The organism is Mesorhizobium salmacidum (SeqCode) (assembly GCF_037179605.1).
Lineage (GTDB): Bacteria > Pseudomonadota > Alphaproteobacteria > Rhizobiales > Rhizobiaceae > Mesorhizobium > Mesorhizobium salmacidum.
In genome coordinates this window covers 110,751-225,028 of sequence record NZ_JAPYKS010000002.1, presented here as the reverse complement: position 1 = coordinate 225,028, position 114,278 = coordinate 110,751, and the positions used below count along the sequence as shown (strand labels likewise).

The following is a 114,278-nucleotide window of genomic DNA, read 5'->3' as shown; positions in this document are numbered from 1 at the left end:
TTTCATTGTCGGTGAGATGATCGAGCAGGCTGGCGGCGGCCTGGTGCAGCCACGGCTCGAGCGCGATCGCCGCCTGCGAAAACAGCGGCGCGCTGGACGGGAGGTCGCGGCGCCGGCGCGCCCAGTCCGGGTCGATGTAAAAGGCCAGGAACAGACCCGGCCTGCCATCCTGGGACAGGACGTGGCTATGCGGCTGGAGCGAGTTGATGCCGGCGGCGGTGCCCGGGCCGAGGCGGACCGTCTCGCGGCCGATTCTCATCTCGCCGGCGGTGCCTTCGAGCCAGATGATCAGATGTGCCTCGACATGGGCATGGGTGACGAAGTCGCTCGCGACATTCAGGACAGAAACATGTCCGAACCGGCCCCAGTAGAGCCTGATCGCTTCCGTCATGGGTATATCCTCCCGCAAGCGACTGGCCTCCCTTCGCCTGCAGGGGGATTGTGCGGCTGAGTGCTGGCTCGCGTCAAGCTACGGGGCCGGGACGTGCGCTCGCAAGGGTTCTTGGCGACGGATTTTCAGACTGAGCGATAGGAGGCGAAAGGAATAGCGCTCCAGCGCGGTGTTCCAGCGGAGTGGGCGTTGGTATTCCCTGGAACACCCCTCATCCGACCTCGCTTCGCGAGGCCACCTTCCCCCACAAGGGGGAAGGAGGATGCAGCGCTAGTCGCTGCGCCTGAAGTTGCGGATGCGGTCGAACAAAACCGCCAGCAGGATGGCGCCGCCGATGAAGGTGCCTTGCCAGAAGGCGTTGATGCCAAGCAGGCCAAGGCTGTTGCGGATCACCTCGATGAGGGCAGCACCGACAATGGCGCCAAAGGCGGTGCCGACGCCGCCGGCCAGATTGGCGCCGCCGATGACGGTGGCGGCGATCACTTGCAGTTCCATGCCGTTGCCAAGATTGGTGGTGACGGCGCCGAGCCAGCCGGTCTCGATGATGCCGGCGATACCGGCCGACAGCGCCGAGATCATGTAGACGGCGACCTTGATCTGGCGCACCGGCACGCCGGTCAGCGTCGCGGCGTGCTCGTTGCCGCCAATGGCGAAGATATGGCGGCCGAACTTCGTCCAGCGCAGGATGAAGCCGGTGATCAGCGCCAGCAGGATCATGTAGAGCACCGGATTGGCGATGCCGAACACCCACGCGCCGCCGCCAAGCGCCAGCAGCTTGTCGTGGTCCGGCCCGAACTGGAAGACGACGGTGTTGTTGGAGGCGACCATGGCAAGGCTGCGGGCGATCGACAGCATGCCGAGCGTCACCACGAAGGGCGGAAAGCCCAGGTAGGCGATAAAAATGCCGTTAAAGGCACCGATGACGAGCGCGGTGACGATTGAGGCCAGAATGCCGATCTCGATCGAATAGCCGGCATGCATGGTGACGGCCAGCACCATCGAGCACAGGCACAGCACCGAGCCGACCGACAGGTCGATGCCGCCGGTGATGATGACGAAGGTCATGCCGAGCGCGACGATGGCGACGAAGGTGATGTTGCGGGTGATGTTGTAGAGGTTCTTCGAGGTGGCGAAGGCGTCGGTGGCGAAGGACAGGAAAATACAGGCCAGGATGACGGCGATCACCACCCAGAAAGTCTGGCTGGAGAACAGGCGCGACAGGAAGCTGTGCTGCTTCTGCGCGATCGTCTGGTCAAGGGTGACTGCCATTATAGACCTTTCCTGCGCTGCCGATGCGCGGTGAAATCCGGGTTCGCCATTGTCATGCCACCTGCTCGATGGCGCCGGTGATCAGCCCGGTGACTTCCTCGGGCGAACTCAACGCGATCGCCTTGTCGGCGACCTTCCTGCCGCGCCGCATGACGATGACGCGGTCGGCGACGTCGAAGACGTCGGGCATGCGGTGGCTGATCAGCACCACCGCGATGCCCTGGTCGCGCAGATGACGGATGAGGTTCAAGACTTCGGCGACCTGCCGCACCGAGATTGCCGCCGTCGGCTCGTCCATCAGCACGATCTTGGCCTGCGACAGCATGGTGCGGGCGATCGCCACCGCCTGGCGCTGGCCGCCCGACATCTGCTTGACGAGGTCGCGCGGGCGGGTCTCGGATTTCAACTCGGCGAAGATCTGACCGGCGCGCTTGTACATCGCGGTATAGTCGAGGATGCGGAACGGGCCGACGCCACGGCGCAATTCGCGCCCGAGATAGACGTTGGCCGCCGCCGTCAGATTGTTGCAGAGCGCTAGGTCCTGGTGGACGATCTCGATGCCGTGCTGGCGCGCCTCGACCGGCTTGTGCAGGATCAGTTCCTTGTCATCCATCCGCATCGTGCCGTGGCTCGGCCGGAAGTTGCCGGCTATCATCTTGACCAGCGTCGACTTGCCGGCGCCATTGTCGCCCATCAGGCCGACAACCTGGCCCGGTTCGATCGACAGCGACACGTCGTTGACAGCCTGGATGGCGCCAAAATGCTTCGAGATGTTGGTGAGTTCGAGAACCGCCACCAGTCTTTGCCTCCCATGTCTGGCCCATCCGTCCACGGACAGGCGACAGCTTCCCTTGGCTTTCCCCAGCTCCTCCCGGGGACAGCGATGCGGTCATTTACGCGAATGGCGTCGCGGGCGTCAATTGTCGAACAGGCAATTGTCAGACGAATAGTGCCGTGCGTTTTTGAAAAATCCGTTTTGTAGGACAAATAGCATTGACGTTGGCGGCAAGCCGTTATTAGTTGAGCCTCGGAGGAAGACATGCCGGCTTTGACGACGCCATCGGCGCGCTACCGGCAGAAGGGTTTTGGCGATCTGCCGGCGTCATCGCTGAGCTGGTCGCATCTGAAAATACTTATCGGCTTAGCCGGATTGAATGAGCGCACGCGTCTCAGTCATCTCGCATCTGGGCTGGTTTGTGTGGCGGGCACGCCGTGTCCGTCTGTTTCCAAGGGAGGACTGACATGAGGAAAACAGTATTGCTCGCCGCCGTCGCCGCCATGGCGTTGGGCGCCGGGCCGGCTTTGGCCAAGAAGCAGCTCGTCATCGTGGTAAAAGGCCTCGACAATCCATTCTTCGAAGCCATCCACCAGGGTTGCGAGAAGTGGAACAAGGAAAACGCCAGCTCGGAATATGCATGCTTCTACACCGGCCCGGCATCGACTTCCGACGAGGCCGGCGAGGCGCAGATCGTGCAGGATATGCTGAGCAAGGCCGACACGGTGGCGATGGCGATCTCGCCGTCCAACGCGCCGCTGATCGCGCAAACGATCAAGAGCGCCAATCCGTCGATCCCGATCATGACCGTCGACGCCGACCTCGCCAAGGAGGACGCGGCACTGCGCAAGACCTATCTCGGCACCGACAACTATCTGATGGGCAAGAAGATCGGCGAGTACATCAAGAAGGCCAAGCCGAATGGTGGCACGATCTGCACCATCGAGGGCAATCCCGCGGCGGACAACATCCTGCGCCGCGCGCAAGGCATGCGCGACGCGCTGACAGGCAAGGAAGGCCTCACGGCACTTGCCGGCGAAGGCGGCTGGACGGAAGTCTCCGGCTGCCCGGTGTTCACCAATGACGACGGCGCCAAGGGCGTTCAGGCGATGACCGACATCCTCGCCGCCAACCCCAAGCTCGATGCGTTCGGCATCATGGGCGGCTGGCCGCTGTTCGGCGCGCCGCAGCCCTATCGCGACCTGGTCGGACCGCTGAAGGACCGGCTGGCCAAGAACGACTTCGTCATCGGCGCCGCCGACACGATCGGCGACGAGGTGGCGATCGCCAGGGACGGCCTTGTCACCGCGCTGGTCGGCCAGCGGCCCTTCGAAATGGGCTACAAGGCGCCATCGGTGATGATCGACCTGGTCGAAGGCAAGAAGGTCGCCGATCCGGTGTTCACCGGTCTCGACGAATGCACCAAGGACACGGTCGACACCTGCATCCAGAAATAGGCCGAGATTCGGGGCGCTCGCCAACGAGCGCCCCGTTTCCTCTCCAATTCTTCAACAGGACGCCTTGGTTGGGGCAGCAGGCTCCGGCTTTGACTCGTCCGTGGTTTGGATTTTCGGCAACGGATCGGTGCGCCGCGCGGGTTCAGATCAATCCGGGTGACGGGCGGCCGACCTATTGGAACGTGGATGCCGGACGAGAAGGCAAAGAGAAAAGCCGGCCGGGCCAAGGCGCGAGCCAGTCGCGACCCGGCAGCCTTGCGCAGGGCGGATGCGGCGCACTTTCCCGGGTCCAGCGTCCATGCCTCGCTCGCCAGCGAGATTGGCCTCAGGATCGTGCGCGGCGACTACCCGCCTGGCAGCATTCTGCCCAATGAAGCCAAATGGGCCGAAACCTTCAATGTCAGCCGTTCGGCGGTGCGCGAGGCGATCAAAATGCTGATGGCCAAGAGCCTTTTGGCGTCGCGTCCCAAGATCGGCAGCTGGGTCGAGCCGAAGGAGCGCTGGAACCTGCTCGACCGCGACGTGTTGGCCTGGTATGCGACCGCGCCGGATCGCGAGGCGTTCCTGCGCACCGTTCAGGAGTTCCGCCACATCATCGAACCGGAGGCGTCCGCCTTTGCCGCCATGCGGCGCAGCGACGAGCAGATGGCCGAGATCAGCCTGGCTTGCCGCGAGATGGGCGAGGCGGCCAACCTGCCCGAGCGCATTCGTGCCGACACGCGCTTTCATCTCGCCATCCTGCGGGCCTCGGGCAACGACCTTCTGGTGCCGCTCGGCGTGCTGATCGAATCGGCGCTCGACCATCTCTTCGTCTTCACCACGCGCCAGGTCGGCGATCAGCGGCGGGCGCAGAAACTGCACGAGGCGATCGAGAAGAGCATCCGCCTGCAGCGGCCCGCGGCGGCGCGCAACGCCGTGCACAAGCTGCTTGCCGACACCGATGAGGGGATCGGAAGGGGCCGGCGGTAAGGCCCGCCGGCGGTCCGGGTCTCAGATCGTCTGCTTCTTTCCGTCCTTCATCGGCATCAGGTCGACGCCATTCACTTTGGCGATGTGCGTGGCCAGCATCGGCACGAACTGCTCGGCCGGACCGGTTGCGTGGGCGCCGGCAAAGGAGTTCTTGGTGGCGTTGCCGAGCGGGTTGGCGATGCCGGCCGCACCGGCCATCGATTCCAGATAGGTCAGGTCCTTGAAGGCGTTGGCGATGGTGAATTTGTGGGCGTCGCGGTCGCCTTCCAGCGTCCAGCGCATGAACGTCTGGTAGAAGCCGCAATCCATGCGGCCGTTGCGGATGACGCTGTCGAAACGCGGCGGCGAGATGCCGACCTTCTCCGCCAGGGCCAATGCCTCGGAGTAGATCGCGGCATAACCCAGCGAGATGAAATTGTTGAGCAGCTTCATGCGGTGGCCGTCGCCGGTGTCGCCGATATGGACGATGCGGCCGGCCCAGGTGTCGATCACAGGCTTGACCCTGGCGAAGACGGCGTCGGGCGCGCCGACCATGGCGTCGAGCGTGCCTTCCCAGGCTTCCTTCGGGGTGCGGCTGAGCGGCGCGTCGACATAGTCGACGCCAATCGCGTTGAGTTCCGCGGCAAGTGCAACCGTCGAGACCGGATCGGAGGTGGAGCAGTCGACGACGACCGACCCCTTCTTCAACCCCTCCTTGAGGCCGCCGGGACCGCGAATAATGGCCTCCACCTCGCGCGAGCCGGTGACGCAGATGAAGACGATATCGGATGCCGCCGCCACGTCGCGGGAGGTCGATGCCTCGTGGGCGCCTCGGCCGAGAAGATCCTCCGCCGGTTTGCGGTTCTTGCGGCCGAGGAAGGTCAGGAAATACCCCTTGTCGACGATGTTCTTGGCGATGCCGTGACCCATCAGGCCAAGGCCGACAAAGCCGATCTTCTCGCTGGCGGCGGTGGTGTTCATGCTAGCTGTCCTGTTTGCGATTATCGATAATGTTGCCGCTGTTTTAGCCATAGACGGTTGCGGAAAGCAATATTGTCTGACAATACACGTCAATCCCAGGACTTTCGTGGAGACCAGAAATGACGAAGCGGATCATGTTCACCGGCGGCAGCGGCAAGGCTGGGCGCCATGTCGTGCAATATCTGGTGGAGCAGGGCTGCCAGGTGCTCAACATCGACACCCGGCCGCTCGACAATCCCAAGGTGCGCACGCTGATCACCGACATCACCGACAGCGGCCAGGTGTTCAACGCGCTGTCGAGCTATATGGGGCTGCACGAATTCGATCCGTCGCTGCGGCCGCAGCCGGTCGACGCGGTGGTGCATTTCGCCGCCATCCCACGCATCATGATCACGCCCGACAACGAGGTGTTCCGCATCAATGCGATGGGCACCTACAATGTCATCGAGGCCGCGGTGAAACTCGGCATCCGCAAGGTGATCATCGCTTCCAGCGAGACGACCTACGGCCTGGTGTTCGCCAACGAGCCGCGCGACCCCACGCATTTCCCGCTCGACGAAGATTACGATGTTGATCCGATGGACAGCTATGCGCTCTCCAAGATCGTCAACGAGAAGACGGCGCGCGCCTTCGCGCAGCGCAATGGCACAGACATCTACGCCTTGCGTATCGGTAACGTCATCGAGCCGCATGAGTATTCGCTGTTTCCGAAATGGTTCGCCGATCCGGGCTTTCGCAAACGTATCGCCTGGAGCTACATCGACGCGCGCGACCTTGGTCAGATCACGCTGCGCGCCATCGAGAAGGACGGGCTGGGCTACCAGGTGTTCAACGCCGCCAACGACGACACCTCGTCCGATCTGCCGACCGCCGAACTCCTGAAGCGGTTTTATCCCGGCGTGCCAGTCAAGGGCGAACTCGGCGAATACCAGACGCTGTTGTCGAACCGCAAGGCGCGCGACATGCTCGGCTTCCGGCCCGAGTATAGCTGGCGCAAATACGTCAAGACCGCCTGAGCGAGGTCGAATCGCGGCTGGGTTGTGCATAGAAGCCGGCTTTACCGCCCCACGGCCGCACCGCGCTTGACAGCTTCCCTAAACCGGCCTTTCTGGAACTCATGCGGGACGCGAGGCCGAACAAGGAAAAATCGCCCAAAAAGGCTGTAGCCGCCGAGCGCCCGACCGGCGCTCGCCGGCCCGACGCGGCGCGTATCCCGGGCTCCAGTGTGCATGCGTCGCTGGCGAGCGAGATTGGGCTGCGGATCGTGCGCGGCGACTATCCGCCCGGCACCATCCTGCCCAATGAAGCCAAATGGTCGGAGACCTTCAGCGTCAGCCGGTCGGCGGTGCGCGAGGCGATCAAGATGCTGATGGCCAAGAGCCTGTTGGCATCGCGCCCCAAGATCGGCAGTTGGGTCGAACCGAAGGAACGCTGGAACCTGCTCGACCGCGATGTGCTTGCCTGGTACGCGACGTCGCCGGACCGCGAGGTGTTCTTGAGGACGGTGCAGGAATTCCGCCACATCATCGAGCCGGAAGCGACCGCCTTTGCCGCCATGCGGCGGACCGACGAGCAGATGGCCGAGATCAGCCAGGCCTGCCGGGAGATGGGCGAGGCGAAAAGTTTGCAGGAGCGGACCCGCGCCGACACCCGCTTCCACCTCGCCATCCTGCGTGCCTCGGGCAATGATCTGCTGGTGCCGCTCGGCGTGCTGATCGAATCCGCCTTCGATCACCTGTTTGCCTACACGACCCGGGAACTCGACGACTTGCAGCTCGCCCAGAAGATGCACGAGGCAATCGAAAAGAATATCCGCCTGCAGCGGCCCGATGCGGCGCGCAATGCCGTGCGCAAGCTGCTGGCCAATACCGACAACGTCATCCGTTCGCGGTAGAATTCACCGATACAGGCATTCGGCATTCGGCTGTTTCCGCCTTGGAGGCCGTCGAAGCAATTCGGGCCGGCACCGCCAAAAATTCGAGAGCCTGTGTCGGATGGGCTGTGTGTTACCCGTCCTTGGGGTATCGAACAGGAAACCAGGAAGGAGAATTTGACATGCCCAGCACCGTTCGTCTGCATCGCGTTCTGACCACCAGCCCGGAGAAGGTCTATCGCGCGTTTCTCGAGGCCGATGCGCTTGCCAAATGGCTTCCGCCGAACGGCTTCACCTGCACGGTCCATCAGTTCGAGGGCAAGGTCGGCGGCACGTTCAAAATGTCGTTCCGCAACTTCACCACTGGCGACAGCCACTCGTTTGGCGGTGAGTATGTCGAACTCGTCGCGGGCGAACTCCTGCGCTACACAGACAGGTTCGACGATCCCAACCTGCCCGGCGAAATTGAGGTGACCGTGACGTTGAAGAAAGTGTCCGTGGGCACCGAAGTGAACATCACCCAGGCCGGCATCCCTGATGTCATTCCCGCGGAAGCTTGCTATCTCGGTTGGCAGGAGTCGCTACGGAACCTGGCCAAGCTCGTCGAACCCGAGATCAAACAATAGGGCGCCCCATTCAGTCAGGTGCCATTGGCGGGCGAGGGCGGCTAATCCTCCTTTGGACGCCCGAATGCGGCGCGCAGTTCGTCCTTGGCGTCCTCAAGGATCTTCTTGCGCGCCGCGGGCAGGTTTTTGCCGGCCCTGTTGATGTAGAAATTCAGCATCGACATGGCGGACTGGAAGGGCTCGGCCTTGCGGCGGTGGCTGTGTTCGGCCGACCGCTTGAGCGAGGCGGCGATCTTCTTGGCGTCGTCGGATTCGAAGACATGCTCCTCGAGATCCATCGCATTGCTGTGCTCGGTCACCTCGGCCGACCATTTCTGCTTGGTGGCGGTCATGGCTGGGACTCCTTTGCAGGGTTGCTGATCGGAAACTCCAGATGTTGGCGTCGGTTCCCGCATTCGTATTGGCCTGGAGCCACGGATTTGCCCGCTGTGGCGCTGCTGTGCGCCGAGAATGCGTCGATAGTGGCCAAAACAGCAACGGTTGAGACCGCCGACAGGAAACGCCTTTGACGCGAACCGACGTGAGCCGGCCCAGCCCCGGCATCGATAGTTCCTACGCCTGGATGCGGCTGGCCATCTCGATGCTGCTGGCGACGATCGGTGCGGTCGGCATGTGGGCCGTTGTCGTCGTGCTGCCAGCGGTACAGGCCGAGTTCGGCGTCGACCGCGCCGCGGCATCCATGCCCTACACCGCGACCATGGTGGGCTTCGCCGCCGGCAATGTGCTGGTCGGCCGCGCCATTGACCGCATGGGCTACTGGATCCCGGCGCTGTTTTCCTCGATCGCGCTCTCCGCCGGTCTCCTGCTCGCGGCTCTGTCGACCTCGATCCTACAATTCACCCTTGCCCAGGGGGTGCTGATCGGTGTCGGCACATCGGTGATCTTCGGGCCGCTGATCGCCGATATCTCGCACTGGTTCAACCGCCGGCGCGGCGTGGCTGTCACGGCGGCGGCGGCCGGCAACTACCTCGCCGGAGCGATATGGCCCACCGTCATGCCGACGCTGATCAAGGCGGAAGGCTGGCGCTTCACCTATGCCGCCATCGGCGTCTTCTGCCTGGTCACCATGGTGCCGCTGGTGTTGTTGCTGCGGCGCGGCGCTCCGGAAGCGACGGCCGCCGGCTCGCCCGGAAGCCGGCCGGTGCAGTCGATTTCACTGTCGCCGGCGATGCTGCAAATATTGCTGGTCGTCGCGGGACTGGGCTGCTGCGTGGCGATGTCGATGCCGCAAGTGCATATCGTTGCCTATTGCATGGACCTTGGCTACGGCATGGCGCATGGCGCCGACATGCTGTCGATCATGATGGCCGCGGGCGTCGTCAGCCGGCTTGCCTCGGGCTTTGTCGCCGATCGGATCGGCGGCGTCAAAACGTTGCTTATCGGCTCTGTGCTGCAATGCCTGTCATTGCTGTTCTATATCCCGTTCGACGGGCTCGCCTCGCTCTATGTCGTGTCGCTGGTCTTCGGCCTGTCGCAGGGCGGCATCGTGCCTTGCTATGCGATCATCGTGCGCGAATACCTGCCGGCCAAGGAGGCCGGCCAGCGCATCGGCATCGTCATGATGGCGACGATTTTCGGCATGGCGATCGGCGGCTGGATGTCGGGCTGGATCTACGACATGACGGGCTCCTACGCCGCCGCGTTCCTGAACGGCATTGCCTGGAACCTGCTGAACATACTGGCGGTCGGGCTGTTCATGTGGAAGGCGAGGCACAGGGCGGCCGTAGCCGCCTGAGGAAGGCCAAGCACAGCCACTCAATGGCTCAGCTTGACAACAAGCAGTCACTGCGCGACGCCAGGGCCGACGGGTGCTGAAACAGGCCGGTGAGATGGCGACAGCTGGAAAGATCGCATTGCGGGCGTGCTTGAATGGCCAGGCGCATGGGCCAAGGCCTTGATCAAGCCGCGCTCGCGCCGGGGCGGTGGCCGCCCGACCCTATCTGACGTGGCACGCAAGGCCGGCGTCGGCGCCATCACCGTTTCACGCGCGCTGCGCGAGCCGGAACGCGTTTCCGAGGAACTGCGCCGCCAGATCCTGGCCGCCATCGAAGAGCTCGGCTATGTGCCGGATCCCAACGCGCGGGCATTGGCCTCGGCGCGGGCCGAGGTGTTCGGCGTGCTGGTGCCTTCGCTGACCAACAACGTCTTCGCGGAGGTGGTGCGCGGCATCTATGACAGCCTGTCGGACAGCCCGTTCCGCATCCAGCTCGGCAACACGCACTATTCCGGACTGGAGGAAGAGCGGCTGCTGCAGGTGTTTGGCTCCCAGCGGCCGGCAGCGCTGATCGTTGCCGGCATCGACCAGACACCTACCTCGCGAAAACTCCTGGAGAACGCCGGTTGCCCGGTGGTTCAGGTGATGGAGACCGGACCCGATCCCGTGGACATGATGGTCGGTTTCTCGCATCTCGAAGGCGGCAGGACGGCGACCCAGCACCTGATCGAGGCGGGGTATCGCAGGATCGGCTTCATCGGTGCGCGCATGGACCCGCGCTCGCAGCGGCGCCTGGCTGGTTACCGGCTGGCAATGGAGAAGGCCGGCCTGCTGGACCCGCGCCTGATCACCACCACGCCGGTGCCATCCAGCGTGCCGCTTGGCCGCGAGCTGTTCCGCGATGCGCTTGCCAAAATGCCGACGCTCGACGGCGTGTTTTGCAACAATGACGACATCGCGCTCGGCGTACTGTTCGAATGCCATCGCGCCTCGATCGACGTGCCGAAGACCATCGGCATTGTCGGCTTCAACGATCTCGACATGATGCAGGTGGCCTTTCCCTCGATCACCAGCATCCGCACCCATCGCTACGAAATCGGCAGGCGCGCGGTCGCCATGGCGCTGGCGGCGATATCGGGTGACAGGCCGGAGCAGCGGGTCGTCGACCTTGGTTTCGAGCTCAAGCGCCGCGAGAGCACGGCACGTTGAAGCAGTTGGAACCTGCCGAAATCAGCCTTTACAGGCATTCTTGGTAGCGCTACCATTCGAGCCGGTGTGAAGTTCGACTGCTGTTTATTATACATAAGCGACAGAATGTTTCTTGTTTATTATTGATAATATGATACTTTCGTTGCAGCTTAAAGAAGCAACGAGGAGGAGCAGGTCGGCCCGGGCCACCTGACGTGCGTGGCGGGCCAGGGCGGGAGGTGCTGGGGCGAACACGTCATTGTACTGCAGCTAAACAAACAAGTCAGAACTGCAACTGGGAGGAATATCGATGATCAAGTCACTCGTTGGTGGCATCGTTGCCGCCACTGCATTCGTCATGTTGAGCTCAGCGGCGATGGCCGCAGGCCCAGAAGTCGTCAAGGGACCAGCAGCCGAGCCGGACTGCTTTGCCCCCTGGGCAGCCGATACGCAATTCTTCAAGTTCCCCAAGAAGGCCGGCCCATATCGCATCGCGCTCGCCAACGGCTATATCGCCAACACCTGGCGTATCCAGATGGTGCAGACCGCCAAGGCGTATGCGGCACAGCCGGATGTCGCCAAAAAGCTGAAGGAATTCAAGGTCGTGTCAACCGGCGAGGACGTCCCGGCGCAGATCTCCGCGATCAACAATTTCATCGATTCCGGCTTTGACGCGATCGTTGTCAACGCGCAGAACCCGACCGCCTTCGGGCCAGTCATCAAGCGCGCCAGGGAGGCCGGGGTCGTGCTGGTCGCCTTCGACAACATTCTCGACACCAAGGATGCCATCAACGTCAATGTCGACCAGAAGGGCCTTGGCGCATTGTGGGGCAAGTGGTTGGTCTCACATGTCCCGAACGGCGGAAAGGTGCTCGAAGTGCGCGGCGTCGCCGGCACTTCCGTTGACACGGACCGTCACGCTGGCATCCACGAGGTGCTCGACGGCTCGGGCAAGAAATGGGAAGTCACGGAGGTGGTCGGCAAGTGGGACGACGGCGTTGCCCAGAAAGCTACGGCGGACGCGATTGCCACCAACGGACCCTTCGACGGCATCACCGGGCAAGGCGGCGACACCGGCATCGTCCAGGCGATGATGGATGCCAAGCATCCATTCGTTCCGTTCGGCGGCGAGACGGAGAACGGTTTTCGCAAGTTCTGCGCCGCGCATGCCGCCGACGGCTTGAAGTGCTCGTCCGCCGGCACCGGCCCCGCCCAGGTGGCTGTGGCAATCAAGACGGCAATCGCGGCCCTCGAAGGCAATGTCGTGCCGCAATCGGTGAAGCTGCCGCTGGCCATTGTCGAGGATCCGAACTTCAAGGCAGGCCAGGATTTCTTCCCCGACCAGTCCGACAATTTCTTCGTCGGCAACTCCTTCCCGACCTGCGGCATCAATTTCAGTGCCCAGGAAATCATGGGGCAGAGCAAGGAAAACCAGTAGTCACTGGCTATCATCTGGCGCCGCGGATGACCCCGCGGCGCCAGCCTGCAATCCCACAATCGCCCCGGGGAGGGTTGATGGACGGTGCGGCTCCACTCTTTCGCATGGAAGGCATTTCCAAGCGCTATGGCGGCGTGCGGGCGCTGGAAAAGGCCGAGCTGACGGTTTCCACCGGCAGCATCCACGCCATCCTCGGTGAAAACGGCGCCGGCAAGTCGACATTGATCAAGGTCATGGCCGGTGTCGTGGCGCCCGACGAAGGCCGCATGATGCTGGATGGCCGCGAAGTGACCTTCGCCTCGCCCGGTGCGGCGAATAAGGCCGGCATCGTCTGCATCTTCCAGGAATTGTCGCTGATCCCCGAACTCAGCGTCGCCGACAACATCGTCATTTCGGATCCGCCCAAACGCTTCGGCATGATCGACCGCAAGGCGCAACGCCGCGTCGCCGAGGACGCGCTGGCGCGCGCGGGCGCCGCCGACATCCATCCGCTGGCGTTGGTCAAGGACCTGCCGCTGTCGCGCCGGCAGATGGTGGAGATCGCCAAGGCGCTGGCACGCAAACCACGCATCCTCATCCTCGACGAGGCGACGTCGGCGCTGACGGCAGCGGATGTCGCGAAGATCTTCGGCGTGCTGAAGCGGCTGCGCTCGGAAGGGCTGGCGCTGCTCTACATCTCCCACCGCATGAACGAGATCGCCGAACTGGCCGACCACTGCACGGTGTTCCGCAACGGCCGCAATGTCGCCAGCTACAAGGCCGGCTCGAAAAGCGACAACGAGGTGGTCGAGCTGATGATCGGCCGCGAATACAGCCATATTTTTCCGCCCAAGCCGCCGGCGGCACCGGCCAGCGCCGCCCCCCGGCTCGAGGCGCGCAAATTGTCCTGGGCCGACCGGCTGGATAACATCTCGTTGACGGTCAGGGCAGGCGAGGTGGTCGGCCTCGGCGGGCTCGACGGCCAAGGCCAGCGCGAATTGCTGCTTGCTTTCTTCGGTGTGCTGCGCGGCCTCTCGGGCGAGGTGCTGATCGACGGCAAGCCGGTGACGATCACCAGCCCGGCGGCGGCCCGCGAGGATGGCATCGGCATGGCGCTTATCCCGGAAGACCGCAAGACCGAGGGACTAATGCTGCCGATGACGGTGCGCGAAAACCTGTCCTTCGCAGCGCTCGACCGGCTGTCGAAAGGCGGCATCATCGACCGTGCCGCCGAACAGCGGCTCATCGACGACATGGTCGGCCTTCTGGCGATCAAGACGGCGGGGCTCGATATTCCGGTCGGCGCGCTGTCGGGCGGTAACCAGCAGAAGGTGGTCATCGCCAAATGGCTGATGCGCCAGCCGCGCATCATCCTGCTCAACGATCCGACGCGCGGCATCGATGTCGGCACCAAGCAGGAAATCTATCAACTGATGCGCAAGCTGGCGGACGCGGGCGCGGCGATCCTGTTCTATTCGACCGACTATGACGAGCTGATCGGCTGCTGCGACCGGGTGCTGGTGCTCTATGACGGGGCGGTCAAGCGCGAACTGGTCGGCGCCGAAATCACCGAACGAGCGCTGATATCGAGCGCGCTCAACATCCATGGCGAGGAGAGCCCCGTGGGCCTGGGAGCAAGCGTGTGAAAGATTGGCGCTATTGGCTGGCCGAGCAGCGCGGAACGCTGCTGGCGCTCGGCATCTTCATCGTCATGTTCGTCATCTACACCTCGAATCATCCTGCGGGCTTCACCGCCAATGTCGTGCAGACGGCGGCGAACAAGGGCGTGCTGCTCGCCTTCGTCGCCATGGCGCAGACGCTGGTCGTCATCACCTCCGGCATCGACCTGTCCGTCGGCATGATCTTCCTTCTCACCAACTGCCTGGCCTCCTGGCTGGTGGTCGGCACGCCGATGCAGACCACGCTCGGCGTCATCGCCGTGCTGGTGGCGGGACTTCTGTGCGGCGCCATCAATGGCGCCATCGTGATCTACGGAAGGCTGCAGCCGATCGTCGCGACCATCGCCACCGGGGCGGTCTATTACGGCATCGGCCTTTTGCTGCGGCCCTTCCCGGGCGGCTCCGTCAACGAGAACCTGGCCGATGCTTTGACGGGGCGTTTGTTCGATCTGGTGCCGGCAAGCCTGGTCGTGCTGCTGGCGGTCGTGCTGTTGATCTGGGTGCCGTTCAGCCGCTCGGTGCTCGGCCGTGCCGCCTACGCGGCCGGCTCTTCGGAAACGGCTGCCTATATGTCGGCCGTGCCGATAAGGCGCGGCAAGTTCGCCGCTTACACGCTTGCGGGGCTGCTGGCCGCGATCGGCGGGCTGTTCCTGACCTTTTTCACCTATACGGGCGAGGCGGCCTATGCCAGCGGCAACGCCTATACGCTGTTCTCGATCGCGGCCGTGGTTCTGGGCGGGGTGTCGCTGTTCGGCGGCAAGGGAAGCGCCATCGGCGCCATCTTCGGCGCTCTGGCCTTCCGCACCATCGGCGACTTGTTGTTCGTGTTCGATTTCGATCCGCTCTGGCAGCCGCTGTTCCAGGGCGTTATCCTGCTGGTCGCCGTCAGCCTCGGCGCCTTCGCCCTGTTTCGGGTCCGCAACCGGCTGGAGTGGTTCCTGTGAGCGATACGACCTCGGGCGGCATTGCCGGCCGCATGCCGAAATTCATCCGCCGCGCCGATCCGGCGGTGCTGACCGCCTTTGCCTGTATCGTGGTGCTGCTGTTGGTCGGCAGCCTCTATTCGCGCAGCTTCCTGTCGCCTGAATATCTCTTGCAGCAGCTCAAGGTCGCCTCGTTCCTCGGCGTCATCGCCACCGGCATGATGCTGGTCATCCTGCTCGGCCAGATCGACCTGTCGGTGCCGTGGTCGGTGGCGGCGGGCGCGATGATGGCCTGCGCGGCGGCCGCCTACGGTCCGGCCGGGGTGGCACTGGCGATCCCGTTCGGCATCTTCTGCGGCGTGCTGATCGGCATCGTCAACGGCATCGGCGTTGCCTATCTGCGCATCCCCTCGATGATCATCACGCTCGCCACCAACGCCGTCGCGCAAGGGCTGATGGTGGTCTACACCGGCGGTTTCTCGCCGCAGGATTCGGCCACCGGCGCCATGCGCTACCTGGCCACCGGCTTCACCATTCCGGGCGTCCCCAACGCGGTCATCATCTGGGCGCTGATCGGGGCCGCAATGGTGTTCGTGCTGACCCGTAGCGGCTTTGGCCGCGCGGTCTATGGCATCGGCAACCGCGAGCGCGCCGCCTATCTCTCCGGGATCGACACAAGACGCGTGGTGATGATCGCCTTCGCCGTCTCCGGCGGACTCTCCGCCTTTGGCGGCGTGCTGCTGGCCGGCTACGCCTCCAAGGCGGCGCAATCGATGGGTGACGCCTATCTGCTGCCATCGATCGCGGCCGTGGTGCTCGGCGGCACCTCGATCCTCGGCGGGCGCGGCTCCTATCTCGGCACGGTCGCCGGCGTGATCCTGATCACACTGCTGCAATCTATCCTGTCGGTCATGCAGATGCCGGAAGCGGGACGGCAGATCATCTATGGCGTCGTCATCGTCGCCATGCTCCTGCTCTATGGCCGCGCGCCGGCGAGCCGCTGACGGTGGACGAAAACGCAGCGCAGGCGCCTACGGGCGCTTCCGGTTTGGCGCTTCCGGCCATCGTGATGATGGGCGTCGCCGGCTGCGGCAAGTCAGCCGTCGGTATCGCGCTGGCCGACGCGCTGGGTGCCGTCTTCATCGAGGGCGACAGGCTGCATCCGCCCGAAAACGTTGCCCGCATGGCGCGGGGCGAACCGCTCACCGACCAGCTGCGCGAAGGCTGGCTCGACGCGATCGGCGAGCGCATCGCGGCGTCGATCGCCAAGGGACAGGGCGTGGTTGCAGCCTGCTCGGCGCTGAAGCGCGGCTATCGCGAGCGTCTGCGCGGCTTCTGCCCTGATATCATCTTCCTCTATCTGGAGATCGATCCCGCCACCGCGCGGCAGCGGGTCGCCGGCCGCAAGGGCCATTTCATGCCGGCAAGCCTGGTCGACAGCCAGTTCGCCATCCTCGAGCCGCCAGGTGCCGATGAGCGAGCATTGACGCTCGACGCGACGCGGCCAATCGACGAGCTCGTCGCCCAGGCAATGCGCTCGATGCGCCGGTCATGAGCCTTCTTCTTCGCTGAAGCCGATCCTGTCCTGAGCTTCTGTCAACCGTTCATGGCGCGACCAGGACATCATCTGCTCGGGGCACTGCTTCAGTGCTTGCAGCAGGCAGTCGCGTTTCAGCAGGATATAGTGTGCCTGCAGGGCCATGTTCTTGGCTCCGTCCCTGGTGGTGTCCACTGCCGGGAGCGCCGGTGCCGCTGGCATCAGTTCCGGGCTCAAGACGGCCCGGTATTCCCGGAAGGGCACCACCTCGAAAGTGGACATGGCAAACAGGGCCGTCTTGCCTCGTGCGGCGAAATTCGCCGGTGCCGAGGCAAGGTGTGTCCAGCCGCTTTCGCCCAGGGCGGTTTCGGTGAAGGTCGAGCCGGCGTGGATGGTGTTGGTCATCAGCACGACGCCGTTCTGCTTCAACGTCTTTTGAATGCGGATGGTGACCTGATAGGCGTCGTCGCGGTCGAAGACGATCCGGCTTTTCAGGAACCGGTTCTCGACATGAACCATTGGCGGGTTGAGGAAGCGCTGGCCGAATGCCGTCTCGGACACGCCATGCGTGTTGACGCTGACCTGATGCGCTTCGATGCCGGCCTCATATATGGCGCGCTTGCCGATTATCGTTTGGGCGGTGAATTGATCGCACCAGAGGATCGCGCCGTGGCCGCGTTGCATGGCTGCCTGCAAGCCCTCGAGCCCTTCCAGCCGGATCGTCGGCGTCCAGCGACCGGCGACCAGATGCGCGGCGAGTTGCATGCGGCGGCGATGGCGCGCCGCGAGCAATGCCTCGAACAGCTTGCGTGCATCGATGCCGTCGCCGAGCACCGCGCGCGTTGCGGCGGCATAGAAGCGGAAATCCTTGCGCATATGGCGCTTCAGCCGAAATCTCGACGCCCAATCGCAGATCGGCGACCACCAGCGAACCGGCAGTGCTGCCGCGACCGCGAGATAGAAGAGAGCAATCAGGCTCTCGCGAAGATCCTTGGTGGAGAAGCGGCGGAGCCTGCCGGGACTAACCACCTTGCGGCTGAAAAAGCGCACGTCCTCGGCATATTCGGGGACAAAGACGTCGGCGATGATCTCGGTGCGAAAGCTGGTTGCCGATGACTGCTTGCGTGCGGCCTTTCGGGATTTCGTAAACCTCGACAGCCTCATCCACCGGCTCTAAATCTGCGATGTCAACTCGACTGGGAAATCGTCATTGTCGGCATCGCGCATGGCGGCGAGGCTACGGTTGTCCAGCACCTCGGCAATCGCCTGGCGCACTTCCAGCATCATGTGCCGGACCTGGCAAGTCGCTTCATCACAATCCTCGCAGCGCTGGTACTGCGTGCGGCTGGCGCAAGGTATCGGCGCCAGCGGCCCGTCGAGCACGCGCACGACGTGGCCGATCTTGATCTCGGAAGCGGGGCGGGCGAGACGGTAACCGCCTTCCTTGCCCTTGCGGCTCTGGACGAAGCCGGCGTTGCGCAATTCGCCCAGGATGGCATCGAGGAATTTCTTCGGGATGTTGTTGGCGACGGCGATGTCGTTGACGAAGGCCAGTTGGCCAACCGGAAGATTGGAAAGATGCACGAGGGCCTTGAGGCCGTATTTGCCTTTTTTCGTCAGCATGCCCGAGTCAACCCGTTGAAGCCCCAACCAACCCGCATCTGGCGGCTGTTTGTGTGCAAATGATGACGGCGTTGCTTCCGCACGCCGCCGTTTCGCGGAACAATGCCATTGGAAGGCATGTTAGGCACAAACGCGTTGATTCTTTGTAACGTTTTGCACGAAGGGCGCCGGCTTTACCCTATCGGCTGAATAACGAGGAAAGCCGGCTCGGGGCCGGCTTTCCTCGATCTTTCCATCGGGCAGCGGAGACTTTACCGGCTGCCATAAGCCTGATCGAGCAGACCGCCGGCGGCGAAATGCGCTTTTTGGACCTTGTCCCAGCCGCCGAAGACGTCTTCCACCGTCAGCAGGCGCACATCTGGAAAATCGGCCTTGTATTTGGCAGCGACAGCCGCGTCGCGTGCGCGCAGGCCATTGTCGGCGGCGATGCCCTGGCCCTCGGGTGTATAGAGGAAGTCGAGATAGCTCTTGGCCAGATCACGCGTGCCGTGCTCGTCGGCGACCTTGTCGACGATCGCCACCGGGAATTCCGCCAGAAGGCTGACCGAAGGCGTGACCTGCTCGAATTTGTCGTCGCCGTATTCCTTGCGGATGCCGCGTGTCTCGGATTCGAAGGTGATCAGCACGTCGCCGATCTCGCGCTGCACGAAGGTGGTGGTCGCTGCGCGCCCGCCAGTGTCGAAGATCGGCACGTTGTTGAACAGCTTGGTGATGAATTCCTTCACCTTCGCGTCGTCGCCCTTGAAGGCTTCCTTGGCGTAGGCGGTGGCCGCCAGATAGGTGTAGCGGGCATTGCCAGACGTTTTCGGGTTGGGGAAGATCACCTGCACGTCGTCGCGCACGAGATCGTTCCAGTCCTTGATGTGCTTGGGGTTGCCCGCGCGGACGAGAAACGAAGGCAGTGAATAGAAGGGCGAAGCGTTGTCGGGAAAATCCTTCTGCCAGTCGGCCGAGACGAGGCCCTTCTTGACCAGGAAGTCGACGTCGGTGACCTGGTTGAAGGTGACGACATCGGCACCGAGGCCTTCGGCGATGGCGCGCGCCTGCGCGGAAGTGCCGGCATGCGACTGGTCGATGCTCACACCCGGGTGCTTGGCGATAAAGGCCTTGTTGACCTGCACGAAAAGTTCGCGGCCGACGTCATAGGAGGCGTTCAGCAGCTTGTCGGCCGGCCAGGCTTGGGAGGATGCGAGGAGGAGGCCGGCGGCGGCGGCAACGCCGATGAAAAATCGCTTCATGAAAAGGCTCCGGATGTCATGCTCTATCACCAGACCATAGCCGGGGCGCAGAGGAGCGGCGAGGCATAGATTCAGGGCTTGGCGGCTGTTGCTAGAAAACCGTTTCCCACACACGCACATCGTAGTTTTTTCTTTCACGTGGAGTCATCTTTTTGAGGCCGGTCCCAGTCTCTTCCGAGAGAGGCGACAAATGGATACACATTGTGTATGCCCCATGTTATGATGTTCGAAAGGAGTCTTCCATGGCGAAAGCCGCACCCGAAACCCACGCCAAGCCCGTCAATCTGCGCATCCGAGAGGACATACGTATACTGATTGACCGTGCCGCCAAGATACGCGGGAAGACCCGTTCCGACTTCATGATCGATGCCGCTTATCGTGCGGCCGAGGATACGCTGCTCGACCAAACATTGATCAAGGTGGATCCGGAGAGTTACCGACATTATCTCGACATCCTCGATGAACCGCCAAGCGGGGAAGGTTTTGCACGCCTTATGGATGTGCCCAGGCCTTGGCGGGACTGATGCCATCGGCGCCCACGCCGCTGGCGGAACACCACGATCTCGAATTTTTCCAAAGCGGAACAGAAAGCCTCGATCAATGGCTTCGCCGTCGGGCACGGGCCAACCAGGTCAGTGGCGCATCGCGGACCTATGTGGTGGCGGAAGGCACACGCGTTGTCGGCTACTATTGCTTGTCTTCGGGCGGGCTTGATCTGGCGGAAGCGCCTGGCATCATTCGCCGCAACATGCCAGATCCCATTCCAATGGTCGTGCTCGGACGTCTCGCGGTGGATGCAAGCTGGCAAGGGAAGGGGCTGGGTGCTGCGCTTCTGCAAGACGCCGTCCTGCGCGCCGGTCGCGCCGCGACGATCCTGGGGATTCGCGGAGTTTTTGTTCATGCCATATCGGATGAAGCGAAAGCCTTTTACGAGCACTACGGCTTTGCGGCTTCCCCGAAAAATCCCATGACCTTGGCGTTGTCGTTGAAAGGCCAGATGGAAGGGTAAGCGACCGCCACCAGACCAGGATATTCGCTGGTGACGAGATTCACAGTGGTCCGATCGCTAAGCAGCCGGAAACAGCTTCCAGCGCCCCGGCCGGAATGCCACCCGGCTCTTTTGTGCCGCCGGATGATCGACCGGCAGTTCGATCTCGACCCGCTGGCGTTCGCCACCGATTTCGAGCTCCACGCGCCGTGTGCCGGCAACGCGGCGGCTGGCGGCCACGGTGCCGGCGATGCAGCCGCTGCAGCCGTCCAGCAGTTCGACATCATGCGGGCGAAAATACAGCATCGCATCGCCCTGGGGCGCGTGCGGCGCCGACAATCCGATCGGACGGTCGGCGAGCCAGATCTCGCCATTCTCGATCTTGACCGGAAGCGAGCTCGATTCACCAATGAAGCCGTAGACGAAGGGCGAGTTCGGCGTGTCGTAGATGTCGTCGGCGGTGCCGACCTGCTCGACGCGGCCCTGGCTCATCACCACGACGCGGTCGGCAAGCTCCAGCGCCTCTTCCTGATCGTGGGTGACGAAGACGGTGGTGTGGCCAGTAGCGTCATGGATTTCGCGCAGCCAGCGGCGCAGTTCCCGGCGCACCTGCGCATCGAGCGCGCCGAACGGCTCGTCGAGCAGCAGCACCTTGGGTTCGATGGCCATGGCACGCGCGAGCGCCACGCGCTGGCGCTGGCCGCCCGAAAGTTGCGCCGGATAGCGTTTTTCCAGACCCGACAGCTGGACGAGATCGAGAAGCTCGGAGGCGCGGCGGCGGATTTCGGCCGCGGGCGGCCGCGTCGGCCCGTGCCGCACCTTGAGACCGAAGCCGATATTGTCGGCCACCGTCATGTGCCGGAACAGCGCGTAGTGCTGGAAGACGAAGCCGACATTGCGTTCCTGGATCGACTTTTGCGAAGCGTCCTCGTCGCCAAAGAAAATTTTTCCACGCGTCGGGCGCTCCAGCCCGGCGATCAGCCTGAGCAAGGTCGTCTTGCCGGAGCCGGACGGTCCGAGCAACGCAATCAGTTCGCCCGACTTGATGTCGAGCGACACGTCGTGGAGCGCCGGAAACCGCTCGAATTCCTTGCGCACATTGGCAACGCGAACTTCCATGCAATGAACCTTCTAATGTCCGCGCGTCGCGGCGAGTTCGGCGCCGTAGCGCATCTCGAGCAGAGTTTTCAAGACCAGCGTGACGAGCGCCAGCCCGGCAAGCAACGAGGCGACGGCGAAGGCGCCGACGGCATTGTATTCGTTGTAGAGGATTTCGACATGCAGCGGCATGGTGTTGGTCAGGCCGCGTATGTGGCCCGACACCACCGAAACCGCGCCGAACTCGCCCATGGCGCGCGCATTGCACAGAAGCACGCCGTAGAGCAGGCCCCATTTGACATTGGGCAAGGTCACATACCAGAACGTCTGCCAGCCATTGGCCCCGAGCGAAAGAGCCGCTTCCTCGTCGCCATTGCCCTGTTCCTGCATCAGCGGGATCAGTTCGCGGGCGACGAAGGGGAAGGTGACGAAGACGGTGGCCAGCACAATGCCTGGCACGGCGAACAAGATCTGGATGCCATGTGCCTTCAACCACTCGCCGAGCAGCCCCTGGGCGCCAAACAGAAGCACGTAGACCAGGCCCGAAATGACGGGGGAGACCGAGAAGGGCAGATCGATCAACGTGGTCAGGAAGGCCTTGCCCTTGAACTCGAACTTGGCGATCGCCCAGGCGGCCGAGATACCGAAGACGATGTTGAGCGGTACCGAGATCGCCGCGACCAGCAAGGTCAAGCGGATTGCCGAACGGGTGTCCGCATCGCTCAGCGATTCCAGGTAGGTGCCAACGCCCTTGGCGAAGGCTTCCTTGAAAACGATGATCAGCGGCAGCAACAGGAAGACGGCGAGAAAGACGAAGACGACGGTCATCAGCACGGCCCGTGCCGGCCGGCTTTCGGTCACTGCCGCCGAGCGGCTTTCATGGAACGGTTCGTAGGATTTGATCTCGGGCTCAGCCATAGCGCTTGCGGCTCCATGTCTGCACCAGATTGACGATCAACAGCATGATGAACGACAACGCCAGCATGATTGCCGCGATCGCGGTCGCCGCCGGGTAATTGTATTCCTCGAGCCGGATGACGATCAAAAGCGGCGCGATCTCGGATTTGTAGGGCAAATTGCCGGCGATGAAGATGACCGAGCCGTATTCGCCGACGCCGCGCGCGAAGGCCAGCGAGAATCCGGTGATGATGGCCGGCGCCAAGCCTGGAAAGAGCACGCGGGTGATGATCTGAAAGCGGCTGGCGCCAAGCGTGGCGGCGGCTTCCTCCACTTCCTTGTCGATCTCTTCCATGATCGGCTGCACGGTGCGCACGACGAAGGGCAGGCCGATGAAGATCAACGCGATGACGATGCCGAGCGGCGTGTAGGCGACCTTGATGCCGAGCGGCATCAGCAGCTTGCCGATCCAGCCATTCGGCGCGTAGAGCGTGGTCAGCGCGATGCCAGCCACCGCCGTCGGCAGCGCGAATGGCAGGTCGACCATGGCATCGACGATGCGGCGGCCGGGAAAACGGTAGCGCACCAGCACCCAGGCGACGAGCGTGCCGAAAACGACATTGACGACAGCCGCGATGAAGGCGGTGCCGAAGCTGATTTCAAGTGCGTTGAGCGTGCGGCGATCGGTGGCGATGGCCCAGAAATCGGCCCAGCCGAGAGCGGCCGAACGCCAGATCAGCCCGGATAGCGGGATGAGGATGATGAGGGTGAGGTAGGCAAGCGAGAAGCCGAGCGTCAATCCGAAACCCGGAATGACGCTCGGCTGTCTGAACCGCCACCCCGCCTGCGCGGGTGCTGTGGTCATGTCGTCCCGATCTAGGTTTTAGCTCACTGGGCCGGTTTGTAGATCTGGTCGAATATACCACCGTCGCCGAAATGATAAGGCTGTGCCTTCTTCCAGCCACCGAAAAGCGGGTCATCGATGGTGATCAGCTTGATAGGCGGCAGCTTGGCGAGATCCTCAGGCGGAACCAGTTCGGGCTTGGACGGCCGGTAGTGGTTCCTGGCGATGATGGTCTGGCCTTCCTTGGAGTAGAGGTAGCTCAGATAGGCCTCGGCCACCTTGCGCGTGCCCTTGGCGTCGACATTGGCATCGACCACCGCCACCGGCGGCTCGGCCAGGATCGAGGTCGGCGGATAGACGACGTCGAAATTGTCGGCGCCAAACTCGTCGAGCGCCAGATAGGCATCGTTTTCCCAGGCGATCAGCACGTCGCCCAGGCCTTTTTGCGCGAAGGTCACGGTCGAGCCGCGCGCGCCGGTGTCGAGCACGGGAGCATTGGCGTAGAGCTTGCCGACGAATTCCTTGGTCTTGGCTTCGTCGCCGCCATCGTTGGCGTTGGCATAGGCCCAGGCCGCGAGATAGTTCCAGCGCGCGCCGCCCGAGGTCTTGGGGTTAGGCGTGATCACCTGCGTGCCGTCCTTGATCAGATCGTTCCAGTCGTGGATGCCCTTGGGATTGCCCTTGCGGACAAGGAAGATGATCGTCGAGGTGTAAGGCGCTGAATTGTTCTCGAATTTGGTGCGCCAGTCGGGATTGATCTTCTTTGACTTGGAGACGATGGCGTTGATGTCGCCTTCGAGCGCCAGCGTCACCACATCGGCGTCCAGGCCGTCGATCACGGCGCGGGCCTGGGCGCCCGATCCGCCATGTGACTGCTGGATGGTCACCGTCTCGCCGGTCTGTGCCTTCCAATGGGCGGCGAAGGCCTCGTCATAGGCCTTGTAGAGCTCGCGCGTCGGATCGTAGGACACGTTGAGAATGGTGGTGTCGGCAAACGCGAAACCGAGCGTGCCGAACTGGACAGATGTGGCGACCAGTGCGCCGAGCAGTTTTCGGAAATGAGGTTTGGTCATTTCTGCCTCCGTTGAACCCGCGCCAAATCTACCGAATTGATAGAAATAAGATGCATTGAATGTTTGCCTTTTTTGCCTTCCTGAAGAAAATCTTCGGCGATCTGTCGCGGCAATGGGAAAATATTTTCCTTGCAGCTGCGCCGCACCGGAGCCGGTCCGCCATCCGGCCTATCTAGGGATGCACGGCTGCCGGGCAAGTCTGCGTTGGGCAGCTTACTCGGCGGTCACGGAGAAATCGAAGCGCTGCTTGGGAAATGGCTCGTGGGCGAGCGCAAAATGCCACCATTCGCGGGCATAGTTCTTGAACCCGCCAGCACGCATGGCATCGACGAGCAGCTTGCGGTTTGCCGCAGCTTCGGTGCCGAGCGGGCGATGCGCGGTCTCGCTCATCGTGTCGAAACAATCGAAGCCGGTGCCGAAATCGAGGGTGTTGGCATCGACAGCGCCGCAGGCCGGTTTCGGCACAGACGGACTGTCGGCAGGCGCGATAGCAACATCGACGGTTGAGCCGCGAGAATGTGCCGACTGCCGGGCGACGTAGCCCTCGGTGATGAGGTCGCTGCGCTTGATCTTCGGATACCACTGCGGATCCGGCGGTCCACCCGCTGTCGTCCAATCGCCCATGTCGGCCACCGCGCGGGCAGGGCGGTAGCAGTCGAACACGACCAGCGTCATGCCCCTGGCGATCATCGCCTTCTGAACGCTGGAGAGTGCCTTCGCCGCCTCCTCGGTGAGAATGCAGACAGGTGCGTTGTAGCCGTTCACCTTGCGGTGCAGGAAATTGTTGGAGCTGGCGTAGCGAACGTCCTGGCGGATGGATGGGGCGATATCGGAGAGGCGGACGAAGCCGGCAGGGAGGGGATCGGCGAAGGCAGAGTGGGTGACCATCAGCAATGTGACGAGAATGGCTGCGACCTGGCGCAGGACATAGCCAAGCAGGCCCCCCTCTGCCCTGCCGGGCATCTCCCCCTCAAGGGGGGAGATCGGCAACTTTGACGCCGAGCTCAGTCGTCGAACGTTGGCGAAATCAACGAGGAAGTCCGATCTCCCCACTCGAGGGGGAGATGGCCGGCAGGCCAGAGGGGGGCGCCTCGCACCAGGCATCAGGCGAGCTATCCTTCTATCCCGGCCTCAAAAAGCCAATGCGCTGAATCCCTTGACGCACCCTACTCAACGAACACTTTCACACTCGCCGCTCGTCCAGCCGCATCGATGACGGTCAGCGTCGAGTAACCCGCGCCGTCGGGCTGCCATGTCGCGGTGCGGCGGCGGTCGAGGCCGATGAGCGGCTTGCCGTTGGCCAGCCAGCGGAACGGCGCACGGCCACCTTGCAATTTCAGCACCAGCGGCGAGGCGTCGGCCGAATTGGTGGCGAGATCGACGCGGGCGCCGTCCGGCGGGAAAATGATGGTCGGCGCGGGTTCGGTCGGCATCGCCTGCACCAGGCCATCCGCGCCGGCGCCGAAGCGGGCAAGCGTCACCGGAAGGTCCTCGCGCTTGGGGGTAAAGACGCCAGGCGGTTTGCCCGGCAGCGGCACGGTCGCCAGCCCCGAGCGGACAAAGCCTTCGAACAGAATCGGAGCGGCCGAGACATAGCCGGAAAGACCCGGCACCGCGCCGGCATCGGGCCGGCCGACCCAGACACCCAGCACATAGCGGCCGTCGAAGCCCACCGACCAGGCGTCACGGTAGCCGTAAGAAGTGCCGGTCTTGTAGGCGATGCCACGCTGCAAAGCGCCTTCGGGTGGCTTCACACCCGAGAGGATGTCGATGATCTGCCAGTTGGCCTGGTCGTTGAGGATGGTGGTGGTCGAACTCACGGCGTTGGCCGGTTCGGTGCCGTCGCGCAGCGAGTGCGTCTTGCCGCCATTGGCGAGCCCTGTGTAGAGCTGGACCAGGTCGCGCAGCGTGACGCCGACGCCGCCGAGGCCGATGGCCAGGCCCGGCGCTTCGTTGACCGGCAAGATCGGGTTGACGCCCGCCTGGCGGAAGCGCGCTGTCAGCCGCGCCGGGCCGACCGCGTCGAGCACGCGGATCGCCGGCACGTTGAGCGACAGTTGCAAAGCCTGGCGGATGCTGACATCGCCCTGGTAGCCCATGTCGAAATTCTTCGGCCTGTAGCCGCTGAAATCAACTGGGCTATCCTCTATCAGCGTTTCCTGCGCCACCAGTCCCTGCTCGAAGGCGAGGCCATAGATGAACGGCTTCAGCGTCGAGCCGGGCGAACGCACGACCTTGGTCATGTCGATCCAGCCGGAACGGCTGGCATCGAAGAAATTGGCCGAGCCGACCTCGCCCAAAATCTCGCCGGTGCGGGCGTCGGCCAGCACCATGGCGACGGAGAGACGCGGCCCGAGCTTGGTGGCGGCGTCGCGCGCCACCTGTTCCAGTCCTTGCTGGACGCTTTTGCGGATCGTCAGCTTGAGCGGCTGACCGGGGAGGGCCTTGGGAAGCATCGCATAGGAGGCATGCGCGGCAAGCGCCGGCAAGGTGCGCCGCAACCCTGACACATCGTCGAGTGCCGCGCGTGCCGCCTCGCGTTCGCCGGTCAGGCCTGATGAGACCATGCGGGCGAGCACACGATCGCGCGCTGCATGGGCGATCTGGAGATTGCGGTCGGGCCGGCGCTTTTCCGGCAGTTGGGGGAGGGCGACGAGAAGGGCGGCCTCGGAAACGGTCAGCCGCTTCGGTTCTTTGCCGAAATAGGCGAGCGAAGCGGCGCGCACGCCCTCCAGATTGCCGCCATAGGGCGCCAGTGTCAGGTAACGCTCGAGGATCTCGCGCTTCGACAGCCGCCATTCGATCTGGATGGCGCGCAACATCTGCTTGATCTTGGAGCCGAGGCTGCGGCTCTCGCGCGGCTCGATCAGGCGGGCGAGCTGCATAGACAGGGTCGAGCCGCCGGAGACGATGTGGCCGCTGGTGGCGAACTGGCCGGCGGCGCGGGCCAGCGCCAGCACATCGACGCCCTCATGGTCCCAGAAGCGCTTGTCCTCATAGGTGACCAGCATGTCGACGAACTGCTTGTCGACCTGGTCGAGCCGGGTTTCGAGCCGCCAGTAGCCGTCCGGGGTGGCGAAGGCGCGCAACAGCTGGCCGTCGCGGTCCTGGACTTCGGTGGAGACGGTGAGCTTTTCAGGAAGCGGAGGCGGGAAGGCGCGGTCGAGCTCCCAAAGCGCGGCGACGGCGATTGCCGCTAGTCCGGCTAGGGACGCTCCAGCAATAACCGCCCGGCAAAGGATTCTCTTGGAGAGCATGGCGCTGGCCTCATCCGCCTGCCGGCACCTTCTCCCCGCATAGGGGCGGGGAGAAGGTAGCTGTGATGAACGCAACCGCCATGTGCATGATCGTTACCATCAGCACCTTACGGTGCCTTGATCTCCATCATACCGGTGGCGGTGCGGGCCGAATATTGCGGCCGGTACATGTCCTCCACCGTTGCCGCCGGATGGGCGTAGGTGCCCGGCGTCACGGCGCGCACGACATAGGCAAGCGTCAGATTGTGGTCGTGGTCGCCGTCGGCCGGGTTGAATGCCGCGACGAAGCGGTCGTCGCGGAATTCCAGATGCGCGGCGTCGGTCTGTGCCAGCCAGGAGAAGTTCGACAGCTGGGCGCTGGAAACCAGGCCTGGATTGTCGATCTCGAAGCCGGCCGGCAACAGGTCGGTGACCAGCAGGCGCGACGGCCAGCTGTTCTGCTCGGTGACCTTGAGCACGACGACATAGCGTTCGTTCTGGGTCGCCTCGGTCACATTGGCTTCGGTGCCGTCGAGCTTGTAGTAGGTGCGGTTGATGGTGAAGCCGTCGCCGCCGGCCGGCAAGGGCTGGATCGGCGACGCCAGGGTAGTGACGACGGCCTGCAGCGGGGGCTTGCCGGTGTTGGCGATTTCGAGCGGGCTGTCGACCAGTTCCGAGCCGTTCACCTGGTTGGAATAGCCGCCGGAATGCGGCGCGCCATTGACGGTCAGCGTGATCGAATCATTGCCCTCCTTCAGCGCGCGGGCCGCCAGCAGCATCCAGGAATCGTCCTGGGTGCTGGTCCAGCGGGCTTCGGCGCGTTTCCTGGTCACCAGCTTGATAAGCTCGGGCACGATGGTCGATACCGGCTTCGATTCCGCCGCCAGCGACAGCATCGCCGCGCCGTCACGCAACGCCGAGCCGTAGTCGGAGCGGTACCAGTCGTAGTCGGTGCTCGACTTGGCGAGCTGCAGCGCGGTCTTGAACGTCGCCTCCGAACGCTGCGTGTCGCCATAGAGCGCCAGGCTCGCCGCCAGCTGGGCAACGGCCATCGGGCTCGAAAACGCTTCGAGCTGGGTGTCGGCGTAGTAGCGCAGGTCGCCGATCGAGGCCTTCTTGTTGCGGGCCAGCACATAGAGGGCGTAGGCGATCTCGCTGCCACGGTCCTGTACGCTCTGGTCGTAGCCGAGCGAGTTCTGCAGGTTGTTCAGGGCCTGGTTCATCGCAAGAGCCGGCACGTCGTATTTCTGCTCCCGTGCCCTGGTCAGGAACTCGCTGACATAGGCGTCGAGCCACAAATCGCCGGAGCCCGGACCCCACAGGCCGAAGCTGCCGCTCGAGGACTGGTAGCTCAGGACCTTGTAGATCGCATCCTGGATGCGGCCGTGCAGGTCAGGGTCGCTTTCCATGCCGATGCCCGATGCCATCTCGTTGACGTAGAGAAGCGGCATGGCGCGGCTGGTGGTCTGCTCGGCGCAACCATAGGGGTAGCGATCGAGCGTCATCAGCAGCGACGGCACGTCGAAGGCCGCCGCCTGCGAAACGCCGACGCTGACCGAAGCGCCCTCAAGCAGGCTTGCGGCCAGCAGTTCCTTGTCGACGCGCAACGCGCCGCCATTGCCCTTGAGATCGACGACAAGGCGCGTGGTGACCGGCAATTGGGCCGGGCGCACCGGCACATAGAGCGTCTGCTCGACCTTGGTGCCGTCGGCGTGTGCCAGCTTGATGGTGAGCGACGCATTGCCCGCCGTCTTTGCGATCAGCGGTACCGTCAGGGTCTGGCGCTTGCCCTGGGCGAGCGTCAGCTTCTGGGGCAGGGGTTTGTCGCCTGTCGACAGGTCGCCCGTCGTGTCGATCGACAGCGCATAGTCGCCGGCGGGGCCGTCCGTGTCCGCTACGTCGAGCCGCATGACGGCATTGTCGCCAGGCGCCAGGAAGCGCGGCAGGCCGGCGGTGATCACTACGGGATCACGTACGATCACGTCCGACTGGGCATGACCGACCGCCTCCTTGGTCCAGGCGACGGCCATGACGCGCACGGTGCCGTTGAACTGCGGAATGTCGAAGTCGATCCGCGCCTTGCCATTGGCATCGAGCTGGACCGGGCCGGAGAAGAAGGCGACCAGCTTTTCGGTGGGCGGGCTGCCTTGCGCCTGCATGTTGGCGCCGTCGCCACCAGTCCTGAGCTTGCCGGCGGTGCCCAGCGAGCCATCGATCAGGCGGCCGTAGATGTCGCGGATCTCCATACCCAGCATGCGCTGGCCGAAGAACCAGGTCTCCGGATCCGGCGCCTTGTAGTTGGTCAAATTGAGGATGCCTACATCGACGGCGGCAACCATGACATAGGCGTTTGTGCCCGGCTGCACGCCGGCCACGGAAACCGGGATCGACAGCTGCCGGCGCGGCATGGTCTTGTCCGGCGGCGTGAGCGTGATGGCGAGCTTCTTGGCGCCCGGATCGACGGTCAGCCATTTCACGCCGATGGCGCGGGCGGGCATGCGCGTTTCCTGCGCATCGCCCGGCCGGAACAGGGTTGCGGTGACATAGGCGCCGGCGCCCCAGTCGTCACCGACCGGGATGTCGACGGTGCTGCCGCCAGCCGGCACGGTCGCCGTGATGGTCTTCAGCAGCTTGTCGGAGCCGATGTTGATCAGAAGTTCGCCAGCAAAATGCGGCGAGATTTTCAGCTTGGCCACTTCGCCGGCGGCATAATTATCCTTGTCCAGGGCAATCTCCAGGCCGTCGGGCGTTTCTGTGGTGGTCGAGGCGACATACCAGCCGGCGTCGAACTCATAGCTGGTGGCGGGCCCCTCCGGGTCCGATGTCTCGACCTCGAGCCTGTACTGGCCCCAATCGACCGGTACGGAGACGGTTGCGTCGCGATCGGCGGCGAGGTCGACCTGGCCGTTGGCGATCGACTTGGTCAAGCTCACCGGCTCGTAGTTCCAGGAATTGTTGGAGCGGTACCACTGATAATTGCGTTCGACCTTGACCAGCGTCCACTGCGCGCCTTTCAGCGCCTCGCGCTTGCCGTCGGGATCGACGGCGATCAGGCTGAACTTGGCCGTGCCGCCTTGCGGCACTTCACCGTCGGCGAAGTCCGGACGGATGCCGATCATATGGCCTTGCGGGCGGATGCCGATGTTGAGCGAGCGCTCGATGGCGCGGCCGCCGGTTTCGCGCATGCGCACCGTCACCTTGCCGTCGACCAGCTTGGTGGTCGAGGGCAACTGGTCGACGGTAACAGGGAAGGTCGCCTTGCCGTCATCGCCAACCACCGGCAGATCGGTGAGCGGCGTGACCGTGGGCTCCGCCGACTGCTCGTCGGCGAGGCCGAAGGAAAAGTTGGGGAAGCGGTCCCAGTCGCGCGACGTCGACAGCGTGAGTTCGCCTTCCAGCGCCAGCCCCGCCGCCGGCGCGCCGTAGAGGAAGCGGCCGTCAATGTCGATGTTGGCGGTTTCGCCCCGCGCAATCTCCTGCTTGTCGGCCTTCATGTCGAATTCGATGCGATCCGGCACGAAGTCCTCGACCAGGAACATCTGGCTGGCAACCGCCGGCTGCTTTGGATCGGTATGGATCGACACCGACCATGTGCCGCGCATGGCGTTGGGTTCGAGCGGCAGGTCGACGGCGTGGCCGCCGGCCGAGGCGCCGTCGCTGACGATGCGGCGGTCCTCGACGCCATCGGGACGCGAGAAGATGAAGGTCAGCGGCAGGTTCTCGACCGCCTTGGCCGCACCGTCGCGGGCAAGGGCGGCGACGTGGACGTCCTCGCCGGCGCGGTAGATGCCGCGTTCGGTCCAGGCAAAGACGTCGAGCGCGCCCGGTGCGGCGCGTCCGGTGACGCCACGGTCGGACAGGTCGAAGCCGGCCTTGGCCATGTCGAGGAAGACGAAATCATTGTCGCCCTGCTTGGCCATCAGCACGGCCGGCACCATGCCGCCGTCACCGCGCGTCAGGCCGGGGTTGAAGACGGCGTGGCCGTTCGCATCGGACGTCGCGGTGCCCAGAACCTCGTTGTTTCGGGCAACCAGCGTCAGTTCGGCACCCGCTATCGGCTTGGCGCTGCCCAGCGAACGGGCAAAGACATTGAGCCCGTCCTGGCCGGTATAGGTCGACAGGCCAATGTCGGAGACGACGAACCACTGCGTGGCCAGCGAACCGTAGTCGTCGCTCTTGTCGTTGACGGGCTGTGCTGTCAGCACGTAGACGCCGGGCTTGCGCTGCGGCAGCGCTTCGTCGACCGGGAACGAGGTGGTGACCTCCTTGTTGAGGTCATTGACGATGTCGAGCTGGCCCTGCCAGACCGGCGCGCCCATCTGCTCGGAAATGTTGGAGATGTCATAGCCGTCGAGCTGGTGCAGGAACTGATAGCCCGACAGAAGCTGCGCCAGCGAACGATCGCCGATGCGGTAGAGCTTCATTTCGGCGGCGTTCATGTTGACGGTGACGACCGGGATGCCGCGGCGCGCGCCGGCCGGCAGCACGAAGCTGTCGCCGGTGAAACGGGCGGACGGCGCGCGGTCCTGCACGTAGATCGACAGCACCACGGGGGCGGCGCTCACTTCGCCGATCGCCGCCGGCAGGCCGGCGCGGAAGGTGACGTCATAGTGCTGGCCGTGTTCGAGCCCTTCGACGCAGATCTGCTTGTCCTTGGCCTCGACGCCCTTGGGCGGCGCGTTGTCGACGGTGACGAACTGCGTGTAGTCGACGCCGGTCTTGACCAGATCCTCGGAGAATTGCGCGCAGATGCGCGGCGCGCTGGTGTCGGCATCGACAGAGTGATCGATGACACGGAACCCCTTGCGGGCCTTCAGATCGGCATAGTCGGCCTGCACCGCGGGTGCGCTTTCCAACGCAAGGCTGGCCTCATAGGCCTGGAGCGCCGGCCGGTAGAGATCGCGCTTGTCGAGACCATTGCCGAGCAGCGCCAGCACTTCGGCGCGCGTCTTGGTGGTGCGCAGCAGCTTGTAGGCGTTGAAGGCGGCCGATGTGCCGTTTGCCGGCAAAGTCGAGGCTTCGGAGGTGTTCGCGGCAGGCTGCACGGCCAGCGTTTCGCGCGCCAGCCTGAGCCAGAGCTGGCCATCGTCAGGCATGACCGAGACAGCGGCCTCGTATCTCTGCATGGCGGCGCGATGATCGCTGGCCAATACGGCCTGTTCGGCGGCATTGGTCAGCGCCGCCATGCCCTCAGTCGGCTTGTCGAAGGCCGGGCCAAGCAGCTTGTTGCGGTATTGCTGGGCCTGGTCGGCCATCCAGTTGGGGAAGAAGGCGAGTTCCGGCGGCGCGCCGATATCGGGATCGCCGTCGATGTTGACGACCTTGCCGGCGATCGCGCCGGTGAAGGATTTCAACTGGTTATAGTCGGATTTGAGAAAGCACCATTTGGCCTTGGTGTTGTAGGTGAAGGCGCGGCAGGCCGGATCGCCCAGACATGTCGTCTTGCACTGGTCGAGCGTGACGTTCTGGTCCGACCTGAGGTCGAAACCGAAATAGTCGGAATTGTCGGTCGTTGCGATTCGCCGGGCCTCGGCCGCTTGCGCGACGCTGCCCCAGGCAAAGAAGAGAAGGACGAGAATCGACAGACCACGAGCCGCGCGCATTGCCATTACACCCTCCAGACAATTGCAGACGTCCGGGCATGATCAAGCTTCAGTCAGGCTTGTCAACGCGCGAACGCGGCAGGTGCCGCCTGCCAACGGTTTATTTTCCGGCCAAGGACCGGTATGCGGACAGTAACCTCCATAGGACAGGGGATCACGCATTCTTGCGGAAACGCAGAAGGTGTGAATTCCAAGCCCGTCCTATTTCAGACAATTGGATTGTGGCCCCTTTACGAGCGCTTCAGAACTTCATTCCAATTTTAGGTTTACGAACTAGGTTATCTTAATGCCGGCGCATGAAGAGCAGATGTCAGGAGGGACCGCGCCAGGGCGCGTGCTTCCGCGCGCCCTGCTTTTGGCCATGCTGTGTTCGTCGGCGCTGCTTTGCGAAGCGAGGCACGCGGCCGCGTTCGAGCTTTTCGGCATCAAGCTGTGGGGATCCTCCAGCGACGAGGACGCCGATATTGCCGATCCCCTGCGTTACGCGGTGACCATCTCCGCACCCGATGCCGACAAGGACCTCGTCAAGAAGCTCGAAAACGCCTCGGCTCTGAAAGGCGATGAGGACCGGCCGGTTTCGGGCTCGCTCGGGCTGATGGCCAAGGCGCGCAGCGACCGTGAACAGCTGGTCGCCGCACTTTATGCCGATGCCCGTTATGAAGGCGTCGTCACCATCACCATCGACGGCAAGCCGCTCGACGAACTGCCGCCGGACGCCGAATTCAAGGGTCCGCAGCCCATTCCGGTGGCGATCACTGTCGCCGCCGGCCCCAAATTCACTCTTGGCAATATCAGGCTGGAGGGCGATGCTGCGGGCCTGATGAGCGCCGACTATGGGCTGATAGCTGGTGGCGACGCCGGATCGGGCGCGGTGCTGAAGGCCGAGGCGCTGATCGTGCGGACGCTGAAGGAGCAGGGCAGGCCGCTGGCCAAGGTGACCGACCGGCAGATCGTCGCCGACCATGCCACCTCGACACTCGACGTGACGCTGACGGTCGCAGCCGGGCCGGTCGCCGGCTATGGCGCGACCACCGTGGAAGGCACCGAGAAGGTCGACCGCGACTTCACCGAATACATGACCGGGCTGAAGCGCGGCAAGCAGTACTCGCCGCAGGAGATCAGCGACGCGCGCGACAGGCTGCTGGCGCTCGAGGTCTTCAACAGCGTGACGTTCAAGGAAGCCGACAAGCTCGACGCCGAAGGCAACATCCCGATCGACGTCCAGGTCAGCGAGCGCAAACCGCGCTTCTTCGGGCTCGGCGGCACCTTCTCGAACACCGAGGGGCTTGGCCTGGAGGGGTACTGGGGCCATCGCAACCTGTTTGGCCGTGCCGAAAAGCTGCGCATCGACGGCGCCATCAGCGGCATCGGCAGCAACAATCTGTCCGAACTGAACTACAATGCCGGCATCATGTTCGAGAAACCCGGCGTCATCGGGCCGGCGTCGAAATTCTTCGCCAGCGTGAAGACCGTGCTCGAGCATCCGGACGCATACGACCATTTCTCGGTCAAGGGCAGCACCGGCCTGTCCTACGAACTCGACAAGAGGCAGACCGTATCGGCCGAGGTCGCGCTCGATTATTCGCGCATCCACGACGCTTTCGGCAAGCACACCTACCTGATCGCCAGCATTCCGCTGCAATATGTCTATGACAACAGGGACAGCAGGCTGAATCCGACCAGGGGCTTCAGGGTGCTCGCCTATGCCGAGCCGAGCTACGACATATTGAGTGGTGCCGCCTTCCTCAAGCTGAAGGGCGAGGGATCGGCCTATCAGTCGCTGGACACGGCCTCGAAATTCGTGCTTGCCGAGCGTGTCGCCATCGGCTCGATCGTCGGTACCGGGCTGCAGAGCGTCCCGGCCGACCGGCGCTTTTATTCCGGCGGTGGCGGCTCGGTGCGCGGCTATGCCTATCAGGGCATCGGTCCCAAGGATTTCACCGGCCAGCCGATCGGCGGCCTGTCGTTCTTCGAGACCTCGGTGGAGATGCGCATCGCCGTCACCGACACGATCGGCATCGTGCCCTTCGTCGATGCCGGTACGGTGTCGACCAAGTCGGTTCCCAATTTCTCCGACGTCAAAGTCGGTGCCGGCGTCGGTCTTCGCTACGTCACGCCGTTCGGACCGTTGCGCATTGACGCGGCCGTGCCGCTCAACCGTGATCCCGGCGACCCGCATTTCGGCATCTATGCCGGCATTGGCCAGGCGTTCTGACGATGAAAACGGTCTGGCGCATCCTTCGCATTGTCCTCTACACGCTGCTGATCGTGCTCGCGGGTGCGATCGGCGCGCTCGTCGTGCTGACCAAGACCGAGCGCGGGCGCGACAACCTCGCCGGCATCATTTCGCGGCTGGCCTCAAGCGATGATCGCAAGGTTACCGTCAGCGGTATCGACGGCATCTGGTCGGGTAATCTCAGCGTCGACCATGTCGTGCTGGAGGACCGCGAGGGCGCCTGGCTGGTGGCGCGCAAGGTAGCCGTCGACTGGTCGCCGACGGCGCTGCTGTCGAAAAGCTTCAGCGCCGATCGCATCGCGGCCGAGCGCATCGAACTGGCACGCCTGCCGGTGGCCGGTACGCGGCCGCCGGCGCAAAGCGGCACGACGACGCTGCCGGTCTCCATCGACATCAAGCAGATCGACCTGCCGGAAATCGCGCTTGGCGAGCAGCTGGCCGGCAGCGGCATCGCCGAGCTCGCAGCCAAGGGAATGCTCAAGGCCGATGCCGCGCCACTGGCGGTCCAGACGGTGCTCAACGTCACCCGCCACGACGGTAAACAGGGCAATGTCGATGCCAAGATCCATTTCGCACCCGCCGACAACAAGCTGGACCTCGACCTCAAGGCGTCGGAGCCGGCCGGCGGCATCATTGCCAATCTGCTCAAGCTACCGGATGCGCCACCGGTCGATATCGCGGTTTTGGGCAGCGGGCCGCTTGCCAACTGGAGTGGTGTCGGTACCTTCCTCGTCGACCATCGGATCGTCACCCAGCTCACCGGCCGCCATCAGCTCACCGACAAGGGCAATCATGTCGAGGCAAAGGGCGACGGCGATTTTGCGCGCTTCCTGCCGGAAAACCTGAAGTCGCTGTTTGCCGGCAAGACCAGCTTCGATATCGCGGGTACCGCCACATCGGCTGGCGGCATCAGCATCGACCGGGCCAGCATCGAGAGCGATGCGGTGCACGGCACCGCCTCCGGCATAGCCGATCCCGCCGGCGCCAGCGACCTGTCGGTCGAACTCGCCGCCAAGGGCCCGCCCGTGGTGATCAGCGTCGGCAGCAAGGCGCAGCCGATCACGCTCGCGATCAAGAACGCCACCGCGCGGGCCTTCGGCGACGGCAAGGCGCCGATCGTCGACATTGGCGCCTCCTTCGTTTCGATCGTCGTCGGCGGCACGCGGCTGGACGATCTGGCGGCGCAAATCCATTCCGATGGTTTCGATATCCAGAACCGCGCCGGCCCGGTTGCCGTCAAGCTGGAGGCTGGCGGCCTGAAAACCGACGTCGCGACGTTGGCGCCGCTGGTCACCGGCAAGGTCAATGTCGATCTGGCCGGTTCAATCAGCAAGGACGCCATTGTTGCCATCGACCAGGGTACGCTGCGCTCCGATGCGCTCAATGCGTCGCTGACGGCGACGGTAGCGCTCGCCGACATGTCGATGCAGCTCAAAATGAACGCCGATGCCGTGGCGACCGCGTTCCCGCAGCAGATCGCCTCGGTGCTCGGCGGGCGGGTGAAATTCTCGGCCACGGCATCGCGCGATCCGCAGGGCTCTTTCGCCGCGAACTCGATCGAACTCACTTCGGGATCGCTCAGCGCCAGCGGTACGGCCAGCATGCAAGGCACGGATATCCAGGCCGACATCAAGGGCAAATTGGGTGACGTTTCAGTGTTGTCGCCGACGGTCGGCGTACCGGTTACCGGCGGGGTCGATTTCGCACTGTCGGCATCCGGCGCGATCACCGCGCCGGATTTCACTGTTAGCGCCGACAGCGACAGCCTGACCGCTTCGGGCCGCACGGTGAAGGCCATCAAGCTGACTGCCAGCGGCAAGGCCGACATAACGAACCCTTCCGCCAATGTCTCGCTGACCGGTGCCGTCAACGACCAGCCGCTCGACATCAAGGCGGCCCTGGTGACCAGCGAGGGCAAGCGTTCGATCAACGGCTTCCTGGTCTCGCTGGGCGACAACAAGGTCTCGGGCGACCTGGCGCTCGACGACAAGTTCATGCCCTTGGGAACGCTGACGCTCGCCGCGCCGGCAATCGACCAATTGGCCGCGCTGGCCGGCCAGGCGGTGACCGGCGACATCAACGGCACCATCCTCTTCGCCAAGGACGGCGACGCACCCTCCATTGCCATCGATGCCAAGAGCACGTCGGTCGCGCGTGGCGAGGTGACGGCCAAAGCGATCGCCATCAATGCGCTGATCGCCAATTATCTCAAGGCGCCGGCGATCTCGGGCACCATCAAGGCCGATGCGGTCACTTCGGGAAGCACAGAAATCAGCGGCATCGGCGTCGATCTCAAGCGCGACGGCGACTGGACCGATTTCACCGGCGGCGCCACGATCGCGGGCATTCCGGCGACCGCTGCCGGCCGGGTGAAGATCGCCGGGGGCACCACCAGCGTCGAGATTGCCTCGGGCGACGCCACTATTCGCGGGATCAAGGCGGCGATTGCCGAACCGTCGGCTCTGACCATCGCGGACGGCACGGCCAACATCGACAAGCTGGCGCTCGATATTGACGGCGGCAAAGTGGCGCTTTCGGGCAGCGCCGGCGAGACGCTCGATCTGGCGGCACAGGTCTCCGCTTTGCCTGCCACGCTTGCCAATGCGTTTTTGCCAGGCCTGGATGCTACGGGAACGCTTGATGGTATCGCTGAAGTGAGCGGCGCCCCGGCAGCTCCCGACATCCGGTTCAACGCGAAACTGGCCGGCGCCGAGACCAGCCAGACCCGGCAGGCAGGGCTCGGACCACTCGCCGTCGATGCGGTCGGCAGCTACACCATTGCCGGCGGCGTCGCCCTCGACCGTGCCACCCTCTCCGGCGAGAAGGTCTCCGGCCAGGCCGCCGGCACCATCAACCCGAACGGGGCCAGCGATTTCGCGATCGATCTGACCTCGTCCGGCCCCAGCCTGCCGCTGACGGTCGGAAGTATCGAGAGCCCAGTCAAGCTCGAGGTCCGATCAGTGTCGGCCAAAATTGCGGGCGAAAGCACGCATGCCCGGCTGGACTTTTCCGCGATCGTGCCTTCGGTCGTCACCAGCCCGGCGAAGGTGGACGGACTTACCCTGACGCTGCACTCGGACGCATTCGATCTCAGGAACCGCGCCGGGCCGGTTTCCGGAACGGTGTCGGTGGACAAGGTTGGGCTCGACAATGCAACGATCGCGCCGCTCATCGCAGGCAAGGTCACGGCGGCGCTCAGCGCCCGGCTGAGCGCCGACGCCGTCGCCATCGACAGCGGCACGCTGAAAAGCGATGCGCTCAGCAGCCAGGTCGCCGGCCAGGTATCGCTGCGTGACGGTGCCATCGATCTCAACCTGAAGGCGGATGCGCCATCGTCGGCCCTGCCGGCGGCGGCACGCGGCATGCTTGGCGACCGCGCCCAGATGAGCGCCACGCTGAAGCGCGAGCCCAACGGCAATCTCAACATAGGCGGATTGAAGCTCACTTCGGGCGCGCTGAGTGCCGACGGCCAGGCAAACCTTGCCGACAACAAGGTGACCGCCGACATCAGGGGAACGCTGAGCGACATCTCGCCATTGTCGAAGGATGCCAAGGGCGCCATCGCTTTTGCGCTGAGTGCGCAAGGGCCGGCCATGGCGCCGGACCTGTCGCTTACCGTCAACAGCGACAAGCTCTCGGTGGCATCGCGCGAGATCATCGGATTGAAGCTCACGGCGACCGGCAAGGCCGATGCCGCCAACCCTGCAGCCAATGTGCAGCTCACCGGCATTGTCGCCGGCCAGGCGCTGCAGGGGAGTGCCGTGCTGGCGACGGCGGACGGCAAGAGCGCCATCAACGGCCTGCTCCTCTCGCTTGGCAAGAACAGGATTTCAGGCGATCTGGCGCTGGACGACAAGTTCGTACCTGAAGGCACCATCTCACTCGACCTGCCCGATATCGGCCCGCTCGCCGCGCTGGCCCTTGAAAAGGCAGAGGGCGATGTGCGCGGCACGATCGCCTTCTCCAGGAATGGCGCGGCGCCCCAGGTCGCCATCAAGGCGGCTTCCGCCTCCATCACGCGTGGCGACCTCCAGGCAAAGACCGTTTCCATCGATGCGCTGATCGCCAACTATCTCGCCGCGCCAGTCATCTCCGGCAAGATCCACGCCGACACCGTCACATCGGGCGGCACCGTGATCAGCGGCATCGATGTCGATTTGAAGCGCGACGGCGACTGGACCGGCTTCTCCGGTGGCGCCACGGTCAAGGGCATTCCGGCGAGGGCCGCCGGCCGCGTGAAGGTGGCCGGCGGCACCACTACGATCGAGCTCGCTTCGGGGCAGGCGACGGTCCAGGGCATCAAGGCGGCCATCGCCCAGGCCTCGACCGTCAGCATCGCCAATGGCACGACGACGCTTGACAGGCTGGTGCTCAACCTTGGCGGCGGCACCGCGACGGTGACCGGCAAGGTCGGACAGGCGCTCGACATCAATGCGGTCCTGGCGCGCGTGCCGATGTCGCTCGCCAACAGTTTTTCGCCCGGTCTCGATGCCGCGGGTTCCATCTCCGGCACGGTGAAGGTGACGGGCGCACCGGCGAGCCCCGCCGTTGCCTTCAACATCGACGCGGCCGGCGTGCAGACATCGCAGACCCGCGGCGCGGGCGTCGGCGCGGTGAGTGTTTCCTCGTCGGGTACCTTTGCTGGCAACAAGCTGACCTTCGACGCCAATATCAGCGACGGAGCCGGGCTTGGCCTCAAGGGCGGCGGCACGGTGACGACGGCGGGCACGCCCGCGCTGGCGCTCGATTTCAACGGTGCCGTGCCATTCGGCCTCCTCGGCGAGAAGCTTGCCGCGCAGGGCCTGGCGCTGACCGGCAACGCCAACGTCAATATTCAGGTGCGCGGTCCGGCGACATCGCCCGTGATCGGCGGCAGCGTCAAAACCTCGGGCGCGCGGCTGGTCGACGCACGCTCGGGCCTTGCGGTCAACGATATCGCGGCGGACGTCTCGATAGGCAACGGCGTTGCCAGGATCAACCGGTTGACCGGAACGCTGTCGACGCGCGGCAGCCTTTCGGCCAGCGGTACGGTTGGCATCAATCCGGCGCAAGGGTTCCCGGCCGACCTGTCGATCAAGCTCACCGATGGCCGCTACACGGATGGACGCGTGGTGACCGCAAACCTGGGCGGCGACCTGACGATCAAGGGGCCGCTGACTTCGGCACCGGCCATCGCCGGCACCGTCAACCTGGCCAAGACCGTCATCACGGTTCCGGACAAATTGCCGGGCTCGCTCTCGGCACTCGACGTCAAGCACAAGAACGCGCCGGGTGCGGTCAGGGCACAGGACAAGGCGCTGCGCCCGGCGACGACCAGCGGCAAGAGCAGTGGCAGCGGCCTTGCGCTCGACGTCACTGTCAATGCGCCGAACCAGATTTTCATCCAGGGCAGGGGTGTCGACGCCGAACTCGGCGGCTCGCTCAAACTGACCGGCCCGGCCTCGTCGCCGCAAGCCGTCGGCACCTTCACCTTGCTGCGTGGCCGGCTGTCGATCCTTGGCAAGCGGCTGACCTTCACCGAAGGCACGGTCGGATTCTCCGGCTCACTGGTGCCTTACCTCAACCTGACGGCGACGACGACCACGACCGGCGCAACCGTCACCATCGTGGTGTCGGGCGAGGCGACCAATCCAAAATTCACCTTCAGTTCAGTGCCGGCGCTGCCGGAGGATGAAGTGCTGGCGCAACTGATCTTCGGGCGGTCGATGTCGAACCTGTCGCCGCTGCAGATCGCGCAACTGGCAGAAGCGGCCGGGCAACTGGCCGGTGTCGGCGGCTCGACGTCGCTGCTGGAGAATCTGCGCGGCGCCATCGGTGTCGACGATCTCGACGTCATCACCGACGATAAGGGGGGCACGGCGGTCTCGGCCGGCAAATATCTCAACGACCGCACCTATGTAACCATCCAGAAGGGCGACAAGCCGGGTTCCGGCAAGGCGACCATCGACCTCAATGTCGGGCGTGGCGTCAAATTGCGCGGCGAGGCGACGGACGCCGGCGAAGCCAAGGGCGGAATATTCTACGAGAAGGAATATTGACGATCTGGCCCTCGTTCTGGCCGCAACTGGCGCTGTCGTAACCGGTGCGAATGTCTCAGTTTAATCGCCCGAAGAGATTTTGGCGAAATCTGGGCGCACTAGCAATTTTGCGCCAAGACTGTCGCTATCACGCGAACTGCCCCCCTTTCAAAGTTGCACATTCGCTAACATGTTCCCAATCCATGTCGTCTTTGACATCATGGCCTGGATGCGGAATGTTAATCGGCGGAAAGCCAACAATGGGAGTTAGTCATGACAATCTATAAGAGCAATGGCGACAGCGTTCCGGATCACATCCTGGCGATGGCCGAAGAAGCCAAGTCGGGCAAGGTCGACCGCCGCGAATTCCTCGCGCTCGCCAGCGTCTTCGGCGCCTCGACGGCCATGGCCTACGGGCTGCTCGGCCTTGCCGCTCCGACCCCGGCCAAGGCCGAGGACGTCCAGGGCAAGAAGGGCGGCGTGCTGAAGGTCGCCATGTCCGTCAAGGATCCCAAGGATCCGCGTACAGCAGACTGGTCCGAGATTTCCAACGCCGAGCGCCAGGCGCTCGAGCCGCTGGTGAAATACACCAAAGAATACACCTTCGCGCCATATCTGCTGGCAAGCTGGGACATCAACGACGACGCCACCGAATACACGCTGCATGTGCGGCCTGGCGTTGAATGGAACAATGGCGACAAGTTCACCGCCGATGACGTGATCTACAATTTCACCCGCTGGGCCGACAAATCAGCGGAAGGCAACTCGATGCCGGGACGCCTTGGCAGTCTCGTCGATGAGACAACCAAGAAGTTGCGCGAAGGGGCGATCGTCAAGGTCGACGACATGACCGTCAAGTTGAAGCTCTCGAAGCCCGACATCGCCATCATCCCGAACCTGTGCGACTATCCCGGCCTCGTCGTCCACAAGACCTTCGACGAGAAGGGCGCCAACTTCAAGAACTGCCCGATCGGCACCGGTCCGTTCGAGCTCGTCTCCTATGATGTCGGCCAGAAGGTGGTCTACAAGCGCCGCACGACCGGCAAGTGGTGGCAGGGCGAAGCCTTCCTCGATGGCGTCGAGTTCATCGACTACGGCACCGATCCGGCCGCGACGGTCTCGGCCTTCGAATCGGGCGAAGTGCAGACCAACCACGAAACCACGGCCGATTACGTCAAGATCATCGAAGGTGTCGGTGCGCCGGCTTCGGAAGTCGTGACCGCGGCCACCGTGGTCTCTCGCTTCAACATCAATGCCAAGCCCTATGGCGACCAGAAGGTGCGCCAGGCGATGTGCCTCGCCGTCGATAATTCGGTCGTGCTGCAGCTCGGCTATGGCAATGCCGGCACGCCGGCCGAAAACCACCATGTCGCGCCGATCCATCCGGAATATGTCGAACTGCCGAAGATCAAGCGCGACATGGCCAAGGCCAAGCAGATGCTGACGGAAGCCGGCGTGATCGATTTCGAGCACGAGCTGATCAGCAATGACGAGGACTACCACAAGAACACCACCGACGCGATCGCGGCCCAGCTGCGCGAGGCCGGCATCAAGGTGAAGCGCACCGTGCTGCCGAGCTCGACCTTCTGGAACGACTGGACGAAATACCCGTTCTCGGAAACCAACTGGAACATGCGTCCGCTTGGCATCCAGGTCATCGCCATCGCCTACCGCTCCGGCGAAGCCTGGAACGAGACGGCCTATGCCAATCCGGACTTCGACAAGAAGGTCAACGAGGCCCTCGGCATCGCCGATGCGGAGAAGCGCAAAGTCGTGATGAAGGACATCGAGACGATGCTGCAGGAGTCCGGCATCATCATCCAGCCTTACTGGCGCAAGCTCTACATCAACATCAAGCCCGAGGTGAAGAACCACTCGATGCACCCCACCTACGAGCACGACTTCGGCAAGGTTTGGCTCGATCAGGCGTGACCCACAGCTTGACGAATACGAGGGGCGACTGGCCCCTCGAATTCGCGGGATCGTCGCCGTTGCACTGGATGCAGCGGCGGCGTGACGTCGCAAGGTTTTCGAAACAGGGTTGACCATATCTGACCCCAACCCGGCCGGCAGGGGGTACAATGTTCTCATTCATCATCAGACGCATCGGCACTATACTGCTCACGATGCTGTGCCTGACGCTGGTCGTTTTCTTCCTCGTCAATCTCGAACCCAATCTGAAGAAGCTGGCGATCAGCCAGACCGAAATGCACACATCGGCCGAGCAGCTCGAAAGCTGGCTGGTCAATCACGGCTACCGCCAGAACTTCTTCGCTCGCTATGGCCAGTGGCTCGGCGTCGTGCCCAAGCAACCGATCACGGATCCGGCGACGGGGAAGACGACACAGCGCTTCTCTTTCTGCAACGACCCGACGGTGCCGACATTCTCCGGTGTCATCGAGGGCGATTTCGGCTGCTCGACCAAATTCAAGACCACGGTTGGGGCCAAGCTGTTCCCTGCGCTCGGCGCCACCGGCATCCTGATGTTCTGGGTGCTGGCGGTGATGGTGCCGGTCTCGCTGCTGATCGGCATCCTTGCCGGCATGCGCGAGGGCTCGCGCACCGACCGCGTGCTGTCGGTCGCGTCGATCGCCTCGACGGCGACACCTGAATATGTGTCGGGCGTCATCTTCACCGTCGTCTTCGCCTCATGGCTCGGCTGGCTGAACGGTTCTGCCGCCTCGGCAAGCCAGGGTATCACCTTCTACAACTTCACGCTGCCGGTCATCACGCTGGCGATCTACGGCATCGGTTACATCGCGCGCATGACGCGCGCCTCGATGGTCGAGGTGATGACGCAGCAATATATCCGCACGGCACGCCTGAAGGGGCTTTCCTTCAAGAGCGTCGTGGTCAAGCACGCGCTGCGCAACGCGTTGATCGCGCCGTTCACCGTCATCATGCTGCAGTTTCCATGGCTGCTCACCGGCGTCGTCATCGTCGAGGTGATGTTCCGCTACCAGGGCTTCGGCTACACGCTGGTCGAGGCCGCGGGCAACAACGACATCGATCTTCTGCTCGGCTGTTCGCTGGTCTCGGTGTTCATCGTCTTGATCACGCAGCTCATTTCCGACGTCGGCTACGCGTTCCTCAATCCGCGCATCCGCGTTCAGTAGGGAGAAGGCGCATGCAAGCTCAATATATCGGCGCCTCCACCATCATCCTCGAAGTGTTCTGGCGCTTCTGGCCGGTCTGGGTCGCGCTTTTCATCGTCATGGGCGCGAGCTTTCTCTACAAGAAGAAGCTGGCGCTCTATGGCCAGCTGTTCGACAGCGGCGTCGGCATAGCGGGCGTCTTCATCTGCCTGTTCTGGCTGTTCACGGCGATCTTCGCCTCGACCATCTCGCCTTTCGATCCGCTCGGCCAGGTCCCGATCATGAAGGACACGCTGCCCGGCGCCATCGAACCGCAATCGGGGCTCGTCTACCTGTTCGGCGGCGACAAGCTGGCGCGCGATGTGTTCTCGCGCATGGTCTATGGCAGCCAGATCGTGCTGATCATCGCACCCGCAGCGACCGGTTTCGCGCTCATGGTCGGCATCACGCTCGGCCTGCCGGCCGGTTACTACGGCGGCAAGATCGATTCCATCCTGTCGTTCCTGGCCAACCTCGTGCTGGCTTTCCCGGTGATCCTGCTGTTCTACCTGCTGGTGACGCCGGGCATCATGGACACGCCGATCCCCTATGCGCTGGCCGGTGTCTTCTTCCTGTTCCCGATCATCTTCTTCAGCGTGCTGTTCTGGACCCGCTACAAGAACCGGCCCGACCGGATCTATATCCTGCTTGGCCTGACGCTGATCATAGGCGGCTGGGTCTACCTCGGCCTTGTCTTCGACAGGGATCCGCTGCACATCGTCCACATCGATCCCAACCAGCTCAACATTTTCGTGGCTGTGGTGTTCGCCTCCAGCCCCGGCGTGTTCCGCATCGTGCGCGGCCTTGTGATGGACATCAAGACGCGCGACTATGTGGCGGCGGCGCAGACGCGCGGTGAATCGCCGTGGTATATCATGCTGTGGGAAATCCTGCCCAATGCGCGCGGACCGCTGATCGTCGATGCCTGCCTGCGCATCGGCTACACCACGATCCTGCTCGGCACGCTGGGCTATTTCGGCCTGGGGCTTGCGCCCGAGAGCCCGGACTGGGGCACCGCGATCAAGGACGCCAGCCGATTGCTGCGCTCCTTCATCCATCCGGCGCTGCCGCCGACGATCGCGCTGATGTCGTTCGTGCTGGGGCTCAACCTGTTGGCCGATTCGCTGCGCGAGCAATCGATGAAAGACTGATTGACGGGCCTTGACCCGCGTCTGGTAAAATTTGGATTGGAGCGACCCATGAACGAGGCAGTTCGAAATCCCGCCAAGCCGACCAATGGGCCGACCAATGGGCCGATCATCGAGATCGAGAACCTGTCGATCTCCTTCTTCACCCGCAAGGGCGAGATACCGGCGGTGATGGATTTTTCCTGCACGGTCATGCCGGGCGAGGCGATGGGTATCGTCGGTGAATCCGGCTGCGGCAAGTCGACCGTATCGCTCGGCATCATGCGCGACCTGTCCAACATCGGAAAGATCGTCGGCGGCAAGATCAAGTTCCAGGGCAAGGACATGGGCGAGCTCTCCGACGAGGAACTGCGCGCCATCCGCGGCAACAAGATCGCCATGATCTACCAGGAGCCGATGGCCAGCCTCAATCCGGCGATGAAGATCGGCCAGCAACTGATGGAAGTGCCGTTGATCCACGACAAGGTGTCGAAGGAAGAGGCCTACTCCAGGGCGCTCGAAATGGTGCGCTCGGTCAAGCTTCCCGATCCCGAGCGCATGATGCGCTCCTATCCGCACCAGCTTTCCGGCGGCCAGCAGCAGCGCATCGTCATTGCCATGGCGCTGCTGTCGAAGCCGGCGCTGCTTCTGCTCGACGAGCCGACCACCGCGCTCGACGTGACCGTGGAAGCGGGCATCGTCGACCTGGTGAAGGGGTTGGGCGAGAAGTTCGGCACCTCGATGATCTTCGTCTCGCACAATCTCGGCCTGATCCTTGAAACCTGCGACCGCATCACGGTGATGTATTCGGGCGAGGCGGTGGAGACGGGCAAGATCAAGGACGTCTTCGACCGGATGCGCCACCCCTATACGCAAGGGCTGTTCCGTTCGATCCCGCTGCCGGGCGCCGACAAGAACTCCCGGCCGCTGATTGCGATTCCCGGCCAATTGCCGCTGCCGCACGAGCGGCCGAAAGGCTGCAATTTCGGCCCGCGCTGCCATCATTTCGTCGAGGGCGTCTGCAACGCCGCCGAGATCCCGATGATCGAGGTCGCGGGTCACGAAGGCCATTTCTCGCGTTGCGTACGCTTCAACGAGATCGACTGGGACGCGCTGCCGCCCGGCGCCAAGAAGATCAATGAACGTGTCGTGCCCGGCGCGCCGGTGCTCAAGATCGAGGACCTCCGGAAATATTACAAGGTCGGCGGCAGCGAGGTGTTCGGCTCGAGCGAAGGCCGCGTCGTCAAGGCCAACGAGACGATCTCGTTCATGGCGCGCGAATCCGAGACGGTCGCCATCGTCGGCGAATCCGGCTGCGGGAAGTCGACGCTGGCCAAGGTGCTGCTCGGACTTGAGACGGCCAGTTCCGGCAGCGTGACGCTGGGCAACAAGGAAATCCAGTCGACCGGCATCGAGAAGCGCAGCGTCGATACTGTGTCGTCGATCCAGATGGTGTTCCAGAATCCGTTCGACACGCTCAACCCCAGCCATTCGGTCGGATCGCAGATCATCCGCACGCTGGAAAAATTCAATGTCGGCAAGACCGTCGCCGACCGGCGCAAACGGATGCTGGAACTGCTCGACCTGGTGAAGCTGCCGCGCGCCTTCGAGACGCGCAAGCCGCGCCAGCTTTCCGGCGGCCAGAAGCAGCGTATCGGCGTGGCACGCGCCTTTGCCGGCGACGCCAAGGTGGTTGTGGCCGACGAGCCGGTTTCGGCGCTCGACGTTTCGGTGCAGGCGGCGGTGACCGAACTGCTGATGGACATCCAGCGCAAGAACAAGACGACAATGCTGTTCATCAGCCACGATCTGTCCGTCGTGCGCTACATCGCCGACCGCGTCGTCGTCATGTATCTCGGCTATATCGTCGAGCAGGGCACGACCGACCAGATCTTCGCACCGCCCTATCATCCCTATACCGAGGCGCTGCTGTCGGCGATCCCGATCGCCGATACCAGCGTGGTCAAGAAGCACATCGTGCTGGAGGGCGACATACCCTCGGCGATGAACCCGCCGTCCGGCTGTCCGTTCCAGACACGCTGCGGCTACAAGAAGTTGGTCCCCGATAATTTGTGCGAGACCAAGGTGCCGCCGGTCAAGAATCTCGGCGAAGGCCATATGAGCCTATGCTGGCTCTCCGACGACGTGCTCAAGACCATGGAGCCGGTGATCAAGTTCGACAAGGAACACGCCGCCCATGAGGGCGTGCCGGACGATGCGCCGCATGGCGACGGTCCGGGCTTTGCCGGTACGCCGCCCAACCGACCACATGGCAAGACGGCCAGTGCCGAAGCCGACGCCGTGGGGGAGGCCGCCGAGGAGGCCGAAGCCGTTTCGCGGGCTCGCCGCCACGAAGTTCGGGACGAGGTCTCCGAGACCGGCGATGCCTCTCCGAAGCCCGCCAACGCCACCTCCGCGCCGTTCACGCCAAGGACGCTTGGAGACGGCCGCCAGGCGGAGAACGCACGCGTGGCACCAATTGGTAAGCCTGCGGTGAGGCAGACCAAATCAAGCCAAAGTGCGACAAAGGCGAGCGCGACTGCGGAGCCAGCCCGTCTGGCCGGCGCAAATGTCGACAAGAACCGCCCGTCGGGCATCGCCAGGCCTGCCAAACCCGATGACCTCAAGCTGATCTCCGGCGTCGGCTCGAAGACGGAAGGCATCCTCAATGGCCTCGGCATCTTCACCTACGCTCAGGTCGCCGCATGGAAGAAGGCAGAGCGCGAGTGGGTTGACGATCATCTGAGATTCCACGGCCGTATCGAGCGCGAGGACTGGGTCAGGCAGGCAAAGGCGCTAGCCAAGGGCGGCGAGGCTGAATACATCAAGGTGTTCGGCAAGAAGCCGCGCTGAAAGCCACGACCGTTGCGGCAACCCTTTAGTTGCCGCACTGGCTCAGTTGCTGTGCATAGTCGCGGGCCATCTTGTCGGTGGCCCTTGCATAGCCCTGGACGCCGGCATCGCCACGATTGCCTCGGCCATAGGCGGTCCAGCCGAGATAGTAGGCGAGATAGAGGTTGTAGGTGTCGTTGCGCGCGACGCCGTATGCGTCTGATGTCTTGGAATGATACCAGCCGACGAAGTCGACGGCGTCGGCGAATTTCGTCCGCCGCGCCGCCCAGTTGCCGGTCTCGCTCTGATATTGCGACCAGGTTCCGTCCAGCGCCTGCGAGAACCCGGTGGCCGACGAGACGTGCTTCCACGGAATGAAACCGAGCAGCTTGGTGCGCGGCGGCCGGGCGTTGCTCTTGAAACCGGATTCCTTGCGCACGGTGGCCATCAGCACCGGCACCGGCACGCCGTATTTCTGGGACGCGCGCTCGGCGGCCGACTGCCAATTGTCGAACCAGCCGTCATTCTGGTCGAAGACGGCACAGACATTGTTGATGTGGCTGGGCGCGGTGGCGCAAGCCGAAAGTGCCAGCAGCGCACACACCGCTACAATTTTACTAAAACTCGACCTACGCATTGGATGAGCAATAAGCCGAAATCATAAAGGGAATCTTGCTGCCGCCGTTAACGCCTGGTCGGCACGAGCAGGTGAGAAAATGCCATATCGGTATTCCGACGCCAATTGTCGTCATTTCCAAACAGGCATTGCAGATATGCCGCCTTGGCTAAAATCACGCCGGCAAACGGCGTATTTCTGACAGACCGGCCGCGCTGCCGAAGCTTTGATGCCGGCATGACCGAACCAAGACGCAAGCGCGGCGCCGAGCGCACCAGCAACAGGGGGCCAGCGCCCATCGCGCAGCTGCCGCCCAGACGGGTGACGAACCCGTATCCGCCGATGGCGTTGCTGTCACCAGACCAGATCGAGGCGATCCATCAGGCGTCGATGCATATGTTGGAGAATTTCGGCATCGAGGTGATGAGCCCGCGTGCGCTGTCGCTGTTCGAGAAAGCCGGCGCCAAGGTCGATCACGCCTCGGCCAATGTGCGCGTCGATCGCGGCATGGTCGACGAGGCGCTGAAGACGACGCGATCTACCTATACGCTGACCCCACGCAACCCGGCCAAGTCAATCCATCTCGGTGGCAGCACCATCAATTTCACGCTTGTGGCCGGTCCTCCCAATGTGCACGACATGGAGCGCGGCCGCCGTGCCGGCAATCTGCGCGACTATGCCGATCTCACCCGGCTGGCGCAGCATTTCAACTGTATCCACATGCTCGGCAATCAGGTCTGCGCGCCGGTCGAGCTGCCGGCCAACTCACGCCATCTCGACACCTACTTCACCAATCTGACGCTGACCGACAAGAGCTTCCATGTCTCGGCGATCGGCCGGGGCAGGGCTCTGGACGGCATCGAGATGATGGCGATTTCGCGCGGGCTGACGCTGGATCAGATGCGCGATGATCCCGGCATCGCCACCATCATCTCGGTCAACTCGCCGCGCCGCTTCGACGAGATGATGGCCGAGGGGCTGATGACCATGGCCGAGTACGGCCAGTCGGTGGCGGTGACACCGTTCACGCTGATGGGGGCGATGAGCCCGGTGACGCTGGCCGGCGCCTTGGCGCAGCAGAATGCGGAGGCGCTGTTCGGTGTTGTGCTGACGCAACTCGTGCGTCCCGGCGCGCCTGTGATGTATGGCGCCTTCACGTCCAATGTCGATATGAAGTCCGGCGCGCCGGCTTTCGGCACGCCTGAAAACACCAAGGCCAACATCGCCTCGGGTCAATTGGCGCGGCGCTACGGCCTGCCATACCGGACGACGCCCGGCTCGGCTTCCAACGCCGCCGATGCGCAAGGCGCCTATGAGACGCTGATGGCGCTGTGGGGCGCGGTGCTTGGCCATGGCAATCTCGTCTACCACGCCGCCGGTTGGCAGGAAGGCGGGCTGACGGCGTCGTTCGAGAAATTCGTCATCGATGTCGAGATGATCCAGCACATGATGGAGTTTTTGCGCCCGATCGTGGTCGACGAGGCCGAGCTTGCCGTCGAGGCGCTGGGCGCGGTGCCGACCGGCGGCCATTTCTTCGGCGAGCCTCACACACTGGAGCGCTATGCGACCGCCTTCTACCAGCCGATGCTCTCCAACTGGCAGAATTTCGAAGCCTGGCAGGAAGCCGGCGGCCTCGACGCGACCGCGCGCGCGACGCGGCTGTGGAAGAAGGCGCTGGCGGATTATGTCGAGCCGACAATGGACATTGCCGTACGTGAAGAGCTCGAGGCCTATGTGGCCAAGCGCAAGGAAGCGATCGGGCAGGGCGAGCCGTGATTTCCGTGGCGCCGGCGCGCGGCACCTGCTGTCCCGATTCACATCTCCCATCCAACTCACTGATATCAGAGAAAAACCCATGAAATCGCATGCAAAAGTCGTGGTCATTGGCGGTGGCGTCGTTGGGTGCTCGGTGCTGTTCCACCTCGCCCGCCATGGCTGGACCGACATCGTGCTCCTGGAGCGCGACGAATTGACATCCGGCTCGACCTGGCACGCGGCCGGCGGCATGCACACGATCAATGGCGACCCCAACGTCGCCAAGCTGCAGAAATACACAATCAACCTCTACAAGGAGATCGAGGAGCTGTCGGGGCAGGCGACCGGCGTCCACCTGACCGGCGGCGTGCTTCTGGCTGCCACCGACGCGCGCCTTGACTGGCTGCGAGGGGTTGTCGCCAAGGGCCGTTATCTCGGCATCGAGCTGGAGGAAATCTCGCCGAAAGAGGCGGCCGAGCTGATGCCGCTGCTCGACCCCAGCCAGTTCGTTGGCGCCGTCCGCAACAAGGAGGACGGCCACCTCGATCCCTCGGGCGTCACGCACGCCTATGCCAAGGCGGCGCGAAAGCTGGGCGCCGAGATCGAACGTTTCACCAAGGTGGAGGACATCGTGCGGCGCCCGGACGGGATGTGGCGCGTCATCACCAACAAGGGCGAGGTGGTGGCCGAACATGTCGTCAATGCCGGCGGCCTGTGGGCGCGCGAGGTCGGCCGCATGGTCGGGCTCGAACTGCCGGTGCTCGCCATGGAGCACATGTACCTGATCACCGAGGATATGCCGGAGGTCGCGGCCTGGAATGCCAAAACCGGCACCGAGGTCATCCATGCGGTCGATTTCGACGGCGAGCTCTATCTGCGCCAGGAGCGCGGCGGCATGCTGATGGGAACCTATGAGAAGGCCAACAAGCCGTGGTCCGAGTATCAGACGCCGTGGAATTTCGGCCATGAGTTGCTGGCGCCGGACATCGACCGCATCGCGCCGTCGCTCGAGGTCGGGTTCCGACATTTCCCGGCTTTCCAGAACACCGGCATCAAGCAGATCATCAACGGGCCTTTCACCTTCGCGCCCGACGGCAACCCGCTGGTCGGGCCGGTGCGCGGCCTGCCGGGCTTCTGGGTCGCCTGCGGCGTGATGGCGGGCTTCAGCCAGGGCGGCGGCGTCGGGCTCGCGCTGTCCAACTGGATGATCGAGGGCGACCCCGGCGCCGATATCTGGGCGATGGACGTGGCGCGCTACGGCGACTGGGCGACGATGGCCTATACCAACGCCAAGGTCCGCGAGAATTACTCCAGGCGTTTTTCGATCCGCTTCCCCAACGAGGAATTGCCGGCCGGCCGGCCGCTCAAGACGACCCCTGTTTACGACCTGCTGTCGGCCAAGGGCGCGCAATGGGGTGTCGCCTATGGGCTGGAGGTGCCGCTCTGGTACGCACCGGAAGGCATCAAGGACGAGTTCTCATGGCGGCGCTCGAGCGACTTCACCCATGTCGCCGCCGAAGTCGCGGCGGTGCGCTCAGGCGTCGGCCTGTCGGAGATATCGAGCTTTGCCAAATACAAGGTGACGGGCGAGGGGGCCGCGGCCTGGCTCGACCGGATGCTCGCCTGCAAGCTGCCGAAGCCCGGTCGCATGACCCTGGCGCCGATGCTGAAGGAAGACGGCAGGCTGATCGGCGATTTCACGCTGGCCAATCTGGGCCCCGATGGCTGGTTCCTGGCCGGCTCCGGCATTGCCGAGCAATATCACATGCGCTGGTTCGAGCAGCATCTGCCTGACGATGGCTCGGTCCATATCGAAGCGCTGGGGCAAAAGCTCACCGGCCTGTCGATCGCCGGTCCCAAGGCGAGGGACGTGCTGGCGAAAGCCACACGCTCCGACATATCGAACGCGGCGTTTCCCTTCATGGCCATTGGCAACATGGATATCGGCATGGCGCCGTGCCTGGTCGGCCGCGTCAGCTACACCGGGGATCTCGGCTACGAGATCTGGGTGGCGCCGGAATATCAGCGCGCCGCCTACCAGGCGCTGATGGCGGCGGGAGCGGAATTTGGCATCGGCCTGTTCGGTTCGCGCGCGCTCAACGCGCTGCGGCTGGAGAAGAACTATGGTTCATGGGGGCGCGAATACCGGCCCATCTACGGGCCGCTGGAAGCCGGACTCGATCGTTTCGTCGCCTACGGCAAGGACGCCGATTTCATCGGCAAGGCGGCGGCGCTGGCCGAGCGCAAACAGGGCGGCAAGTTGCGGCTACGCGCCTTCATCGTCGATGCCAAGGATGCCGACGTCATCGGCGACGAGCCGATCTGGTTCGGCGGCGTGGTGCGCGGCTGGGTGACGTCGGGCGGCTACGCCCATCATTCGAAGAAGTCGGTCGCCGTCGGCTACGTGCCGAAGGAGATCGCCGACGAGAGCGACGGCTTCGAGATCGAGTTGCTGGGCAAGCGGCATGCGGCGCGCATGCAGGCGGCGCCGCTGTTCGATGCTGATTTCGAACGGATGCGGGGGTGAGAGCGCACCCCCGCATGGGATCATGCGTTGCGGCGGTTGTCGAGCGCAAAGGCGCCAGCGCCGGCGAAGACCAGATAGAGAAAGATAAAGCAGAACGAGATCGCCGAATCGCCGCCGTTGTTGACCGGGAAAAAGTCGCGCGGCATATGCGCCACGAAATAGGCGATCGCCATTTCGCCGGCCAGAAGGAACGCGACCGGGCGGGTGAAAAGGCCCAGTGCCAGCAGAATGCCGCCGACGAATTCGAGGATGCCGGCTGCTAGCGGCAGTCCGCTCAACGCGGCGGCGGCGTGCTCGCCTGCGGGGAAATTGAACAGTTTCTGCGTGCCGTGCTCGACGAACTGCAGCGCGGTCACGATGCGCAGCACGCCAAGCGCCTGCGGCTGGTATCTGGCAAGGCCATCGAAAAGCTTCATCCAAAACTCCATTTGGCTTCTCGGCTCGGCCATAGGTTATCGCCCGGCTATGGACCATTCACATCCCCTGGCCTGCCGTCAACAATTGGTGATTGGAAATGTTCCCCAGCCTGACCTTTGATATTGCGCCCGTTAGGGTTGCAACTATATCGCTATGGTTGTATTGATTTATGGACACTTCAGACATGTGGGTCCCCTCGCCATGAAAAAACCTGTTCGCAATCCTTATGGGCACCACCAGCTTCGCCATGGCCGAGGACGCCGGCTGCGAGGCCTTCAAATGGCCGGTGACGCGCGAACAGGCGCTGTTTGCGGCTGCGCCCTCAGCGCCGTCCGGAGCGACGCTCGCGGTGGGTGCCGCCGCGGATCTGGCGCTGGTGCCGGCCGAGAAGGCCGGTTTCGCGGTGCCGCCCGAACGGGCCCCCGCGGAAGGCACGTTCGGCGCCGTAGCCAGCGTGGCGGTTCCGCCGGAGGGGGCCATCCAGATCAGCCTGTCGGGCGAGGCCTGGATCGATGTGATCCAGGACGGCCATGCCGTGAAATCGGCGGGTTATAGCGGTGTCAAAACCTGCCCCGGCATCCGCAAGAGCGTGCGCTTCAAGCTGGCGGCCGGCCAAGCCACTGTCCAGTTCAGTGGTGCCAAGAAAGAGACCCTCAAGGTCGCGGTGCTGGTGCCGGAATGAGCCGACGCCAGCAGGCGTGATTTCAGTGGTTGGCGTAAGCGCTCGCTACCGCACCGGCGCCATCAGAGCGAAATGCGCGCCTTGCGGGTCCTGGCATTGCACGATCCAGCTGCCTCCGGGCACCTCCATCGGTCCCATCAGGATCTTGCCACCATTGTCGGTGACGCGTTTGGCGGCCGCGTCGATGCCGGTGACATTGAAATAGAACTGCCAGACCGGGACCGGAATCTGCTCGGGCTTGTTCATGATGCCGCCGCCGGATTCAGGGCCGGCGGTGAAGGTCTGATAGATGCCCATCGGGCCCATATCGAATTCGCCGGCATTGGTCCAGCCGAACTGGCTGGAATAGAAATCGAAGGCGGCCTTCCAATCGCTCGTATAAAGTTCGTGCCAGCCAATATGGCCAGGCGTGCTGGCCGGCACAACCGGCTGGTCGGGGCCGTTCGGCTGCAGGAACATGAAGGTCGCGCCTTGCGGATCGGCGACGACGGCGAAGCGGCCGACGCCTGGAATGTCGTCGGGCTGGCGGTGAACGGTACCACCTGCCGCTTCCAGCGACGCCGTAGCGGCATCGACATCCCTTGCATGGATATAGCCCAGCCAGGCGGGCGGCATACCCATCTTGGCCGCATCCTCCTGCATCGTCATCAGGCCGCCGACGCCACGCTCGCCGACATTCATGACGATATAGCGCGGCATGCCTGGGGCCTTGTCGAAGGGCTCGGCTCTCCAGCCGACCACGGTTGTGTAGAAAGCCTCCGCGGCGTCGAGGTCCGACGTCATCAGTTCGTACCAGAAGAAGGGCATCGGGGATTTTGGCATGGTCGGTCTCCTCACCGTTGTGCGCCGATCGTCGTTCGATCCATCCTAGGACGATCTCGACGACGGAAATCCGACATCTGGGCTAGAAATCGGGAACGGCAAGGCCAGCCTCCTGGTATCTTGCGCGCCTTGCGATTTTCGCCTTTGCTTGGCCTCGAGAAGGGGGGCTCGATCCATGCGGCAGATGTCGCTTACAGCCGAGCTTGTCGCACTGTGCCATCGCGAGGAGGCCGATCCCGGGCCCAGCGGCAGCTGGACGCAGCTGAGCGACGAGGATTTCCGGGTCCTTTCCGCGCGGCTGTCCGATGAAGCCGATGCGGGGCCGCTATGGGTGTTCGCCTATGGCTCACTGATCTGGAAGCCGGCTTTCGAGTCCGTCGAACGCCAACGCGCCACCGCCCATGGCTGGCATCGCTCCTTCTGCATCGACATGGTCCGCTGGCGCGGCAGTGTCGCGCAGCCAGGCCTGATGATGGCGCTCGAACGCGGCGGGCGATCCGATGGTGTGATCTATCGTCTACCGGAAGGGGAGAAGGCTGCTCAGATCGAAAGACTGTTGCGGCGCGAGATCGACGATCACGAGAGCGTCGCGTCGGTCAGGTGGGTCCCGGTGCGTACGGCGCAAGGGCATCTGCGGGCGCTGGGTTTCTGGGGCGGGGTGACGGGCAGAGGCACTTCGCTCGGGCAGCCGCTGGAGACAGTAGCACGGGTGCTGGCGCGCGCCTGCGGCCATGTCGGCTCCGGCGCGGAATATCTTTACAACACGGTCAGCCATCTCGAGGAATTCGGCATCCGCGACCGCAATCTTTGGACATTGCAACAATTGGTCGCCGATGAGATCAGGTCGATCCACGGCATTGGCATGGGTGGCAGCTCCATCCCTGCATACCCGTCCCCTTAACTTGAATTCGATTGTCATCTTTTAGTCCAGCCTTTTCAATGTTTTGCGTCAAAAATTGACCAATTGATAAAAAAACAAAACGTGCTAGCCTTCCCCAAAACGAAAAACACGGGGAACTGAAAATGCCAGAGGGCCAGTTCAAAGAAGGTATTGTCGGCGGCCGGCTCCTGCCCGACCAATACGCGGACAATTTTTCCGACCTGCACCCGCCGCTCGATCATCACGAGGCGCTGGTCGAATCCGACCGCTGTTATTTCTGCTACGACGCGCCGTGCATGAATGCATGTCCGACCTCGATCGACATTCCGATGTTCATCCGCCAGATCTCGACCGGCAACCCGATCGGGTCGGCCAAGACCATCTTCGACCAGAACATCCTGGGCGGCATGTGCGCCCGCGTCTGCCCGACCGAGACGCTGTGCGAGGAGGTCTGCGTGCGCGAGGTGGCGGAAGGCAAGCCGGTGCAGATCGGCCGTTTGCAGCGCTACGCCACCGATGTCGCGATGAGCGAGAACAAGCAGTTTTATCCACGCGCCGAGCCAACGGGCAAGACGGTCGCCGTGGTCGGCGCCGGCCCGGCCGGCCTTGCCGCGGCGCACCGGCTCGCCCGCCACGGCCATGACGTGACCATCCTGGAGGCGCGCCCGAAGGCCGGCGGCCTCAACGAATATGGTATCGCCGCCTACAAGAGCGTCGACAACTTCGCCCAGGCCGAGGTCGACTATGTCACCGCGATCGGTGGCATCGACATCCAGAACGGCAAGGCGCTCGGCCGCGACTACCAGTTCTCCGACCTGATCCGCAACTACGATGCGGTGTTTCTCGGCATGGGGCTTGGCGGCGTCAACGCGCTGCGCGCCGATGGCGAGGATGCCGCCGGCGTCACCAACGCGGTCGAATTCATTGCCGTACTGCGCCAGGCCAGCGACCTCTCAGGCTTGCCGGTTGGCCGCCGCGTCGTCGTCATCGGCGGCGGCATGACGGCGATCGACGCCGCCGTGCAGTCGAAGCTGCTTGGCGCCGAGGAGGTGACGATCTGCTACCGGCGCGGCCAGGAGCATATGAACGCCTCCGAGTTCGAGCAGGACCTGGCCGCCGCCAACGGCGTCACCATCCGCCATTGGCTGCAGCCGAAGCGGGTGATCGCCGAAGGTGGCAAGGTCAGTGCCATCGAACTCGAATACACCGCGCTCGTCGGGGATAAGCTTGCCGGCACCGGCGAGACGCTGACGCTGCTCGCCGACCAGGTGTTCAAGGCCATCGGTCAGAGTTTTGTGCCGGTCGCCCTCAACGGCAGCGGGGCGTCAATCGACCTCGAAGCCGGCCGCATCAAGGTTGACGAGGAAGGGCGCACCTCGCTGGCCAAGGTCTGGGCCGGCGGCGACTGCATTTTTGGTGGCGACGACCTGACCGTCTCGGCCGTGGCGCAAGGGCGCGATGCGGCTGAGAGCATCCACAGGAGCCTGACCCAGGGATAAGGATCATGGCCACGGTGGAACCGGGCATTGCCCGTCACTACGAGATTTCAGGCCTGGAGCAGCGGATTCTTGCCGCGCTTGCCGATACTGGCGTGGAAATCGCCCTTCTGAGCGCCGACGATCTCGCCGCAGTCGACGAATTCCACATTGGCGGCGTGGCCGCCACCAGGGAACTCATCGACCAGATGGGGCTGAAGCCTGGAGTCCGGCTTCTCGACATCGGTTCAGGCATCGGCGGTCCGGCCCGTTTTGCCGCGAACAATGCCGGCGCCGACGTCACCGGCATCGACCTGACGCAAGGCTATGTCGACATCGCGGCCAGCCTGTCAAAACGGGTGGGAATGGACGGCAAGACGCGCTTCGTGCAAGGCAGCGCGCTGGACATGCCGTTCGACAAGGCCAGCTTCGATGCGGCAATGATCCTGCATGTCGGCATGAACCTGGCCGACAAGCGCAAACTGATGAGCGAGGCCGCCCGCGTGCTCAAGTCCGGCGGCGTCTTCGCTGTCTACGACGTGATGCGGCTCAAGGACGGCGCGCTGACCTATCCTGTGCCATGGGCATCCGACGAGACCACGTCCTTTGTCGCCACGCCAGACAACTATCGTTCGACGGCCACGGCGGCGGGCTTTTCGGTGACCGCGGAGCGCCCGCGCGGTGCTTTCGCCATCGAATTCTTCGCGAAGATGCGGGCCCGCATGGCGGCCGCGCAAGCCGAGGGCAAAAAGCCGCCGCCCGGCGTCGGCCTTGTCATGGGCGAGGATGCCCGCACCAAGATCGCCAATCTCACCGCCGCGCTTGAGGGCGGCATTCTTGCTCCTGTGGAAATGCTCCTTCGTCTCGGTTGAAAGGGACCTGTCATGGCTGACATCCGCAACAATTTCGTCGGCATCAAATCGCCCAATCCGTTCTGGCTGGCCTCGGCGCCGCCGACCGACAAGGCCTACAACGTCATCCGCGCTTTCAAGGCGGGGTGGGGCGGTGTGGTCTGGAAGACGCTCGGCGAAGAGGGGCCGCCGGTGGTCAACGTCAACGGCCCGCGCTACGGCGCGATCTGGGGCGCCGACCGGCGCCTGCTCGGCCTCAACAACATCGAGCTGATCACCGACCGCGATTTGCAGACCAATCTGCGCGAGATGAAGCAAGTCAAGATGGACTGGCCCGACCGCGCGCTGATCGCATCCATCATGGTACCTTGCGTCGAGGAAAGCTGGAAATCCATCCTGCCGCTGGTCGAGGAGACGGGAGCCGACGGCATCGAGCTCAATTTCGGCTGCCCGCACGGCATGTCGGAGCGCGGCATGGGGGCGGCCGTCGGCCAGGTGCCGGAATATATCGAAATGGTGGTGCGCTGGTGCAAGCAATATACGCGCATGCCCGTCATCACCAAGCTGACGCCCAACATCGCCGATATCCGCAAACCGGCGCGGGCAGCGCATGCCGGCGGCACCGACGCGGTGTCGCTGATCAACACCATCAATTCGATCACCGGCGTCGACCTCGACAGTTTCGCACCGATGCCGACCATCGACGGCAAGGGTTCGCATGGCGGCTATTGCGGCCCGGCGGTGAAGCCGATCGCCATGAACATGGTGGCCGAGATCGCGCGCGACCCCGAAACCCGCGACCTGCCGATCTCCGGCATCGGCGGCATCACCACGTGGCGGGACGCCGCCGAATTCATGGCGCTTGGCGCCGGCAATGTGCAGGTCTGTACGGCGGCGATGACCTACGGCTTCAAGATCGTGCAGGAGATGATCGCCGGCCTCGAAAACTGGATGGACGAGAAGGGCCACCGCTCGCTCGACGACATCATCGGCCGTGCCACGCCAAACGTCACCGACTGGCAGTACCTCAACCTCAACTATGTCGCCAAGGCGCGTATCGACCAGGACGCCTGCATCAAGTGCGGCCGCTGCCACATCGCCTGCGAGGACACCTCGCACCAGGCGATCACCAGCATGGTCAACGGCGTCAGGCATTTCGAGGTGATCGAGGCCGAGTGCGTCGGCTGCAATCTGTGCGTCAATGTCTGCCCGGTCGACAATTGCATCACCATGGAGCCGCTGGCGGCCGGTGCGTTGGACCAGCGCACCGGCAGGCCGGTGTCGCCGGTCTATGCCAACTGGACGACGCATCCGAACAATCCGATGGCCAAGGTGGCGGCGGAGTAGCGACAGATCTTCGACGAAAAAAGCGGCGTCTTCGGGCGCCGTTTTTTTTAGTTTCCTATTGCAGATAAAGATTATCCACGATAAAAGATATCCATGAATTGGAGATTGGCATCATGAAGCTGGGCGAGGGCGTTGAAGCGGCCATTCACTGCGCGGCCACGCTGGCCAGTGTCGAGGGCAACAGCACGATGCCGGGCGCGGCCCTGGCGGAGGCCTTCGGCCTGTCGCCAAGCTATCTCCTGAAGCATCTCAACATGTTGAGCGCGGCGCGGATCCTGGAATCGGTGCCGGGTCCAGCCGGCGGCTACCGGCTGGCGCGGGCTGCCGAGCGCATCACGCTGCTCGACATCGTGCTGGCCGTCGAAGGGCGCGAGCCGGCGTTTCGCTGCGGCGAGATCCGCCGCAACGGTCCGGTCAAGATCGACGCCTCGGCCTATGTCAAACCCTGCGGCATCAATGCCGCGATGCTGAAGGCCGAGCGCGCCTACCGGGCAGCGCTCGCAGAGGTGAAGCTGTCCGACATCGTGGCGGATTACGCGGCGGAAGGCGATCCCAGATCGTTTGCCGCGGGCTGCGACTTTGTCGAGCGTCATCAGCGGCCGCAGAAATCCCGTTCAACCAACCAAGCCTAACCTCCCCAAAGATGCGAAAGGAAAGACGATGAAACAGAGACTGCAGTTTTTCGCGAAGGCGCCGGAAATCATGAAGGCAGTGACGGCACTCAACAAGGCGGTCGACGAATGCGGGCTGGAGGTGAGCCTGCTGCACCTGATCAAGCTCAGGGCCTCGCAGATCAACGGCTGTTCCTTCTGCGTCGAGATGCACAGCCGCGAAGCCAGGCGCGACGGTGAGACCGAACAACGGCTCTATCTGGTCGCTGCCTGGAAGGAATCACCGCTCTTCTCCGAGCGCGAACGCGCCGCCTTCGCCTGGACCGAGGCGGTGACGATGATCGCCAAAAACGGTGTGCCGGATGAGCTTTATGTCAGCACGCTCGAGCATTTTTCGGAAGAGGAACTGGTCAAGCTGTCCGTGGCGGTCGGCATGATCAACACCTGGAACCGGCTCTGCATCCCGTTCCATGCCATCCATCCGATGCCGGCCGCCAAGGCGGCCTGACCGTCCTGATGTCTATTGGAGCGCCGCCGAGGAAGGCGGCGCTCCTACTGTTTTCAAAGGGAGAGTTTAATGTCCGTCGATTTGCCTTCGACCTTGCTGTTTCTCGGCCGCCTGCTGCTCGGCGGCGCCTTTGTCTTCGCCGGCCTGCGCAACATCCAGAACGCCGCATTCCTGACCGGTTTGATGGCCGCGCGTGGCGTGCCACAGGCCCGGCTGGCGCTGTGGGCCGGCATTGTCCTGCAGATCATCGCAGGGGTGCTGGTGATGGCCGGTCTCTGGACCGCGATTGCCTGCATGGTGCTGGTGATGTTTCTGGTCGTGGCGACGCCAATGTTCCATAATTTCTGGGATCATCAGGGTCCAGACCGGGCAGCGCGCATCAACGGTTTCGTGGGCAATGTCGCGCTGAGCGGAGGGTTTTTGACGCTGATTGCGCAGTCGCTTTAATTTGTTCATGGAACAGTGGTCGCCTGGCGACGATTGCCAAATGCTCAGGCCGCAAATCGCAGGCCGCCATCGCAGGTCAGCACCTGGCCGGTCATGAAGCTGTTGGAGACGAGGAAGGCTATCGCCGAGGCGACGTCCTCGGCACGGCCGATGCGGCCGACCGGCGTTTTCCCCGCATATTCGGCGAAGACCGCCTGCCGCTGCTCAACCGGTAGAAAACCCCACCACGGCGTGTCGATGACGCCGGGCGCAACGACGTTGACGCGCAACGGCTTCAGTTCCATCGCCAGGATCGGCGCGACGGTCAGCAGCATGCCGTTGATGGCGCCGATGCCGGCGACGCCTGGCATCGCGACCTGGGCCGACACCGCCGAAATGAATGTGACCGATCCCGATTTGTTCAGCGTCGGCAAGGCTGCCTGCAGGCAGGAGAGTTGCGGGCGCACTTTTTCGTCGACGCCCCCGGCGATGTCTGCAAGGTCGAGGGTCTCGAATGGACCGAGGCCCTTGCCGCCGCTGGCCGCCAGAACGAGATGGTCGAACGGGCCGAGGCGCTCGAAGAACTGGCGTACGTCATCCGGCTTCGAAGCGTCGAAGGCGGCCTTGTCGGCAGCGCCGCTAAGGCTCTTCCAGGCGCCGACGAGCTTGTCCTGGTTGCGCCCGGTGATGGTCACCTTCATGCCCGGGCCGAGCAGTTTGCGCGCTGTCGCCAGGCCGATGCCGGACGAGCCGCCGATGATGACTGTGTGTTCGGTTCTGTCGGTCATGACTGTTCTTCCTTCGATTTTGGCGAAGCCAACCCGACGAGGTCGAGGCTCAGGCTGCGCAATTGTTGTCTTGCCCTGGCGTCGTAGGCCTGGGCGTCGGCGCGGGATTCGCGCAGGCCGTCGAAATAGAGGCCGCTGCGGCCTTCGAGCGCGGATGAGGTGGCGAGGTTCAAGATAGCTTCGGCGCCGGTTTCGACGGAGCTCCACGGCGTCACGCCCGCCTGTCGGACCATGGTGGTATTCATGTAGCTCGCCGGATGCAGCGCGTTGACGGTGACGCCGCTGCCTTCCAACTGCTCGGCCAGATCGACGGTGAACAGGATCTGCGCCAGCTTGCTCTGGCAGTAGGCGCGCACGCCGCTATAGCCGCGGGTCAGCATGACATCGTCGAAATCGATCGCCTGCTGGCCGGCGGACGCGACATTGACGATGCGTGCCGGGGCGCTCGCCTTCAGCAGCGGCAGAAGCTCCGAGGTCAGCAGGAAGCCGGCGAGATAGTTGACGGCAAAGCGCAGTTCGTAGCCATCGGCGCTTGTCTGTCGCTTGTCGCCAGCAGTGCCGACGCCGGCATTGTTGATGAGGATGTCGAGGCGGGTTGTGCTGCCGCGCACGGCCTCGGCGAGGCGTCTTACCTGCGCCAGCGAAGCGAGATCGGCCGCGAGAAACTCGGCCTTGCCGCCAGCGGCTTCGATGTCGGCGATAACGGCCTTGCCACGGGTTGCATCGCGGCCATGCACCAGCACCCGTGCGCCGGCGGCACCCAGCCTTTGCGCCACGACCCGGCCGACACCGTCGGTCGAGCCGGTGATGAGGATGGTCTTGTCTTTCAATTCCATGTTCAGAGCCTCCTGTTGTTGCCCTGAACGCAAGATGGGGCGCTTTGCCCATGTCAAACAGTTCAAACTTTATCCTGGTATCGATACTGCTATAATAGCCGGCATGAACGCTCCCGCTGCCTCCACCCGATCAGCCGACGAGAGCCGCCGGCGCGAACTCGGCGCCTTCCTGCGTTCGCGCCGGGAAAGGCTGGCGCCGTCGGCCACCGGCATCACGACAGGTCCGCGACGGCGCACGCCGGGTCTGCGGCGCGAGGAAGTGGCGATGATCGCCGGCGTCGGCACCACCTGGTACACCTGGCTCGAACAGGGCAGGGATGTGCGGCCCTCGGTGGAAGTGCTGGCGGCGCTCTGCGAGGCGCTTCGCCTCGACGCCGTCGAGAAGCGGCATCTGTTCATCCTGGCCGGCCGCCAGCAGCCGGAGCGTCGTGTGGCGGCGCCGGAAAAGGTCGACGCCACGCTGTTGCATATGCTGCAAAGCCTGGTGCTGCAGCCCGCCTATGTCGTCGGTCGGCGCTGGGACGTTCTTGCCTGGAACGAAGCGGCCGTGGCGGTGTTCGGCGACTACGGCCTGCTGGAGGGCGATAGCAGAAATATCGTCCACATGGTGTTCACCAACCCGCATCACCGCCGCCTGCTGGTCGACTGGGAAGAACTCGCCCGCGTGGTGCTCGCCTCGTTTCGTGCCGAAAGCGCCAAATATGTCGGCGATCCGGATTTCGAACGGCTGATCGCGCTGATGATGAACTCAAGTCCCGAGTTCCGTGACTGGTGGCCCCGGCGCGACGTGGCGCGAAAACTGACCGGCGTGAAGCACGTCCGGCATCCCAAGGCTGGCTTGATGGCTTTCGAGCATATGAGCCTGTCGATCGACGACGGCTCGGACATGCGGCTGATCGTCTATACGCCGCTCGCCGAGCAGAACTCGATCGCCAAGCTGCAGCAATTGCTCGACGCGATGCCGGCCGAACGGCGCAGCGCGTGAGACCCCTCAGCGTCGTCATCCTCGGGTCTGCGCTGCGTCGCTACGCTCCTTGCTCCGCCCATGGATGACGAAATGATGAGCGCGTCCGCTAGCCTCCGCGGTCGGCAAGAATCAAGCAACCGGTGGGTCGGCCGCTAGCCGTTTGGCTTCAGCCCATCGAGGAACAATTGCTCCAGGAAGCGGGCAGCGTCCTCGAAGCGGCCGTCGCCGCCGCGGTTCGGCCCCAGAACGGCGCGGACCTGAACGTCGAAATCGGCATAGTGCTGCGTCGTTGCCCAGATCGCGAAGATCAGATGCCAGGGATCGGTCCGGGCGATCTTGCCGGCGCGCATCCAGCCCTTGATGACGGCGGCCTTCTCGTCGACCAACGTCTTCAACTCGCCCGCCAACAGCGGCATGATGCGCGGCGCTCCCTGCAGGATCTCGTTGGCGAACAGCCGGCTCTCGCGCGGAAAGTCGCGGGCCATTTCCAGCTTGCGCCTGATGTAGCTCCTGAGTTCGGTCATCGGATCGCCGATGTCGTCGAGTTCCCTGAGCGGCGCCAGCCAGGTTTCGAGCAGCCGTTCCATCAATGTCTCGTGAATGTCCTCCTTGCGGCGGAAATAGTAGAGCAGGTTCGGCTTCGACATGCCGGCGGCTTCGGCGATCTGGTCGATGGTCGAACCTCGGAAGCCGTTGGTGGAAAACACTTCGAGCGCGGCCTCCAGGATCAGTTCGCGCTTTTCCACCTGGATGCGGGTGCGGCGAGGGGCTTGCGTGCTCGTGATCACCGTTGCGGACCCTCGCATCGACGGTCATCTGGACCAATTCTCTGGACCAGTTTTTCTCCAACCTGTGGAACGCACTTCAGGAGCCGCATTTCCGCTAGTAATCCATTGACCGCCGACATGGCGGTGCTAACGTTTGTCCAATCGGTCAAAATTTGCGTAGCATGAAAGCGCGGCAAAGACCAAGCGTTGGGCGCAGCGAAACAGGTTACAAGGGGAAGTCTTGGTCATGTCCAACCGGCTGAAAGTCACGCCGAACGATCTCAGCGCATTCTGGATGCCGTTCACGGCAAACCGGCAGTTCAAGCAGGCGCCGCGCATGTTCGTGTCCGCCAAGGACATGCATTACACGACCAGCGACGGCCGCAAGGTGCTGGACGGCACCGCCGGCCTGTGGTGCGTCAACGCCGGCCATTGCCGTCCGAAGATCACCGAGGCGATCCAGCACCAGGCCGCCGAACTCGACTACGCCCCGGCCTTCCAGATGGGCCATCCGATCGTGTTCGAGCTGGCCAACCGCCTGGTCGACCTCGCGCCCAAGGGCATGGACCATGTGTTCTTCACCAATTCCGGTTCGGAATCGGTCGAGACGGCGTTGAAGATGGCGATCGCCTATCACCGCGTGAAGGGAGAGGGCTCACGCACCCGGCTCATCGGCCGCGAGCGCGGCTATCACGGCGTCAATTTCGGCGGCATCTCGGTTGGCGGCATCGTCACCAACCGTAAGATGTTCGGCACGCTGCTGGGCGGCGTCGACCACATGCCGCACACGCATCTGCCGGAGAAGAACGCTTTTTCGAAAGGCGTGCCGGAGTATGGCGCGGAGCTCGCCGCCGAGCTGGAGCGGATCGTCGCCCTGCATGACGCCTCGACCATCGCGGCCGTCATCGTCGAGCCGGTCGCCGGCTCCACCGGCGTTATCCTGCCGCCGAAGGGCTATCTCGAGAAGCTGCGCGAAATCTGCACCAAGCACGGCATCCTGCTGATCTTCGACGAGGTCATCACCGGTTTCGGCCGCCTCGGCGCGCCGTTCGCCGCCGACTATTTCGGCGTCACGCCCGACATCATGACCACTGCCAAGGGTGTCTCCAACGGTGTCATCCCGATGGGCGCGGTGTTCGTGAAGAAAGAAATCCACGACGCCTTCATGACCGGCCCCGAGCACATGATCGAGTTCTTCCACGGCTACACCTATTCGGGCAATCCGATCGCCTGTGCTGCCGCACTCGGCACGCTCGACACCTACAAGGAAGAAGGTCTGCTCACCCGTGGCGAGGAACTGGCACCCTATTGGGAAGACGCGCTGCATTCGCTGAAGGGCGAGCCGCATGTCATCGACATCAGGAACATCGGCCTGATCGGCGCGATCGAACTGGCGCCGATCGCCGGCAGCCCGACCAAGCGGGCGTTCTCGGCCTTCGTCAAAGCCTTCGAGCGCGGCGCGCTGATCCGCACCACCGGCGACATCATCGCACTGTCGCCGCCGCTCATCATCACCAAGGGCCAGATCAACGAACTGATCGACCATGTGCGGGAAGTGCTGCGGTCGATCGACTAGACTTGCCTTTACCTGGGTAGGTGGCGATGGGAACCGCCACCCGCCCGGAACATGAAATGGAAGGACTTTGAATGGCCGCACCCGGCGAAAATCTGCGAATCAATTCAGACCGTTTGTGGGATTCCATCATGGAGATGGCGAAGATCGGCCCCGGCATTGCCGGCGGCAACAATCGCCAGACCGTGACCGACGAGGACGGCGAGGGCAGGCACCTGTTCAAGCGCTGGTGCGATGCCGCCGGGCTTGAAATGGGCGTCGACGAGATGGGCACCATGTTTGCCCGCCGCGAAGGCACCGACCCCAGCCTGCCGCCGGTCTATGTCGGCAGCCATCTCGATACGCAGCCGACCGGCGGTAAGTATGACGGCGTTCTCGGCGTCCTCGGCGGCCTGGAGATCGTGCGCTCGCTCAACGATCTCGACATCAAGACGAAGCACCCGATTGTCGTCACCAACTGGACCAACGAGGAAGGCGCACGCTTCGCCCCGGCGATGATGGCGTCCGGCGTGTTCGCCGGCGTGCTCGACCAGGCCGATGTCTACGAGCATACGGACAAGAACGGCAAAAAGTTCGGCGAGGAACTGGAGCGCATCGGTTGGAAGGGCACCGAGAAGGTCGGCGACCGCAAGATCCACGCCTTCTTCGAACTGCATATCGAACAGGGCCCGATCCTCGAGGACGAAGACATCGACATCGGCGTCGTCACTCACGGACAGGGCCTGAAATGGCTGCAGGTGACGCTGACCGGCAAGGAGGCGCATACCGGCTCGACGCCGATGCCGAAGCGCCGCAACGCCGGCCTCGGCATGGCCCGGGTGATCGAACTGGTGCACGAGATCGCCATGGACTACCAGCCCGACGCCGTCGGCGCGGTCGGCCACATGGAAGTCTATCCCAATTCGCGCAACATCATCGCCGGCCGCACCGTCTTCACCATAGACATCCGCTCACCGGAGAAGGAAGTGCTCGACGCCATGGATGGCCGCATCCGCGAAGGCATCGACACGATCTGCGATGCGCTCGACATCCGATACGAGATCGAGCAGGTCGGTCATTTTGATCCGGTCACCTTCGACAAGAGCTGCGTCAAGGCGATCCGCGACGCCGCAGAGCGGCTTGGCTACACGCATCGCAACATCGTCTCCGGCGCCGGCCACGACGCCTGCTGGATCAACCGCGTCGCGCCGACCGCGATGGTGATGTGCCCTTGCGTGGATGGGTTAAGCCACAACGAGGCGGAAGAGATCACCAAGGAATGGGCCGCAGCCGGCGCCGACGTTCTGTTCCACGCGGTGGTGGAGACGGCCGTCATCGTGGAGTGAACTAAGAGATTTACCTCCAAACGCCGCTCACCAAGAAGCGCGAAGAGAAGAACAAGGGAACAGCAAATGACCAAAGTCATCAAGAACGGCACCGTCGTCACCGCCGACCGCACCTGGAAGGCCGACGTGCTGATGCAGCACGGCAAGATCGTTGCCATCGGCTCGGACCTGCATGGCGACCATGAGTACGACGCCACCGGTTGCTATGTCATGCCGGGCGGCATCGATCCACATACCCATCTTGAAATGCCCTTCATGGGCACCTATTCGGCCGATGATTTCGAATCCGGTACGCGTGCGGCCCTGGCCGGCGGCACGACGATGGTGGTCGATTTCTGCCTGCCGTCACCTCAGCAATCGCTGCTCGAAGCCCTGCAGATGTGGGACAACAAGACCTCGAAAGCTGCCTGCGACTATTCCTTTCACATGGCGATCACCTGGTGGGGCAAGCAGGTGTTCGACGAGATGGCCACCGTCGTCGACAAGGGCATCACCTCGTTCAAGCACTTCATGGCCTACAAGGGCGCGCTGATGGTCGACGACGACGAGATGTACGCGTCGTTCCAGCGCTGCGCCGACCTCGGCGCACTGCCGCTGGTGCATGCCGAGAATGGCGACGTGGTCGCCGCCCTGTCGCAGAAGCTGCTCGCCGCCGGCAACAATGGCCCCGAAGGGCATGCCTATTCGCGTCCACCGGAAGTGGAGGGCGAGGCGACCAACCGCGCCATCATGATCGCCGACATGGCCGGCGTGCCGCTCTATGTCGTGCACGTCTCCTGCGAGCAGAGCCACGAGGCGATCCGGCGGGCGCGCCAGAAGGGCATGCGGGTGTTCGGCGAGCCGCTGATCCAGCACCTGACGCTGGACGAGAGCGAGTATTTCGACAAGGACTGGGACCATGCGGCGCGCCGCGTGATGAGCCCACCCTTCCGCAACAAGCTGCACCAGGATTCGCTATGGGCGGGCCTGCAGGCCGGATCGCTGCAGGTGGTGGCGACCGATCATTGCGCCTTCACCACCGAGCAGAAGCGTTTCGGCGTCGGCAATTTCACCAAGATTCCCAACGGCACGGGGGGTCTCGAGGACCGGCTACCGGTGCTGTGGACCAAGGGCGTCAACACCGGGCGGCTGACGATGAACGAGTTCGTCGCCGTGACATCGACCAACATCGCCAAGATCCTCAACATGTATCCAAAAAAGGGCGCTATCGTCGAAGGTGCCGATGCCGACATCATCGTCTGGGATCCGAAGCGCAAGAAAACGATTTCTTCGAAGAAGCAGCAGTCTGTCATCGACTACAACGTGTTCGAAGGGGTCGAGGTGACGGGCTTGCCGCGCTTCGTCTTCTCGCGAGGCGAGTTGTCGATCGAGGAAGCCGAGGTGAAGGCAAAGCCCGGTCATGGTGAGTTCGTCGGCCGCGAGCCGAACGCCGCGGTAAACCGGGCGCTGTCGACCTGGAAAGAGATCACCGCGCCGCGCAAGGTCGAGCGGACCGGCATTCCGGCGACCGGGGTTTGACGGTGAGGCGCGCGGGGTTCTATCTCACCGCCGTTCTTGTTCTGGCTGCCGGCTCCGCCTCGGCGGCCGGCATCGATTTGTCCAAGCCCTATGGCAACAAGACCGGCTGCATCAACAAGAATGGTCAGAAGGTCTATGCCGAGGACATGCTGCTGCTGACCGACACCGACTTCATCACCATCGCCAGCGCCTGTACCTTCACTGAAAAGCAGGTGCAGGCCGACGGTTCGCTGGTGGCGAAGGCGCAATGCCAGGCGGAAGGCGAGGAAGGCCAGTCGACGATCCAGTTCACCATCAAGCGCAACGCCAAGAACGCCAAGAAGCTGGTGATTGCCGACGAGGACGGTACCATCTACGGGGAAGTGTCACGGTGCCGATGACGGCCAGCGTCCCTCGTTCGAGGATATCAAGCGACCAGTGCATCCAGTTCCGGCAACAGGACGACGCTTTCCTGTTCGTTGGGGTCGGTGCGGGCGATGACGGCCGACGAGGGGGCGTTGCTCAGATTGGCCGGCAAATGCGGCACGCCGGCCGGAATGTAGAAGAGGTCACCGGCCTTGACGACGATGTGATGCTCCAGCCGGTCGCCATACCAGGTATGGACCTCGCCGGAGAGCACGTAGATCGCCGTTTCATGGTTCTCATGCAGATGCGCCTTGGCGCGGGCGCCGGGCGGCATGGTCAGCACATGCATGCAGATGCCGGAAGAGCCGACCGACTCGGTGGCGATGCCTGCGAAATAGGTTAGACCCTGCTTGCCTTCATAAGTGCTTTCAGGGCGGATAAGATGACAAGTGGGTTTAGGCGACATCGGGGAAACTCCGGGCGTCGATTGAGTGGGACAAGCTCAGCAGGGCTGGGGCCAATGGGACGGGTCGAATGGAAAACAACATCGCGATAAAAGCAATCGGAATCGGGACGGCGTCACGGGAACAGGCAGGCCGCAACCGATGACGGGAATTTCGCCAGCCGTCGTTTCGGCAAGCAAGCTTGGGCTCACCTTCAAGACCAATGACGGGCCGGTGCAGGCGCTGTCCAATGTCGACCTGACCATCGGCAAGGGGGAGTTCGTCTCCTTCATCGGGCCGTCGGGCTGCGGCAAGACCACTTTGCTGCGCGTCATCGCCGATCTGGAGAAGCCGACCTCGGGGGCGATTTCGGTCAACGGCATGACAGCTGAACAGGCGCGCGAGAAACGCGCCTACGGCTATGTCTTCCAGGCCGCCGCCCTGTTTCCCTGGCGCACCATCGAACGCAATGTCGCGCTGCCGCTGGAGATCATGGGCCTGTCCAGGGCCGAGCAGGCGGAGCGCATCAAGCGCACGCTCGACCTCGTCAATCTCAGCGGCTTCGAGAAGAAATATCCCTGGCAGCTTTCCGGGGGCATGCAGCAGCGCGCCTCGATCGCCCGTGCGCTCGCCTTCGACGCCGACCTCCTGTTGATGGACGAGCCGTTCGGCGCGCTGGACGAGATTGTGCGCGACCACCTCAACGAGCAATTGCTGGAACTGTGGGGACGGACGAACAAGACCATCTGCTTCGTCACGCACTCCATCCCGGAGGCGGTCTATCTGTCGACACGCATCGTCGTCATGTCGCCACGTCCGGGCCGGGTCAGCGATGTCATTGAATCGACGCTGCCGAAAGAGCGGCCGCTCGGCATCCGCGAGACGCCGGAGTTCCTGGCGATCGCCGCACGGGTGCGGGACGGGTTGAGGGCAGGGCATAGCTATGATGATTGAGTGCCTTCACGAAGGAGCGGCAAACAATGCCTTCGTCATCCTAGGGCGAAGCAGGCGCGAAGCCGCCTGCGCAGACCCTAGGATCCATGCCGTGACATTGGCCAAGCGGTGCAAACGGTTCAGGATATCCACCGGGCAGAGTGAGGCGAATGGAGCCATGTTCCGCACCGTCGCGGAGCGCAGAGGTAACGGCATGGATCCTAGGGTCTGCGCTGCGTCGCTTCGCTCCTTGCTCCGCCCTAGGATGACGAAGTGTGGAGGCCTTTTCCGCCCTTTGCTGCGAGAGCGTCCGGCGCAGCTCCCGCGAGGGCAACGCCATGGATAGCTTCCGCGATAAGCTTATCCCGGTCACCTCGATCCTCGTTGGCGTCGTCGTGCTCTGGTACGTTTTCGCCGTCATCCTCAACGCGCCCTTCCAGCGCGATCTCGACCGGCGGGCCAACGAAACCTCGACGTTCAGCGAACTCATCGGCAAGACGTTGTCGCAGCCGAAGCCGACGCTGCCGGCGCCGCATCAGGTGGCGGTGAATTTCTTCGAGAATACGTTTCTGCGGCCCATCAATTCGAACCGCAGTCTTGTCTACAACGCCTGGGTGACGCTGTCGTCGACGCTGCTCGGCTTTGCCTTCGGCACCGCGCTCGGCATCGTCATTGCGGTGGGCATCGTCCATGTGGCGACGCTCGACCGCAGCCTGATGCCGTGGATCATCGCCTCGCAGACCATTCCGATCCTGGCGGTGGCGCCGATGATCATCGTCGTGCTGGCGGCGGTCGGCATCACCGGCTTGGTCCCGAAGGCGATGATCTCGACCTACCTGTCGTTCTTCCCGGTGACGGTCGGGATGGTGAAGGGGCTGCGCTCGCCCGAGATCATGCATCTCGACCTGATGCACACCTACAATGCCAGCCAGGCCCAGACCTTCTGGAAGCTGCGCGTGCCGGCCTCGGTGCCGTTCCTGTTCACCTCGATGAAGGTTGCGGTGGCGGCAAGCCTGGTCGGCGCCATCGTCGGCGAACTGCCGACGGGTGCTGTCGCCGGCATCGGCGCCAAGCTGTTGGCCGGCGCCTATTACAGCCAGTCCATCGACATCTGGTCGGCGCTGGTCGCCGGTTCGATCGTGGCGGCGCTGCTTGTGATGGTGGTTGGCATCGCCGGCCGCCTCGTCGACCGCGCCATGGGCGGGAGGCCGGCATGAACCGGCTGAAACCTTCCTGGCAAGCGGCGTTGGCGGTCCTGGCGTGCCTGATCGCCGTTGCGCTCGGAGCGATCGCAGCGCCAAAAGTTGATCCGCTGGCGCAGCCTGCGGGGACGTTGATCTATCCCTATGCCGCGACGAGCTGGCTGATCTTCGGCGCGCTGCTTCTCGCCGCTTTGATCCCGATGGCCAAAGTGCCGCCCATGGCCGAAGCTGTCGTACTTTTCATCGGTGCGCATCTGGCGGCCTGGCTGCTCATCGGGGGCATTGCCGGCTTCGAAGGTCTGGCGCGGGCGCCATACTTCCTGCTGCTCGCGGCCGCCTGGCTGCTTGGCTGGCGTTGTGTCGCGGTCTTGTCTGGACTGCGCCCGACGGACGGCTCGCGGACCGCTTTGCGCCTGATCATCCCGGCGATCTTCGGCGCGTGGATCCTGATCATCTGGGAGGCGGTAACGCGTGGCGCCGGCATTCCTTTCATCCTCCTGCCACCGCCGAGCGCCATCGGCGCGCGCATCGCCGGTTCGCTGCCGATCCTCGGAGCCGATGTCCGGCAGACCATCTTCAAGGCGGTGCTCTTCGGCTATGTCGTGGGCAGCGGCGCGGGCTTCGTCACCGCTGTTCTCGCCGACCGCGTGGCGTTCCTGCGGCGCGGGCTCTTGCCGATCGGCAATATGGTCTCGGCGCTGCCGATCATCGGCGTGGCGCCGATCATGGTCATGTGGTTCGGTTTCGACTGGCAGTCCAAGGCGGCTGTCGTCATCATCATGACCTTCTTTCCGATGCTGGTGAACACGGTCGCCGGGCTCGCCGCGTCCGGCCATATGGAGCGCGACCTGATGCGCACCTATGCGTCTGGCTATTGGCCGACGCTCATCAAGCTGCGGCTGCCGGCGGCAGCGCCTTTCATCTTCAACGCGCTGAAGATCAACTCGACGCTGGCGCTGATCGGCGCCATCGTCGCCGAGTTCTTCGGCACGCCGGTCGTCGGTATGGGCTTCCGCATTTCGACCGAGGTCGGGCGGATGAACATCGACATGGTCTGGGCCGAAATCGCAGTTGCAGCACTTGCGGGTTCGGTCTTTTATGGCGTGGTCGCCCTTGTCGAAAGGGCCGTCACGTTTTGGCATCCCTCTGTCCGTGGTGGATAGGGGCGGTGGGTTTAGGGCACTAACTTCAGAGGGTAAAAAAATGAAAAGACTTGTTATTCCAGTTCTGGCCGGCGCGATGTCGCTGGCCGCGTTCCAAGCAATGGCCGCCGACAAGGTGACCTTGCAGCTGAAATGGGTCACGCAGGCGCAGTTTGCCGGCTACTATGTCGCCAAGGCCAAGGGTTTCTATGACGCTGAAGGCCTCGACGTCGACATCAAGCCGGGCGGCCCCGACATCGCGCCCGAGCAGGTGATCGCCGGCGGCGGTGCCGATGTCATCGTCGACTGGATGGGCGGCGCGCTCGCCGCGCGCGAAAAGGGCGTGCCGCTGGTCAACATCGCCCAGCCGTTCAAGAAGGCCGGCATGGAGCTGGTCTGCCCGAAGGACGGCCCGATCAAGAGCGAAGCCGATTTCAAGGGTCATACGCTGGGCGTCTGGTTCTTCGGCAATGAATATCCGTTCTACGCCTGGATGAACAAGCTTGGCCTCAAGACCGATGGCGGCCCCGATGGCGTCACCGTTCTCAAGCAGAGTTTCGATGTGCAGCCGCTGATCCAGAAGCAGGCCGACTGCATCTCGGTCATGACCTACAATGAATACTGGCAGCTGATCGACGCCGGCTACAAGCCCGAACAGCTCACCGTCTTCAACTATTCGGCCATGGGCAACGACCTGCTCGAGGACGGCCTCTATGCGTCGGAAGACAAGCTCAAGGATCCGGCCTTCGAGGACAAGATGGTGCGTTTCGTGCGCGCTTCGATGAAGGGCTGGAAATACGCCATCGACCACAATGACGAGGCGGCAGGCATCGTCATGGATGGCGGCGGCCAGGACGAAAACCACCAGAAGCGGATGATGAGCGAAGTCGCCAAGCTGATCGACAACGCCGACGGCAAGCTCGACCCGGCGACCTACGAGCGCACCGCCAAGGCGCTGCTCGACCAGAAGATCATCACCAAGGAGCCGAAGGGCGCCTACACCACCGCCATCACGGACAAGGCGGTCAAGTAAGCCTGGCAGGCGCAATCAACAGCGCCCGCGACCGGTTTGACGGCTGACACCAAAAGGGGCGGGCGACCGCCCCTTTTCCATTCGCTCCGATCACAAAACCGTGTGCGGGGATACATTGTGCCAACCAGCCGTTGCATTGAAGCATGCGCGCGGCGGGGAGCCGTGACGCATCGCTTCAATCGGAGGTTCTTCATGCGCGCACACTCCTTCCTGCCGGCGCTATCGGCGCTCGCTATTTCCACCGCTTTCCTGTTTGCATCACCGGCCATGGCCGAGATGGTAAAATACAAGGCGACCCTGGATGGCGGCCAGCAGAGCCCAGCCGTCACAACCAAGGGCAAGGGGACGGCCACTCTCACCTTCGACACCACGAAGAAGAAGCTCAGCTGGAACGTGAAGTATTCCGGCCTCAGCGGCCCGGCGTCGGCCGCGCATATCCACGGCCCGGCGGCAATGGGTGAAAACGCGGATCCCGTGATCCCGTTCAAAGGCAAGCTCAAGAGCCCCATCAAAGGATCGGCCACATTGACCGATGCGCAGGCCGCCGACCTGGAGGCAGGCAAATATTATGTCAACGTACACACGGCGGCCCACAAAGACGGCGAAATCCGCGGTCAGGTCGAAAAGGCGATGTAGCGGCCGAGGGCCGGCGGGACAGGGGGCGCCAGGAAACTCGGCCTGGCTACCCCTTAAGCCTTGTCGCGTATCTGCGTCATCGTCCGGGTCGGCGTGATCGCTTCGGGATCGAGCCTGATCTCGACGATCGCCGGCTTGCCGCTGGTTCGCGCGCGCTCGAAGGCAGGCGCGAAATCAGCTGTCTTCTCCACCGTCTCGCCATGGCCGCCATAGGCGCGGGCAAGTGCTGCAAAATCGGGGTTCTTCAGATCGGTGCCGACGACACGACCGGGATATTCGCGCTCCTGATGCATGCGGATGGTGCCGTAAATGCCGTTGTTGACGACGATCACCACGATCGGCAGATCGTACTGCACGGCAGTGGCGAATTCCTGCCCGTTCATCAGGAAGCAGCCGTCGCCGGCGAAGGCGACCACGGTGCGCTCCGGATAAAGCGCCTTGGCCGCGACCGCCGCCGGCGTGCCGTAACCCATCGAGCCCGACGTCGGCGCGGCTTGCGTGCCGAAGCGGCGGGAGCGGTGGAAGCGATGAACCCAGGTCGCATAATTGCCGGCGCCATTGGTCAGGATGGCATCGTCGGGCAACACCTTTTCCAGATAGTCCATGATCGGACCCATCTGGACCGCGCCGGGGCCGGTCTGTGGTGGCGTCGACCATTCGAGATAGGCCGCGTGATGCCTAGGCGTCTCGGCCGCCCATGATGGCGTTCCGGCGGGCTTGCGCTTGGCGAAAGCCTCGACGAAAGCCGCTGGCGAGGCGTTGATCGCCAGCGTCGGGCGGTAGACCCGGCCGAGTTCGCCGGCATCGGCATGGACATGCACCAGTGCCTGGTCGGGATAGGGGCTCTTCAGCAACGTGTAATCCGAAGATGGCATCTCGCCCATGCGGCCGCCGATCAAGAGAACGACGTCGGCCTGCTTGATGGCCGCCGCCAGCTTCGGATTGATGCCGATGCCGACATCGCCGGCATAGTTTGGATGAAGATGGTCGAACAGCATCTGGCGGCGGAATGAACAGCCGACAGGAAGCGACCAGACCTCGGCGATCTCATGTATCCGCGCCACGGCATCCGCGTTCCAGCGCGTGCCGCCCAGGATGACGAAGGGACGCTTCGCGCCGGCAAGCAGCATTTCCAGTGCGTCGAGTTCGGCCTCGCCGGGATAGGTCTCGACGGGCGTGTGCGGAAGTGCTTCCGGCGCTTCGACCATGCGGGTCAGCATATCCTCCGGCAGCGAGATGACGACCGGGCCGGGACGGCCCGACGTCGCCACGGCGAAAGCGCGGGTGACGAATTCAGGGATGCGCGAGGCGTCGTCGATCTCGACCACCCATTTGGCGATGTCGCCGAAGAACCTGACGTAATCAACCTCCTGAAAAGCCTCGCGCTCCTTGGCGTGGCTGGCGACCTGGCCGATGAACAGGATGAGGGGAACCGAATCCTGCATGGCGATGTGGATGCCGGCCGAAGCGTTGGTGGCGCCAGGGCCGCGGGTGACGAAGCAGATTCCGGGCTTGCCGGTCAGCCGGCCCTGACAGTCGGCCATCATGGCAGCACCGCCTTCCTGGCGGCAGACGATGGTGCGGATCGAGGAATCATGCAGCGCGTCAAGCACCGCAAGGTAGGATTCGCCCGGCACGCAGAAGATACGGTCTGTGCCGTTGGCTTCGAGGGCGTCGACGATCAGTTGTCCACCGGTCTTCATTTCCCAGACTTCTCCAGTTCGGCAAGGATTTCGTCAGTGTGCTCGCCAAGGCGCGGCGAGGGGCGCTCATAGGTGAGCGGTGTGCCCGACATCACCATCGGCGCGCGCACCGACGGCAGGCGGTTGCCATGGCCGTCGTCGAGGTCGAGCCGCATGCCGCGGGCAATGGTCTGCGGATCGGCGAACATCTGGCCGATCGTATTGATCGGACTTGCCGGCACGCTCGCGGCTTCGAGCTTCGCCAGCAGCGGATCGCGATCCCAGGTCTTAAGCGCCTCGATGATGCGTGCGCGAAGGTCTACGCGGTTGGCGACGCGGGCCGGATTGGTGGTGAAATCGGGATTGGCCGGCAAATCGTCCAGCCCGACCGCGGCGCAGAATTTGGCGAACTGGCCGTCATTGCCGACAGCCAGGATGATGTGGCCGTCCCTGACCGGAAGCACTTCGTACGGGGCAATGTTCATATGCGCATTGCCCATCTGCACCGGCGACTTGCCGGAAACGAGATAGTTGAGGTTCTGGTTGCCCAACGCCGAGATCTGAGTGTCGAACAGAGCCATGTCGATGTGCTGGCCTTCGCCGGTCTGTTCCGCATGGCGAAGCGCGGCCTGGATGGCGATGACCGAATAGAGGCCGGTGAAGATATCCGAGATGGCGACGCCGGCCTTCTGCGGCTCGCGGCCGGCCTCGCCGGTGATCGACATCATGCCGGCCATGGCCTGAATGATGAAGTCATAACCGGCGCGGGGCGCATAAGGCCCATCCTGACCAAAGCCGGTGATGGAGCAGTAGACCAGGCGAGGGTTGATCTTCTTCAGGCTGTCATGGTCGAGCCCGTATTTCTTCAGGCCGCCGAGTTTGAAGTTCTCGATCAGCACATCCGCCGTCGCGACCAGCCGGCGCACCGTCTCGGCGCCATCCGGCGTCGAGAAGTCGATGGCGATGGAGCGCTTGCCGCGGTTGCAGGAATGGTAGTAGGCGGCCGACAGGTTCTCGCCGTCATGGCCTATGACGAAGGGCGGACCCCATTTGCGAGTGTCGTCGCCGCCATCGGGACTCTCGACCTTGATGACATCGGCGCCGAGATCGGCAAGCAACTGCCCGGCCCAGGGCCCGGCAAGAATGCGGGCGAGTTCGACGACGCGGACGCCTTTCAGCGGGGGTTCGGCCATAAATCACCGTGTTTGCCGCAATCATCCTGATTGCCGCGAAAGCAGAGCCTCTATCAAGCCCGGCAGCGGCTGTCACGGTCCTTGCAATGGGCCAACCCGTCACGCCTTCAAGACAGTGTCCGCCCAGTTGGCGAAATCGTTCATGATGATGTCGCGATTCACCTCGTTCAGGCTTTCGTGGCGGGTTTCGGCGTAAACCTTTGAAACCAGATTCGAAAAGCCCATCCTGCGCATGCGACTGGCGAGATGGGTGATGCCCTTGCCGTAGTCCGAGGCAGGGTCTTTTTCGCCGCCGAGGATGGCGACGGGGATGTCGCGGCGAACGGCGGCAAAGCCTGCATCCTCGCCGCCGTTCAGCGCCAAGGCGACCACATCGCGCCACATCGAGATGGAGGCATCCCAGCCGCAGAGCGGATCGGCGATATATTTCGCCACCTCCGCCTCGTCGCGCGACAGCCAGTCGAACAAGGTGCGATGGTTGGGCACCGCCTTGCCCCAGGCCTGGAAGGTAAGTTTCGGCAGCAGGCGCGACGGGACATCGGAGCCCAGCCGCATCCGTTCCCAGGCAAGGATGCCGAGCGCCACCTGGCCGAGCAGGCCTTGCGAGAAATTGCCGTTCCAGATCGCGGCGGCATGGATGCGTTGCGAGTGGTGTAACAGGTAGCTCAGCGCCACGGACGCGCCCATCGAGTGGCCGAAAAGGATCACCGGCAGGTCAGGCTGCTCGCGGGCGATGAGATCGTGGATGGCGTCGACATCGGCGATCACCTTGGCCGGGCCGTCCTTGTCGGCGAATCTGCCGAGCGGCGCGTCGGGCGCCTTGGTCGCTCCATGGCCACGGTGGTCATGGACATAGACATGGAAGCCCCGGGCGGCGAGGAAACCGGCGAAGCGGTCGTAGCGCGCGGCGTGTTCGGCCAGGCCATGATTGATCTGGACCACCGCACGCGGAGAGCTGTCGGCCCGCCGGACGAACAGATTGAGGTCGGCGCCGGTCGGCGAGCGAACCACGCGCTGCTGGCTGAATGGCATGCCGGCTGGTCTCTCCCTGGTTTCGCCCTCGTGATGTCCAAACTGTGTGCGCCGGTGCCAGATTTGCGTCAATCCGGCCTGCGGGCTTTTCCGCGACGATCTTTCTTGCCACGAGCCCGCAAAATATCGCAATTCTGACATGGAGACAGCTTCAGTCTGTCGCCCACTTTCCAGCAGGGGATTCTCCATGCGCATTGCTGTTGTTTTCGGATTGGCCTTGCTTGCGGGCGCGGCGCATGCCGACGTCAAGATGAGCGGCACCTTCGTGGCCGACGCTGCCTGTCCGGCGACGCAGGCGATCAAGAACGGCAAGAACCCCGGCAATGTCTCGACGGATGCGGGCAAGACCTACCAATTGCTGGCCGGCAACAAGGACGCTCCGACCCACTACCTCATCCTGGTGCCGGGAGCCGATCCCGAGCGCCGCTGGGTGAAGGTCAGCTGCGGCCATCTCTCGGGCAGCAGTGCCGCGACCGTGCCGGCGGCACCGGGCGGGCAAGGCAAGCCCGCGCCCTCGGGGAAACCCGAATACGTTTTCGCGTTGAGCTGGCAGCCGGCCTTCTGCGAGACCAAGTCGAACAAGACCGAATGCAAGGCGCAAAACCCTGGTGAGTTCGATGCCACCAATTTCACGCTGCACGGTCTGTGGCCGCAGCCGAACGGCAATTTCTATTGCCAGGCTTCGGCCAGCGACAAGGCCAATGACAATCCGGCTCACTGGCAGGACCTGCCACCGGTCAACCTCGATGCCGACACCCGCACCGAACTCGACAAGGTGATGCCCGGCACGGCCTCGAAGCTGGAACGGCATGAATGGATCAAGCACGGCACCTGCTACGGCAAAAGCCAGCAGGAGTATTTTTCCGACGCCCTTCATTTGATGCGTGAGGTCAACAGCTCGCCGGTGCGCGACCTCTTCGCCAAAAATATCGGCGGCAAGCTGACCGCGGATCAGATCCGCAGCGCCTTCGACCAGGCCTTTGGCGCGGGAGCAGGGGACCGGGTGCGGGTGTCCTGCGTTATCGATCCGTCGAGTGGCCGGCGGCTGATCGGCGAACTGACGCTTGGCCTTGCCGGCCCGATCGGCCCGAACAGTTCGCTCAAGGACCTGCTGCTGGCCTCGGTGCCAACCAACAAGGCCGGTTGCCCGACCGGGACGGTCGATCCGATCGGCTTCCAGTAAGTGCGGGATCGCCGCTTCCGGTAAGCCGGCGCGGCCGTCGCGGAGAGAGCTAGATCTGGGCTGACCTGGTCCAGGCAATGGCGGCGTCGGCCTCATGCCCACCGGGTTCGCCGACGACGCGGTCGCGTCCGGTCGATTTCGCCTTGTAAAGGCGCTGGTCGGCGAGCGCGAACAGATCGGCCAGGCACTGCGTCGTTTCGCTGACGGTGGAAACGCCGGCGCTGACGGTCAGCTCGAAGCGGTTGGTGGCGGCCGATGCCTTGAGCGCGGTGCGGACGCTTTCGCCAAACAGCCTGGCGACGGAATGCGGACGCGAACTGAGGATGGCGAATTCCTCGCCGCCGATCCGGAACACCTGGTCCTCGGCGCCTGCCGCCTCGCAAAGTACGGTTGCAACGGCCTTCAGCACCTTGTCGCCCTCGGCATGGCCGAAACGGTCGTTGATCGACTTGAAGTGGTCGACATCGACGATGAGCAGGCTGAGCGGCCTCGCCGTGCGCAGGCTGGCCTGGACGGCGGCTTCACCGTCGGCATCGAAGCGTCCCCTGTGCAGCAGGCCGGTCAAGCCGTCGCGGCCGACATGCTCGACCAGCGCTTCGTAGCGTTCGCGATAGGTCAACGTCTCGAAAATGTCGGTCAGGCCGCGCGGCATCTGGACGTCCCGGACCTCGAACCATTTGAGATAGGCGACCAGCATGGCACTGAAAGTCAGTGCCGCCGCCATCTTGGCGAACCAGCCGCCGAAGAAGACCGCAATCGGGGCGCCGGCAACAAAATGCAGCGCGGTGAAGAAGCCGGCCTGGTCGAAGGTGAGCACGCAGGCAACCGAAATCAGGATGCGCAAGAACCGCGCCTTGCGCAGCGTGCGCCCAAGCTTTTCATAGAGCAGGATGATCAGGATGGCGTCGATGACCAGCAGCGTCGTGCCCCACACCATCAGCCAGCCCATCTCGTCGATGAAGCCGATGTCGGGGAGCCGGCCATCGGGAAGCGGAGCGATGGCGTGCAGGCGCAGGAGCAGAACCAGCCCGATCATCAACGCGTTGCCGAGCAGCAGGCCATAGATCGGCTGACGCACGGTGGCGGCATCTTCCTTCATGTAGAGCAGAAGGAGCATCACCAGCTTGCCGGAAAAGAGCACCGCGGAGCCCGGCGACACCATGCCGAACGGCAGCGCGACATAAAAGACGCTGGCCAGATAGGTCTCCAGGAAATGCATGACGCCAAGCGCGCAGACGAAGACGCCAAGGCCGATGCGCTTGCGGAAGCGGAAAAGCGTCACCATGACGCTGAAGTAGACGACCGCTTCGGCAAGGAGCAGGAAACTGTTCAGCAATGCCGTCGATCCGATCTCTCTCTGGAAATCGCGGCAAGCCGGCGATTCCACCCGATCCTGTTTTGACGCGGAAGGGTTAACCAGGGATTTCCGTGCGCGATCGACCGGTTGAAAACTTGGCTGTCGGTGCACACTTGTCCGTGTGGTTGGCTCGATGTGGCAAAAGCGATTGCCGTCCGGCGCCGCATCGCCTACATAGCGGCCAATCTCCATTCAATTCGACAAATCCAGTCATTCAGGGAAGCGCGCGTGGCACGCCAGTTCATCTATCACATGGCCGGCCTCAACAAGGCCTATGGCACCAAGAAGGTGCTCGAGAACGTTCATCTGTCCTTCTACCCCGACGCCAAGATCGGCATCCTCGGCCCGAACGGCGCCGGCAAGTCGACGATCCTCAAGATCATGGCCGGCATCGACAAGGAGTGGAGTGGTGAAGCGTGGCTCGCCGAAGGCGCCACGGTGGGCTACCTGGCGCAGGAACCGGCGCTCGACCCCGACAAGACCGTGTTCGAGAACATCATGGAAGGTGTAGCGGCCAAGACCGCCATCATCGAGCGTTACAACGAATTGATGATGAACTATTCCGACGAGACGGCCGACGAGTCGGCCAAGCTCCAGGACGAGATGGACCGGCTGAACCTTTGGGATCTCGAACAGCAGGTCGAGATGGCGATGGAAGCGCTGGGCTGCCCGCCCAAGGATGCCAATGTCACCAAGCTGTCGGGTGGCGAGCGCCGCCGCGTCGCGCTCTGCCAGCTGCTGCTGCGCCAGCCTGATCTTCTGCTGCTCGACGAACCGACCAACCACCTCGACGCCGAGACGACAGCGTGGCTGGAAAAACATCTGCGCGCCTATCCCGGCGCCGTGATGATCATCACCCACGATCGCTACTTCCTCGACAATGTCACCGGCTGGATCCTGGAACTCGATCGCGGCCGCGGCATCCCGTATGAGGGCAACTACACCAAATATCTCGAAGCCAAGGCCAAGCGCCTCAAGCAGGAGGGCCGCGAGGACGACGCCCGCCAGCGCGCCATCGGCCGCGAGCGCGAGTGGATCCAGTCGAGCCCGAAGGCCCGCCAGACCAAATCCAAGGCGCGTATCCAGGCGTTCCAGGACCTGCTCGATGCCGCCGACAAGCGGCGGCCGACGGATACGCAGATCGTCATTCCGCATGGTGAGCGGCTCGGCAACGTGGTCATCGAGGTCGAGGGCCTGTCGAAAGGCTTCGGCGACACGCTGTTGATCGAAGGCCTCGAATTCAAGCTGCCTCCGGGCGGCATCGTCGGCGTCATCGGCCCGAACGGCGCCGGCAAGACGACGCTGTTCCGCATGATCACCGGCCAGGAAAAGCCGGATGCGGGCTCAGTGCGCGTCGGCGAGACGGTGAAGCTCGGCTATGTCGACCAAAGCCGCGATGCGCTCGATCCGTCGAAGACCGTCTGGGAAGAGATCTCGGGCGGCGCCGAAGTGGTCAAGCTCGGCAAGTTCGAGGCCAACACCCGTGCGTACTGCGCTTCGTTCAACTTCCGTGGCGGCGACCAGCAACAGAAGGTCGGTAATCTCTCCGGTGGTCAGCGCAACCGCGTGCATTTGGCCAAGATGCTGAAGACCGGCGGCAATGTGCTGCTGCTCGACGAACCGACCAACGATCTCGATACGGAAACGCTGGCCGCACTCGAAGACGCGCTGGAAAATTTTGGCGGCTGCGCCGTCATCATCTCGCACGATCGCATGTTCCTCGACCGTCTGGCCACGCACATCCTCGCTTTCGAGGGCGACAGCCATGTCGAATGGTTCGAAGGCAACTTCGAGGACTACGAGCAGGACAAGATCCGCCGGCTCGGGCCCGAAGCCGTCAACCCGCACCGCATGACCTACAAGAGGCTGACGCGGTAAGGGGCACCGGGGCGGCGAACTCTCAAGCTGGCATGAGGAGCTCGAATGGCTGATTGGTCCGCCGCCCAATATCTGAAATTCGAGGACGAGCGCACACGGCCGGCGCGTGATCTCGCAGCCCAAGTGCCGGTGGATTTTCCGCGCCGCGTCGTCGACATCGGCTGCGGGCCGGGCAATTCGACCGAACTTCTGGTCGAGCGCTGGCCGGATGCGCAGGTGAGCGGCTTCGATACGTCTCCCGACATGATCGAAAAGGCGAGGGCACGCCTGCCCAATGTCAGCTTCGACCTCGCCGAGGCGTCGACATGGCAGCCGGCCGAGCCGGTCAACGTGATCTTCGCCAACGCGGTCTTCCAGTGGCTGCCGGAGCATCCGGCGGTGTTCCAGCGTCTGATGGGTTTTCTGGCGCCCGGTGGCGCACTGGCCGTCCAGATGCCTGACAATATGGCCGAGGATTCGCATCGGCTGATGCGGGAAACCGCGGCGCAAGTGCGTTTTGCGGCAAAGATCAGGGATGCGGCCCGCGCACCGCTGCCGCCGGTGTCGTTCTATTACGACCTGCTGTCGCCGCTCTCCGCTCGGCTCGACATCTGGCACACCATCTACAACCATCCGCTGGCCGACGCCGAGGCGATCGTCGAATGGGTGAAGTCGACCGGGCTGAAGCCGTTCCTCGATCCGCTGGACGCGGACGAGCGCAAGCTGTTCCTCGACAACTACACGGCCAAGGTCGCCAAGGCGTATCCGAAGACCGCCGATGGCAAGGTGCTGCTGCGTTTCCCCCGCATTTTCATCGTCGCCAAGCGGGCGGGATAGGCTGGCGTAAACCTTGGTTTAAGCCTGCGTAAACCGGCCGAGTGAGAAAAGTGTTGCGCCGAAGCGTTTCGGCGCCCACATGAAGCCGCAATGCCCGCGGACGGGACGGACTGGAAACATGCATCGCGTCATCATCAGCGGCATCGGCGCTGAAATACCCAAGCCTGTCATCACGAATGAGGACCTGGTCGCCAGCTTCAATGCCTGGGTCGACACCGAGAACGCGCGGCGCCAGGCTGCCGGCGAGACGCTGCTGCAGAAATCCGATGCCGACTTCATCGTCCATGCCTCGGGCGTGCGCGCCCGCCATGTGATCGAGCGGGAAGGCATTCTCGACCCGACCCGCATGGCGCCGCGCATTCCGGCGCGCCCGGACGACGCGCTCTCGCTGCAGGCGGAATTCGGTGTCGCTTCGGCCAGGAAGGCGATCGAGCACGCCGACCTCGAGGCGTCGGACATCGATCTGGTGATCTGCTCATCCTCGCATCAGCAGAGGCCGTATCCGGCCATCGCCATCGAAATGCAGGAGGCGCTGGGCACGAGGGGCGCCGGCTTCGATATGGGACTTGGCTGTTCGTCCGCGGCGGCTGCGCTGCACATGGCGGTCAATCTGGTGCGCTCGGGCGCGCACAAGCGCATCCTGGTGACCACGCCCGAAATCATCACGGGCCATCTCAATTTCCGCGACCGGCAGACGCATTTCATCTTCGGGGACGCTTCGGTGTCGATGGTGGTGGAAGGGCTCGCCCAGGGCGAGAAGCGGCCGGGCCGCTTCGAGGTGCTGGACACGCGCATCTGGACGCAGATGTCGAACAACATCCGCACCAATCTCGGCTACCACACGCGTACCGCCCAGGACGATCCCTACATGATCAACCTGGAGGGCAACCTCATCAAGCAGGTCGGCAACAAGGTGTTCAAGGAAGTCACCGTCGCCGGGCACAAATTCATCGTCGAATTCCTGGCCGAGCATGGGCTGACGCCACAGGCGGTCCGACGCTTCTGGCTGCACCAGGCCAATGCGCGCATGAATGCGATGATCCTGAAACTGGCCTTCGGCCATGATGTCGGCCATGACCGCGCGCCCATGGTGCTGGAGCGGCTCGGCAACACGGCGGGCGCCGGTGCCATTATCGCGCTGTCGGAGAACCATGCCGATATGAAGCCCGGCGATTTCGGTCTGATCTGCGCCTTCGGCGCCGGGTATTCGATAGGCGGCGCGCTTATCAGAATGCTTTGAGTAATGTCGCGTCAGGCCGGCGTGAACGGAACCAGCATCGGCACCCGCCTGGCGTAGTCGTCGTAGGCGGGACCGAGTTCGTCGCGCAGGAAATGCTCCTCCAGCCTCGCCTTAATGACGACGCCGATGATGAGCAGGGCCGTACCGGCAGCGCCCCAGAGCGTGCCCTTCGCCACCATGGTGGCGAGCACCGCCAGCAGCAGCCCGGTGTAGATCGGATGCCGGACCAGGCGATAGGGGCCGGTGTCGACCACGCGATGATCCGCCTTGGCGGTGACCGTGGCGGACCACAACCGCCCGAGATGGATCCGCGCCCACCACGCGAAGCCGATGCCGACCGCGATCAGGGCAACGCAGGCCCAGGCTTCGGCAAGGGTCGGCGTCCACAATCTCAGCCTGCCTTCATAGCCATGCGCTGGAACGAACAGCAGGACGGTGCCTGCCAGCCAGAAGACGCGATAGCGAGCCTCCGCCCCGATGGTGGCGCGCTTCTGCGCCGGATCGGCCCATAGGGCAGCCGCCATCCATGTGACTACCCAGATCAACCAAAGCGCTGCGATCGCCGCTCCGGGACGCATGAGAACCTCCGTCGACGTCCGGGCTTCACCATGAAGCCGATGCAGCGCGGCGACAATGCGGCGCGGCGCCGTTTTTCGGTAAGAAGGTTGTGATCGAGCGGTCTGCGACCGGCGTCTATTCATTGGAGCAACTGAACATCCACTGCACGCCGAAGGCGTCGACCAGCATGCCGACGCTGGTCCCCCAATATTGCCGGGCAAACGGCACGGTGATCCGGCCGCCTGCGGACATGCGGTCGAAAAGCACGCGCATCGCGGCCAGATCGGCGAAATCAAGCATCATGGCGGAGCCCTTCATCGGCTCCGCGTCGTCATTGTCCGAGGCGTGGAACAGCACACCTGGACCTTCGAAGCGTGCATGCAGGACTTTTGCGCGCATGGCTTCGGTGCGCACCGGCATATTGTTGTCGCCCCAGCGCAGCAGGATCGTTGCCCGACCAAGGCCGCATTGTTCGTAGAAGGCCAGCGCGGGCTCGCAGTTGGTGGTGAAGAACAGCGAAGGGGAGAGCCGCATCATCCTGTTCATCACCGCGCGGCGGCGGTGGCGGCCGCGATGAGCGCGTCGCCGGTATATTGCCTGTCACCGATGCCCCAGCCGCCGTCGGGCGCGTTGACGATGTTGATCCAGGTGTTTTCCGGCTTGTGGCTGGGTACGCAGAGTTCGCCGACAATCCGGGCGGCGGCGGCAATGAAGATCTTGCGGGCTTCGATTGAGCCAAGGGCGATATTGGGTAGCTTCAACTCGACCATGACGACCGGCCGGTTGGCGCCACCCGCAAAAATGTGGCGCGGCGGCAGGATATGGACGGTGCCGCCGACGATCGCGGTGAAGAATGAATTGCCGACGGCGCCGGAGGCTTCGATGAGGGCAGCGCTCAGGCGTGGCAGGATTTCGCGCTCTCCAGCGGGAGTGAGTACGCCTTTCGGCGCGGTCACGGTGATCGGCATTGCTTTTCTCCTTGGGTTGCACGGCTCTCGCCGGGAGGTCATCTTCCGGTTTGCCTGGTTGCGTATCGATTGATATGTTATGAGGGAAAGGTGAGTCAACAGGTTTCGTATCGATCGCTATGGAAAACTCGGACAAACCACGTGGCGGCCGGCCGCGCGCATTCGACCCCGACCGGGCGCTCGACGCCGCGATGCATCTTTTCTGGGAGCACGGCTATGAAGCGACATCGCTGGCCATGCTGCGCGAAGCGATGGGGCTGACGCCGCCACAGATCTACAACGCCTTCACCGACAAGGAGACTTTGTTTCGCAAGGCGTTGACGCGCTACCACGAGACCGAAACAAGCTTCGCGCTGGAAGCGCTGGGCGCGCCGGTATCGACGGGGGAGGCGATCCGGCGCTTGCTGCTGGGCGCGGCTGAAGCCTATTCCAGGCCCGGCAAGCCGGGCGGCTGCCTTTTCGTCAGCGGCGCGCTGGCGGCCTCGCCGCAGGCGCAAGCCATTGCGGATGAACTCAAGGCCTATCGCAAGGCGAGCGAGGCGGCGATCGCGGCGCGGCTGGCCAAAGGCAAGGCAGAAGGCGATGTGCCGGAAAACCTCGCCGTGGATGGCTTAGCCAAATATATTGCAGGGGTCATGAACGGCATGTCGATCCAGGCACGGGACGGCGCATCGGTGGAAGAATTGCGCGTTATGGCCCGAACCGCTCTTGCGGCCTTGCCGGGTGAAGGGCAAAACCAGGGCACGTCATCCAAGGAATGAAGTCATGCTGGATCTCTTTCCCGAGGCTGAAAAGCCGGTCGAAATCATTCCGGCAAAGAAGCTTACCGCCCGCGCGGCGGCGCTGTACGTCGCGCCAGCGGACCATTTCCAGACGCGTCCGGTGGACGAATTGCGGCTCGGCTTCGACGGCATTTCAGGCGACTTCCATGCCGGACCGACGCGCCGCTCCGGCGGGCGCGAGCCCTGGTATCCGCGCGGCACCGAGATGCGCAACGAACGGCAGATATCGATCGTGGCGGCGGACGAATTGGGCATCGTCGCTGAACGGATGGAACTCGCCGAAATCAAGCCGGAATGGATCGGCGCCAATCTGGTGATCGAAGACGTGCCGCATCTGTCGATGCTGCCGGCCGGCACGCTACTGTTCTTCAAGGGCGGCGTGACGCTCAAGGTCGACGCCCAGAACGGGCCATGCCGCTTCGCCGGGCGATCGATCGCTGAAAACGCTGGAATGGCCGACATCGAAGCCGGCGCGCTGTTGTTTCCCAAGGCGGCGAAGCGGTTGCGCGGCGTGGTCGCCTGGGTTGAAAGGCCCGGCATCGTCAGGGCCGGCGAAGAGATTTCGGTGCGGGTGCCGGAACAATGGATTTATCAGGCATAGTCGCGCGCTCGCATCGTGGCTGAGGTGAGAGCTACGCCGCCTGTGAGGCGGCGGCGCAGTAAAACACCTGATGTCAGCCTTTGCGGTTCTTGTTGGCGCCTTGCGCCATGACGGAGACGTGGTCCCACTTGTCCCAGGTGGCGAGGCGGTTGGCGTATTCCTGGCGTATCATCGGCAGGCCGCCATCGCCGAAGAATACCCGCAGCGGCGGCTCGTCGGCATCGACGATGGCCAGCATGGCCGGACCGGTCGCCTCGGGATCGCCGGCGACCGAGTTGGCGCGGCGCTCGGCCATCCTGGCACGGGCAGGCGCATAGGCCTCGATCGGCTGGGAAACCTTGGCCGATGCTCCCGACCAGTCGGTGGCGAAGCCGCCCGGCTCGACCAGCGTGACATGAATGCCGAATTCCGCGACCTCGATGCTGAGCGACTGGCTGAAGGCTTCCAGCGCCCATTTCGAGGCATGATAGAGGCCGAGCGAGGCAAAGGCGTTGACGCCGCCGATCGACGAAATCTGGATGATATGGCCGGACCGCTGCGCCCGCATGATCGGCAGTGCCGCTTGGGTGACCCACAGCGCGCCGAACACATTGGTCTCGATCTGGTCGCGGGCTTCCTGCTCGCTGACTTCCTCGATGGCGCCGAAATGGCCGTAGCCGGCATTGTTGATGACGACGTCGAGCCGGCCAAAGCGCTCGTGCGCCTCGGCGATTGCTGCATCGACGGCTTTCTTGTCGGTGACATCGAGCTTTAGCGCGGCGACGTTGTCGCCGTATTTCTCGACCAGATCGGCAAGCGTGCCGGTGTCACGGGCGCTCGCGGCGACGCGGTCGCCGCGCGCCAACGCGGCCTCGGCCCAGACGCGGCCAAAGCCTTTGGACGATCCGGTGATGAACCAAACCTTGTTTGTCATGATGTGGAATCCTTGCCCCTGCGAGCGCAATTTCTGGATGAAAGCGGAGGCTTCTCCGCTTTCGGGCATATACGGCCTATGCCGTAATCTTCCAGAGGCGGGCGGAAATCTTTTTGAACTTGGGGCTTTCCAGTAGAACAAGAAATCGTGTGAATCAGGGGTAGTTCACCAAACTCGACCAGGCCGGGTCGTCGTGCTTTTGCCAATAGAGCGCCATCAGCCGGCTGGTGATCGGCCCGACCTTGCCGTGGGCGATGTCGGCATCGTCAATCTCCGTCACCGGCATGATTCCGCCGGCGGTCGAGGTGATGAAGACTTCGTCGGCGTCGCGCAGCGTGACCACGCTAACATTCATGGCCGTCGCCGAGAGTCCGATCTCTGCGCAAAGATCGAAGACGGTGCGGCGGGTGATGCCCGGCAGCACGCCGATGGCCGGTGTCGACAGTCTGCCGTCCTTGGCGCAGAAGACGTTGAAGCCCGGGCCCTCAGCGACATTGCCGTTGAAGTCGAGAATGAGGGCCGTCTCGGCGCCGCGATCATAAGCATCGTAGAGGCCGCGCACGAGGTCGAGCCAGTGGTAGTTCTTGATCGCGGGATCGATCGAGGCCGGCGGAAGGCGCACCTTGTCACTTACGGCGACACGCAGCCCGCGCTGCAACTGCTCGGCATTGGCGACCGAGCCGAACGGCACGGCGAACGCCATGAAGCGGTTGATCGCCTGGCGCGGGTCGCGGCTGAAGGTCGGCGAGGCGCCGCGCGTGCACAGCATCTCGACATAGGCAGCGCGATGGCCTGACAGCGCAACGCAATTGTGCAGGATCTCGGCCACGCCATCGCGATCGAACGGGATCGTCATGCGCAGCTTTTGCAAGCCGCCGAAGAAACGGTCGAGATGCAGATCGAGGCGGAAGAAGCGGCCGTTCCAGACATGCACTGTATCGTGGGTGGCGTCAGAGTGCAGAAAGCCCCAATCCAGCACCGAGACCTTGGCTTGTGACATCGGCACGTACTGGCCGTCGAGGAAGGCAATGCCGTCGGGATAGGCGTGCGGGTCGACATGACGGTCGCCCACCACAGGCAGCGGCGGTGTATCCTGTGCGATTTGGCTCATCGGCAGCTCCTTGCCATTACGTCACAAGCTATCGGCGGCGGGCCGAGTGCATAGCGCCAGTAGTCGGACTTCAGTCATCCTCGAGGATCCCGCCAGCATTTGCCATTCCGCCCGGCAATAGCGTCATTCCTCCTCGTCATCGGCGTGGAGCAGGCGGGTGGCGCGCCAGCGCGTGAGCACGATGTTGGTTTGCTCGATGACGAAAAAACGCGCCGAGTCGCGATCATAGCCCTCGGCCAGCAGCTTTTCGTAGTCGGTGTGCATGTGACGGATATGGGCAATCGTCGCCAGCCAGACCGCGATCGTCGGCGGCAAGGTCTTCATATGCATCGAGCCGGCGTCGGTGCGGATCTTCTCCATGTCGGCATAAGGCGCCAGCGGCAAAAGTGCCGTCAGCGCCTTGGCGATGGCGCGGCGGCGGCCGGTCGGCGCGCTCATCGCTCCTCGCGCCCCTCAACGGTCGCCTCCGATATAGCGTCGGTCGAGGCGAAATAGGGCTTGATGTCGACGACCGGCGTGCCGTCGAGCACGTCGATGGCGTCGAGATCGATGCGCCCGGTGGCAATGTCCAGACCGACGAGTTTGGCTACATGCAGGCCGATCGGGTTCGGCCGGGCCGGGGAGCGCAACCCGAATACGCCTTTTGCTTCAGCCGCATGGCGGGGTTTTTGAACGATCAGATTCCGCGGCGCGTGATGCAGCCAGGACAGAATGACGACGTGGCTGGCGCGGTCCAGCCCACGCAGCCCTTCGCGATAGGGCGCTTCGATGGTGAGCGCCGCCGGTTGTCCCGTTTCGCGCGCGGCGCGCATGTTTTTCGGGCAGCTTTCCCGGGTAGTCCATGGCGAGGCGATACGGCCGATGAAGACGATGCCGCTATCGGGCGGCATCGTTGCCGGATCCTGGTCCAGCCTCTGCTCGCCTTCACGTGCCTCGAACATGTCACGCTGCCCGGTCATTGCCTGTCTCTGTGCCGGGCCTGACTCTGTGCTGGTGCATGCCATTGTCTCAAACCGCTTGACGTTTCGGGTGACCTGGATCGGGAAATCACGCATGCGGCATTTTCTGGTCCGGAAGCGACATAGCGCTTGCAAGGTCGCCAAAATCGACATAAACATATGTTTATATCTTTTTCAAAGAGAATACGCTGATGCATGTCTCGCTCGACACCATGGTGGATACGCTTAAGGCGGCGGCCGAATCCAGCCGCCTGCGCATATTGGCACTGTTGTCGCGCGGCGACCTCACCGTTTCCGACCTTACCGAAATTCTCGGCCAGTCGCAGCCGCGTGTCTCGCGGCACCTGAAACTGCTGCTCGAGGCCGGGCTGATCGGCCGCTACCAGGAAGGGTCGTGGGCATTCTTCCGCCTGTCGGACGCAGATTCGGCGCGAGACTTCGTGATAGGGCTGGTTTCCAGCATTCGCGGCGCCGACCCGCAGGTCGAGCGCGATCTGGAGCGGCTGACCTCGGTCAAGCGCAAGCGTCAGGACCGCGCCACCGCGTATTTTTCGCAGAACGCCGCAAGCTGGGATCATATCCGCTCGCTGCATGTGCCCGACCGCGCCGTCGAGGCCGCGATGCTGAAGCTGGTCGGCAAGCGGCCGTTCCAGTCCATGCTCGACCTTGGCACCGGCACCGGGCGGCTGCTCGAAATCTTCTCGCCGCTCTACCGGCGCGGCATCGGCATCGACATGTCGCGCGAGATGCTGACGGTGGCGCGCGCCAATCTCGACAAGGCCGGCGTTTCGAATGCGCAGGTGCGGCAGGGCGATATTTTTTCGCCGCCTGTCGAGCGCGATGCCTTCGATCTCGTCACTATCCACCAGGTGCTGCACTATCTCGACGATCCGGCCCGCGCCATCCATGAGGCGGCGCGGCTTTTGCGCCCGGCCGGCCGTCTGGTCATCGTCGATTTCGCGCCGCACGCGCTGGAGTTCTTGCGTGACGAGCACGCGCATATGCGTCTCGGCTTTTCCGACCGGCAGATCGGGGACTGGTTCTCCGAAGCCGGCCTCGATCTTGAGGATGCCCAGGAATTCGAACCGCGCGGCGGTAACGAGGCCAGGCTCACCGTCAAGCTTTGGCTTGGCCGCGACCGGCGCCTGCTGATCGCCGATCCCGCCAACGCCAGCCAGCAGACCAGAGTGAGCTCGATAGGGGAAATCGCCTGATGAACCAGTTTCGTTTTTCCCGCCGTCCCGATATCGGCGACAAGGTCAGGGTTTCGTTCGAGTTCTTCCCGCCGAAGAACGACGAGATGGAAGCGAGGCTATGGGACACGGTCACAAGGCTGGAGCCGCTGAAGCCGAAATTCGTCTCGGTCACCTATGGCGCCGGCGGCTCGACACGCGAGCGCACGGCGCGCACCATCGGCCGCATCCTGAAGGAGACCAGCCTGACGCCGGCCGCGCACATGACCTGCGTCGATGCTGCCCGCCATCAGGTCGATGCGGTGATCCAGGAATTCACCGACATGGGCGTCAAACGCTTCGTCGCCTTGCGCGGCGATCCGGCCGCGGGCGTCGGAACCGCCTACAGGCCGCATCCGGATGGCTACGCCAATGGTGCCGAGCTGGTCGGGGCGCTGAAGGACGCCGGCGATTTCGACATCTCGGTTTCGGCCTATCCGGAAAAGCATCCGGAAAGCCCTGACTTCGCCACCGACATCGACATGCTGAAGCGCAAGGTCGACAATGGCGCGACACGGGCGATCACCCAGTTCTTTTTCGACAACGATCTCTACGAGCGTTACGTCGAGCGCGCGCGCCGCGCCGGCATCTACATCCCGATCGTTCCCGGCATCCTGCCAGTGCACAATTTTACCCAGGTCGCCAATTTCTCGGCGCGCTGCGGTGCGCTGGTGCCGGCATGGCTGGCCGAGCGCTTCGACGGTCTGCAGAACGATCCGCAGACGCATGCGCTGGTGGCTTCCGCCGTGGCGGCCGAACAGGTGCTGGACCTCGTCGAGCGCGGCGTTGGCGATTTTCACTTCTATACGATGAACCGGGCCGATCTGGTGTTCGCCGTCTGCCACATGATCGGCATCCGCTCGCACGAGGCGGAGGTGGCGGGTTCCGCTGCTGCGTAAGGCTCGGCTGGAAAAGCAAAAGGCCGGGTAAAAAACCCCGGCCTTTCGAATTGGTTAGACTATCTGGTGCTGGTCTTCCCCGTCTTGGCGGGTTCAGGGAAGGACGCCCATAATGAGGGCGCCGATGAAAGCAAACGCAGCACAAATCATCAATGCGTTGATTGGCCTCGTAAGTCCCATGACATAGCCTCCTCTTAAAGAGCTATGCCCTGGAGTCTAGGTTCATTTGTGCCACAGGCAAGCGGAAAATGTGCTGCATTGCGACGTGATTGTGAAATTCGCGACCTCGGTTTTGCCGTTAGCCGTTGAAACTCTTCGGCAAAAACCCGCTTCGGGCCTGTGAATAAATTATGGCGGTGGCGTGTCGATGCTGTGTCATGGCAGCGCTACCGCCGCGAAAGCCGCATTCGACTTTCGCGTCGACCATCCCTTGCCCGGCCCTAACGGCGACCGAACACTCGTCCGTCGATTGTGAGAAGACCGAGTCCGATAAGCACCACGCCACCGATCTCGAACGCTTCCAGCCGTTCGCCAAGGAACAGAAAACCGAGCAGCATGGCGCTGGCCGGCACGATCAGCGTGACCAGCGAGGCGTTGGTGGCCCCGGCCGAGGCGACGAGATTGAAGTAGAGGATGTAGGCGAAGGCCGTCGACAGAAGCGCCAGCGCCAGCACCGCCGTCCACACCGGCGGCGAGGCCGAGAACAAGCCGGCCGGGCCGTGGGCGAAGAGCACGATCGGGATCATGGTGATGGTCGAAGCCGTCAATTGTCCGGTGGCGACGACCGGCGAGGGCACGCCCTTGAAGCGGCGGGCGACCATCAGCGCAACGCCATAGGAGAGCGAGGCGCCGATCAGCGCGAATTTGGCCCAGACCGGGCCGCCCAGCCCCGCGAGCAGGCCGGGACCGATCATCACAGCCGTGCCGGCGACACCGAGGGCGATGCCGGCGAGCTTGTTCCAGGACAGCTTTTCATCTGATGTCAGAGCGTTGGCGAGGATCAGCGTCCAGAACGGCGTCGTGGCATTGAGCACGGAGGCGACGCCGGCACCCAATTGGGTCTGGCCGGCGAAGATCAGCGAGAAGGGGACGACGTTGTTGGTGAAGGCCAGCAGGAAGAACAGGCCGGCATGCGGCAGGGCGAGACGGAAGGAGGGGCCGCGCAAGCCGAGATAGAGCTGCAGCGCCAATGCGGCGATGGCGACGCGAAACAGAACCAGCACCAATGGGTGAAGCTCCGCCACCGCGATGCGGGCGAAGAAGAACGAGCCGCCCCAGATCGCGCCGAGCAACAGCAACTGCCCCCAGTCCCTGAGCGTCATCGGTCCGCGTGCTGCAGATGCCGCTGCCATAGCCATGTGATTTATCCTCCCCGGACGGCTCGAATGCCGGCCAACCAGGCAGAAGCCATATCGGGTCCGGCGGCAAGGGCCACCCGAAACTTGACCGACAGCCAAGCTTCCCGGCAAAAGGCTAGTGCCGCACCGTCAGCAGCGCGAGACACAGAATTGTTTTCATTGCAGCGCCGCGCGTCTCCAGAGACGCGCAAAGGACGCTGCGAGATTCATTCCTGGCGCATGATCCTTTCCGAAAGTCGAAATTGACTTTCGGGGTCATGCGCTAGCCGCTAGCTTGGATTGATTGTGCGAGCTGAAGTCGGTGATTCGTCCATGCAGCGATTCGAGAATGCAAGCGAGGCGGCACTGGCGCTTCGCCCGGACGACCCGGTCTACTGTTTCCGCCCGCAGGTGCTCAAGGCCGACGCCTTGCAGTTCATGGGCATGTTCCCCGGCAAGACCGCCTATGCGGTCAAGACCAATGGCGAGCAGATCGTGCTGAGGACGCTGGTCGAGGCCGGCGTCACCGCCTTCGACGTCGCTTCACCAGGCGAGTTCGCCGCTGTGCGCGCCGTCTCGCCCGATGCCGAGATGCTCTACATGCACCCGGTCAAGGCGCAGTCGGACATCAAGCTGGCGCTGGAAAAATACGGCATCCGCGTCATTTCGCTCGACCATGAGGACGAGATCACCAAGCTGACCCGGGTGGTGCGGGCGCTCGATATCGACCCGGGCGCGGTCAGCGTCTTCGTGCGTGTGCAGACCAAGGGGCATGCCGCCTACGAACTGTCGAAGAAATTCGGCGCCGGGCCGGCCTATGCGGTCGAACTCGCCGAGCGGCTGAACCGCACCGGCTATAAGGTCGGCCTCTGTTTCCATGTCGGCAGCCAGATCGAGGATCCCGACACCTATGAGCGGGCACTGGCCTCGGCCGACTGGGTGCGTAACCGGCTGACCTTCGACATCGCCGGGCTCGATGTCGGCGGCGGCTTTCCGGCCGAATACGGACATGATCCCAACCGCAAGCAAATCGAGATGCCGTCGCTCGGCCAGATCATGTCGCGGCTTTCCGGCGACCTGAAGGAATATCAGTTCGACCAGATTCCGCTGGTGGCGGAGCCGGGCAGGGTCATCGTGGCGCGCTGCTTGTCGCTGATCGTGCGCGTGCTCCTGCGCAAGGGCAAGCGGCTCTACATCAATGACGGCATCTGGGCGTCGCTGTCGGATTCATGGACCGGCAAGATCACGCTGCCGGCACGCTTCATCCCCGATCCGGCGATCCGCGCGCGCAATGGCGACGAGAACAAAATCGTGCCGTTCAAGGTGTGCGGCGCGACCTGCGATTCCGTTGACATCCTGTCGCGGCCGTTCTGGCTGCCGGAGACCGTCGACACCGGCGACTGGATCGAGATCGGCCATATCGGCGCCTACTCGCTGTCGCTCAGGACCCGCTTCAACGGCTTTTATCCCGACACGTTCGTCGAGGTGACGACGCCCTTCGACGAGGGCGACGCGCCGCAAGGGTTTGCGAGCTTGGAGACGATGGCGGATTAAGCCACGCCACCGCCGGCCTGGATGTTCTCGCCAGTCAGCCAGCGGGCCTCGTCGCTGGCCAGGAAAACGGCAACGTCGGCGACATCGCGCGGCGCACCAATCCTACCGAAGGGCGACATGCCGGCCGCCACGGCGCGATCGCGCTCCGGCAGAAGGTCCGTGTCGGTGAAGCCTGGCGATAAACTATTGACGGTGACGCCGCGTGGACCAACCTCGCGCGACAGCACGCGCACGAATTGTTCCACCGCGCCCTTGCTGCCGAGATAGAGCGCAGTGTGGGTGAAGAACATTTTTGTCCCGCCCGTGGAGACCGCGATGATGCGACCGCCGTCCCGCACACGGCGAGCGGCCTCCTGAAGCGTGAAGAACGTGCCTTTGGCGTTGGTATCGAAAACAAGGTCGAAATCCGCTTCACTGGCCTCGACCAGCGGTTTGATCACGGCGACGCCGACATTGGCGACGACGATGTGGAGACCGCCCAATTGGCTTTCTGCTTCGTCGAACAACCGGCGGACGTCGGAGACATTTGAAATGTCGGCCTGGATGGCGATCGCCTTGCCACCCTTGCTCGTGATGGCCGCCACAACATCGTCAGCGGCCTTGGCATTGCCGACATAGTTGACGGCGACGGTGGCGCCGTTGGCGGCGAGCCCTTCGGCAATGGCGCGGCCGATGCCGCGCGAACTGCCGGTGACGATCGCGGTTTTGCCCTGAAGCGAATGAGACATGATCAATTCCTTTCGACCGTTCGTGACCGCGCGATGTGGCTTCCACGGTCGAAAATAGGCCGAAGCTATTGATCATATAATGGGCTATTATCTGACTTGCCTGTTAATCCTGGGATACACAATGCGCGGGTCTGAATTTTCCGAACTCAAGGCATTCGCGACGATCGTGGAGGAGGGCAGTTTCATCCGCGCTTCCGCCAGGCTCAGGATTTCGCCACCGGCCCTCAGCCAGACAATCCGGCAGTTGGAGGCACGTCTCGGTGTCCGCCTGCTCAATCGCACGACACGCAGCGTGTCGCCGACCGCGGCCGGCGATACGCTTTTCACGCGGCTTGGCCCTGTTTTCAGGGAACTGGAAGGCGCGGTCGCGGATATTCATGCCTCACGCGATCAGCCGGCGGGTTCGCTGCGCATCAACGTGCCGCGCGTGGCCGCGATGCGGTTCATCGCGCCGATCCTGGGCGATTTCCAGCGCGTCTATCCCGATATCAGCCTGACGGTCATCGTCGACGACATGCTGACAGACATTGTCGAAGGACGCTTCGATGCCGGCATTCGGCTCGGCGAGCGGCTGGAAAAAGACATGGTGGCGGTGAAGCTGAGCGGGGACCTGCAAATGGCCGCGGTGGCCGCTCCCGCCTATCTCGCGGGACGCAGCACGCCTCGTCATCCCGGCGATCTGCACCAGCATCGCTGCATCAACTTCCAATGGCCAGGCGGCGGCAATATCTACCGATGGGAGTTCGCGCGCGGCAAAAGGGCGTTGGAAATCGCGGTCGAAGGCAGGCTGACTGTCAACGACACCGACTTGCTGCTCAACGCGGTGCTGAGCGGTGCCGGTATTGCATACATGATTGATTATCAGGTCCGTCCCTGGATCGAGAACGGTCAGCTGGTCCGGTTTCTGGAGGCCTGGTCGCCCAGCTTCCCTGGCTTCTACCTGTACCATCCGAGCGTGCGGCATGTGCCGCCAGCCTTGCGGGCGTTCATCGATTTTGTGCGGGGGAGTAGTGGGCAGTTAGTAGTTAGTAGTTAGTAGTTAGTAGTTAGTAGTTAGTAGTTAGTAGTTAGTAGTGATGTGCGGCGCCTGAGACCCTCACTACTCTACTCACTTTTTTTACAGTTTTCCCAGCAGCACCGGCGTCGGCCAGCCATCCACCGGCAGGCCTAGCCGCATCTGCTCCTTGCGGATGGCTTCGCGGGTGTTGGTGCCCAGGATGCCGTCGACCGTGCCGACGTCGTAACCCCTGGCCTCGAGCTTCGTCTGCAACGCCTTCATCTGCTCGTTGTCGAGACCCGGCTCGGGATTGCGCGGATCGAGCGGCGGCGTGCCGGCGAGCCGCGCGGCAAGGTTTGCCGCGGTCAGCGCGTAGGTGAAGGACTGGTTCCATTCGAGATAGACGTCGAAATTGTCGTAGGTGAGGAAGGCCGGACCCTTGCGGCCCATGGGCAGCGCTAGGCCGGCCTTCAGGCCCTTGTCGATCAGCGGCGAACCGTCGGGGTTGGTGACGCCCCACTGCGCCCACTGTGTCAGCGGCAATTTGTTGGTGCGGCCGGTCTGGTCCCACGGCATCTCGTCGGGCACGCGCACTTCCTGGATCCAGGGCTCGTCGCGCTTCCAGCCGCGCGACAGCACCTTGTTGCCCGTGGTCATGATCACGTCCGGCACGCTGTTTCTAAGGTCGATCTCGCCGTCGCCGTCGCCATCGACGCCGCGCGCAAGATAGTCGGACGGCAGGATCTGCGTCTGGCCGATCTCGCCGGCCCAGGCGCCGGTGACATCGGCAGGCAGCACGCCGCGATCGATCAGTTCCAGCAGCGGCACCAGTTGCTGGCGGAAAAGCTGCGGGCGGCGGCAGTCATGCGACAGCGTCACCAGTGCGCTCAGCGTATGGAAATCGCCCTGCACGGCGCCGAAATCCGTTTCAAGCGCCCAGAAGGCGGTGATGACAGGCGCCTGGACACCGAACTGCTGGTCGGCGCGGGCGAAGACATCGGCGTATTTCTTCATGTTCGCCGCACCTTGCTTCAGCCGGTAGGCAGAGATCATGCGGTTGGAAAATTGGACGAAGGTTTGCGTGAAGACGCCCTGCGCCCGGTCGCGCGCCAGAGCCCTCTCGTCGATCCTGGCGTCCTCCAGCGCATCGAGCCCGACGGCGCCGACACCGGCAGCCTTGGCTTCCGCCGCCACGCCCTGTTTCCAGGTTTCGAAATCGCCGCCGCATTCCTGCGCCATCGCCGGCAAGGCCGTGGCGCACAAGAATAGCGCCGCGAGGGCTTGGGAACGCAGTCGCATCAGCTTCCTTTCGAAACGAAGAGGGCATTGTCGTGCCTAGAGCCCAACGCCCTGCGGTTGCACTCTTTGCCGCTGGCAGTGTCGAAAAGCAGGCGGCAAGCCCGGTGTCAACGGGTCTTCTGCTTCAGCCCTATTTGAGACGCCCTTGCTGCCGTTGCCACGGTGTCAACGGGTCTTCTGCCGCAGCCGCTATTCCAGAGGGCTTCGCTGCCGTTGCCACGAGGTCAACGGGTCTTCTGCCGCGGCCCTTCTTCCAAGCGCCTTCGCTGCCGTTGCCACGGGGTCAGCGGGTGTTCTGCCGCAACCATTTATTCCAGGCGGCTTCCGAGCCGTTGAAGACGTTGATGTCGGACTTGCCGGTCATGCCGGGGACGATGCCGGTTCCGGTGTACTGCCAGAAAGTGAAGGGGTGGCTGCCATATTTCTCGCGCGGGTGCCCGGCGACGGAGCGCAGCCAGTAGGGATAGCCGCGGAAGCTCGACAGTTCGTTGTCCTCGAAGAAATCGACCGAGGTGTAGATGATCGGCTTCTTACCGTAACGCCGCTCGACGATCTCAAGGAAGGTGGTCATCTCAGCGCGCACCGTGGCCGCGTCTGGGCGCAGGTGGCAGGTCGGCGAGTTCGGGTTCCATTCCATGTCGAGAACCGGAGGCAATGCGGAGCGGTCGACGGGGACGTTCTGGATGAACCAGCGCGCCTGCACGGCGGCGGGCGTGCAGAAATAGAAGAAATGATAGGCCGCGCGTGGAATTCCGTTGGCTTTCGTGCGCGCCCAGTGCTCGCTGAAATATTCATCGAATCGGTCGCCGCCTTCGGTCGCCTTGATGAAGGCGAAGGAGATACCGCTGGCCTTGGCGGTCGGCCAGTCGATCGATGTCTGGTATTTGGAGACGTCGGTGCCGTGGACGGCATAGTTCCACGGCGCGCCGCTGTCCCACTCATGCGGCTTGGAATCGGCAAAGCGCGGCGCGCGCACGGCCACCGTCGGACTGCTCGACGCGGACGGCGACGGCGAGAGATCGTCCACGGTCGAGCAGGCGCCGAGCAGCGTCAGCATGAAAAGGACCGCAAGACGGCGCATCGCAACTTCCAAGCCGGAATCAGCCGGTCGCTGATGGGTCTGTGCACTTGATGGCCGAAGTTGGTCTGGCCCCCTCCAGGCGATCGCCCCACGCATCGCCCAGCCTATTCGTTTTTCGTGCAGGTCGTCGTCGCAAGACCGCTGCGCACTTTTGGGCGACATGCATCCCTGTGATCGCCGATCATGGTTGATATCTGGTTTATGGCGCTCGACAAGAAGCCTGATTTTGCGGAAGCAATGGCGGCAATTCGATGACATAAAAGTCAGGCGAGTGCCTGGGAGGCAATGGATGCGGATCATCGTCAAGATCGTCAAATGGCTGCTTGGCCTGATCGTGCTGGCTATCGCCGCGCTGGTTGCCTGGCTCTATTTCGCGCCGCCGGAACTCATCCGCGTCGGCTCGGGCTATTCGGCCAAGATCGTCTGCTCCAACGTCTTCATCGCCGGGCGCGACCCCAACGAGGTGCTGGCCGTCGATGTGCAGGCGCCCGGCCATCCGCTGCTGCGCTTGATGCGGGTTTCCGTAGACAAGAACCGGGGGACGGTGTCGGCCGGCCTGCTCGGTTTCCTCGGCAAGAGCGAGGCGGTTGCCCGCGACGGGCTGGGCTGCGCCTCGGTTCCCGACGGCGATGTCGGCAAGGCGCGGCGCACGACAGTTCATGCCGAGCCTGCGGCGACAAGCCAGGATGCGCTGTGGCCCGAGGGCGAACGGGTCGATGCCTCGCAGAACCCTGAAATCTTGAAGATCGTCGCGGACAACGCGATGGCCGGCACCGGCATGCGCGCGATCGTCGTGGTCAAGAACGGGCGGGTCGTCGCGGAACGCTATGGCGACGGCTTTTCGGTCAAGACGCCATTGCTCGGCTGGTCGATGACCAAGACGGTGAACGCCGCCATTGTCGGCACACTGATCAGGGACGGCAAGCTGGCGGTCGACAACAAGGGCCTGTTCACGCCCTGGAAGGTGGATGGCCGCGCCGCGATCAGCCTTGCCGACATGATGGCGATGTCGAGCGGTCTGGAGTTCAACGAAGACTATGGCGACGTCGCCGATGTGACGCGCATGCTCTACCTCGAACCCGACATGGCGGGTTTTGCCGGCTCCAAACCCCTCACCGGCGAGGTCGGCAAGGTGTTTTCCTATTCCAGCGGCACGGCGGTGATGCTGTCGCGCCTCTGGCAGGACGCGATCGGCGACAAGGCGAAGGCATTGACGTGGCCGCGCATGGCGCTGTTCGAGCCGCTCGGCATGCACAGCGCGGTGTTAGAGACCGACGAGCAGGGCACTTTCGTCGGCTCGTCCTATCTCTACGCCACCGCGCATGACTGGGCCCGGTTCGGCCAGTTCCTGCTGCAGGGCGGCGTATGGAACGGCAACCAGGTCCTGCCGGCCGGCTTCGTCGACTGGATGCGCGAGCCGGCATCCGCCTCGAAAGTCTACGGCAAGGGCCAGTTGTGGATCGAAGCGCCGGGCGACGAGGAAAATCCCGGTGCCGGCGTCGCCGCCGGCCTGCCGAAAGACACCTACTGGATGGAAGGGCATGACGGGCAGACCGTCGCCATCATTCCATCCGAGCAATTGGTGGTGGTGCGGCTCGGGCTAACGCCGGCCAAGCTCAATTATCGGCCGCAAGCGTTGGTGGGGGCGCTGGTGAAGGCGCTGCATTGAGCGGCAGTCGAGTGCTGCAAGTTCTTCTATGCCGCAGTCGCCAAAGGCTTGGCGCGATCGACACGCGCGCGCTCGTCGGGCGAATTCATGACCGCCCAAAGATCGGCACGGCGCTGCACGTTCAGCCAGAAATCCGGGCTGTTGCCAAAGACCCGCGCCAGAATGAGCGCAGTGGCAGCCGTCACGTTGCGGCGGTCGTTGCACAATTCGTTCACATGCTTGCGCTGGACCCCCATCGCTTCGGCCAAAGCAGCCTGTGTCAGGCCTAGCGGCTGCATGAATTCTTCCGTGAGGATTTCGCCCACCGTTGCGGGCTTGCGTGTCGTCATCAACATGTGTCACCTCATCTGTAACTGTGGTCGTCGAGATAAGTATCCGACGCTTCACCACGTCCGCCGTCCCACCGGAAGATCAGCCGCCATTGGCCATTGACGCGGATCGAATGGAAGCCATCGAGATTGCCACGCAACTTTTCGAAATGATTGCTCGGCGGCACACGCAAATCACGATCGGTCATCGCGTCATCGATCATCTGGAGTTTGCGGAACAACCGGCTTTCAAGATCGGACGGAATGTTGCGGGAGTGAATGTCTTCCACGAAGAAGGCCCGTAGCCATCCGTCCCGAAACCCGACGATCACTTTCTATCTCCAGCATGGAGATAGTGTACCGCCCCTTGGGTCATTCTGCAACTGCCATGGATGGTTTTACGGCCGCAATGTCTGCGATGTCACATGCCGAGCCCGATGACCGCCAGCCAGGCATAGCCACGATAAAGCGTGCGAAAACGGAAGGTTGCGCCGGTTCGCTCGGCTTCCGATTCCAGAACGTCGCGCAGGGATTCGCGCGGCGTGACGTGGAATTTTTTCAGCCAGCCGCGCAGCAAGGTGCGGAACCAGCCCGGCAGACCTTCCTGCTGGCCGAAATCGACTATGTGCAGCGAGCCCGTCGGGGCCAGCGCGGCAAGTGCTGCCGAGACCGTCTTCTCCCAGCCCGGGATCATCGATAGCGAATAGGATACGAAGATGCGGTCGAACTGTTCGACGCCATAAAGCGCCTCTGCATCGAAATCGGTGGCGTCGCCCCTTGCCAGCGTGACGCGATCCGAGAGGCCTTCGCGGTCGATTGCCTTGCCGGCCGTTTCCAGCATTTCGGCCGAAATATCGAGGCCGAAGAAACGGGCGTCGGGATAGGCGCGGGCGGCGAGGATGATGTTGCGGCCGGTGCCGCAGCCAAGCTCCAGAACGGTGCCGCCCGGCGGTACGTCCAGCCCCGCGATCAGCCGGTCGCGGCCGAGCAGGTAATATTTGCGGGTCAGGTCGTAGATATGGCGCTGCCAGCGGTAGACGCCGTCCATCAGGTCGGCATGGCTGGCCGGCAGCTCCGTCGTGCTCATGCCGCGCGCTTCACATAGAGGTGGAAGCCGCCATAGATGGCGGAGCGGTCGCGGGCCGAGAATTCGCGCGATGCTTCGTTCTGATAGTCCCACTGATCGAGCAGCGATGTCGAGACGCGCCCCGGCAGCAGACTGGGCTCTGCGGCGGTGCGGAAGATGACGCGGGCCCCGGCGGAGGCGGTGCGGGTGATCTCCAACCACAGCGCATTGAGCTGGTCGTCGGTCATCCAGTCCTGTGCGTCGAGCAGGATGAAGCGGTCGACGGCGCCGGCATCCTTGCCGGCGAGGAATTCGATCAGGTTGGCATGGTGGATGGCGACGCGGTCGATATTGCCGCGGATGGTCTCGTAGTTGCGCTTTTCCAGATAGGCGGGCAAGGCGGCCTCGCCGGGCTCGGGATAGCGGCGGGCGAAAGCCTGCCAAGCGAAGTAGTTGTTTTCCAAGGGGAAATCGCAGGAGAGCTTTTCCAGCCGGGCCTTCAGCACGCTGGCCATGGTGCCGTCGCCGGAGGTGATCAGCGAGTCATACTGCGCCGGCGGGATGCCGAGGCCGAACAGCGAGGCTTTTCGCGACGTCGCCCATTTCAGAAGCTTCTTGTCGAAGACCGGCGCCAGCTCCTCGTTGAAGAAGCGGCGCTGTTCGCCGATGTTCCTGGCTTCCATCATGCGGGCCGGGTTGACGCCGAAGAATTTCGCCGTGCGGTGGCCCAAGGCGATGAACAGGCCGAGCAGGCCGGTCTGGTAGAAATTGCGGTCGAAAACGCCAATGCGCCTGTTGCCACGCCAGTTGCGGCGCTCCCAGTAATGACGGCTGACCGGATCGAGGTGCGGGGCGATGAAGCGATCGTAGGCTTCGGAATTGTGGCTCATGTCCGCCGCACCGAAGAAACGGAACAGGTCACCTTGCGAAGGCAGATGGCGAACCGCCTTCAGCTTCATGCGGTTCAGCGCGATGTGGGCCGCGTTGAGATCGACGGCGTCGATCTGTGCCGGCGAGCGGGTGAGATAGGCGAGGATGTTGCAGCCGCCCGAGGCGATGGTGACGATGCGGTGGCCCTGGCCAAGCTGCATCGCGTCCATGTCGACATCGGGGTCTTCCCAGATCTGCGGATAGACGAGGCCGGAAAACAGGAAGGCGAACAGCCGCTCGGAGATGCCGGCTTTCGAAAGCGGGCGGTTCTGGTAAACGGCCTTTCCAACTTCCTTGCCGCGGCGAAAAACCAGATCTGCGGAGACGTCCGTCATGGCAAAGTGATTCCCCATTTGCTTTGGCGCAAGCGGGTAACGCAGGGTCATGACAGGCGGGTGACAGCCTTTTGACGCCTTCTTACAGCGTACCGAACCCGCCCGGCGTCGGCGTGGTCACGATGACGGCCTCACCGGCGTCGAGCACGGTCTGATCGCAAGCCTTCAGCACGTCGACCGTGCCGTCGTTGCGGCGCACCTTGGTCGAGCCGACCTCGCCGTCGCCGCCGCCGTCTAACCCTTGCGGTGGGCGGTTGCGGTGCGAGGACAGGATCGCGCATTCCATCTTCTCGAGGAAGCGAATGGTGCGTTTGGTGCCGTCGCCGGCGTTCCATTTGCCCTTACCGCCGGATCCCTGGCGGATGTGAAAATCCTCCAGCACCACGGGGAAGCGCAGCTCCAGCACTTCAGGGTCGGTGAGGCGCGAATTGGTCATGTGGGTGTGAACGCCGGAGGTACCGGCAAAGCCGCGGCCGGAGTTCATATGGCCGGCCGGCGAGCCGGAGCAGATCGTCTCGTAATACTGATACTGCTTGTTGCCGAAGGTCAGGTTGTTCATCGTGCCCTGCGCGTTGGCCATCGCGCCCATGGCGCCGAACAGGGCGTTGGTGACGTGCTGCGAGGTCTCGACATTGCCGGCGACGACGGCGGCAGGGTAGGTGGGCTTGAGCATGCAGCCGTCGGGAATGACGATATTGATCGGCCTGAGGCATCCCGCATTCATCGGGATCATGTCCTCGACCATGACGCGGAACGCATAGAGGACCGCAGCGCGGGCAACTGGCTCGGGCGCGTTGAAATTGTTCTTCTCGACCTTCGAGGTACAGGTGAAGTCGACGGTCGCCTCGCGCTTTTGCCGGTCGACGGTGATCTTCACCTTGATGACCTGGCCGGTGTCGGTCGGATATTCATACTCCGACGTGTCCGGCAGCCGCTCCAGCACGCGGCGCACGCTCTCGGCCGCGTTGTCCTGCACATGGCCCATATAGGCTTCGACGACGTCGAGGCCGAAATGCCCCACCATCTTGCGAAGTTCCGCCACCCCTTTCTCGTTGGCGGCGATCTGTGCCTTCAGATCGGCGATGTTCTGGTGCGGGTTGCGGGCTGGGTAGCGGTGGTCCGTGAGCAGCGTGTGCAGCTCCTTTTCGCGGAATTTTCCGCGGTCGACGATGCGGAAATTGTCGAACAGCACGCCTTCCTCGTCGACCGTGGTGGCGAGCGGCGTCATCGAGCCCGGCGCGGTGCCGCCAATGTCGGCATGGTGGCCGCGCGAAGCCGCCCAGAACAGGATGTTTTTCCGGGCATCGTCGAAGACCGGCGTCACCACGGTGATGTCGGGCAGATGCGTGCCGCCATTATAGGGGGCGTTCAAGGCAAAGACGTCGCCGGGATGAATGTCGCCGGAGTTCAGCCGGATGATGGTTTCGACTGAACGGTCCATGGAGCCGAGATGCACCGGCATGTGCGGGGCATTGGCGACCAGCGCTCCGGTGTGGTCGAAGACGGCGCAGGAAAAATCGAGCCTTTCCTTGATATTGACGGAGTAGGCGGTGTTCTGCAGCGTCACGCCCATTTGCTCCGCGATGGACATGAAGAGATTGTTGAAGACTTCGAGCATCACCGGATCGGCTTTAGTGCCAAGGGCAGCGGCGCGCGCTTTCTTTTCCGTACGGCGTATGACCACGTGATTGAGGTTGGTGATTTCGGCTTGCCAGCCCGGCTCGACGACGATGGTCTGGTTCGGTTCGATGATCAAGGCGGGCCCGGCGACCAGATTGGACGGTCCGAGGGTCTCACGACGGTAGACGCCAGCTTCATGCCACCGGCCTTCCGTGTAGATGCGCCTGGTCTCGGAAGTGGCTGACTTGACCCTTGCAGGTCCGGCAGCCGCAAAGGCCTCAGCGCTGATCTGGCCGGTTTCGGTGCCTTCGACGCCGACGGTCTCGACGATCATTGGCTTGTCGTCATAGACGAAGCCGAATTGTGCCTTGTGGGCGATATCGAAATCGCGCCTGGCCTGGAAGATCGAGTCTGCCTCGAAATTCACCGGCAGTGCCGTGTCAGTGCCGTCATAGCGAATGTGCAGTACGGGCCTGGTGGAAACCGAGCCCTCGGTGATGCCTTGTGCCGCCAACTCCGCGATCACGGCCTTTTTCAAGGTCGCGATGAGGCCGCCGATTTCCGTTCTGGATTCCTCGGCGAGAGGCTTCAGCAGCGCCTGCTGGCGCGAGGCAAAGACCGAGGCCAAGCCGATACCGTAGGCCGAAAGCAGGCCGGAGAAGGGATGGATCAGCACCGCCTCCATGCCGAGCGCGTCGGCGACCAGGCAGGCGTGCTGTCCACCGGCGCCGCCGAAACAGTTCAGGAGATATTCGGTGACGTCGTAGCCGCGCTGCACCGAAATCTTCTTGATCGCATTGGCCATGTTCTCGACCGCGATGGTGACGAAGCCTTCGGCGACCGCTTCGGGCGAGCGACCGTCACCGATCCCGGCGGCGAGAGCCGTGAATTTCGCGCGCACGGTTTCCGCGTCGAGCGGCGCGTCCTGGCCAGGGCCGAAGATCGACGGGAAGAAATCGGGCCGCAGCTTGCCCAGCATGACGTTGGCATCGGTGACGGCCAGCGGGCCGCCGCGCCGGTACGCGGCGGGGCCGGGATTGGCGCCAGCGGAGTCCGGTCCGACGCGGAAACGGCCGGCCTCGTAATGCAGGATCGAGCCGCCGCCGGCGGCGACGGTGTGGATGCGCATCATCGGCGCGCGGACACGCACGCCGGCGACCTCGGTGTCGAAGGCACGCTCATACTCGCCGTCATAGTGGGCGACGTCCGTGGACGTGCCGCCCATGTCGAAGCCGATGACCTTGTCGAAACCGGCGAGCTTCGCCGTCTCGACCATGCCGACCACGCCGCCGGCCGGGCCCGACAGCAGCGCGTCCTTGCCCTGGAACATGTCGGCGGCGGTGAGGCCGCCAGAAGACATCATGAACATGAGGCGAGGGGATTCGTCGTTTTCTCCCGCCGCACCCAGTTCTCCCGCCACCCGTTGTACGTAGCGTGAGAGGATGGGTGACAGATAAGCATCCACCACCGCGGTGTCGCCGCGGCCGACCAGTTTGATCAGCGGCGAGACCTCGTGGCTGACCGAGACCTGGCCGAAACCAAGCTTGCGGCAGACCTTGGCCACCGCCTTCTCGTGATCGGGATATTTCCAGGCATGCATGAAGACGATGGCAATGGCATCGATGCCATCGGCTTTCGCTTGTTCTATGGCCGGCCGGCAAGCCGATATGTCGAGCAACCGTTCGACGCAGCCGTCGGCGAGCACACGCTCGTCGATCTCGATGACGCGCTCGTAGAGTTGCTCGGGGAGGATGATCTCCTTGGCGAAAATGTCGGGTCGCGCCTGGTAGGCGATCCTGAGCGCATCGCGAAACCCCCTGGTGATGAGCAGCAAGACGCGGTCGCCCTTGCGCTCCAGAAGGGCGTTGGTGGCCACCGTGGTTCCCATCTTGATGTCGCCGATCAGGCCGGACGGGATCGCGGCGACGGTGTCAAGGCCGAGCAGGTCGCGAATGCCTTGAATGGCGGCATCGGCATAGGCTTCGGGATTCTCAGACAGCAGCTTGCGCGGATGCAGCCCGCCTTGCGGGTCACGGCCGATAATATCGGTGAAGGTGCCGCCGCGATCGATCCAGAAATCCCATTTCGCGGTCATGCGGCTGTCTCCGGTATTCCGTTTCCGGTGTCGTTGTTAAAGCGCCGAAGCGCCGGCAGCAATAACGCTTGCATGCCATTGATGTTACAGGTGGAAACGCAACGTTACGAAACCCATGGCCATCTCGGGCATTTGTCCCTCGACCGTTCACCGCAACGTGAACGTGTGTCGAAGGAGAGATGTTATGAAAAAGCTCGTTCTTGCTTCCCTGTCCGCCCTTGCCCTGCTGGGCGTCGCGGCCTGCAGCGACAGCGGCACAGGCACCGACAACACCACAACGCAGAGCACCAATCCGCCGCCTGCCGAGCAGCCGATGAAGCCCGCGGCTCCGGCTGACAATTCGACCAAGCCTGCCGAGCCGGCTCCGGCAACGCCTGCTCCTGCGCCCGCGCAGTAGTTTGTAAGCAGTAAGTGCCTTGGGAGGAAGGCCGGCTCTACGCCGGCCTTTCTCGTATAGGCACCGGCAGTGCGCCTCTCGTTCACAGACCCGACAGATGGCTGTTATTGACTTGATAGCGAGGATCGGTTGGCTCTATGAAGCGGGCCATGTCGATTTGGGACCGCCTCGGCGACTTCATCACGCAGGTTTCGTCTTCAACCACCTCTGGCGTCGCCGATGTGGTCGAGGCTGTGCGCACGGTTTTTTCCGGCGACGCCGACTTGCGCCGCCGCGTCGCCTTCTCGGTGGCGATGATCGCGCTTTCGGCCAAGATGGCCAAGGCCGACGGCATCGTCACCCAGGATGAGGTACGCGCCTTTCAGGAAATCTTCGAAGTGCCGCCGAAAGAGACGCGCAACGTTGCGCGGCTGTTCGATCTCGCCCAGCGGGACGTGGCCGGTTTCGAAACCTATGCCGAGCGCATGGCGCAGCTCTGCGGCTCCGGGCACTCCAATTGCGTGATGCTGGAAGACATACTCGATGGCCTGTTCCACATCGCCAAGGCCGATGGGCTGGTGCATGAGCGCGAAGGCATCTTCCTGCACCGTATCGCCGAGATCTTCCGCATCGATGAGACGCATTACGAATCGATCTTGGCGCGGCACGTCAATCTTGGCGCAGGCGACCCCTATGTCGTGCTCGGCATCGAGCGCGGCAAGCCGTTCGAAGAGGTTAGAAAACGCTATCGCAAGCTGGTGTCGGACAACCATCCGGATCGGTTGATCGCGCGCGGGTTGCCGCAGGAATTCATCAAGATCGCGACGACCAGGGTCGCGGCGATCAACGCCGCCTATGAGATGATCGAGCGGGGCCTGCGGCACGCATGACCGGCTTCCTGCCCGACGAGCCGAGCGCCGAGGTCAGGGTATCGCCGAATTTCGGGCCAAGGCGCGACGCGCAGAAGCCCGACATGATCGTGCTGCACTATACCGGTATGGCGAGTGGTACCGGGGCCGAAGCCTGGCTGTGCGACCCGGCGAGTGAAGTCTCATCGCATTATCTCGTCCATGAGAATGGCCACATCGTGCAGATGGTCCGGGAAAGCGACCGCGCCTGGCACGCCGGCCAGAGTTCCTGGTTCGGACGCACCGACATCAATTCCTGCTCGGTCGGCATCGAAATCGTCAATCCGGGCCACTCACTGGGCTATCCCGGCTTTCCGAAACGTCAGATCACCGCGGTCATCGAGTTGTGCAAGGGGATTGCCGCGAGGCATGCGATCGGCGCCGAGCGGGTGCTGGCGCACTCCGATGTGGCGCCGGGCCGCAAGATTGATCCCGGCGAGAAGTTTCCATGGGCCGCGCTGTTCAAGGCCGGGGTCGGCCATCTCGTGCCAGCCGCTCCCGTCAGGCGCGGAGCCGCGCTGAAGCCCGGCGACCGCGGTGCCGATGTTGAGACACTGCAGTCGATGCTGTCGCTCTATGGCTATGGTGTCGAGATATCGGGCGTTTTCGACGATCGGACACGGGTCGTGGTCGAGGCCTTCCAACGGCATTTCCGGCCGCGCCGGATCGACGGAGTTGCCGACGGCTCGACGATGCGCACACTGCAGAAGCTGCTTGCTTCCGTCAGGAATTGACCCTGGGTCAATTCCTGATTCAAGTAATCCTCCCTGACCCTAAAGTTACAAACTGTCACTTAAAGTGACTTGCCCCGCCTTTATTGGCGCCAAATCGGGCTTCAAAGGGCTTTTCGTACAGTTTGTCGGACGTCCAGCCCCCCGGGTGTTCCGATATTGATCAAGCAATGCCACGCGAAAATCTTCGCGCGGTCCCAACAGAACAGGATCACATGCAGAAATTGACGGTTTTAACGGCAGCTCTTGCTGCCGGCGTAATGAGTTTTGCCTTCAGTGCGGCCGACGCCGCGCCGTTCAGCCTGCGGGCCGACCAGGGCTTCGTCGCGGCACCCGCCAAAGGCAAGGCCATTTCGGCCAAAAGCAGCAAGAGTGCTAAGGCGACGACGAAGCAGGCTTCCGCGAAAGTGGAAAAGGCAAGCTGGACCAAGGCAAGGAAATCCTCTGCCAAGAGGCAGACAAAGCGCGGTCGCAAAACCGTGGACATGACGACGACGGCATCGATCGGTCTCAGCAACGTCGCTGCGGCGACCGCGGCAGTGACGAGCGGCGGCCAGTATTCCGCGATTGTCGCCCGCTACGCGGCGAGCTATGGCGTTCCGGTGTCGCTGGCCAACGCCGTGATCCAGATCGAAAGCAACTACCGGCCGAACATGGTCGGCGGCGCCGGCGAGATCGGCCTGATGCAGATCAAGCCGGCAACCGCGCGCATGATGGGTTACAGCGGGTCGGCCAAAGGCCTGTTCGATCCCGACACCAACATCAAATACGGCATGAAGTACCTCGCCATGGCGCGCGACCTCGGCGGTGGCACGACCTGCGGCACGATCCTGAAATACAATGCCGGCCATGGCGCCACCCGGATGAACCCGGTTTCGGCGGCTTACTGCAGCAAGGTCAAGGTTCAGTTGGCGGCTGTCGGCGCGCCGGCTTGACAAGAACCGGTCACGACCGGCTTTTTCGGTTGCGTTTTGTGGTGTGAACCCCTTTATACGCCCTGCCAGCTGGCCGGGCGGCCGCACCCGCAAACGCCGAAAGGCCGCGGGTGAGGAAAGTCCGGGCTCCATGGAGACACGGTGCCGGTTAATGGCCGGCGGGGGCGACCCCAGGGAAAGTGCCACAGAAAGCAAACCGCCACGACTTTGTCGGGGTAAGGGTGAAAGGGTGGGGTAAGAGCCCACCGCGCGACTGGCAACAGGAGCGGCACGGTAAACCCCACCGGGAGCAAGACCGAATAGGGGCGGTGCGAGGGGAAACCCTCGAGGGCTGTTTCCGGCTCACCGTCCGGGTAGGTTGCGTGAGGCGCATGGCAACATGCGCCCAAGATGAATGGCCGCCACGTTCTCGCCTCGCAAGGGGCGAGGGCCATACAAAACCCGGCTTACAGGCCAGCTGGCAGTTTCTCTCCGCTATATCTAGGATTAAGTCTTTCGTATCAGAAGGTTGCACCCATGGGTGCAACTTCTTATCCAAGCGCGCGGCGCTACTTTGCATCGCCACAAGAACGAGATTTTTCCGTCGACTTTCTTGAAGCTGGTGCGATTAAATCGTACCATCACGGCTCTTCATCAGGAGCCTATCATGGGTCAGGTCGACAAACGCAGCATCACACTTTCGCCGGAACTGGCGCAGGCGGTCGACGATGTGGTCGCGGCTGGAGAATACGCCTCGGCGAGCGAGGTGATCCGCGATGCGTTGAGGCAATGGAAGGACCGCCGCGACCTGATGGGCTACACGGTCGAGGAACTGCGCAAGCTGGTGCAGGAGGGGATCGACAGCGGGCCTGGGCAAGACGGCCAGCCAATCATCGAACGATTGCGCGCGAAATACTTGAAGATGGCCGAGGCCAAAGGCTTTCGGGAGTGAAATACCGACTGCTTCCTCAAGCCACCGTCGATCTCGAAAGCATCGGCGATTACATCGCCAACCACGATCTGCGCGCTGCTGTTCGCCTCGTGGATGCGCTGGAAAGACGTTGGGATTTGCTGACCTTGCATCCCTTCTCAGGTGCGCCGCGCGACGACATAGCGCCGGATATCCGCCATCTGATTGTCGGCGAATATCTCACCTTGTACCGGGTCGGCGGTGATGCGATCGAAATTCTTCGCGTGCTGCATGGTCGTCGCAACATCGAAGCCGATGACCTCGGCTCGTAGAGCGATTCCAGGAAAGCGCGTAGCGCCTTTCCCGGGAAAAGCGCGTAGCGCTTTCCCTTGCGGAATTGCGTAAAGACAAAGAGTTAGAGCGGTTCGGCGTTTCCATCAACGCTGAACCGCTTGTCGATCTGTCAGCCGCTGATCCTGCCCAGCGAGGCCTCGATCGCCTTCCAGAGTTCTTCCACGGGCTCACAGCCTACCGACAAGCGAACGAAGCCGGCCGGAACCGCGTCACCTCGCTTCAAACGCCGCTCGGCCGAGGTGTGGACGCCACCGAAGGAGGTCGCGGCCTGCATCAGGCTGCAATTGTTGATGAAATCCTCGGCTTTCTGCTCGGAAGCGAGTTCGAAGGAGATGAGGAAGCCGAAGCGCTCCATCTGGGCGCGGGCAAGATTGTGCGAGGGATCGCCTTCCAGTCCGGGATAGCGCAGGCCGGTGATCGCCCGATGCCCCTGCAGGCGCCGCGCGATCACTTCCGCCGATGAGCACATACGGTCGAAGCGCACATCGAGTGTTTCCAGGCCGCGATGCACCAGCCAGGCTTCGAATGGCCCGGGGATGCTGCCCGAGACCTCGCGCCAGCCGGTCACGGCGGCGATGATATCCGCATTGCGGCTGGCGACATGGCCGAACAGCACGTCGGAATGGCCATTGGGCGCCTTGGTGTCGGCGGCGACAACGATATCGGCGCCGTGATCGAGAGGGCGCTGGCCGAAGGGCGTCATCGTCGTGTTGTCGACCACCAGCAGCGCGCCGGCCTTGTGAACGGCTTCGGCGACAGCCGCGATATCGCAGATGTCCAGCCCCGGATTGGCTGGCGTTTCGACGAAGGCCAGGCGGTAGCCATCGAAGCCGCCGTCGAGGAAAGTCGATGTCGGCCTGACATCGTAGGTGACGCCGAGCGGCTTCAGGAAACGATCGGCCAGCGCCCTGGTGGTATGGTAGCCGTCCGAAGGCAGCAGGATATGGTCGCCGGCCTTGAGCACGGCAAAGAATGCCGCCGAGATCGCCGCCATCCCCGAGGGAAAACCGACGCAAGGCGCGTCTTCCAAATGAGACAACATGTGTTCGACGGCATCCCAGGTCGGGTTGCTGAAGCGGCCGTACTGGTTGAAGCCGGTGGCATCGCCCGGAGCATGGAAAATGGCGGCCATGGTCAGGGGCAGGGGAATGGAATCGCCCATGGCAAACCCGCCGCGACGCAAATGGGGAAGGGCTGCAGCGCGCGACTTCGCAGTTTCAGACATTGATTTCAAATCCCTTGGTGATCGGTGAGAAGGGCGAGACGCTATGCCCGGCCGCGGCTCGCGGCAAGGCGCCTCAAGTTGGGCCAGGCAGGCTCTAAACGGTTCGTTAGGCTTAATAGACCATAAAGACGAGACGTGCTGTCAAAGCCTTTCTCGTCGGCATGAGGCGCGTGTTTGAGAAGCCTATTCCCGTTGACGCCCATAGTACCCCATGATATCCCATCCAGACATCAAAGCCTTCGTTCCGCGTCAGGGTAGAGCGTACGCCAATCGGGCAGCCGCGGCGGC

At 63.4% G+C, this 114,278-nt stretch carries 101 protein-coding genes and 1 other RNA gene (1 of these 102 only partly in view); 59 read left to right on the top strand and 43 right to left on the bottom strand.

Annotation, left to right across the window (positions count from 1 at the left end):
• The 3 genes from O7A60_RS03645 to O7A60_RS03635 form a co-directional block, all read right to left on the bottom strand.
• A protein-coding gene (locus O7A60_RS03645; protein ID WP_337105056.1) for an AraC family transcriptional regulator crosses the window boundary here: on the bottom strand, positions 1–391 show its 5' portion. It extends 437 nt beyond the left edge of the window; 391 of the gene's 828 nt are visible here — the first part of the coding sequence; the start codon lies at positions 389–391; its stop codon lies beyond the left edge, outside the window.
• Between the two features lie 270 nt (positions 392–661).
• Positions 662–1,660: an ABC transporter permease gene (locus O7A60_RS03640; RefSeq protein ID WP_337105055.1), complete on the bottom strand. Its 999-nt coding sequence runs from the start codon at positions 1,658–1,660 to the stop codon at positions 662–664.
• 52 nt (positions 1,661–1,712) lie between these two features.
• A complete protein-coding gene (locus tag O7A60_RS03635) occupies positions 1,713–2,456 on the bottom strand; it encodes an ATP-binding cassette domain-containing protein (RefSeq protein ID WP_337105054.1) in 744 nt (247 codons plus the stop codon).
• Positions 2,457–2,699: 243 nt separating this feature from the next.
• Between O7A60_RS03635 and O7A60_RS03630 the strand changes: the two genes are divergently transcribed.
• From O7A60_RS03630 to O7A60_RS03620, 3 genes are all read left to right on the top strand, one after another.
• Positions 2,700–2,906 (top strand): hypothetical protein, encoded by a 207-nt coding sequence (locus tag O7A60_RS03630; protein WP_337105053.1) that lies wholly within the window; start codon positions 2,700–2,702, stop codon positions 2,904–2,906.
• Complete coding sequence (locus O7A60_RS03625; RefSeq protein WP_337105052.1) at positions 2,903–3,892, top strand: sugar-binding protein; 990 nt, start codon at positions 2,903–2,905, stop codon at positions 3,890–3,892. Before O7A60_RS03630 ends, O7A60_RS03625 begins: the two co-directional genes overlap by 4 nt.
• 186 nt (positions 3,893–4,078) lie before the next feature.
• Positions 4,079–4,861: a FadR/GntR family transcriptional regulator gene (locus O7A60_RS03620; protein WP_337105051.1), complete on the top strand. Its 783-nt coding sequence runs from the start codon at positions 4,079–4,081 to the stop codon at positions 4,859–4,861.
• 21 nt (positions 4,862–4,882) lie between these two features.
• Here O7A60_RS03620 and O7A60_RS03615 read toward each other — a convergent pair whose 3' ends face one another.
• Positions 4,883–5,821 (bottom strand): NAD(P)-dependent oxidoreductase, encoded by a 939-nt coding sequence (locus O7A60_RS03615; protein WP_337105050.1) that lies wholly within the window; start codon positions 5,819–5,821, stop codon positions 4,883–4,885.
• Positions 5,822–5,940: 119 nt separating this feature from the next.
• On the opposite strand from O7A60_RS03615, the gene O7A60_RS03610 reads away from it, so the two are divergent.
• The 3 genes from O7A60_RS03610 (at position 5,941) to O7A60_RS03600 (ending at position 8,320) form a co-directional block, all read left to right on the top strand.
• Positions 5,941–6,837: an NAD-dependent epimerase/dehydratase family protein gene (locus tag O7A60_RS03610; RefSeq protein WP_337105049.1), complete on the top strand. Its 897-nt coding sequence runs from the start codon at positions 5,941–5,943 to the stop codon at positions 6,835–6,837.
• A 101-nt stretch (positions 6,838–6,938) separates the two neighbouring features.
• Entirely contained in the window at positions 6,939–7,715 is a 777-nt protein-coding gene (locus tag O7A60_RS03605) for a FadR/GntR family transcriptional regulator (protein ID WP_337105048.1), read from the top strand.
• 161 nt (positions 7,716–7,876) lie between these two features.
• The gene (locus O7A60_RS03600) at positions 7,877–8,320 is read left to right on the top strand and encodes an SRPBCC family protein (RefSeq protein ID WP_140811990.1); all 444 of its coding nucleotides are present in this window, start codon (positions 7,877–7,879) and stop codon (positions 8,318–8,320) included.
• 41 nt (positions 8,321–8,361) lie between these two features.
• Here the strand turns inward: O7A60_RS03600 and O7A60_RS03595 are convergent, their stop codons facing one another.
• Positions 8,362–8,652 carry a DUF3175 domain-containing protein gene (locus O7A60_RS03595; RefSeq protein ID WP_027141554.1) on the bottom strand — a complete coding sequence of 97 codons (291 nt, stop codon included), beginning with the start codon at positions 8,650–8,652 and terminating at the stop codon, positions 8,362–8,364.
• A 173-nt stretch (positions 8,653–8,825) separates the two neighbouring features.
• Between O7A60_RS03595 and O7A60_RS03590 the strand changes: the two genes are divergently transcribed.
• From O7A60_RS03590 to O7A60_RS03560, 7 genes are all read left to right on the top strand, one after another.
• Entirely contained in the window at positions 8,826–10,055 is a 1,230-nt protein-coding gene (locus tag O7A60_RS03590) for an MFS transporter (protein ID WP_337105047.1), read from the top strand.
• A gap of 159 nt (positions 10,056–10,214) precedes the next feature.
• Positions 10,215–11,243 (top strand): HTH-type transcriptional regulator GntR, encoded by a 1,029-nt coding sequence (gene gntR, locus O7A60_RS03585; RefSeq protein ID WP_337105199.1) that lies wholly within the window; start codon positions 10,215–10,217, stop codon positions 11,241–11,243.
• Positions 11,244–11,532: 289 nt separating this feature from the next.
• Positions 11,533–12,660: a sugar ABC transporter substrate-binding protein gene (locus tag O7A60_RS03580; RefSeq protein ID WP_337105046.1), complete on the top strand. Its 1,128-nt coding sequence runs from the start codon at positions 11,533–11,535 to the stop codon at positions 12,658–12,660.
• Between the two features lie 77 nt (positions 12,661–12,737).
• Positions 12,738–14,285: a sugar ABC transporter ATP-binding protein gene (locus O7A60_RS03575; protein WP_337105045.1), complete on the top strand. Its 1,548-nt coding sequence runs from the start codon at positions 12,738–12,740 to the stop codon at positions 14,283–14,285.
• Complete coding sequence (locus O7A60_RS03570; RefSeq protein ID WP_337105044.1) at positions 14,282–15,262, top strand: ABC transporter permease; 981 nt, start codon at positions 14,282–14,284, stop codon at positions 15,260–15,262. The genes O7A60_RS03575 and O7A60_RS03570 overlap by 4 nt, the downstream gene beginning before the upstream one ends.
• Positions 15,259–16,245, top strand: a complete 987-nt coding sequence (locus O7A60_RS03565) for an ABC transporter permease (RefSeq protein WP_337105043.1) — start codon at positions 15,259–15,261, stop codon at positions 16,243–16,245. The genes O7A60_RS03570 and O7A60_RS03565 overlap by 4 nt, the downstream gene beginning before the upstream one ends.
• A gap of 2 nt (positions 16,246–16,247) precedes the next feature.
• Positions 16,248–16,796, top strand: coding sequence for a gluconokinase (locus O7A60_RS03560; RefSeq protein WP_337105042.1), 549 nt, complete (start codon positions 16,248–16,250; stop codon positions 16,794–16,796).
• On the opposite strand, the gene O7A60_RS03555 is transcribed toward O7A60_RS03560, so the two are convergent.
• The 3 genes from O7A60_RS03555 to O7A60_RS03545 form a co-directional block, all read right to left on the bottom strand.
• Entirely contained in the window at positions 16,791–17,942 is a 1,152-nt protein-coding gene (locus O7A60_RS03555) for a hypothetical protein (RefSeq protein WP_337105041.1), read from the bottom strand. The two genes, O7A60_RS03560 and O7A60_RS03555, sit on opposite strands and share 6 nt — an antisense overlap.
• 9 nt (positions 17,943–17,951) lie before the next feature.
• A complete protein-coding gene (locus tag O7A60_RS03550; protein ID WP_023769580.1) occupies positions 17,952–18,401 on the bottom strand; it encodes an RrF2 family transcriptional regulator in 450 nt (149 codons plus the stop codon).
• Between the two features lie 251 nt (positions 18,402–18,652).
• On the bottom strand, positions 18,653–19,639 hold the full coding sequence (locus O7A60_RS03545) for a sulfate ABC transporter substrate-binding protein (protein ID WP_337105040.1): 987 nt from the start codon (positions 19,637–19,639) through the stop codon (positions 18,653–18,655).
• A 242-nt stretch (positions 19,640–19,881) separates the two neighbouring features.
• Here O7A60_RS03545 and O7A60_RS03540 point away from each other — a divergent pair, with 242 nt between their 5' ends.
• Both O7A60_RS03540 and O7A60_RS03535 read left to right on the top strand, forming a co-directional pair.
• Entirely contained in the window at positions 19,882–20,163 is a 282-nt protein-coding gene (locus O7A60_RS03540) for a type II toxin-antitoxin system TacA family antitoxin (RefSeq protein WP_027141564.1), read from the top strand.
• Positions 20,163–20,648, top strand: coding sequence for a GNAT family N-acetyltransferase (locus tag O7A60_RS03535; protein WP_337105198.1), 486 nt, complete (start codon positions 20,163–20,165; stop codon positions 20,646–20,648). Before O7A60_RS03540 ends, O7A60_RS03535 begins: the two co-directional genes overlap by 1 nt.
• Positions 20,649–20,705: 57 nt before the next feature.
• Here the strand turns inward: O7A60_RS03535 and O7A60_RS03530 are convergent, their stop codons facing one another.
• The 7 genes from O7A60_RS03530 to O7A60_RS03500 form a co-directional block, all read right to left on the bottom strand.
• Positions 20,706–21,746, bottom strand: coding sequence for a sulfate/molybdate ABC transporter ATP-binding protein (locus O7A60_RS03530; RefSeq protein WP_027141566.1), 1,041 nt, complete (start codon positions 21,744–21,746; stop codon positions 20,706–20,708).
• A 12-nt stretch (positions 21,747–21,758) separates the two neighbouring features.
• On the bottom strand, positions 21,759–22,643 hold the full coding sequence (cysW, locus tag O7A60_RS03525) for a sulfate ABC transporter permease subunit CysW (protein ID WP_027141567.1): 885 nt from the start codon (positions 22,641–22,643) through the stop codon (positions 21,759–21,761).
• On the bottom strand, positions 22,636–23,487 hold the full coding sequence (gene cysT, locus O7A60_RS03520) for a sulfate ABC transporter permease subunit CysT (RefSeq protein WP_027141568.1): 852 nt from the start codon (positions 23,485–23,487) through the stop codon (positions 22,636–22,638). The genes cysW and cysT overlap by 8 nt, the downstream gene beginning before the upstream one ends.
• 23 nt (positions 23,488–23,510) lie before the next feature.
• Positions 23,511–24,539: a sulfate ABC transporter substrate-binding protein gene (locus O7A60_RS03515; protein WP_337105039.1), complete on the bottom strand. Its 1,029-nt coding sequence runs from the start codon at positions 24,537–24,539 to the stop codon at positions 23,511–23,513.
• Positions 24,540–24,752: 213 nt separating this feature from the next.
• Positions 24,753–25,502, bottom strand: coding sequence for a M15 family metallopeptidase (locus tag O7A60_RS03510; RefSeq protein ID WP_337105038.1), 750 nt, complete (start codon positions 25,500–25,502; stop codon positions 24,753–24,755).
• Positions 25,503–25,705: 203 nt separating this feature from the next.
• Positions 25,706–27,796: a penicillin-binding protein 1C gene (gene pbpC / locus O7A60_RS03505; protein ID WP_337105037.1), complete on the bottom strand. Its 2,091-nt coding sequence runs from the start codon at positions 27,794–27,796 to the stop codon at positions 25,706–25,708.
• 107 nt (positions 27,797–27,903) lie between these two features.
• Positions 27,904–33,384: an alpha-2-macroglobulin family protein gene (locus O7A60_RS03500; protein WP_337105036.1), complete on the bottom strand. Its 5,481-nt coding sequence runs from the start codon at positions 33,382–33,384 to the stop codon at positions 27,904–27,906.
• A 280-nt stretch (positions 33,385–33,664) separates the two neighbouring features.
• Between O7A60_RS03500 and O7A60_RS03495 the strand changes: the two genes are divergently transcribed.
• The 6 genes from O7A60_RS03495 to O7A60_RS03470 all read left to right on the top strand — a co-directional run bounded on the left by O7A60_RS03495 (position 33,665) and on the right by O7A60_RS03470 (position 48,745).
• Positions 33,665–35,593, top strand: a complete 1,929-nt coding sequence (locus O7A60_RS03495; protein ID WP_337105035.1) for an autotransporter assembly complex protein TamA — start codon at positions 33,665–33,667, stop codon at positions 35,591–35,593.
• Positions 35,594–35,595: 2 nt separating this feature from the next.
• Positions 35,596–41,652, top strand: a complete 6,057-nt coding sequence (locus O7A60_RS03490) for a translocation/assembly module TamB domain-containing protein (protein ID WP_337105034.1) — start codon at positions 35,596–35,598, stop codon at positions 41,650–41,652.
• 252 nt (positions 41,653–41,904) lie between these two features.
• The gene (locus tag O7A60_RS03485) at positions 41,905–43,563 is read left to right on the top strand and encodes an ABC transporter substrate-binding protein (RefSeq protein WP_027141575.1); all 1,659 of its coding nucleotides are present in this window, start codon (positions 41,905–41,907) and stop codon (positions 43,561–43,563) included.
• Between the two features lie 149 nt (positions 43,564–43,712).
• Positions 43,713–44,747 carry an ABC transporter permease gene (locus tag O7A60_RS03480; RefSeq protein WP_027141576.1) on the top strand — a complete coding sequence of 345 codons (1,035 nt, stop codon included), beginning with the start codon at positions 43,713–43,715 and terminating at the stop codon, positions 44,745–44,747.
• A gap of 11 nt (positions 44,748–44,758) precedes the next feature.
• Entirely contained in the window at positions 44,759–45,916 is a 1,158-nt protein-coding gene (locus tag O7A60_RS03475; RefSeq protein WP_337105033.1) for an ABC transporter permease, read from the top strand.
• A 48-nt stretch (positions 45,917–45,964) separates the two neighbouring features.
• Complete coding sequence (locus O7A60_RS03470) at positions 45,965–48,745, top strand: dipeptide ABC transporter ATP-binding protein (RefSeq protein ID WP_463146368.1); 2,781 nt, start codon at positions 45,965–45,967, stop codon at positions 48,743–48,745.
• Positions 48,746–48,770: 25 nt separating this feature from the next.
• Here the strand turns inward: O7A60_RS03470 and O7A60_RS03465 are convergent, their stop codons facing one another.
• Positions 48,771–49,361 (bottom strand): transglycosylase SLT domain-containing protein, encoded by a 591-nt coding sequence (locus tag O7A60_RS03465; protein ID WP_140502338.1) that lies wholly within the window; start codon positions 49,359–49,361, stop codon positions 48,771–48,773.
• 216 nt (positions 49,362–49,577) lie between these two features.
• Between O7A60_RS03465 and O7A60_RS03460 the strand changes: the two genes are divergently transcribed.
• Together O7A60_RS03460 and O7A60_RS03455 are read left to right on the top strand one after the other, a co-directional pair.
• The gene (locus O7A60_RS03460; protein ID WP_337105032.1) at positions 49,578–51,116 is read left to right on the top strand and encodes a trimethylamine methyltransferase family protein; all 1,539 of its coding nucleotides are present in this window, start codon (positions 49,578–49,580) and stop codon (positions 51,114–51,116) included.
• Between the two features lie 79 nt (positions 51,117–51,195).
• The gene (locus tag O7A60_RS03455) at positions 51,196–53,622 is read left to right on the top strand and encodes a GcvT family protein (RefSeq protein ID WP_337105031.1); all 2,427 of its coding nucleotides are present in this window, start codon (positions 51,196–51,198) and stop codon (positions 53,620–53,622) included.
• A 20-nt stretch (positions 53,623–53,642) separates the two neighbouring features.
• Here the strand turns inward: O7A60_RS03455 and O7A60_RS03450 are convergent, their stop codons facing one another.
• A complete protein-coding gene (locus O7A60_RS03450) occupies positions 53,643–54,038 on the bottom strand; it encodes a DoxX family protein (protein ID WP_337105030.1) in 396 nt (131 codons plus the stop codon).
• 227 nt (positions 54,039–54,265) lie between these two features.
• On the opposite strand from O7A60_RS03450, the gene O7A60_RS03445 reads away from it, so the two are divergent.
• Positions 54,266–54,721 carry a hypothetical protein gene (locus tag O7A60_RS03445; RefSeq protein ID WP_337105029.1) on the top strand — a complete coding sequence of 152 codons (456 nt, stop codon included), beginning with the start codon at positions 54,266–54,268 and terminating at the stop codon, positions 54,719–54,721.
• 45 nt (positions 54,722–54,766) lie between these two features.
• Here O7A60_RS03445 and O7A60_RS03440 read toward each other — a convergent pair whose 3' ends face one another.
• Positions 54,767–55,543 carry a VOC family protein gene (locus O7A60_RS03440; protein WP_337105028.1) on the bottom strand — a complete coding sequence of 259 codons (777 nt, stop codon included), beginning with the start codon at positions 55,541–55,543 and terminating at the stop codon, positions 54,767–54,769.
• Between the two features lie 175 nt (positions 55,544–55,718).
• Here O7A60_RS03440 and O7A60_RS03435 point away from each other — a divergent pair, with 175 nt between their 5' ends.
• The 7 genes from O7A60_RS03435 to O7A60_RS03405 all read left to right on the top strand — a co-directional run bounded on the left by O7A60_RS03435 (position 55,719) and on the right by O7A60_RS03405 (position 61,662).
• Complete coding sequence (locus O7A60_RS03435; RefSeq protein ID WP_337105027.1) at positions 55,719–56,444, top strand: gamma-glutamylcyclotransferase; 726 nt, start codon at positions 55,719–55,721, stop codon at positions 56,442–56,444.
• Between the two features lie 122 nt (positions 56,445–56,566).
• Positions 56,567–57,922: an NAD(P)-dependent oxidoreductase gene (locus O7A60_RS03430; RefSeq protein ID WP_337105026.1), complete on the top strand. Its 1,356-nt coding sequence runs from the start codon at positions 56,567–56,569 to the stop codon at positions 57,920–57,922.
• A gap of 5 nt (positions 57,923–57,927) precedes the next feature.
• Complete coding sequence (locus O7A60_RS03425; RefSeq protein ID WP_337105025.1) at positions 57,928–58,770, top strand: class I SAM-dependent methyltransferase; 843 nt, start codon at positions 57,928–57,930, stop codon at positions 58,768–58,770.
• A 12-nt stretch (positions 58,771–58,782) separates the two neighbouring features.
• A complete protein-coding gene (gene preA / locus O7A60_RS03420) occupies positions 58,783–60,096 on the top strand; it encodes an NAD-dependent dihydropyrimidine dehydrogenase subunit PreA (protein ID WP_140747597.1) in 1,314 nt (437 codons plus the stop codon).
• Between the two features lie 113 nt (positions 60,097–60,209).
• Positions 60,210–60,728, top strand: coding sequence for an RrF2 family transcriptional regulator (locus O7A60_RS03415; protein WP_337105024.1), 519 nt, complete (start codon positions 60,210–60,212; stop codon positions 60,726–60,728).
• Between the two features lie 28 nt (positions 60,729–60,756).
• The gene (locus O7A60_RS03410) at positions 60,757–61,215 is read left to right on the top strand and encodes a carboxymuconolactone decarboxylase family protein (RefSeq protein WP_337105022.1); all 459 of its coding nucleotides are present in this window, start codon (positions 60,757–60,759) and stop codon (positions 61,213–61,215) included.
• Positions 61,216–61,284: 69 nt separating this feature from the next.
• Positions 61,285–61,662, top strand: a complete 378-nt coding sequence (locus O7A60_RS03405) for a DoxX family protein (RefSeq protein WP_337105021.1) — start codon at positions 61,285–61,287, stop codon at positions 61,660–61,662.
• Between the two features lie 44 nt (positions 61,663–61,706).
• On the opposite strand, the gene O7A60_RS03400 is transcribed toward O7A60_RS03405, so the two are convergent.
• Together O7A60_RS03400 and O7A60_RS03395 are read right to left on the bottom strand one after the other, a co-directional pair.
• Positions 61,707–62,429 (bottom strand): SDR family oxidoreductase, encoded by a 723-nt coding sequence (locus O7A60_RS03400; protein WP_337105020.1) that lies wholly within the window; start codon positions 62,427–62,429, stop codon positions 61,707–61,709.
• The gene (locus O7A60_RS03395; RefSeq protein ID WP_337105019.1) at positions 62,426–63,265 is read right to left on the bottom strand and encodes an SDR family oxidoreductase; all 840 of its coding nucleotides are present in this window, start codon (positions 63,263–63,265) and stop codon (positions 62,426–62,428) included. Before O7A60_RS03395 ends, O7A60_RS03400 begins: the two co-directional genes overlap by 4 nt.
• A 103-nt stretch (positions 63,266–63,368) precedes the next feature.
• Between O7A60_RS03395 and O7A60_RS03390 the strand changes: the two genes are divergently transcribed.
• Positions 63,369–64,250 (top strand): helix-turn-helix transcriptional regulator, encoded by an 882-nt coding sequence (locus O7A60_RS03390; RefSeq protein ID WP_337105018.1) that lies wholly within the window; start codon positions 63,369–63,371, stop codon positions 64,248–64,250.
• A gap of 134 nt (positions 64,251–64,384) precedes the next feature.
• On the opposite strand, the gene O7A60_RS03385 is transcribed toward O7A60_RS03390, so the two are convergent.
• Positions 64,385–65,038, bottom strand: a complete 654-nt coding sequence (locus tag O7A60_RS03385; protein WP_337105017.1) for a TetR family transcriptional regulator C-terminal domain-containing protein — start codon at positions 65,036–65,038, stop codon at positions 64,385–64,387.
• A gap of 208 nt (positions 65,039–65,246) precedes the next feature.
• Between O7A60_RS03385 and aptA the strand changes: the two genes are divergently transcribed.
• The 4 genes from aptA (at position 65,247) to O7A60_RS03365 (ending at position 69,795) form a co-directional block, all read left to right on the top strand.
• A complete protein-coding gene (aptA, locus tag O7A60_RS03380; RefSeq protein WP_337105015.1) occupies positions 65,247–66,575 on the top strand; it encodes an omega-aminotransferase AptA in 1,329 nt (442 codons plus the stop codon).
• Between the two features lie 71 nt (positions 66,576–66,646).
• On the top strand, positions 66,647–67,897 hold the full coding sequence (locus tag O7A60_RS03375) for a Zn-dependent hydrolase (protein WP_337105014.1): 1,251 nt from the start codon (positions 66,647–66,649) through the stop codon (positions 67,895–67,897).
• Between the two features lie 66 nt (positions 67,898–67,963).
• On the top strand, positions 67,964–69,415 hold the full coding sequence (hydA, locus tag O7A60_RS03370) for a dihydropyrimidinase (RefSeq protein ID WP_027141597.1): 1,452 nt from the start codon (positions 67,964–67,966) through the stop codon (positions 69,413–69,415).
• Between the two features lie 2 nt (positions 69,416–69,417).
• Positions 69,418–69,795 carry a hypothetical protein gene (locus O7A60_RS03365; protein ID WP_027141598.1) on the top strand — a complete coding sequence of 126 codons (378 nt, stop codon included), beginning with the start codon at positions 69,418–69,420 and terminating at the stop codon, positions 69,793–69,795.
• 26 nt (positions 69,796–69,821) lie between these two features.
• Here the strand turns inward: O7A60_RS03365 and O7A60_RS03360 are convergent, their stop codons facing one another.
• Positions 69,822–70,226 carry a cupin domain-containing protein gene (locus O7A60_RS03360; protein WP_015317160.1) on the bottom strand — a complete coding sequence of 135 codons (405 nt, stop codon included), beginning with the start codon at positions 70,224–70,226 and terminating at the stop codon, positions 69,822–69,824.
• Between the two features lie 139 nt (positions 70,227–70,365).
• Here O7A60_RS03360 and O7A60_RS03355 point away from each other — a divergent pair, with 139 nt between their 5' ends.
• The 5 genes from O7A60_RS03355 (at position 70,366) to O7A60_RS03335 (ending at position 75,149) form a co-directional block, all read left to right on the top strand.
• Positions 70,366–71,157 carry an ABC transporter ATP-binding protein gene (locus tag O7A60_RS03355; RefSeq protein WP_337105013.1) on the top strand — a complete coding sequence of 264 codons (792 nt, stop codon included), beginning with the start codon at positions 70,366–70,368 and terminating at the stop codon, positions 71,155–71,157.
• A gap of 317 nt (positions 71,158–71,474) precedes the next feature.
• Positions 71,475–72,353, top strand: coding sequence for an ABC transporter permease (locus O7A60_RS03350; protein ID WP_337105012.1), 879 nt, complete (start codon positions 71,475–71,477; stop codon positions 72,351–72,353).
• Positions 72,350–73,501, top strand: a complete 1,152-nt coding sequence (locus O7A60_RS03345; protein WP_337105011.1) for an ABC transporter permease — start codon at positions 72,350–72,352, stop codon at positions 73,499–73,501. The genes O7A60_RS03350 and O7A60_RS03345 overlap by 4 nt, the downstream gene beginning before the upstream one ends.
• A 40-nt stretch (positions 73,502–73,541) precedes the next feature.
• Positions 73,542–74,513 (top strand): ABC transporter substrate-binding protein, encoded by a 972-nt coding sequence (locus O7A60_RS03340; RefSeq protein WP_337105010.1) that lies wholly within the window; start codon positions 73,542–73,544, stop codon positions 74,511–74,513.
• A 192-nt stretch (positions 74,514–74,705) separates the two neighbouring features.
• On the top strand, positions 74,706–75,149 hold the full coding sequence (locus O7A60_RS03335; protein ID WP_337105197.1) for a CHRD domain-containing protein: 444 nt from the start codon (positions 74,706–74,708) through the stop codon (positions 75,147–75,149).
• A 53-nt stretch (positions 75,150–75,202) separates the two neighbouring features.
• On the opposite strand, the gene O7A60_RS03330 is transcribed toward O7A60_RS03335, so the two are convergent.
• The 3 genes from O7A60_RS03330 to O7A60_RS03320 all read right to left on the bottom strand — a co-directional run bounded on the left by O7A60_RS03330 (position 75,203) and on the right by O7A60_RS03320 (position 79,056).
• Positions 75,203–76,852 carry a thiamine pyrophosphate-binding protein gene (locus tag O7A60_RS03330; RefSeq protein WP_337105009.1) on the bottom strand — a complete coding sequence of 550 codons (1,650 nt, stop codon included), beginning with the start codon at positions 76,850–76,852 and terminating at the stop codon, positions 75,203–75,205.
• Positions 76,849–78,024 (bottom strand): CaiB/BaiF CoA transferase family protein, encoded by a 1,176-nt coding sequence (locus O7A60_RS03325; protein WP_337105008.1) that lies wholly within the window; start codon positions 78,022–78,024, stop codon positions 76,849–76,851. Before O7A60_RS03325 ends, O7A60_RS03330 begins: the two co-directional genes overlap by 4 nt.
• Before the next feature lie 99 nt (positions 78,025–78,123).
• Entirely contained in the window at positions 78,124–79,056 is a 933-nt protein-coding gene (locus tag O7A60_RS03320) for an alpha/beta hydrolase (RefSeq protein WP_337105007.1), read from the bottom strand.
• 187 nt (positions 79,057–79,243) lie between these two features.
• Here O7A60_RS03320 and O7A60_RS03315 point away from each other — a divergent pair, with 187 nt between their 5' ends.
• On the top strand, positions 79,244–80,239 hold the full coding sequence (locus tag O7A60_RS03315) for a ribonuclease T2 family protein (protein WP_337105006.1): 996 nt from the start codon (positions 79,244–79,246) through the stop codon (positions 80,237–80,239).
• A gap of 49 nt (positions 80,240–80,288) precedes the next feature.
• Here O7A60_RS03315 and O7A60_RS03310 read toward each other — a convergent pair whose 3' ends face one another.
• Positions 80,289–81,575, bottom strand: coding sequence for a GGDEF domain-containing protein (locus tag O7A60_RS03310; protein WP_337105196.1), 1,287 nt, complete (start codon positions 81,573–81,575; stop codon positions 80,289–80,291).
• A 249-nt stretch (positions 81,576–81,824) separates the two neighbouring features.
• Between O7A60_RS03310 and ettA the strand changes: the two genes are divergently transcribed.
• The 3 genes from ettA to O7A60_RS03295 all read left to right on the top strand — a co-directional run bounded on the left by ettA (position 81,825) and on the right by O7A60_RS03295 (position 85,530).
• Positions 81,825–83,474 carry an energy-dependent translational throttle protein EttA gene (gene ettA / locus O7A60_RS03305; protein ID WP_027141609.1) on the top strand — a complete coding sequence of 550 codons (1,650 nt, stop codon included), beginning with the start codon at positions 81,825–81,827 and terminating at the stop codon, positions 83,472–83,474.
• A gap of 45 nt (positions 83,475–83,519) precedes the next feature.
• Positions 83,520–84,290 carry a trans-aconitate 2-methyltransferase gene (gene tam / locus O7A60_RS03300; RefSeq protein WP_337105005.1) on the top strand — a complete coding sequence of 257 codons (771 nt, stop codon included), beginning with the start codon at positions 83,520–83,522 and terminating at the stop codon, positions 84,288–84,290.
• Positions 84,291–84,408: 118 nt separating this feature from the next.
• A complete protein-coding gene (locus O7A60_RS03295) occupies positions 84,409–85,530 on the top strand; it encodes a beta-ketoacyl-ACP synthase III (protein WP_337105004.1) in 1,122 nt (373 codons plus the stop codon).
• Positions 85,531–85,541: 11 nt separating this feature from the next.
• On the opposite strand, the gene O7A60_RS03290 is transcribed toward O7A60_RS03295, so the two are convergent.
• The 3 genes from O7A60_RS03290 to O7A60_RS03280 form a co-directional block, all read right to left on the bottom strand.
• Complete coding sequence (locus O7A60_RS03290; protein ID WP_337105003.1) at positions 85,542–86,108, bottom strand: methyltransferase family protein; 567 nt, start codon at positions 86,106–86,108, stop codon at positions 85,542–85,544.
• Between the two features lie 115 nt (positions 86,109–86,223).
• The gene (locus O7A60_RS03285; protein ID WP_337105002.1) at positions 86,224–86,622 is read right to left on the bottom strand and encodes a glyoxalase/bleomycin resistance/extradiol dioxygenase family protein; all 399 of its coding nucleotides are present in this window, start codon (positions 86,620–86,622) and stop codon (positions 86,224–86,226) included.
• Positions 86,623–86,633: 11 nt separating this feature from the next.
• Entirely contained in the window at positions 86,634–87,056 is a 423-nt protein-coding gene (locus O7A60_RS03280; protein ID WP_337105001.1) for a hypothetical protein, read from the bottom strand.
• 119 nt (positions 87,057–87,175) lie between these two features.
• Between O7A60_RS03280 and O7A60_RS03275 the strand changes: the two genes are divergently transcribed.
• Both O7A60_RS03275 and O7A60_RS03270 read left to right on the top strand, forming a co-directional pair.
• Positions 87,176–87,817 carry a TetR/AcrR family transcriptional regulator gene (locus O7A60_RS03275; protein WP_337105000.1) on the top strand — a complete coding sequence of 214 codons (642 nt, stop codon included), beginning with the start codon at positions 87,176–87,178 and terminating at the stop codon, positions 87,815–87,817.
• Between the two features lie 4 nt (positions 87,818–87,821).
• Entirely contained in the window at positions 87,822–88,439 is a 618-nt protein-coding gene (locus tag O7A60_RS03270) for an MOSC domain-containing protein (protein WP_337104999.1), read from the top strand.
• A 73-nt stretch (positions 88,440–88,512) separates the two neighbouring features.
• Here the strand turns inward: O7A60_RS03270 and O7A60_RS03265 are convergent, their stop codons facing one another.
• The 4 genes from O7A60_RS03265 to tsaA all read right to left on the bottom strand — a co-directional run bounded on the left by O7A60_RS03265 (position 88,513) and on the right by tsaA (position 91,422).
• Entirely contained in the window at positions 88,513–89,352 is an 840-nt protein-coding gene (locus O7A60_RS03265; protein WP_337104998.1) for an SDR family oxidoreductase, read from the bottom strand.
• Positions 89,353–89,506: 154 nt separating this feature from the next.
• Positions 89,507–90,463, bottom strand: coding sequence for a D-amino acid aminotransferase (locus O7A60_RS03260; protein ID WP_337104997.1), 957 nt, complete (start codon positions 90,461–90,463; stop codon positions 89,507–89,509).
• Between the two features lie 123 nt (positions 90,464–90,586).
• A complete protein-coding gene (locus O7A60_RS03255; protein ID WP_337104996.1) occupies positions 90,587–90,901 on the bottom strand; it encodes a DUF2293 domain-containing protein in 315 nt (104 codons plus the stop codon).
• On the bottom strand, positions 90,898–91,422 hold the full coding sequence (tsaA, locus tag O7A60_RS03250) for a tRNA (N6-threonylcarbamoyladenosine(37)-N6)-methyltransferase TrmO (protein ID WP_337104995.1): 525 nt from the start codon (positions 91,420–91,422) through the stop codon (positions 90,898–90,900). Before tsaA ends, O7A60_RS03255 begins: the two co-directional genes overlap by 4 nt.
• 191 nt (positions 91,423–91,613) lie before the next feature.
• Here tsaA and O7A60_RS03245 point away from each other — a divergent pair, with 191 nt between their 5' ends.
• Both O7A60_RS03245 and metF read left to right on the top strand, forming a co-directional pair.
• Positions 91,614–92,636: an ArsR/SmtB family transcription factor gene (locus O7A60_RS03245; protein WP_337104994.1), complete on the top strand. Its 1,023-nt coding sequence runs from the start codon at positions 91,614–91,616 to the stop codon at positions 92,634–92,636.
• Positions 92,636–93,553, top strand: coding sequence for a methylenetetrahydrofolate reductase [NAD(P)H] (metF, locus tag O7A60_RS03240; protein WP_140502389.1), 918 nt, complete (start codon positions 92,636–92,638; stop codon positions 93,551–93,553). The genes O7A60_RS03245 and metF overlap by 1 nt, the downstream gene beginning before the upstream one ends.
• Positions 93,554–93,993: 440 nt before the next feature.
• On the opposite strand, the gene O7A60_RS03235 is transcribed toward metF, so the two are convergent.
• Positions 93,994–94,911 (bottom strand): DMT family transporter, encoded by a 918-nt coding sequence (locus O7A60_RS03235; protein WP_337104993.1) that lies wholly within the window; start codon positions 94,909–94,911, stop codon positions 93,994–93,996.
• A gap of 312 nt (positions 94,912–95,223) precedes the next feature.
• Between O7A60_RS03235 and O7A60_RS03230 the strand changes: the two genes are divergently transcribed.
• The gene (locus O7A60_RS03230; RefSeq protein WP_337104992.1) at positions 95,224–96,444 is read left to right on the top strand and encodes an alanine racemase; all 1,221 of its coding nucleotides are present in this window, start codon (positions 95,224–95,226) and stop codon (positions 96,442–96,444) included.
• Here the strand turns inward: O7A60_RS03230 and O7A60_RS03225 are convergent.
• The gene (locus O7A60_RS03225; RefSeq protein WP_337104991.1) at positions 96,441–97,172 is read right to left on the bottom strand and encodes an SDR family oxidoreductase; all 732 of its coding nucleotides are present in this window, start codon (positions 97,170–97,172) and stop codon (positions 96,441–96,443) included. The two genes, O7A60_RS03230 and O7A60_RS03225, sit on opposite strands and share 4 nt — an antisense overlap.
• 79 nt (positions 97,173–97,251) lie before the next feature.
• Between O7A60_RS03225 and O7A60_RS03220 the strand changes: the two genes are divergently transcribed.
• Positions 97,252–98,208, top strand: a complete 957-nt coding sequence (locus O7A60_RS03220; RefSeq protein ID WP_337104990.1) for a LysR family transcriptional regulator — start codon at positions 97,252–97,254, stop codon at positions 98,206–98,208.
• An 81-nt stretch (positions 98,209–98,289) separates the two neighbouring features.
• Here the strand turns inward: O7A60_RS03220 and O7A60_RS03215 are convergent, their stop codons facing one another.
• Positions 98,290–99,468, bottom strand: coding sequence for a lytic murein transglycosylase (locus tag O7A60_RS03215; protein ID WP_337104989.1), 1,179 nt, complete (start codon positions 99,466–99,468; stop codon positions 98,290–98,292).
• Positions 99,469–99,751: 283 nt separating this feature from the next.
• Positions 99,752–100,549, bottom strand: coding sequence for a glycoside hydrolase family 25 protein (locus tag O7A60_RS03210; protein WP_337104988.1), 798 nt, complete (start codon positions 100,547–100,549; stop codon positions 99,752–99,754).
• 289 nt (positions 100,550–100,838) lie between these two features.
• Here O7A60_RS03210 and O7A60_RS03205 point away from each other — a divergent pair, with 289 nt between their 5' ends.
• The gene (locus O7A60_RS03205; protein WP_337104987.1) at positions 100,839–102,218 is read left to right on the top strand and encodes a serine hydrolase domain-containing protein; all 1,380 of its coding nucleotides are present in this window, start codon (positions 100,839–100,841) and stop codon (positions 102,216–102,218) included.
• Positions 102,219–102,244: 26 nt separating this feature from the next.
• Here the strand turns inward: O7A60_RS03205 and O7A60_RS03200 are convergent, their stop codons facing one another.
• The 5 genes from O7A60_RS03200 to O7A60_RS03180 form a co-directional block, all read right to left on the bottom strand.
• Entirely contained in the window at positions 102,245–102,553 is a 309-nt protein-coding gene (locus O7A60_RS03200) for a HigA family addiction module antitoxin (protein ID WP_337104986.1), read from the bottom strand.
• Between the two features lie 8 nt (positions 102,554–102,561).
• A complete protein-coding gene (locus O7A60_RS03195) occupies positions 102,562–102,858 on the bottom strand; it encodes a type II toxin-antitoxin system RelE/ParE family toxin (RefSeq protein ID WP_337104985.1) in 297 nt (98 codons plus the stop codon).
• A gap of 89 nt (positions 102,859–102,947) precedes the next feature.
• Entirely contained in the window at positions 102,948–103,613 is a 666-nt protein-coding gene (locus O7A60_RS03190; protein ID WP_337104984.1) for a class I SAM-dependent methyltransferase, read from the bottom strand.
• Positions 103,610–104,908 (bottom strand): BtaA family protein, encoded by a 1,299-nt coding sequence (locus O7A60_RS03185; protein WP_337104983.1) that lies wholly within the window; start codon positions 104,906–104,908, stop codon positions 103,610–103,612. The genes O7A60_RS03190 and O7A60_RS03185 overlap by 4 nt, the downstream gene beginning before the upstream one ends.
• A 31-nt stretch (positions 104,909–104,939) precedes the next feature.
• Positions 104,940–108,572 carry a hydantoinase B/oxoprolinase family protein gene (locus tag O7A60_RS03180; RefSeq protein ID WP_337104982.1) on the bottom strand — a complete coding sequence of 1,211 codons (3,633 nt, stop codon included), beginning with the start codon at positions 108,570–108,572 and terminating at the stop codon, positions 104,940–104,942.
• Positions 108,573–108,756: 184 nt separating this feature from the next.
• Between O7A60_RS03180 and O7A60_RS03175 the strand changes: the two genes are divergently transcribed.
• From O7A60_RS03175 to O7A60_RS03145, 7 genes are all read left to right on the top strand, one after another.
• Positions 108,757–108,969, top strand: a complete 213-nt coding sequence (locus tag O7A60_RS03175; RefSeq protein WP_140502402.1) for a hypothetical protein — start codon at positions 108,757–108,759, stop codon at positions 108,967–108,969.
• 149 nt (positions 108,970–109,118) lie between these two features.
• A complete protein-coding gene (locus tag O7A60_RS03170) occupies positions 109,119–109,838 on the top strand; it encodes a DnaJ family molecular chaperone (protein WP_337104981.1) in 720 nt (239 codons plus the stop codon).
• Positions 109,835–110,590, top strand: a complete 756-nt coding sequence (locus tag O7A60_RS03165) for a peptidoglycan recognition protein family protein (protein ID WP_337104980.1) — start codon at positions 109,835–109,837, stop codon at positions 110,588–110,590. The genes O7A60_RS03170 and O7A60_RS03165 overlap by 4 nt, the downstream gene beginning before the upstream one ends.
• A gap of 212 nt (positions 110,591–110,802) precedes the next feature.
• Entirely contained in the window at positions 110,803–111,522 is a 720-nt protein-coding gene (locus O7A60_RS03160) for a lytic transglycosylase domain-containing protein (protein WP_337104979.1), read from the top strand.
• Between the two features lie 65 nt (positions 111,523–111,587).
• Positions 111,588–111,987: RNase P RNA component class A (gene rnpB, locus O7A60_RS03155), an RNA gene on the top strand.
• Positions 111,988–112,168: 181 nt separating this feature from the next.
• Positions 112,169–112,453 (top strand): type II toxin-antitoxin system ParD family antitoxin, encoded by a 285-nt coding sequence (locus O7A60_RS03150; RefSeq protein WP_337104978.1) that lies wholly within the window; start codon positions 112,169–112,171, stop codon positions 112,451–112,453.
• Positions 112,450–112,743, top strand: coding sequence for a type II toxin-antitoxin system RelE/ParE family toxin (locus tag O7A60_RS03145; RefSeq protein ID WP_337104977.1), 294 nt, complete (start codon positions 112,450–112,452; stop codon positions 112,741–112,743). Before O7A60_RS03150 ends, O7A60_RS03145 begins: the two co-directional genes overlap by 4 nt.
• A gap of 131 nt (positions 112,744–112,874) precedes the next feature.
• On the opposite strand, the gene O7A60_RS03140 is transcribed toward O7A60_RS03145, so the two are convergent.
• Positions 112,875–113,990, bottom strand: coding sequence for a cystathionine gamma-lyase (locus O7A60_RS03140; protein WP_140715811.1), 1,116 nt, complete (start codon positions 113,988–113,990; stop codon positions 112,875–112,877).
• Positions 113,991–114,278 lie beyond the last annotated feature (288 nt).

Coding starts and splice junctions, on each gene's coding strand:
- O7A60_RS03375 (WP_337105014.1), top strand. CDS start 66,647: ATGGCCGCACCCGGCGAAAATCTGCGAATCAATTCAGACCGTTTGTGG.
- O7A60_RS03510 (WP_337105038.1), bottom strand. CDS start 25,502: ATGCCCGGCAGGGCAGAGGGGGGCCTGCTTGGCTATGTCCTGCGCCAG.
- O7A60_RS03360 (WP_015317160.1), bottom strand. CDS start 70,226: ATGTCGCCTAAACCCACTTGTCATCTTATCCGCCCTGAAAGCACTTAT.
- O7A60_RS03625 (WP_337105052.1), top strand. CDS start 2,903: ATGAGGAAAACAGTATTGCTCGCCGCCGTCGCCGCCATGGCGTTGGGC.
- O7A60_RS03170 (WP_337104981.1), top strand. CDS start 109,119: ATGTCGATTTGGGACCGCCTCGGCGACTTCATCACGCAGGTTTCGTCT.
- O7A60_RS03530 (WP_027141566.1), bottom strand. CDS start 21,746: ATGGAAGTTCGCGTTGCCAATGTGCGCAAGGAATTCGAGCGGTTTCCG.
- O7A60_RS03350 (WP_337105012.1), top strand. CDS start 71,475: ATGGATAGCTTCCGCGATAAGCTTATCCCGGTCACCTCGATCCTCGTT.
- O7A60_RS03160 (WP_337104979.1), top strand. CDS start 110,803: ATGCAGAAATTGACGGTTTTAACGGCAGCTCTTGCTGCCGGCGTAATG.
- O7A60_RS03535 (WP_337105198.1), top strand. CDS start 20,163: ATGCCATCGGCGCCCACGCCGCTGGCGGAACACCACGATCTCGAATTT.
- O7A60_RS03405 (WP_337105021.1), top strand. CDS start 61,285: ATGTCCGTCGATTTGCCTTCGACCTTGCTGTTTCTCGGCCGCCTGCTG.
- O7A60_RS03205 (WP_337104987.1), top strand. CDS start 100,839: ATGCGGATCATCGTCAAGATCGTCAAATGGCTGCTTGGCCTGATCGTG.
- O7A60_RS03185 (WP_337104983.1), bottom strand. CDS start 104,908: ATGACCCTGCGTTACCCGCTTGCGCCAAAGCAAATGGGGAATCACTTT.
- O7A60_RS03140 (WP_140715811.1), bottom strand. CDS start 113,990: ATGTCTGAAACTGCGAAGTCGCGCGCTGCAGCCCTTCCCCATTTGCGT.
- O7A60_RS03235 (WP_337104993.1), bottom strand. CDS start 94,911: ATGGCTATGGCAGCGGCATCTGCAGCACGCGGACCGATGACGCTCAGG.
- O7A60_RS03175 (WP_140502402.1), top strand. CDS start 108,757: ATGAAAAAGCTCGTTCTTGCTTCCCTGTCCGCCCTTGCCCTGCTGGGC.
- O7A60_RS03550 (WP_023769580.1), bottom strand. CDS start 18,401: ATGCTGACGAAAAAAGGCAAATACGGCCTCAAGGCCCTCGTGCATCTT.
- O7A60_RS03595 (WP_027141554.1), bottom strand. CDS start 8,652: ATGACCGCCACCAAGCAGAAATGGTCGGCCGAGGTGACCGAGCACAGC.
- O7A60_RS03265 (WP_337104998.1), bottom strand. CDS start 89,352: ATGACAAACAAGGTTTGGTTCATCACCGGATCGTCCAAAGGCTTTGGC.
- O7A60_RS03280 (WP_337105001.1), bottom strand. CDS start 87,056: ATGCCGATCACCGTGACCGCGCCGAAAGGCGTACTCACTCCCGCTGGA.
- O7A60_RS03345 (WP_337105011.1), top strand. CDS start 72,350: ATGAACCGGCTGAAACCTTCCTGGCAAGCGGCGTTGGCGGTCCTGGCG.
- O7A60_RS03460 (WP_337105032.1), top strand. CDS start 49,578: ATGACCGAACCAAGACGCAAGCGCGGCGCCGAGCGCACCAGCAACAGG.
- preA (WP_140747597.1), top strand. CDS start 58,783: ATGGCTGACATCCGCAACAATTTCGTCGGCATCAAATCGCCCAATCCG.
- O7A60_RS03315 (WP_337105006.1), top strand. CDS start 79,244: ATGCGCATTGCTGTTGTTTTCGGATTGGCCTTGCTTGCGGGCGCGGCG.
- O7A60_RS03435 (WP_337105027.1), top strand. CDS start 55,719: ATGCGGCAGATGTCGCTTACAGCCGAGCTTGTCGCACTGTGCCATCGC.
- hydA (WP_027141597.1), top strand. CDS start 67,964: ATGACCAAAGTCATCAAGAACGGCACCGTCGTCACCGCCGACCGCACC.
- O7A60_RS03455 (WP_337105031.1), top strand. CDS start 51,196: ATGAAATCGCATGCAAAAGTCGTGGTCATTGGCGGTGGCGTCGTTGGG.
- O7A60_RS03610 (WP_337105049.1), top strand. CDS start 5,941: ATGACGAAGCGGATCATGTTCACCGGCGGCAGCGGCAAGGCTGGGCGC.
- tsaA (WP_337104995.1), bottom strand. CDS start 91,422: ATGACCGGGCAGCGTGACATGTTCGAGGCACGTGAAGGCGAGCAGAGG.
- cysT (WP_027141568.1), bottom strand. CDS start 23,487: ATGACCACAGCACCCGCGCAGGCGGGGTGGCGGTTCAGACAGCCGAGC.
- O7A60_RS03415 (WP_337105024.1), top strand. CDS start 60,210: ATGAAGCTGGGCGAGGGCGTTGAAGCGGCCATTCACTGCGCGGCCACG.
- O7A60_RS03465 (WP_140502338.1), bottom strand. CDS start 49,361: ATGCGTAGGTCGAGTTTTAGTAAAATTGTAGCGGTGTGTGCGCTGCTG.
- O7A60_RS03630 (WP_337105053.1), top strand. CDS start 2,700: ATGCCGGCTTTGACGACGCCATCGGCGCGCTACCGGCAGAAGGGTTTT.
- O7A60_RS03180 (WP_337104982.1), bottom strand. CDS start 108,572: ATGACCGCGAAATGGGATTTCTGGATCGATCGCGGCGGCACCTTCACC.
- O7A60_RS03165 (WP_337104980.1), top strand. CDS start 109,835: ATGACCGGCTTCCTGCCCGACGAGCCGAGCGCCGAGGTCAGGGTATCG.
- O7A60_RS03495 (WP_337105035.1), top strand. CDS start 33,665: ATGCCGGCGCATGAAGAGCAGATGTCAGGAGGGACCGCGCCAGGGCGC.
- O7A60_RS03355 (WP_337105013.1), top strand. CDS start 70,366: ATGACGGGAATTTCGCCAGCCGTCGTTTCGGCAAGCAAGCTTGGGCTC.
- O7A60_RS03255 (WP_337104996.1), bottom strand. CDS start 90,901: ATGAGCGCGCCGACCGGCCGCCGCCGCGCCATCGCCAAGGCGCTGACG.
- O7A60_RS03395 (WP_337105019.1), bottom strand. CDS start 63,265: ATGGAATTGAAAGACAAGACCATCCTCATCACCGGCTCGACCGACGGT.
- O7A60_RS03245 (WP_337104994.1), top strand. CDS start 91,614: ATGCATGTCTCGCTCGACACCATGGTGGATACGCTTAAGGCGGCGGCC.
- O7A60_RS03450 (WP_337105030.1), bottom strand. CDS start 54,038: ATGAAGCTTTTCGATGGCCTTGCCAGATACCAGCCGCAGGCGCTTGGC.
- O7A60_RS03480 (WP_027141576.1), top strand. CDS start 43,713: ATGTTCTCATTCATCATCAGACGCATCGGCACTATACTGCTCACGATG.
- O7A60_RS03260 (WP_337104997.1), bottom strand. CDS start 90,463: ATGAGCCAAATCGCACAGGATACACCGCCGCTGCCTGTGGTGGGCGAC.
- O7A60_RS03385 (WP_337105017.1), bottom strand. CDS start 65,038: ATGCGAGGGTCCGCAACGGTGATCACGAGCACGCAAGCCCCTCGCCGC.
- O7A60_RS03620 (WP_337105051.1), top strand. CDS start 4,079: ATGCCGGACGAGAAGGCAAAGAGAAAAGCCGGCCGGGCCAAGGCGCGA.
- O7A60_RS03575 (WP_337105045.1), top strand. CDS start 12,738: ATGGACGGTGCGGCTCCACTCTTTCGCATGGAAGGCATTTCCAAGCGC.
- O7A60_RS03220 (WP_337104990.1), top strand. CDS start 97,252: ATGGGCTATTATCTGACTTGCCTGTTAATCCTGGGATACACAATGCGC.
- O7A60_RS03500 (WP_337105036.1), bottom strand. CDS start 33,384: ATGGCAATGCGCGCGGCTCGTGGTCTGTCGATTCTCGTCCTTCTCTTC.
- O7A60_RS03190 (WP_337104984.1), bottom strand. CDS start 103,613: ATGAGCACGACGGAGCTGCCGGCCAGCCATGCCGACCTGATGGACGGC.
- O7A60_RS03640 (WP_337105055.1), bottom strand. CDS start 1,660: ATGGCAGTCACCCTTGACCAGACGATCGCGCAGAAGCAGCACAGCTTC.
- O7A60_RS03515 (WP_337105039.1), bottom strand. CDS start 24,539: ATGACCAAACCTCATTTCCGAAAACTGCTCGGCGCACTGGTCGCCACA.
- O7A60_RS03440 (WP_337105028.1), bottom strand. CDS start 55,543: ATGCCAAAATCCCCGATGCCCTTCTTCTGGTACGAACTGATGACGTCG.
- O7A60_RS03390 (WP_337105018.1), top strand. CDS start 63,369: ATGAACGCTCCCGCTGCCTCCACCCGATCAGCCGACGAGAGCCGCCGG.
- aptA (WP_337105015.1), top strand. CDS start 65,247: ATGTCCAACCGGCTGAAAGTCACGCCGAACGATCTCAGCGCATTCTGG.
- O7A60_RS03425 (WP_337105025.1), top strand. CDS start 57,928: ATGGCCACGGTGGAACCGGGCATTGCCCGTCACTACGAGATTTCAGGC.
- O7A60_RS03600 (WP_140811990.1), top strand. CDS start 7,877: ATGCCCAGCACCGTTCGTCTGCATCGCGTTCTGACCACCAGCCCGGAG.
- O7A60_RS03475 (WP_337105033.1), top strand. CDS start 44,759: ATGCAAGCTCAATATATCGGCGCCTCCACCATCATCCTCGAAGTGTTC.
- O7A60_RS03270 (WP_337104999.1), top strand. CDS start 87,822: ATGCTGGATCTCTTTCCCGAGGCTGAAAAGCCGGTCGAAATCATTCCG.
- O7A60_RS03275 (WP_337105000.1), top strand. CDS start 87,176: ATGGAAAACTCGGACAAACCACGTGGCGGCCGGCCGCGCGCATTCGAC.
- O7A60_RS03545 (WP_337105040.1), bottom strand. CDS start 19,639: ATGAAGCGATTTTTCATCGGCGTTGCCGCCGCCGCCGGCCTCCTCCTC.
- pbpC (WP_337105037.1), bottom strand. CDS start 27,796: ATGCTCTCCAAGAGAATCCTTTGCCGGGCGGTTATTGCTGGAGCGTCC.
- tam (WP_337105005.1), top strand. CDS start 83,520: ATGGCTGATTGGTCCGCCGCCCAATATCTGAAATTCGAGGACGAGCGC.
- O7A60_RS03215 (WP_337104989.1), bottom strand. CDS start 99,468: ATGCGACTGCGTTCCCAAGCCCTCGCGGCGCTATTCTTGTGCGCCACG.
- O7A60_RS03285 (WP_337105002.1), bottom strand. CDS start 86,622: ATGCGGCTCTCCCCTTCGCTGTTCTTCACCACCAACTGCGAGCCCGCG.
- cysW (WP_027141567.1), bottom strand. CDS start 22,643: ATGGCTGAGCCCGAGATCAAATCCTACGAACCGTTCCATGAAAGCCGC.
- O7A60_RS03555 (WP_337105041.1), bottom strand. CDS start 17,942: ATGAGGCTGTCGAGGTTTACGAAATCCCGAAAGGCCGCACGCAAGCAG.
- O7A60_RS03230 (WP_337104992.1), top strand. CDS start 95,224: ATGCAGCGATTCGAGAATGCAAGCGAGGCGGCACTGGCGCTTCGCCCG.
- O7A60_RS03410 (WP_337105022.1), top strand. CDS start 60,757: ATGAAACAGAGACTGCAGTTTTTCGCGAAGGCGCCGGAAATCATGAAG.
- O7A60_RS03400 (WP_337105020.1), bottom strand. CDS start 62,429: ATGACCGACAGAACCGAACACACAGTCATCATCGGCGGCTCGTCCGGC.
- O7A60_RS03150 (WP_337104978.1), top strand. CDS start 112,169: ATGGGTCAGGTCGACAAACGCAGCATCACACTTTCGCCGGAACTGGCG.
- O7A60_RS03605 (WP_337105048.1), top strand. CDS start 6,939: ATGCGGGACGCGAGGCCGAACAAGGAAAAATCGCCCAAAAAGGCTGTA.
- O7A60_RS03430 (WP_337105026.1), top strand. CDS start 56,567: ATGCCAGAGGGCCAGTTCAAAGAAGGTATTGTCGGCGGCCGGCTCCTG.
- O7A60_RS03320 (WP_337105007.1), bottom strand. CDS start 79,056: ATGCCATTCAGCCAGCAGCGCGTGGTTCGCTCGCCGACCGGCGCCGAC.
- metF (WP_140502389.1), top strand. CDS start 92,636: ATGAACCAGTTTCGTTTTTCCCGCCGTCCCGATATCGGCGACAAGGTC.
- O7A60_RS03540 (WP_027141564.1), top strand. CDS start 19,882: ATGGCGAAAGCCGCACCCGAAACCCACGCCAAGCCCGTCAATCTGCGC.
- O7A60_RS03485 (WP_027141575.1), top strand. CDS start 41,905: ATGACAATCTATAAGAGCAATGGCGACAGCGTTCCGGATCACATCCTG.
- O7A60_RS03340 (WP_337105010.1), top strand. CDS start 73,542: ATGAAAAGACTTGTTATTCCAGTTCTGGCCGGCGCGATGTCGCTGGCC.
- O7A60_RS03330 (WP_337105009.1), bottom strand. CDS start 76,852: ATGAAGACCGGTGGACAACTGATCGTCGACGCCCTCGAAGCCAACGGC.
- O7A60_RS03470 (WP_463146368.1), top strand. CDS start 45,965: ATGAACGAGGCAGTTCGAAATCCCGCCAAGCCGACCAATGGGCCGACC.
- O7A60_RS03295 (WP_337105004.1), top strand. CDS start 84,409: ATGCATCGCGTCATCATCAGCGGCATCGGCGCTGAAATACCCAAGCCT.
- O7A60_RS03225 (WP_337104991.1), bottom strand. CDS start 97,172: ATGTCTCATTCGCTTCAGGGCAAAACCGCGATCGTCACCGGCAGTTCG.
- O7A60_RS03615 (WP_337105050.1), bottom strand. CDS start 5,821: ATGAACACCACCGCCGCCAGCGAGAAGATCGGCTTTGTCGGCCTTGGC.
- O7A60_RS03290 (WP_337105003.1), bottom strand. CDS start 86,108: ATGCGTCCCGGAGCGGCGATCGCAGCGCTTTGGTTGATCTGGGTAGTC.
- O7A60_RS03490 (WP_337105034.1), top strand. CDS start 35,596: ATGAAAACGGTCTGGCGCATCCTTCGCATTGTCCTCTACACGCTGCTG.
- O7A60_RS03445 (WP_337105029.1), top strand. CDS start 54,266: ATGGGCACCACCAGCTTCGCCATGGCCGAGGACGCCGGCTGCGAGGCC.
- O7A60_RS03325 (WP_337105008.1), bottom strand. CDS start 78,024: ATGGCCGAACCCCCGCTGAAAGGCGTCCGCGTCGTCGAACTCGCCCGC.
- O7A60_RS03200 (WP_337104986.1), bottom strand. CDS start 102,553: ATGTTGATGACGACACGCAAGCCCGCAACGGTGGGCGAAATCCTCACG.
- O7A60_RS03335 (WP_337105197.1), top strand. CDS start 74,706: ATGCGCGCACACTCCTTCCTGCCGGCGCTATCGGCGCTCGCTATTTCC.
- O7A60_RS03580 (WP_337105046.1), top strand. CDS start 11,533: ATGATCAAGTCACTCGTTGGTGGCATCGTTGCCGCCACTGCATTCGTC.
- O7A60_RS03210 (WP_337104988.1), bottom strand. CDS start 100,549: ATGCGCCGTCTTGCGGTCCTTTTCATGCTGACGCTGCTCGGCGCCTGC.